This is a genomic window from Nostoc sp. (assembly GCF_036917315.1).
Classification (GTDB): domain Bacteria; phylum Cyanobacteriota; class Cyanobacteriia; order Cyanobacteriales; family Nostocaceae; genus Nostoc.
This window is the reverse complement of sequence record NZ_JBALDR010000034.1, coordinates 230686-333998: the sequence shown is the minus strand read 5'-3', so window position 1 is coordinate 333998 and position 103313 is coordinate 230686. Positions and strand designations below refer to the sequence as shown.

General features: G+C 41.5%; 89 protein-coding genes, 1 tRNA gene, 2 pseudogenes and 1 CRISPR repeat array (1 of these 93 running past the window's edge). Of the genes and pseudogenes, 52 read left to right on the top strand and 40 right to left on the bottom strand.

The genetic code is table 11. From position 1 onward, the window contains the following. Positions 1-22 precede the first annotated feature (22 nt). The 3 genes from V7K84_RS16870 to V7K84_RS16860 form a co-directional block, all read right to left on the bottom strand. Positions 23-1099, bottom strand: a complete 1077-nt coding sequence (locus V7K84_RS16870) for a hypothetical protein (protein ID WP_334839657.1) — start codon at positions 1097-1099, stop codon at positions 23-25. A 109-nt stretch (positions 1100-1208) separates the two neighbouring features. Continuing rightward, positions 1209-1892, bottom strand: a complete 684-nt coding sequence (locus tag V7K84_RS16865) for a Crp/Fnr family transcriptional regulator (RefSeq protein WP_334839655.1) — start codon at positions 1890-1892, stop codon at positions 1209-1211. A gap of 189 nt (positions 1893-2081) precedes the next feature. Next, positions 2082-3350, bottom strand: a complete 1269-nt coding sequence (locus V7K84_RS16860; protein WP_334839653.1) for a pilus assembly protein PilB — start codon at positions 3348-3350, stop codon at positions 2082-2084. A 201-nt stretch (positions 3351-3551) separates the two neighbouring features. Here V7K84_RS16860 and V7K84_RS16855 point away from each other — a divergent pair, with 201 nt between their 5' ends. Next, positions 3552-3686 carry a hypothetical protein gene (locus V7K84_RS16855; RefSeq protein WP_334839651.1) on the top strand — a complete coding sequence of 45 codons (135 nt, stop codon included), beginning with the start codon at positions 3552-3554 and terminating at the stop codon, positions 3684-3686. 52 nt (positions 3687-3738) lie between these two features. Here V7K84_RS16855 and V7K84_RS16850 read toward each other — a convergent pair whose 3' ends face one another. Beyond that, positions 3739-4920 (bottom strand): HetZ-related protein 2, encoded by a 1182-nt coding sequence (locus tag V7K84_RS16850; protein ID WP_334839649.1) that lies wholly within the window; start codon positions 4918-4920, stop codon positions 3739-3741. Positions 4921-5539: 619 nt separating this feature from the next. Here V7K84_RS16850 and V7K84_RS16845 point away from each other — a divergent pair. Then, positions 5540-5806: a hypothetical protein gene (locus V7K84_RS16845; RefSeq protein ID WP_334839647.1), complete on the top strand. Its 267-nt coding sequence runs from the start codon at positions 5540-5542 to the stop codon at positions 5804-5806. Between the two features lie 311 nt (positions 5807-6117). On the opposite strand, the gene V7K84_RS16840 is transcribed toward V7K84_RS16845, so the two are convergent. Together V7K84_RS16840 and V7K84_RS16835 are read right to left on the bottom strand one after the other, a co-directional pair. Further along, complete coding sequence (locus tag V7K84_RS16840) at positions 6118-6465, bottom strand: carbon dioxide-concentrating mechanism protein CcmK (protein WP_094352433.1); 348 nt, start codon at positions 6463-6465, stop codon at positions 6118-6120. Positions 6466-6546: 81 nt separating this feature from the next. Next, positions 6547-6858: a BMC domain-containing protein gene (locus V7K84_RS16835; RefSeq protein WP_334839645.1), complete on the bottom strand. Its 312-nt coding sequence runs from the start codon at positions 6856-6858 to the stop codon at positions 6547-6549. A 469-nt stretch (positions 6859-7327) separates the two neighbouring features. On the opposite strand from V7K84_RS16835, the gene V7K84_RS16830 reads away from it, so the two are divergent. Next, complete coding sequence (locus tag V7K84_RS16830) at positions 7328-8221, top strand: alpha/beta fold hydrolase (RefSeq protein WP_334839644.1); 894 nt, start codon at positions 7328-7330, stop codon at positions 8219-8221. Between the two features lie 238 nt (positions 8222-8459). Here V7K84_RS16830 and V7K84_RS16825 read toward each other — a convergent pair whose 3' ends face one another. The 4 genes from V7K84_RS16825 to V7K84_RS16810 are packed head-to-tail and all read right to left on the bottom strand — an operon-like array spanning position 8460 to position 10385. Then, a complete protein-coding gene (locus V7K84_RS16825) occupies positions 8460-8849 on the bottom strand; it encodes a tautomerase family protein (RefSeq protein ID WP_334839643.1) in 390 nt (129 codons plus the stop codon). Positions 8850-8865: 16 nt separating this feature from the next. Then, positions 8866-9504, bottom strand: coding sequence for a hypothetical protein (locus V7K84_RS16820; RefSeq protein WP_334839641.1), 639 nt, complete (start codon positions 9502-9504; stop codon positions 8866-8868). Positions 9505-9506: 2 nt separating this feature from the next. After that, positions 9507-10139 carry a ParA family protein gene (locus tag V7K84_RS16815; RefSeq protein ID WP_194044647.1) on the bottom strand — a complete coding sequence of 211 codons (633 nt, stop codon included), beginning with the start codon at positions 10137-10139 and terminating at the stop codon, positions 9507-9509. Between the two features lie 36 nt (positions 10140-10175). Beyond that, on the bottom strand, positions 10176-10385 hold the full coding sequence (locus V7K84_RS16810; RefSeq protein WP_334839638.1) for a hypothetical protein: 210 nt from the start codon (positions 10383-10385) through the stop codon (positions 10176-10178). 17 nt (positions 10386-10402) lie between these two features. On the opposite strand from V7K84_RS16810, the gene V7K84_RS16805 reads away from it, so the two are divergent. The 3 genes from V7K84_RS16805 to V7K84_RS16795 all read left to right on the top strand — a co-directional run bounded on the left by V7K84_RS16805 (position 10403) and on the right by V7K84_RS16795 (position 12617). Beyond that, a complete protein-coding gene (locus tag V7K84_RS16805; RefSeq protein ID WP_334839636.1) occupies positions 10403-11785 on the top strand; it encodes a cytochrome P450 in 1383 nt (460 codons plus the stop codon). 305 nt (positions 11786-12090) lie between these two features. Then, positions 12091-12216, top strand: coding sequence for a hypothetical protein (locus V7K84_RS16800; RefSeq protein WP_334839635.1), 126 nt, complete (start codon positions 12091-12093; stop codon positions 12214-12216). After that, entirely contained in the window at positions 12183-12617 is a 435-nt protein-coding gene (locus tag V7K84_RS16795) for a hypothetical protein (protein ID WP_334839678.1), read from the top strand. Before V7K84_RS16800 ends, V7K84_RS16795 begins: the two co-directional genes overlap by 34 nt. Before the next feature lie 140 nt (positions 12618-12757). Here V7K84_RS16795 and V7K84_RS16790 read toward each other — a convergent pair whose 3' ends face one another. From V7K84_RS16790 to V7K84_RS16780, 3 genes are read right to left on the bottom strand one after another with little or no spacing between them, the layout of a single operon-like run. Beyond that, positions 12758-13549: an AlbA family DNA-binding domain-containing protein gene (locus V7K84_RS16790; RefSeq protein ID WP_334839633.1), complete on the bottom strand. Its 792-nt coding sequence runs from the start codon at positions 13547-13549 to the stop codon at positions 12758-12760. Between the two features lie 59 nt (positions 13550-13608). Next, positions 13609-14037, bottom strand: coding sequence for a beta-carboxysome assembly chaperone CcmS (gene ccmS, locus V7K84_RS16785; protein ID WP_334839631.1), 429 nt, complete (start codon positions 14035-14037; stop codon positions 13609-13611). Between the two features lie 38 nt (positions 14038-14075). Next, positions 14076-15884: an ABC transporter ATP-binding protein gene (locus V7K84_RS16780; RefSeq protein ID WP_334839629.1), complete on the bottom strand. Its 1809-nt coding sequence runs from the start codon at positions 15882-15884 to the stop codon at positions 14076-14078. A gap of 232 nt (positions 15885-16116) precedes the next feature. Between V7K84_RS16780 and V7K84_RS16775 the strand changes: the two genes are divergently transcribed. The 9 genes from V7K84_RS16775 (at position 16117) to V7K84_RS16735 (ending at position 25930) form a co-directional block, all read left to right on the top strand. After that, positions 16117-16965: a prohibitin family protein gene (locus tag V7K84_RS16775; RefSeq protein WP_292811004.1), complete on the top strand. Its 849-nt coding sequence runs from the start codon at positions 16117-16119 to the stop codon at positions 16963-16965. Between the two features lie 178 nt (positions 16966-17143). Then, entirely contained in the window at positions 17144-17560 is a 417-nt protein-coding gene (locus V7K84_RS16770; protein ID WP_094352421.1) for a DUF1824 family protein, read from the top strand. Between the two features lie 72 nt (positions 17561-17632). Next, entirely contained in the window at positions 17633-19561 is a 1929-nt protein-coding gene (locus tag V7K84_RS16765; protein WP_334839628.1) for an ABC-F family ATP-binding cassette domain-containing protein, read from the top strand. Between the two features lie 1084 nt (positions 19562-20645). Next, positions 20646-20912, top strand: coding sequence for a DUF4383 domain-containing protein (locus tag V7K84_RS16760; protein ID WP_334839626.1), 267 nt, complete (start codon positions 20646-20648; stop codon positions 20910-20912). A 135-nt stretch (positions 20913-21047) separates the two neighbouring features. Then, on the top strand, positions 21048-21584 hold the full coding sequence (locus tag V7K84_RS16755; RefSeq protein ID WP_100897020.1) for a vitamin K epoxide reductase family protein: 537 nt from the start codon (positions 21048-21050) through the stop codon (positions 21582-21584). Positions 21585-21600: 16 nt separating this feature from the next. After that, positions 21601-22602 carry an SDR family oxidoreductase gene (locus V7K84_RS16750; RefSeq protein ID WP_334839621.1) on the top strand — a complete coding sequence of 334 codons (1002 nt, stop codon included), beginning with the start codon at positions 21601-21603 and terminating at the stop codon, positions 22600-22602. Positions 22603-22757: 155 nt separating this feature from the next. Then, a complete protein-coding gene (locus tag V7K84_RS16745; RefSeq protein ID WP_334839619.1) occupies positions 22758-23588 on the top strand; it encodes an alpha/beta hydrolase in 831 nt (276 codons plus the stop codon). A 26-nt stretch (positions 23589-23614) separates the two neighbouring features. Continuing rightward, positions 23615-25678: a hypothetical protein gene (locus V7K84_RS16740; RefSeq protein WP_334839617.1), complete on the top strand. Its 2064-nt coding sequence runs from the start codon at positions 23615-23617 to the stop codon at positions 25676-25678. Between the two features lie 12 nt (positions 25679-25690). Further along, positions 25691-25930, top strand: coding sequence for a hypothetical protein (locus V7K84_RS16735; protein ID WP_334839615.1), 240 nt, complete (start codon positions 25691-25693; stop codon positions 25928-25930). Positions 25931-25980: 50 nt separating this feature from the next. On the opposite strand, the gene V7K84_RS16730 is transcribed toward V7K84_RS16735, so the two are convergent. After that, positions 25981-26364, bottom strand: a complete 384-nt coding sequence (locus V7K84_RS16730; RefSeq protein ID WP_334839613.1) for a nuclear transport factor 2 family protein — start codon at positions 26362-26364, stop codon at positions 25981-25983. A 275-nt stretch (positions 26365-26639) separates the two neighbouring features. Here V7K84_RS16730 and V7K84_RS16720 point away from each other — a divergent pair, with 275 nt between their 5' ends. Further along, a complete protein-coding gene (locus tag V7K84_RS16720) occupies positions 26640-27458 on the top strand; it encodes an SDR family NAD(P)-dependent oxidoreductase (protein ID WP_334839609.1) in 819 nt (272 codons plus the stop codon). A 237-nt stretch (positions 27459-27695) separates the two neighbouring features. Further along, positions 27696-28082: pseudogene (locus V7K84_RS16715) on the top strand (Clp protease N-terminal domain-containing protein); the annotation flags it as partial. A 252-nt stretch (positions 28083-28334) separates the two neighbouring features. Here V7K84_RS16715 and vapC read toward each other — a convergent pair. Together vapC and V7K84_RS16705 are read right to left on the bottom strand one after the other, a co-directional pair. Then, positions 28335-28736: a type II toxin-antitoxin system tRNA(fMet)-specific endonuclease VapC gene (gene vapC / locus V7K84_RS16710; RefSeq protein WP_334839607.1), complete on the bottom strand. Its 402-nt coding sequence runs from the start codon at positions 28734-28736 to the stop codon at positions 28335-28337. Then, complete coding sequence (locus V7K84_RS16705; protein WP_334839605.1) at positions 28737-28964, bottom strand: antitoxin; 228 nt, start codon at positions 28962-28964, stop codon at positions 28737-28739. Positions 28965-29227: 263 nt separating this feature from the next. On the opposite strand from V7K84_RS16705, the gene V7K84_RS16700 reads away from it, so the two are divergent. The 11 genes from V7K84_RS16700 (at position 29228) to V7K84_RS16650 (ending at position 38262) form a co-directional block, all read left to right on the top strand. After that, positions 29228-29533, top strand: coding sequence for a hypothetical protein (locus tag V7K84_RS16700; protein WP_334839603.1), 306 nt, complete (start codon positions 29228-29230; stop codon positions 29531-29533). 85 nt (positions 29534-29618) lie between these two features. Continuing rightward, positions 29619-30014: a hypothetical protein gene (locus V7K84_RS16695; protein ID WP_334839601.1), complete on the top strand. Its 396-nt coding sequence runs from the start codon at positions 29619-29621 to the stop codon at positions 30012-30014. Positions 30015-30175: 161 nt separating this feature from the next. Continuing rightward, on the top strand, positions 30176-31231 hold the full coding sequence (locus V7K84_RS16690; protein WP_334839599.1) for a BMP family protein: 1056 nt from the start codon (positions 30176-30178) through the stop codon (positions 31229-31231). Positions 31232-31488: 257 nt separating this feature from the next. Further along, complete coding sequence (locus tag V7K84_RS16685) at positions 31489-32961, top strand: ABC transporter ATP-binding protein (protein ID WP_334839676.1); 1473 nt, start codon at positions 31489-31491, stop codon at positions 32959-32961. Position 32962: 1 nt separating this feature from the next. Beyond that, the gene (locus tag V7K84_RS16680) at positions 32963-33529 is read left to right on the top strand and encodes a zeta toxin family protein (RefSeq protein WP_334839597.1); all 567 of its coding nucleotides are present in this window, start codon (positions 32963-32965) and stop codon (positions 33527-33529) included. Position 33530: 1 nt separating this feature from the next. After that, positions 33531-33713: a hypothetical protein gene (locus tag V7K84_RS16675; protein ID WP_334839595.1), complete on the top strand. Its 183-nt coding sequence runs from the start codon at positions 33531-33533 to the stop codon at positions 33711-33713. 117 nt (positions 33714-33830) lie between these two features. Further along, positions 33831-34871 carry an ABC transporter permease gene (locus V7K84_RS16670; protein ID WP_334839593.1) on the top strand — a complete coding sequence of 347 codons (1041 nt, stop codon included), beginning with the start codon at positions 33831-33833 and terminating at the stop codon, positions 34869-34871. A gap of 75 nt (positions 34872-34946) precedes the next feature. Further along, a complete protein-coding gene (locus V7K84_RS16665; protein WP_334839591.1) occupies positions 34947-35885 on the top strand; it encodes an ABC transporter permease in 939 nt (312 codons plus the stop codon). A gap of 81 nt (positions 35886-35966) precedes the next feature. Beyond that, positions 35967-36725 (top strand): ATP-binding cassette domain-containing protein, encoded by a 759-nt coding sequence (locus V7K84_RS16660; RefSeq protein ID WP_334839675.1) that lies wholly within the window; start codon positions 35967-35969, stop codon positions 36723-36725. Beyond that, positions 36722-37354 carry an ABC transporter permease gene (locus tag V7K84_RS16655; protein ID WP_094352407.1) on the top strand — a complete coding sequence of 211 codons (633 nt, stop codon included), beginning with the start codon at positions 36722-36724 and terminating at the stop codon, positions 37352-37354. Before V7K84_RS16660 ends, V7K84_RS16655 begins: the two co-directional genes overlap by 4 nt. Continuing rightward, complete coding sequence (locus V7K84_RS16650) at positions 37354-38262, top strand: glycine betaine ABC transporter substrate-binding protein (RefSeq protein WP_334839589.1); 909 nt, start codon at positions 37354-37356, stop codon at positions 38260-38262. The genes V7K84_RS16655 and V7K84_RS16650 overlap by 1 nt, the downstream gene beginning before the upstream one ends. A 69-nt stretch (positions 38263-38331) precedes the next feature. On the opposite strand, the gene V7K84_RS16645 is transcribed toward V7K84_RS16650, so the two are convergent. Together V7K84_RS16645 and V7K84_RS16640 are read right to left on the bottom strand one after the other, a co-directional pair. Then, positions 38332-38949, bottom strand: a complete 618-nt coding sequence (locus tag V7K84_RS16645) for a Uma2 family endonuclease (protein ID WP_334839587.1) — start codon at positions 38947-38949, stop codon at positions 38332-38334. Positions 38950-39091: 142 nt separating this feature from the next. Next, positions 39092-42073 (bottom strand): annotated as a pseudogene (locus V7K84_RS16640) (beta strand repeat-containing protein); the annotation flags it as partial. A 596-nt stretch (positions 42074-42669) separates the two neighbouring features. Here V7K84_RS16640 and ggt point away from each other — a divergent pair. Further along, a complete protein-coding gene (ggt, locus tag V7K84_RS16635; RefSeq protein ID WP_334839583.1) occupies positions 42670-44433 on the top strand; it encodes a gamma-glutamyltransferase in 1764 nt (587 codons plus the stop codon). 61 nt (positions 44434-44494) lie between these two features. On the opposite strand, the gene V7K84_RS16630 is transcribed toward ggt, so the two are convergent. Together V7K84_RS16630 and V7K84_RS16625 are read right to left on the bottom strand one after the other, a co-directional pair. Then, the gene (locus V7K84_RS16630; RefSeq protein ID WP_334839581.1) at positions 44495-44758 is read right to left on the bottom strand and encodes a hypothetical protein; all 264 of its coding nucleotides are present in this window, start codon (positions 44756-44758) and stop codon (positions 44495-44497) included. A 438-nt stretch (positions 44759-45196) separates the two neighbouring features. Next, positions 45197-45796 carry a DUF1802 family protein gene (locus V7K84_RS16625; RefSeq protein ID WP_334839580.1) on the bottom strand — a complete coding sequence of 200 codons (600 nt, stop codon included), beginning with the start codon at positions 45794-45796 and terminating at the stop codon, positions 45197-45199. 79 nt (positions 45797-45875) lie between these two features. On the opposite strand from V7K84_RS16625, the gene V7K84_RS16620 reads away from it, so the two are divergent. Both V7K84_RS16620 and V7K84_RS16615 read left to right on the top strand, forming a co-directional pair. Next, positions 45876-46832, top strand: a complete 957-nt coding sequence (locus tag V7K84_RS16620; RefSeq protein ID WP_334839578.1) for an aldo/keto reductase — start codon at positions 45876-45878, stop codon at positions 46830-46832. 638 nt (positions 46833-47470) lie between these two features. Further along, positions 47471-48190, top strand: a complete 720-nt coding sequence (locus V7K84_RS16615) for a hypothetical protein (protein WP_334839576.1) — start codon at positions 47471-47473, stop codon at positions 48188-48190. Between the two features lie 60 nt (positions 48191-48250). Here V7K84_RS16615 and V7K84_RS16610 read toward each other — a convergent pair whose 3' ends face one another. Then, positions 48251-49183: an alpha/beta fold hydrolase gene (locus V7K84_RS16610; protein ID WP_334839575.1), complete on the bottom strand. Its 933-nt coding sequence runs from the start codon at positions 49181-49183 to the stop codon at positions 48251-48253. Between the two features lie 191 nt (positions 49184-49374). On the opposite strand from V7K84_RS16610, the gene V7K84_RS16605 reads away from it, so the two are divergent. Next, positions 49375-50298, top strand: coding sequence for a shikimate dehydrogenase (locus tag V7K84_RS16605; protein ID WP_334839574.1), 924 nt, complete (start codon positions 49375-49377; stop codon positions 50296-50298). A 111-nt stretch (positions 50299-50409) separates the two neighbouring features. On the opposite strand, the gene V7K84_RS16600 is transcribed toward V7K84_RS16605, so the two are convergent. After that, positions 50410-51792, bottom strand: coding sequence for an aminopeptidase P family protein (locus V7K84_RS16600; RefSeq protein WP_334839573.1), 1383 nt, complete (start codon positions 51790-51792; stop codon positions 50410-50412). A gap of 28 nt (positions 51793-51820) precedes the next feature. Beyond that, positions 51821-52075 (bottom strand): hypothetical protein, encoded by a 255-nt coding sequence (locus V7K84_RS16595; RefSeq protein WP_334839570.1) that lies wholly within the window; start codon positions 52073-52075, stop codon positions 51821-51823. 145 nt (positions 52076-52220) lie between these two features. Between V7K84_RS16595 and V7K84_RS16590 the strand changes: the two genes are divergently transcribed. Beyond that, positions 52221-53021, top strand: coding sequence for a PhzF family phenazine biosynthesis protein (locus V7K84_RS16590; protein WP_334839569.1), 801 nt, complete (start codon positions 52221-52223; stop codon positions 53019-53021). Positions 53022-53029: 8 nt separating this feature from the next. Here the strand turns inward: V7K84_RS16590 and V7K84_RS16585 are convergent, their stop codons facing one another. Then, positions 53030-53494: a DUF29 domain-containing protein gene (locus tag V7K84_RS16585; RefSeq protein WP_334839568.1), complete on the bottom strand. Its 465-nt coding sequence runs from the start codon at positions 53492-53494 to the stop codon at positions 53030-53032. A gap of 93 nt (positions 53495-53587) precedes the next feature. Here V7K84_RS16585 and V7K84_RS16580 point away from each other — a divergent pair, with 93 nt between their 5' ends. Continuing rightward, entirely contained in the window at positions 53588-54337 is a 750-nt protein-coding gene (locus V7K84_RS16580; RefSeq protein WP_334839567.1) for a class I SAM-dependent methyltransferase, read from the top strand. 683 nt (positions 54338-55020) lie between these two features. Beyond that, positions 55021-55461 carry a DUF4332 domain-containing protein gene (locus tag V7K84_RS16575; protein WP_334839673.1) on the top strand — a complete coding sequence of 147 codons (441 nt, stop codon included), beginning with the start codon at positions 55021-55023 and terminating at the stop codon, positions 55459-55461. A gap of 62 nt (positions 55462-55523) precedes the next feature. Here the strand turns inward: V7K84_RS16575 and V7K84_RS16570 are convergent, their stop codons facing one another. Next, positions 55524-56138: a TetR/AcrR family transcriptional regulator gene (locus V7K84_RS16570; protein WP_334720305.1), complete on the bottom strand. Its 615-nt coding sequence runs from the start codon at positions 56136-56138 to the stop codon at positions 55524-55526. A gap of 151 nt (positions 56139-56289) precedes the next feature. Between V7K84_RS16570 and V7K84_RS16565 the strand changes: the two genes are divergently transcribed. Further along, the gene (locus tag V7K84_RS16565) at positions 56290-57933 is read left to right on the top strand and encodes a M16 family metallopeptidase (RefSeq protein WP_334839566.1); all 1644 of its coding nucleotides are present in this window, start codon (positions 56290-56292) and stop codon (positions 57931-57933) included. A gap of 87 nt (positions 57934-58020) precedes the next feature. Beyond that, on the top strand, positions 58021-59538 hold the full coding sequence (locus tag V7K84_RS16560; RefSeq protein WP_334839565.1) for a M16 family metallopeptidase: 1518 nt from the start codon (positions 58021-58023) through the stop codon (positions 59536-59538). A gap of 266 nt (positions 59539-59804) precedes the next feature. Here V7K84_RS16560 and V7K84_RS16555 read toward each other — a convergent pair whose 3' ends face one another. Together V7K84_RS16555 and V7K84_RS16550 are read right to left on the bottom strand one after the other, a co-directional pair. Next, complete coding sequence (locus V7K84_RS16555; RefSeq protein WP_334839564.1) at positions 59805-59990, bottom strand: hypothetical protein; 186 nt, start codon at positions 59988-59990, stop codon at positions 59805-59807. A gap of 100 nt (positions 59991-60090) precedes the next feature. Then, on the bottom strand, positions 60091-60759 hold the full coding sequence (locus V7K84_RS16550) for a cadmium resistance transporter (RefSeq protein WP_334839562.1): 669 nt from the start codon (positions 60757-60759) through the stop codon (positions 60091-60093). A 222-nt stretch (positions 60760-60981) separates the two neighbouring features. Here V7K84_RS16550 and V7K84_RS16545 point away from each other — a divergent pair, with 222 nt between their 5' ends. Beyond that, entirely contained in the window at positions 60982-62238 is a 1257-nt protein-coding gene (locus V7K84_RS16545) for an aliphatic sulfonate ABC transporter substrate-binding protein (protein WP_334839561.1), read from the top strand. Positions 62239-62690: 452 nt separating this feature from the next. Here V7K84_RS16545 and V7K84_RS16540 read toward each other — a convergent pair whose 3' ends face one another. Continuing rightward, positions 62691-63401: a GDYXXLXY domain-containing protein gene (locus V7K84_RS16540; RefSeq protein ID WP_334839560.1), complete on the bottom strand. Its 711-nt coding sequence runs from the start codon at positions 63399-63401 to the stop codon at positions 62691-62693. Between the two features lie 87 nt (positions 63402-63488). Next, positions 63489-64907: a DUF2157 domain-containing protein gene (locus V7K84_RS16535; protein WP_334839558.1), complete on the bottom strand. Its 1419-nt coding sequence runs from the start codon at positions 64905-64907 to the stop codon at positions 63489-63491. Positions 64908-65092: 185 nt separating this feature from the next. Here V7K84_RS16535 and V7K84_RS16530 point away from each other — a divergent pair, with 185 nt between their 5' ends. Beyond that, positions 65093-66058 (top strand): RsmB/NOP family class I SAM-dependent RNA methyltransferase, encoded by a 966-nt coding sequence (locus V7K84_RS16530; protein WP_334839556.1) that lies wholly within the window; start codon positions 65093-65095, stop codon positions 66056-66058. 127 nt (positions 66059-66185) lie between these two features. Here the strand turns inward: V7K84_RS16530 and V7K84_RS16525 are convergent, their stop codons facing one another. The 6 genes from V7K84_RS16525 to V7K84_RS16500 form a co-directional block, all read right to left on the bottom strand. Next, on the bottom strand, positions 66186-67703 hold the full coding sequence (locus V7K84_RS16525; RefSeq protein WP_334839555.1) for a radical SAM/SPASM domain-containing protein: 1518 nt from the start codon (positions 67701-67703) through the stop codon (positions 66186-66188). Further along, positions 67696-70488, bottom strand: a complete 2793-nt coding sequence (locus tag V7K84_RS16520; protein ID WP_334839554.1) for a tetratricopeptide repeat protein — start codon at positions 70486-70488, stop codon at positions 67696-67698. Before V7K84_RS16520 ends, V7K84_RS16525 begins: the two co-directional genes overlap by 8 nt. A 20-nt stretch (positions 70489-70508) precedes the next feature. Beyond that, on the bottom strand, positions 70509-72167 hold the full coding sequence (locus tag V7K84_RS16515) for a hypothetical protein (RefSeq protein WP_334839553.1): 1659 nt from the start codon (positions 72165-72167) through the stop codon (positions 70509-70511). 17 nt (positions 72168-72184) lie between these two features. Next, entirely contained in the window at positions 72185-73078 is an 894-nt protein-coding gene (locus V7K84_RS16510; protein ID WP_334839552.1) for a trypsin-like peptidase domain-containing protein, read from the bottom strand. Between the two features lies 1 nt (position 73079). Continuing rightward, entirely contained in the window at positions 73080-73421 is a 342-nt protein-coding gene (locus tag V7K84_RS16505; protein ID WP_334839551.1) for a CU044_2847 family protein, read from the bottom strand. An 818-nt stretch (positions 73422-74239) separates the two neighbouring features. Continuing rightward, positions 74240-74485, bottom strand: coding sequence for a hypothetical protein (locus V7K84_RS16500; protein WP_334839549.1), 246 nt, complete (start codon positions 74483-74485; stop codon positions 74240-74242). Between the two features lie 228 nt (positions 74486-74713). Here V7K84_RS16500 and V7K84_RS16495 point away from each other — a divergent pair, with 228 nt between their 5' ends. Beyond that, positions 74714-76690 carry an AMP-dependent synthetase/ligase gene (locus V7K84_RS16495; protein WP_334839548.1) on the top strand — a complete coding sequence of 659 codons (1977 nt, stop codon included), beginning with the start codon at positions 74714-74716 and terminating at the stop codon, positions 76688-76690. A 42-nt stretch (positions 76691-76732) separates the two neighbouring features. Then, on the top strand, positions 76733-77182 hold the full coding sequence (locus V7K84_RS16490; protein WP_012412623.1) for a YlqD family protein: 450 nt from the start codon (positions 76733-76735) through the stop codon (positions 77180-77182). 91 nt (positions 77183-77273) lie between these two features. Here the strand turns inward: V7K84_RS16490 and V7K84_RS16485 are convergent, their stop codons facing one another. After that, positions 77274-77801: a hypothetical protein gene (locus V7K84_RS16485; protein ID WP_334839547.1), complete on the bottom strand. Its 528-nt coding sequence runs from the start codon at positions 77799-77801 to the stop codon at positions 77274-77276. A 504-nt stretch (positions 77802-78305) separates the two neighbouring features. On the opposite strand from V7K84_RS16485, the gene V7K84_RS16480 reads away from it, so the two are divergent. Together V7K84_RS16480 and V7K84_RS16475 are read left to right on the top strand one after the other, a co-directional pair. Then, the gene (locus tag V7K84_RS16480; protein WP_334839546.1) at positions 78306-79607 is read left to right on the top strand and encodes a dihydrolipoamide acetyltransferase family protein; all 1302 of its coding nucleotides are present in this window, start codon (positions 78306-78308) and stop codon (positions 79605-79607) included. A gap of 138 nt (positions 79608-79745) precedes the next feature. Continuing rightward, positions 79746-80636 (top strand): Rpn family recombination-promoting nuclease/putative transposase, encoded by an 891-nt coding sequence (locus V7K84_RS16475; RefSeq protein ID WP_334839544.1) that lies wholly within the window; start codon positions 79746-79748, stop codon positions 80634-80636. Positions 80637-80642: 6 nt separating this feature from the next. Here the strand turns inward: V7K84_RS16475 and V7K84_RS16470 are convergent, their stop codons facing one another. After that, on the bottom strand, positions 80643-80822 hold the full coding sequence (locus V7K84_RS16470) for a hypothetical protein (RefSeq protein ID WP_334839542.1): 180 nt from the start codon (positions 80820-80822) through the stop codon (positions 80643-80645). 87 nt (positions 80823-80909) lie between these two features. After that, the gene (locus tag V7K84_RS16465; RefSeq protein WP_334839540.1) at positions 80910-82091 is read right to left on the bottom strand and encodes an RtcB family protein; all 1182 of its coding nucleotides are present in this window, start codon (positions 82089-82091) and stop codon (positions 80910-80912) included. A gap of 318 nt (positions 82092-82409) precedes the next feature. On the opposite strand from V7K84_RS16465, the gene V7K84_RS16460 reads away from it, so the two are divergent. The 3 genes from V7K84_RS16460 (at position 82410) to V7K84_RS16450 (ending at position 84160) form a co-directional block, all read left to right on the top strand. Further along, a complete protein-coding gene (locus V7K84_RS16460) occupies positions 82410-83297 on the top strand; it encodes a class I SAM-dependent methyltransferase (protein ID WP_334839538.1) in 888 nt (295 codons plus the stop codon). Then, entirely contained in the window at positions 83294-84022 is a 729-nt protein-coding gene (locus V7K84_RS16455; protein WP_334839537.1) for an HAD family hydrolase, read from the top strand. The genes V7K84_RS16460 and V7K84_RS16455 overlap by 4 nt, the downstream gene beginning before the upstream one ends. A 65-nt stretch (positions 84023-84087) precedes the next feature. Beyond that, positions 84088-84160 (top strand) — tRNA-Ala (locus V7K84_RS16450). A 263-nt stretch (positions 84161-84423) separates the two neighbouring features. Next, positions 84424-84888: direct repeats of the CRISPR family, unit length 37 nt; unit sequence CTTTCAACCCACCCCTAGCCGGGATGGTTGTTGAAAC. 491 nt (positions 84889-85379) lie between these two features. On the opposite strand, the gene cas12k is transcribed toward V7K84_RS16450, so the two are convergent. Continuing rightward, the gene (gene cas12k / locus V7K84_RS16445; protein WP_334839536.1) at positions 85380-87281 is read right to left on the bottom strand and encodes a type V CRISPR-associated protein Cas12k; all 1902 of its coding nucleotides are present in this window, start codon (positions 87279-87281) and stop codon (positions 85380-85382) included. A gap of 162 nt (positions 87282-87443) precedes the next feature. On the opposite strand from cas12k, the gene V7K84_RS16440 reads away from it, so the two are divergent. The 6 genes from V7K84_RS16440 to V7K84_RS16415 all read left to right on the top strand — a co-directional run bounded on the left by V7K84_RS16440 (position 87444) and on the right by V7K84_RS16415 (position 102964). Beyond that, complete coding sequence (locus tag V7K84_RS16440; RefSeq protein WP_190894696.1) at positions 87444-87605, top strand: hypothetical protein; 162 nt, start codon at positions 87444-87446, stop codon at positions 87603-87605. Between the two features lie 455 nt (positions 87606-88060). Beyond that, a complete protein-coding gene (locus V7K84_RS16435) occupies positions 88061-90904 on the top strand; it encodes a helicase-related protein (protein ID WP_334839534.1) in 2844 nt (947 codons plus the stop codon). Between the two features lie 52 nt (positions 90905-90956). Continuing rightward, positions 90957-93053, top strand: a complete 2097-nt coding sequence (locus V7K84_RS16430; protein WP_334839532.1) for a DNA methyltransferase — start codon at positions 90957-90959, stop codon at positions 93051-93053. Between the two features lie 203 nt (positions 93054-93256). Further along, positions 93257-98131, top strand: coding sequence for a DEAD/DEAH box helicase (locus tag V7K84_RS16425; RefSeq protein ID WP_334839530.1), 4875 nt, complete (start codon positions 93257-93259; stop codon positions 98129-98131). 181 nt (positions 98132-98312) lie between these two features. After that, positions 98313-98435, top strand: a complete 123-nt coding sequence (locus tag V7K84_RS16420; RefSeq protein ID WP_334839528.1) for a hypothetical protein — start codon at positions 98313-98315, stop codon at positions 98433-98435. 182 nt (positions 98436-98617) lie between these two features. Beyond that, positions 98618-102964 (top strand): DNA-directed RNA polymerase subunit omega, encoded by a 4347-nt coding sequence (locus V7K84_RS16415; RefSeq protein ID WP_334839527.1) that lies wholly within the window; start codon positions 98618-98620, stop codon positions 102962-102964. 158 nt (positions 102965-103122) lie between these two features. Here V7K84_RS16415 and V7K84_RS16410 read toward each other — a convergent pair whose 3' ends face one another. Next, a protein-coding gene (locus V7K84_RS16410) for a helix-turn-helix domain-containing protein (RefSeq protein WP_334839526.1) crosses the window boundary here: on the bottom strand, positions 103123-103313 show its 3' portion. Its footprint extends 70 nt past the window's final position; 191 of the gene's 261 nt are visible here — the last part of the coding sequence; its start codon lies beyond the right edge, outside the window; its stop codon occupies positions 103123-103125.

The window sequence follows — 103313 nt, the reverse complement described above, 5'->3', positions numbered from 1 at the left end:
CGCAGCGCATAACGTCGAGTCATTATTTCTCTATTTGCTTAATCATCCCAAGCACCACTGACTCCAGTTTACCTAATTGATGACACGCCCTAGGATTCTTCCTAACCGCTTCAGCAGTATATTCCCCTTGTAGTTCTCCTATTACCTTAGTCGCAGCATTAGCAACGTGCATATCTGGATCGTTTGCTAGGTCTTTCACCACAGTTAGGGATGTATTGGGATGTTGAGCGACCCTAATACGAATTGTTTGGTTTTGATTTGTACTCAAACTCTCCAGAATATCAGCAGGTGTACTTAAATTAAGAGCAAGACTAAAGCAAGCTTGCTCTTCAGTGGCAAATTTTCGTAGAGTCTCTACGGGAGTATTGGGATTTTCGGCTACTTTACACTTTGTCCAATCATCAGTATGATTGGCTAGGTATTTGAGAACACTGGGAAACGTGGCAGGAGAATTAGCAAGCCTTCTACAGAAAAAGTCTTTGTAGCTTGAGTCCTGCACCCAATGTTCAACCATAAATTCTGGAATAGGGCAAATCTGAGCTAGAACTACAAGACTGCTAGTATCGGCTTTGTAAGCGTTAGGGATGATTCCTTGAACTACCTCTTTTATTCTTTCTTCGTATTTTTCTGTTAATTCTCCAGCCAGATTGATGTGCAGACGGGCAGATTCCACAACTTGAGGATGTCGGCTTTGAGTTAAACGATTTAACACACCTTTGGGAGTTTGGACATTTTTAACTAAGCCCAGTTGCACTTCCAAATCTGCCTGTTCTGCTACTTGCTCCAAAATATATACTGGAACATTTTCCTGCTTGAGAATGCTTCGCAAGGTAGGTAAAGGAATTTCTGCAACTAGATTGAGATTTTCCAAAAGTAGTAATGGAAACACAGGATTATCTAGCAATTGGGACGGAAATTCTGCTCCCAGTTTCAAAAGTACATCAGATGGGGTGTTGGGGTTGCCTGCAACGGACTGACGGGTTATTTTGTCGGTAGATAATGCCAGTTCCCGCAACAGTTCAGGGTCAGTACTAGGTTCTGCTGCTAATAATTGTGCCTGGGTGACGTTTTTTGTCAGGGGTGGAGTGGTGTCATCCATTGGTCTAAATTTGTGAACTACTTACACCTCTAATAAGCAAGTCAACCGAAGCATCTTGTCGGTTGACTTACTTAATATCAAAATTTGTATCGCTGAATAAATAAAACAATTACACTTTGCCAGCCAAGTTCATCAACTGTTTGAAGTTCACAAGATAAGTGATGTTATTGGCGCTATCAATTTTTATCCACCCTTTTTCATGCAGCTTTTCCATGATTTTGGTGGTTTCTTCAACACCGATTTCTGTCACTTCTGCTAAATCTTTAAAGGGAATGTTAAAAATTTCTCTTCCTAAGTCTGATTCTTGACCATAACTTTCGCCTAAACTCACTAGGGTATGGGCGAGTTTGACTGCTGGTGGTGAAGATCGCATTTGTAGGCGTAGGTTAATTTGTCGCAATCGCCGCACCATCAGTTGCAACATCCGGTGATGTAATTGTGGGTCTTTAAACAATATTTGAATAAACCGCTCTCTGGAGATACTAAGCAACTTCACGGGTGAAAGGGCAATGACATCAGTTGAGCGTGGAGATTCATCCAAAATTGCCATTTCTCCAAAAAAATCTCCACGCCCAAAAATTGCCAAAGCTACTGAATCTTCCCCGACGGTACGCCGGACTTTGACCCAACCAGAAACCACGAAGTAAACGGCGTTACCCCAAGCATCTTCCATCACAACGGCTCGCCCAGATGGGTATTCATGTTCAATTGCAACGTTGAGTAGCCATTCCAATGTCTGTGGATTGGCTGTACTCATTAAGGGGAAAAGTTCACTAAAAACCTCAGTTAACATGAAATATTTGCAACAATAGGATTTAAGAGGGGGAAACTAACTTTGCTACTATTAAGTTTGTTTAAACCGTAATCTTACTTAGAATACGATCGCAAAATTTGTATTTATTTGGAGATGAATCTCTAAGCTTTATCAGTCTAGGATTCCATTACAACATAACAATTATGTATGCTAACGAAATCAGCGTTTTCACTTACTGACCGATGATTTACTCTTTGTTGGTAAATTGCTATCTAGTGCCAGTATTTTGATCTGTTGATCTAAATTTTTCACTAATTGATTCAGGGTAACTAAAGCCTCTAATTGCTGAGAATCAAGGCTAGGATTCAGTAAAAGTCGTTCTTGTAGTTCATGTAACTTTATACTTAGTTGCTGAGAAATTCCTAAAGCATCGCCGCTTAGACGCGTTAATTGCTGTTGTTGATAGAATTTTAATGCTGCTCCCCGCAATACTTGGAGTGTTGCCTCTTCACCGTAGATTCCCGGCATGACTCGCAAGCGTAATAATAAGCGATTTTTTTGATATACGTATTCCTTTTCTACCTGTTTTGGTTCTGCAATCGTGGTTACAGGCAAGGAAGCAAACCGCTTTAATTCATTCAATACTCCTTGAAAAACTGAGAGCGGCAGTTTGTCTAATACAGACTGCAAAACTCCATTGTCACTCCACAATATTCTGCCTTCATAAGCTTGTCTTTCTAAGTACAGCCGACCAATTCCCCCAGCCAGGATTCGCCCTAGTAATTCTTCTAGTAATTTTTTTGGTGGTAGTGTTGTTAGCAACTCAATCGGACTCAGTAGTTCGGAAGCTTGTGTGGGAAAAATAGGTAAATTGTTTGATGATGTGGCTTCAGAATCCTCTCCCGGTTGAGTTGTGGAAATAGGGGTGAAGAATGTCGTAGTTTGAGATGATTGGTCTAGCTCTGGGATAGGAGGCAAGTCTACCCTTTGTCCAGAATTTTGACGCTTTTGTGTCTGAAACACCATCAATACTGGTTGTTGATTTGATTCCGAGTCGGCAGCTAAGGAAGGACTAGGTATGTCAGCAATCGTAGCTGGGCTATTTGTTGCGGGAAAGTCCACTGTTGGCTGATGCACTTGTTGGGCATCTAGCTGAGATGTATTCTTATGGTTGAGGTAGGCTGATAGTATTCTGCGGTGGGCATCGGCTGCGATCGCCTCAATCACCATTGTGCAATTGATAGAAGACAAAATGCGACCAACGTAATCTAGGGCTTCGCTCTCTTGTGGATAAACCATGCCTAACAAGAGGTTTTTGTCTTCTAATCCAAAGGGCAAAATTTGGTGGTAAAGGCAAGCTTCAAAGGACAAAAGATGATCGATTAGGTGGAACATTTGTTCGCGATCGCCTCCTTGCTCCCACCTAGTTTGAGCGGCAGTTAGCATTTGCTGTCCATTTGCTGCTGTATCATTTAGTTCGCCCTTTGAAGACAACATAGATTTGATTCGTTGGTGTTTACTTATATTTTGCCTCCAATTCAATAGGTAGTTAATAAAGATACTTTGTTATATTGTTAAAATTTCAATTATATATACTTAAGTAAATGTAAGTAGAAGATGAATTTTAGATTATAGACTGGAGATAATACTGAGGATTGGGCAAAAGAGTGCTGTTAGTGGATAGCTAAGGTTAAGCCAGTGCTGAGTTTTGTTTATTTCCTTGTCCCCTTCTTTGTCTTCCCTGCTTCTTGGTTACATAGCGTAGCCGTACCACTTGCCTACGGCACGCAAGCTACGCCCAGCGTCTGTCTGCGACACGCTCTGCGAACGTAGAGAAGTGCTGCTCCCCACTCCCCCATGTTTCATTTCCCACTAAAAGCTACTCCTAGGTTCTTAAAGCTTGGGCTGTCAGATAGACTTTTGTCCATTCGCCTAGCACTTGATGGGTTTTGAGTTTTAACTGTTCGGCTATTGCTTCTATTGAGTTACCCGCTTTGCGCAAAGCTAAAATCTGCCGCCCCAGAGGAGTCAATTTTTCATCAAGTTGCTCCCATTGGTTTTGGGTTAACCCCAAGTTATGTTCTTGCAAGGAAATTGAGAGCCAACTTTCCACGAGTTCTGGTTTACCTTTGAGGGCAAAAACACGCACAGCATGATAACTAATTTTTTCTCGTAGTCGATATACCTCTTTAGTCTGCTTATTCAGTTTCTGGGCGATATCTTCCTGAGACTTACCTTGCAGATAGAGTCGTAGCCATTCCACTGCATCTGTTCCCAGATTTTCTTGTAAATAATCTTCAAATTCTTTTTGTACTGACTGGCGCAGCCCTTGTTGTTCCTCTAGTTGTTGTGCTTCTTGATATTCTGCGATCGCCTGACTATCGACTAAGTTAACTCGATTGTCACTGTCGTCTGTGAGAACTTCTTCTGAGACTAGTCGAACCAAATCACGCCCTGGCACTTGGGTTAAACCACCGCGCTGAGTGCGACGCAAATAATTCACAAATCGGTAAGCTAATAGGGGTTGATTGCGTACCGGCCGCAAACAATATTCTTCTAAACTGGCAAATAACAGAGCATCTCCCAATCTTCTATCAGTTGTATATTTGCCAATATCAGCCATTTGCTGTTGCATCTGGCTGTCGTTTTGGAGTAATTCTTGGAGTACTTCTTGTAACACATCCATCACACTGCGCTGGCGATCGCGGCTGAGGGAAACCCAAGTCTGAATCTTATTCCGTAATGTTACTAAACTCCCCAATCGAGTTATCAAGTTGCGATAAGCACGTTCTCGCCCCAGCCCCAAGTAGCGTTGACGTAAAATCCTCCAGCGATATTCCATCGCTTGCTTGGCGATATCGAGTTCTTTAGGATTATACAGATCGAACCGTTTTGAGTCAGATCCCAACAGCCAGAGAATAACGCTTTGCCTTGCGGCTTCATTTTGGTCTGGACATTCGACAGCCAAGCGCTTTTGCCAATCTAGAGCCAGTTTTTCCACATCCGTTGTCATAGTGAGATTGCATTCCTCGAAACTCAATTTTGAAGTTTGCATTACAACCCCCATTCGTCCCACCTAATTGTTTAACTGGCAGCTGCCCCAGATTTCACGAATTTCATGTATTTCATGAAAATAGCTCAGTGATTCTACTTTTATTACGTCTGAATTCATTAGAATTATGCAGAAATTTCTATATTGATGTTTTGCTTTTATTTTAAAAAGTCCAAAACCAACATATATCAAGCATTTGGGGTATTCTGCCTATTTAAACTTTTTGTAAAGTTATGTGTTTTAGTTGAGAACAGAAATCTGCTTAAAGTGGGGAGGATACACCTTTCACAAAATGGATCGGGTAAATCTGACTTGTAACAGAGCCGAGGAACGAATCTAATTTAACTCAAAGTTGGACGTTATTCCACCAGTATAAGTTTCAATTCTGTACAAACCTTTACGTAGTAAGAATATTTAGTTGAGTCTCAATATCCTTAGTGTTAATGAGATTTTGCCCTGGAGATTCCGTAACCCCTTTGATAAATTGGCTTAATTTTTTGCTTTTCAAGGAGGATTGGGCTTTAACTGAATCGTGTTCAGTCAATTTTTGCGATCTTTTATGATTTTATTAAATATATATACGGTAATTAGAGTTTTAAAAGGTTGTTTGGTAAGTCGTTGTATAAAATCTTAGATGGCGTTGCATATTTGCGGGATGATTTTGCTAGTTTTGTGGGATGCACATCTTGCCCGTCCCTTGTATTTCAGGGCGCTCGTGTCGCCCACCCTACAAGAATCATCCCTTGATTCAGCAACGCCCTTAGATAAATACTATCGCCATAGCGTGGAATTAGTCTCAGTATCTTATGTGGCGATGTCTACGATGGTCGCGTCGCTTTGTGGAGGCAAGCTACGCACAGCGTCTCCAAGAGTTGTGCGGGCTACGCCTACGCTATTCTAAATAGTAGGAATTGATCGGCAAATTTCTCTTTTTTAAACTAGCTTCAGTCACAACTACACCTTTCATATTGGTTAAGTTATTCTGAAAAATTTTATATTCCTAAAAATGAACAGTCAACAGTCAATATTGGTTTTGACTATTGACTCTGACTGTTACTTTTCCTCTGCTTCAAAATTCAACTTATGCAAAATCTAAAAACAGGAGGAATGCATTTCTCTAAAGTTTTAATAGTCAGAAGCCTGACAATAAACTTCTCTTTAAATTCATCTATGGGAATTTTTTGTTTTGAATTCCCCCGCAGGAGGTTAAATCTATCGATTGTTCGCTCTAACAATGGGATTTTCTACAGACTCTCGATACCCTTGGACTTGTTCTGTGTAACCAATTGGCAGAACAGCTTCAACGTTTTCATGGGGACGAGCAATAATTACCCAGGATTCAAGTGTACCGCCATAAACATTTTCTGCGGCTTCAACACCGGCAGCCATAGCGGCTTTTACTTCAGAAACATCGCCACGAATATTAACTGTAAAGCGAGCGCTACCTACTCTGATATAACCAACGAGGGTAACTCGACCAGCTTTTACCATAGCATCTGCTGCTGCTAGCACCGCAGGAAAACCTTTAGTTTCAAGTGCTCCAACTGCCTGTAATGACATTATTAATCTCCTGTATGAATAAACTAGGGGCTACAAGTTAATTGTACGAAGCTTCGCTACAGATTTTGATAGCAAAATTGCTTAGAACATACGGAAAGGTTCTGATTCTTCAGTGAAATGGATTGGTAATATGGTTTCCACATTTTCCGGGGGATTAGGAACGATGTAATAGGTAATTACTGTACCAGCTTTTACTTCCTCACCCGCTACGATTCCGGCTTCAACAGCTCTATTTACTTCAGAAACGTGTCCCCGGACGGCGACTAACAAGCGGGCACTTTCCGCTTGACCATAATACACAATTGTGACTGCGGCAGCTTTGACCATTGCATCTGCTGCTGCTAAGACACTCGGAAAACCTAAAGTTTCAATTACGCCAACCGCCATTGGCATGGCATTAGCTCCTGGATTAAGGGATAAGCGATTTTAATTGTACGTGGCTTTAGTCCCCATTTTGACATTTTGGAAAACTTTCTTTGATGCCATATTTTTTTTGGAGATTAGAGAGGCGATTAATTGTGTCTGTCCTGTAAGCGATTAATCGTGTCTGTTGCGAGTTAGAATATTTTGATATTACTTGACTTATGTTTTATATATAAATTACAAATAAGACTTCAGCATCTTAGAGGATGTTTGAAAAGTCCTGTTGTTGGTAGCAAAAAGTTTTAGATCCCCCTAAATCCCCCTTAAAAAGGGGGACTTTAAGAAGTTTTCCCCCCTTTTTAAGGGGGGCTAGGGGGGATCAATAAGTGCCTAAAATCACACCTAACCACTTTTCAAACAACCTCTTAGGTTGTATAAGTATATTGTTTAAGAAAATCAGTTATGCGTGGAGACAGGCTAGTACGATAAACTGAAATTTATGTTTCCGAATTTTCTTCCGACGGCAGTTGAGCAACTCACAGAATCTACTTCGATCGCATTAGCTCGGAGTATTCAAACAACAGCGATCGCTACTCCTTTAACTAATCAAGCAGTTACCACAACATTTGTCAAGCAAGGGTGTGGTGGAACTCCGATTTTATTAATTCACGGCTTTGACAGTTCTGTATTAGAATTTCGGCGGCTTTTGCCACTACTGTCTGAAGATAATGAAACTTGGGCAGTGGATTTGTTAGGTTTTGGATTTACAGATAGACTTTCAGGAATTGCCTATAGCCCAACTGCGATTAAAACCCATCTTTATTATTTTTGGAAAAGCCTAATTAACCAACCTGTAATTTTAGTGGGCGCTTCGATGGGCGGTGCGACGGCGATTGATTTTACATTGGCTTATCCAGAAGTTGTAGAAAAGCTAGTGTTAATTGACAGCGCGGGGTTAGCAGGTGGTTCGCCATTGAGCAAATTCATGTTTCCCCCATTAGATTATTTAGCAACTCAGTTTTTGAGTAATCTGAAGGTGCGCGATCGCGTTTCTCGCATTGGATATAAAAATCAAACTCTTGCCTCTATCGATGCGTTATGTTGTGGAGCATTACACTTACAAATGCCGAGTTGGAATCAAGCTCTGATTTCTTTCACTAAAAGTGGTGGTTACAGTGCTTTTAGACTTGAAATGTTATCACAAATTGTGCAACAAACGCTAATTTTGTGGGGCGATTCCGATAAAATTTTGGGTACTGAGGATGCCACAAAGTTTCAAAAGGCAATTCCCCACACTACTCTCACCTGGATTCAAGATTGTGGTCATCTTCCACACTTGGAACAACCACAAATCACCGCGCAGCATATTTTAGACTTTCGAGTTGAAAGATAGCCTAACCTCAATAATTTTTCTGTAAGGCTACTCTGGAAAGCTTTTCATCTGTTGCTAATGGCTTTTGTCATCGCTACTATTTTTCTCTTTAATTGTGTTACTTTCACAGAATTTTAGGAAATGTAACTAGAGCGATACCTTCGGTGAGCTTCTCTACGAGACGCTTCGCGAACGCTAACGCAAACCTGTCTTGAATTAATGTGGGCATTATAATGCCCACCCTACAAACTCCAAAGATTTACACTTGCACTTGGTAATTTAGGTTTAATTCATCTCCTGTTGTTCCCCGAATACCCCAATTATGTTTTGGGGTTTCTGTAATCGTGATTTCTATATCTATAGGTGCAATTGCAACTTGTTCGGATAAGCTAGAAAACAACAACTTAATTAGTTTCTTTTTCGTTTCAATAGTCCGTCCCTCAAACATACTAATCTCAATGATGATGTATTTCTCTGAACGTCCTAAAGGGTAGATGAAATCATCGGGTTCGAGAGGAAAAAACCGATGGATACGCTTATCTTGAGGATATACTAAAGCTTCAACAACACAAGAATGAATTGTGTCAGAAATGGCACTGCGAGAGTGACGGATAAATGAAGCAGTGCCATAGATTTTGATTTGTACCATTAACCTTTAACTGACTCTAGTCAAGTAACCACATCTCATTAGAACTATCGGGATACTCATTTGGTTGATTTTGTGGTTGATTTTGAGCAAGTGTTTCCGATGAACGATGTGATTTTTTGTAGTTAAGCGGATTGTAGTGGTCTTTTACTGGTTTGATCGCGCTACTTTCTTTGACAACAAGTTTAGATTTCTCTTCTGCTTTTTGTACTGCTTTTTGTTCTGCTTCTTTTTTGAAAGAATTAATTTCTTCTATCAGCAGGGAATTGGCTTCTGCAAGTTGCAGCGCTGTTTTTTTGGTTTCATCAAGTTCTTTGGTTAGTTGTTCTAGTAATGATTTTTGTTCTGATACAAATGTTTTTTGTTTAGATAATTTTGATTGCAAATCAGTAATTTCTTGTCCAAGAGATGCTTCTTTTTTGTGGCTTGTTTCTAGATTACTTGTCAACTCTTTGACAGTTGCTTCTAAATCAGCCTTAGTAGGACTGCGTTTAGTAGAAGCTAGTTCAAGTGGTTGCCCTAACGATTCCTCATCAGCTGAAGCTTGTTCTTCGACAATTTTTTCTGCTGTAACTTCGATCGCAGATTCACCTTCTGGGGGTGTAAATTTTTGCGCCTCTTCTTGTAGTAAGTCAGAGAGACTTTGTTTCCTAGCCATTCTTATTTTCTCCAATCACGCTGTAATTCATCAGCTGCACGGCGGTAGTCTAATTCCGCCTCCCGTGCGTTTCCTCCTCGCCATTGAGTAATCGCTACACCTTCAAGTGCTGCTCGTTCATGAGCTTTATAAGCACGGATGAAGGTATTACAAGTAGGAATACCTAAGCGAGTCAGAGTGTTTTTTGCTTCTTGTGCTTCCCCCAGACTGCGCGTATCGACTTTGGTGAGCAATACCCGATGGGGAGTTCCCACAGGGATGACGGCTTCCTTGACTGTTTCCACGAGGATTGCTAAATCCATTGCAGATGGGGGTGTCGGCAAAACTAGATAATCTGCGATCGCAACTACCGCCACTAATGCTTCAGAGCGCAGGGCGGGAGGTGTATCCACCACTACTAAATCGTAACCTGTTATCTTTGCTAAATCACTTAAAAGTGCGGGATCGGTTTCTTGAGATAAATCAAATCCCATTCCCTGCTGACTGCGCCCAAACCACCAACTGGCAGAACCTTGAATATCTGCATCAATCAGCAGCACCTTTTTTTTCTTCGCAAAGTTTGCAGCCAGATTGACTGCGGTAGTCGTTTTACCGACTCCTCCTTTACCGTTGAGAATAGCGATGATTTTTGGCACTGCTTACTTCCGATGCTGCCTTTTGTTAGCGGATAGCTAAGGTTTAGCCCGTGCTGAGTTAGGAGTGCTGAGTGCTGAGTTAGGAGTAGAGAGGCGATTAATCGCGTCTGTACAAGAGTTATGATTATCCTCTTTGTCTTCTTTTTCAGTTCCCAGTTTCCAGTCCCTAGTCCCCAATGATGAATATACCGCTTTCTGTAACCCTAAGTAACATGAAAAGTCGTAACAATAAAATTCAGAAGCCATCAACTCCACAAAATTCTATGACAACTACTTACAATTTGCCCGATGGGCCTCAAATGCCGCGCTGGCTGCGTACGATCAAGTTTATTACTCAGCCAGTGAAATATATGGATGATTTTGCCAAAATCTACGGTGACACTTTCACCATCAGGAGTAGTAGCTCTGATAACCATCTTGTATATTTTAGTCAACCCCAAGCCCTTGAGCAGATTTTTACTGCTGATTCCAGGCATTTTGAGGTTGGCAGGGGGAACACAGGGCTAAAATTTTTACTTGGCGATCGCTCTTTTATGTTAGCGGATGGCGATCGCCACCAGCGCCAACGGCAACTATTAGCTCCTCCCTTTCATGGCGAAAGGATGCGGGCTTACGGCGAGGAAATTCGGGAAATCACCCGACAGGTGACTAATGAATGGCAAATTGGTAAGCCTTTTAAGATCCGTGAGTCGATGCAAGAAGTTACCTTGCGTGTTATTCTGCGGGTTGTATTTGGTTTGAATGATGGACAGCTGTTTGAGGAACTGAGGCGATCGCTAAGTGACTTACTAGACTTCATCACTTCGCCTCTAATGTCCAGCGCCTTCTTCTTCCAGTTCATGCAAAAAGATTTCGGTGCGTGGAGTCCGTGGGGTTGGGTTTTGCAACAACGGCAAAAAATCGATCGCCTGATTTATGCTTTGCTTCGAGAACGTCGGGCTGAACTCGATCGAAATCGCCAAGATATCCTAAGTTTGATGATGGCGGCTCGTTATGACGATGGTCAAGGGATGTCAGATGAAGAATTACACGACGAGTTAATGACACTGCTAGTTGCGGGACATGAAACTACCGCTTCAGCATTGACATGGGCTTTTTACTGGATCGATCGTTTACCAGAGGTGCGTGAGAAGTTGTTACAGGAACTCAACACCATTGGAGTTAACGCTGATTTGAATAGTGTAGCTAAATTGCCTTATTTGACAGCAGTTTACCAAGAGACATTGCGACTTTACCCAATTGTCATGACTGCTTTCCCGCGGATTGTGAAAACCCCAATTACGATTATGGGCTACGAACTGCGAGAGGGAACAGCAATAGCCCCTAGCATTTATTTAGCCCATCATCGGGAAGAAGTTTACCCACAATCCAAGCAGTTTAAACCAGAACGCTTTTTAGGAAGACGATATTCACCTTATGAATATTTACCCTTTGGTGGCGGTAATCGTCGCTGTATTGGGATGGCATTTGCCCAGTATGAAATGAAAATTGTCTTGGCAACTGTTTTGTCAGAATTTCAAGTTTCGCTAGTGAATAAACGTCCCGTGCGTCCTGTGCGCCGTGGGTTAACTTTAGCTGCACCAGCCGGAATGCGGATGGTTGCTACACCTCAAGTTAAGCGTGCAAATACACCAGCGCTAGTTTAGGTAAGTAGGGTGGATATTAAAATACCCACCCTACTATTAAGTAATAATTACGAATTACGTTAACGTAGCGGGACATAGCCCATTACGAATTAAATTTGACTAGTATATCAGTAGTAAATTAAATGGAAGCTTGACCCAATAATTGGGAAGATATTCAACCTAATACTGTATATTTTTCAACCAGTGGTCTACTAGTTTCATTTGCAAGTGAACAAATAAAGTTTGCATTAAAATACGATCAGAATGGCAAACATTTAAAAGCCATTGAGAAAGGGCAAGTACCTCCTCGCGGTAATGTAGGGCTAGTGACTTCCCAAGAATCGGACTACGATCTGAAATCTAAAGTATTAGGTAAAGGTGGCGAGCGCCAATATCATGGAAAATTTATTGATGGGATATTACACTTTTCCGGTTTGGTAACAGAACATTAAACGCGCATAACTATGACAAACTCGAATTACAAAATCATCAAGTTTGGCGAGATTTAACTGAAATATTAGAAACTTTAGATGCTAATGATCTTGTTAAAAAATATTTAGAACTATCTGATTATAAAATATGCGGCTACTGGGATGAACAAGATAAATATTATGAGACAATTACTTTGCCTCGTATCCTAGAAGCTGAATTAGTTAGTAGCTCTATTGGCGTTACCTACAAAGAACATTTTCTACAACTAAAGTTTTTCCTCATAGCTTCTGCCGTTGATGGCACTCAAAAGCTAGGTGAGTTGGTTCTTATTTACAATGAAAATTTAGAGTTTATTGATGAAAATTGGCTTTTGGATATCGATTCTTCAATGCTTGAGATACAACTTCTAAAGTTTAGTTGAGAGTTAACCATATCCCTCACCTCGGTGACTTTTTTGTCATTTTGCCTGATGTTTTTTTGAGTCATAAGAGGGAAAACTTTACAGTTACTCATTGCGTCCAGACTTGAAAGTATTAACCGTACTTTATTTAAAACTCTGCTTTATAAAGGTTCTTTTCTTTGGATTATAGCTTCTATTACTTCCTTCTTTACAGAAATCATTCTACTAATAAAAGCATCATATTCTTCTTTTGGATAATATGGATTTTCCTGTCTAAAAGATGGATTTATACCTATCAAAAAGTCCAAAGCCAAACCAGGTTTATTCTTTTGTATCATTGAATATAGTTCTTTCAATTGAGCAAGGTGTTCAGCTAGAGACATTTCTGTTGTAGAGGAATATGTTGTTTCTACTCTACGATTTAAAATATCTTGCAAATGTTCATATTCAGCAGTGATAGTACTAGTATGGTGTCTTATAAATATGTGATAACGCTTAATTTTATCACTATCTTTCTTAGGTAAAAAGGGAATATATCGTGGATTATATTCTATAATCACAACCCGAAATAGTTTACCTTTTAGTTTTGGATATTCTGATTCTTCATATGAAAAATCTATAACCTCAAAATCTAGCTGAGACGGAAGATATTTTTCAACTTTATTTTTAAAATTAGTTTTATCATTTAAATCGGATAATCCCTTAGAGTTAAAGCTGTTATCTTCTTTTTTTTCCTCAACACCAAAAATAATTGCACCACCGGATTTATTAGCCATAGCAAGAATATTCTTGGCTATTTCATCATCTGAAACCAGTTCACTTTTAAAGTCTAGATCATCATATTCTCCTGTATGGTTGCGGAGTAATTCACGCAAAGTTTCTCGACTTGGAGATTCAAAAAATTGAGCAAAATCTTCTTTCCAGCTTTTAGTTTGCTTCATGTTTGAAGACATATAAAAATCGACCTTTATGGTATCAAAGTTTAATTACATAAATAATACTTATCAAGCTTTTAACTGGGAAAATGCTCCCTCATCCTCTCTTCCAACACATCCAACAACCCATCCACATCCTTCCCAACTTGCTCAAAACAAATCGGTGGTGCTGGTTCCGGTGCAAACTGAATTAACTTAATTTCCCCCTTCCCAATCCCAATCATCACAACTTCCACATCCGGTTTGTGATTCTCCAAAATTCCCAAAATTTCCTGAAGCCGATTATCAACCTTAATATTTAAATTCTCAATCTGCTCTTTCGGACAATAAACAAAATGCGGCGTTGGTTGCAAATCAATACCAACAGTACCTTGACTGTCACCATTTGCTAACCACAATCCCCAAAACAGCGCCGCCAATTCCTGCTGATTTGCTTTGACAAACTTATCCAACTGGCGACGCCACTTAGTATCACCTGATTCTGGTTGACTATTACCAAAAAACATAAATAATTCGTAATGAAGACACAGACAATAGGCGAAACTTATCTCAAACCTGACTGTACACGCCAGAGGCCGGAATAAATCCCGTCTTTCTCCAGCAATTGCTCATGGGTTCCCGACTCTACTAATTTCCCATGTTCCATGACATAAATGCAATCGGCATTGCGGATAGTGGAAAGACGATGAGCGATCGCAATTGTAGTTCTATCTACTGTAATCCGTTCTAGCGATCGCTGGATTGCCGCTTCTGTTTCATTATCCACCGCCGAGGTAGCTTCATCTAAAATCAGAATGGGGGGATTCTTTAAGACTGCACGGGCGATCGCAATCCGTTGTCTTTGTCCACCAGATAACTTTTGTCCTCTTTCCCCCACAATTGTCTCATAACCTTCGGGCAATTCAACAATAAATTCGTGTGCCTCGGCTATCTTCGCCGCCGTGATGATTTCTTGCTCTGTAGTCTCAAAGCTGCCGTAAGCAATATTCTCCGCTACAGTGCCATGAAATAGAAACACATCTTGACTTACCAAACCGATGCAGCGCCGTAAATCTTGCAAATTCAAAGTTTGCAAGTCAATGCCATCCACAGTAATGCTTCCAGCTTGCACCTCATACAACCGCAACAAGAGTTTGACTAAAGTGCTTTTACCAGAACCGGTAGAACCGACAATTGCAATGGTTTTCCCCGCCGGAATATCCAAAGACAGATTTTTAATCACTGGAAATCTATCTTTATAGGCAAAATAAACATTGTTAAATTGTACTTCACCGCGCACTTCATCCACGGGTAAAGCTACATCACCTGTATGAATGGCGATAGGAGTATCTAACAAATTCATGACTCGATTAGTAGAAGCCATTGCCCTTTGATATTGGTCAAAAGTTTCGCCTAATCTAGTTAAAGGCCACAGCAATCGCTGAATTAAAAATACTAATACGCTGTAAGTCCCTACAGACATGGCTCCAGAAACCGCTGCCATCCCGCCATATAAAAGTAATGCTGTGAAACCCACCAAAATCAGCATCCGAATTAACGGCACAAATGCAGCAGAAAGAGTAATTGCCTTAGAATTACTGTGACGATAAGCGTCACTATCTAATTCCAAACGATAGGCTTCATAAGCTTCAGATGTGAAGCTTTTAATAGTAGTAATTCCGCTGATATTGTTTGACAACCGCGAATTGAGAAAACCTACCTTTTCGCGGACATCAGCGTAGCGAGGCGCAAGCAGTCGTTGATAGGCAAAAGAACCCCAGAGAATGAATGGCATCGGTGACAAAGCCATCCACGCTACACTAGGAGCCAGAATAAAGAAAGCAGCGCCAATAATTAGAACAGTTGCAGAAACTTGGATAATATCATTTGCGCCCCCATCCAAAAACCGCTCTAACTGGTTAATATCATCACTGAGGATAGACATTAAACCGCCAGTGCTGCGTTCTTCAAAATAAGCCAATTCCAACTCTTGCAAATGTTTGTATGCATCCAAACGCAAGTCATGCTGAATATTCTGAGCCAAATTCCGCCAAAGTCGAGCGTAGGCGTATTCAAAAACCGATTCTAGTATCCAAATGACCACAGTCAGGAAGGAAATAATCAAAAATTGTTGAAAGACATCCCGCACCCCTAACTGTGCAATTATGGAATCCTGTTGCTTAACTACCACATCCACCGCCACACCAATTAAGCCGGGTGGTGCTAAGTCGAAAAATTTATTGAGGGTAGAATAAGTAGTCGCCAGCCAAATTTGTTTACGATACTGGTGTCCATACTCCAGCAAACGCTGGAGAGGATGCGCTGAATGTTTACGCCTTCTTGATGCCCGATGAGATTTTAATGCAGTAGCCACGGCTTTTTGCGATTTCGTGTCACTGATATTACCACGGAACAAAGTCTTGAGTCCTAAGTCCTGAGTCTGAAGATTGATTCAGACAGACTAGTGAGAAACTAGTAACTGAGTTTATTCAAGGAGTGGGGAGCAGGGGGGCAGGGGAGCAGGGGAGCAGAGGAGCAGGGGGAGAATAAGAAATGACAAATGACAAATGACAAATGACAAATAACTAAATATTGGAGAGAGGAATTTGAAAAATCAGCAATTTGGTAATTGGCAAACCACAGTTTTGGGAATTGTGTTAGCAATACTAGCGATTATTGGGCTAAATTCCTTTATCATTATTAACCCAGGACAAGCAGGAGTAATCAGCATCTTGGGTAAAGCCAGAGATGGCGCTTTATTGGAAGGTATTCACGTGAAACCGCCTTTTATCACCGTGATAGATGTGTATGATTTGACGGTGCAAAAATTTGAAGTGCCAGCAGAGAGTTCCACTAAAGATTTGCAAAATTTATCTGCGAGATTTGCAATTAACTTTCGCCTCGATCCGATAAAGGTGGTTGAAGTTAGAAGAAAACAAGGAACCTTAGAGAATATTGTATCAAAAATCATTGCTCCTCAGACACAAGAAGCATTTAAAATTGCCGCAGCCAGAAGAACAGTAGAAGAAGCGATTACCAAACGAAGTGAATTGAAAGAAGACTTCGATCAGGCGTTAGGCGATCGCTTAGATAAATATGGGATAATTGTATTAGATACTAGCGTAGTAGATTTAGCATTCTCGCCAGAATTTGCCAGAGCAGTTGAAGAAAAACAAATTGCTGAACAACGGGCGCAAAGAGCCGTTTACGTAGCACGTGAAGCTGAACAAGAAGCACAAGCAGACATTAATCGTGCCAAAGGTAGGGCAGAAGCTCAAAGACTTTTAGCAGAGACACTCAAAGCCCAAGGAGGACAATTAGTTCTGCAAAAAGAAGCCATTGAAGCTTGGAAGACTGGCGGCGCTCAGATGCCCAAAGTCCTGGTTATGGGTAATGACTCCAAAAATGGCGTACCCTTTATATTCAACCTTGGGAATGTCCAAAATCAACCGTAAAAGGGAAGTGGGCATGAGATAACAAGGTCTAAGATTATGGAATTTGCTCTGACCTCAGACAAATTCTACAATATATTGGACTATTCCCAATTCCAAATCTAAAATTCAAAATGGTATCAGTTGGGCTAGTCCCAACTCAAACACCCCAGAAAAACCAACCAGATAATAGTCGAAGTTTATGTCAACTCCCAATCCTCAGAATCTCACTGCCGAAGAAGCAAAAAAATTACTGAACAAATTCAACTGTCTAGACATTGCCCCTATCCTCAACTCATCAGAAAAAGTAGTAATTCGTAATGCCTTAATTTTGCTCGCCAAGCTTACTGATTACCAAATTTTAGGAATTTGTGCTGATACAGCAGAAGAGGGAATATTGGCAATGAAAACCTATTCTCTGGCTTTGGGTTATGAACCACCAAATAATTTACTGACACCGGAAGGCCCAGTTTATATCAAATTAAATGGTAAAAATGGCTTGTGTTATCTTGATTCCTATGATGGACATCATCGTGGTGTATTAGTATCTTGCCAGTCTTATGACGAAGATGGAATCAACGAAATGTATGGACACCTTCCCTTGGACTTATTTGTATAGAATTTTGCGAATGTAGGTAAGGTATTTGTCTTACCTACTCACTAATGAAAAATAATTAATGACTTCAATCTTATGAGTATTATTACACTACAATCAGTAAAAAAAGACTTTGGTATCAAGGAAATTTTAAAAGATGCGAGCTTTAGCCTTGATGTTACCGATAAAGTTGGATTAATTGGTACTAATGGTTCTGGGAAATCAACCTTATTAAAAATGATCGCCGGGTTAGAATCGATAGATAGCGGTCAAATTTTAATTAACTCCGGTTCTAAAATTATCTACTTACCGCAGCTGCCAGATTTAGATGAAAATCATACAGTTTTAGAGCAAGTTTTCGCCGACAGTGGCGAACATACGACTTTAGTACGCGAGTATGAAGAACTTTCTGATAAATTGGTTCACTATCCAGATGATAGTCAACTGATGTCTCGCCTTTCTGTGGTGATGCAACGGATGGATACGAGTGGTGCTTGGGAATTAGAAACTAATGCCAAAATCATTCTCACAAAATTAGGAATTTCTGACTTTGATGCCAAGATAAGTACTTTATCTGGAGGCTATCGCAAGCGGATTGCTTTAGCATCAGCTTTGCTATCAGAACCAGATGCTTTGCTCATGGATGAACCGACAAACCATCTTGATGCTCTTTCTGTAGAGTGGTTACAAAGTTATTTAAATCGCTATCGCGGCGCATTGTTTTTGATTACTCACGATCGCTATTTTCTAGATCGCGTTACCAACCGGATCGTGGAAATTGACCGAGGCGACATTTACACTTATACAGGTAACTACTCATATTACCTCGAAAAGAAAGCCTTAGCTGAAGAATCTGCGGTAAGTAGTCAACGCAAACACCAAGGCTTGTTGCGCCGCGAGTTGGAATGGCTCAAAAAAGGGCCGAAAGCCAGAAGTACCAAGCAAAAAGCGAGAATTGACCGCGCTCACGCTCTGCGGGATACTGAGTTTAAACAAGTTCAGGGTAAAGTTGATATTTCGACAGTTGGTCGTCGCATTGGGAAAAAAGTTATTGAATTAGATAACGTTTCTAAGGCATACAATGGACGCACTCTGATTAATAATTTCACCTACGAATTTAGTCCAGAAGACCGCATCGGCATTATTGGCGCTAACGGTGCTGGTAAATCGACTTTAATGGATATTATTACTGGTCAGATTCAGCCAGATTCAGGTGTTGCAGAAATTGGGACAACAATTCACATCGGTTATTTTGACCAGCATTCGGAAGAATTGCTCACAGCATTGAACGAAAATCAGCGCGTGATTGACTACATCAAAGAAGAAGGTGAATTTATCAAAATTACCGATGGGACTCAAATTAGTGCTTCGCAAATGTTGGAGCGGTTTTTGTTTCCTGGTAATCAACAATATGCGCCAATTAGTAAACTTTCTGGTGGGGAAAAACGCCGTTTATTTCTGTTGCGGGTTTTGATGGGTGCGCCCAATGTCTTGATTTTAGATGAACCGACAAACGATTTAGATGTGCAGACATTGGCAGTACTAGAGGATTATTTAGAGGATTTTGTTGGGTGTGTAATTGTAGTTTCTCACGATCGCTACTTTCTCGATCGCACCATCGACACAGTATTTTCCTTTGAGGAAGGCGGTAATCTGCGGCAATATCCAGGTAATTACTCGATTTATCTGGACTATAAGAAGGCTGAAGAAGCACAGCTACAGGCTGCGAACGCTAAGGAGAAGCCTAAAAATGTCGAAGTCCAAAATGGTGCGTCTGCGCCCAAGGATGTAGAGAATACCAAGCGGCGGAGATTATCCAATTGGGAGAAAAAAGAATTTGAGCAGTTGGAAGGTAAAATTGCCGAGTTAGAGGCTGAGAAGGCAGAAACCGAGAAAACACTAGCGAATGTCTCACCGGGTAATTATAGCGAAGTGCAGAAATTGTACGATCGTGTGGAAAAGCTCAAGCACGCGATCGATGTGGCGACTGAACGCTGGTTAGAATTAGCAGAGATAGAGTCTTAATGTTTTAACATGACGTGAATTCAACGAACCTCTCCCTGCCTTGAACTAAAGTTCAAGTCTGTCCCTCTCCGAGTCGGAGAGGGACGGTTTTGCGTAGTAAAACCAGGGAGAGGTCTTTTTATTCAGCTAATTTAGACAAACACTATATGATATCATGTCCGTTAGATTACTTATTAAACCCCAAGAACCCCACCCCGCCAAAGCTACGCTTCGTCTCCCCTCCCCGCGGGCGGGGAGGGGCTGGGGGTGGGGTGCAATGACTGTGGAAATCATAACTAATTATACGGACATAATATGAGCCGTCGAACTCACGTTAATATTAATTTTTGCGATCTAATTGCTCAATCTGCCAACTAAAATGTGAGCTAATTCAGTTAATTATTCACGAACCCAATATAATTTGAAGTCTTCCATTGCTTTGGAAAATCGAATTATGAGAAAGCCTCTAATATAGAGTGTAGTTAGAGGCGAGTAACTTTTTTATCTGCTTTTATCAAAACTAATTCTATCAATAAGTCTTTGCCTCTACCTATGGAGTATTTGAGGGCATATATAAATAACGTCCAAGTTAAGTTTATATGTGATTAATGATACAAATGAAAAACACTACTATCATTTAGTAATTATTCAAGCAAATAACCAAGTTCAAAATCGATAGTTGTGCCTGTGTCCAGTATTTAACCTAAACCTGTATGCAAGTCCCTTGATGCTTACACCAAAGGCTGTATGTAGGCAGAGTAATGATTTAATTTGCCAAAACTCAGCGGGGCTAATATCTTAATTTATTACTCTAGGTGTACAAAGCTTAATTTAACGCTGAAACTTCTGATAGATTATAAAAAGTTTTTTTTGGGTTAAAACCTTAAGTATCTCAGTATTAACTAATAGAATTACAATGATTGACAGTAATCGAAAATATCAACGCTGCAAAGATGACAGAGCGTTACATTGCTTTGGTTATCGAATTTGCTTATTTATAGGTTGATTTGGCTTTATACCAGCTTTAGTTTGATTACCAGTAACGAGCAAATCTCTTATTCCAATTGATGAATCTACTGGCGCTTATTCTGCGGGTTTTGGTTATATGTTTGGTGCAATTACCACCAACTTTTTGTATAACCTTGTACGCTGCGCCGTAGGATTTTTTGGAATTACTTGTTACAGCAGTGCTAATTTCTTTTGCCTTGTGGCTGTCATAGGATTGTTGCCCTCGGGTAAGACATTTCTCGGCTTAATGCCATTGTTTGGTTACAATGTCTTGCTCAATACATTAGCAGCGATCGCAGCTGCTTATTACAGCCTTGTTATACCAGCTAAAGTCAAGGGCGTTAATGTAGCGGAAAATATTTAACTCTTCTTATTTCCAATAAGATTTGGTGGCAGAAAAATAATTTTTGCTGTCAATCTTCTCCCAACCCGCTAAAACCTCCCGTGCATGGCTGATGTATCTATTCAATAGAGATTAATTAAGCAAAAATTGAAGTTTATGGATGCAAAACAACTGAGTCAAGAACTGCGTCAAGGAAAAGACCCTCACATGAGCCGGAGACGAGCGATTATTGGCTTGTCTATGCTTGGGGGTTCAATGGGACAACTTGTGACGCTCTACCAAACAGGGATTGTTAACCACCTCCCCGATCCGCCAATCCCCATATTTGATGCAGATCGAGTTGATGCATCTAACTACGCTTACAGCCGATTTAACTCACCCGATGGGCCAATCATGGTAGTTACTTATGCGCTCACTGCCTGGCTGGCTGCCGCCGGAGGGCTGGATCGCGCCCGGCGTAATCCTTTTATACCAATTGCAATGGGCGTTAAGCTCGTGTTAGACACTGCGGTTTCTGCCAAGTTAGCTCAGGAAGAATGGAGCGAGAACAAAGCTTTTTGTGAGTACTGCCAAGTTGCAACAGTCTGTTCTATCGCGTCGTTAGTGCTTGCAGTCCCCGAAATTCTTGCTGCTATTCGCACCCTTCGGGGAAAACCTGACAAAAACATCGCAGCAAGCAACAGTACGCAGTAATCAAAGGAGTAAAGCAATGCAACTCAAACCAATAAATCAGCAGGTTGTTGCAGTTGTAGGAGCTTCCAGTGGCATTGGTAGGAAAACGGCTTTAGAGTTTGCTAAACGGGGTGCATCGTTAGTTGTATCTGCTCGCAGTCAACCAGGACTAGAGTCCTTAGTCGATGAAATCTCCCAGATGGGCGGTAAAGCTGTTGCCGTAGCTGCCGATGTATCCGAGTTTGAGCAAGTCAAGGCGATCGCAGATCGGGCAATTCAAATTTACGGAAGGCTGGATACCTGGGTACACTGCGCTGCTGTCAATCTCTATGCAACTTTTGAGCAAACAACGCCAGAAGAATTTAAACGCATTATCGATGTCAATTTGATCGGACAGGTACACGGGGCAATGGCGGCATTACCTCATCTTAAACGCGAAGGCCGAGGATCGCTAATTCATGTTTCTTCAGTGGAAGCCAAGCGTTCATTGCCATTTCATAGTGCTTACGCTGCATCCAAACATGGAATAGATGGCTTTCTAGAAGCTTTGCGGATTGAATTGATCCACGAAAAAGTGCCTATCAACGTCACTAATGTGATGCCAGCCTCGATTAATACTCCGTTGTTTAACAAATCCCGCACTAAGCTTGGCGTTAAACCACAAGGTTTGCCACCAATATATGAACCGCAGGCTGTTGCGGACAGTATTGTTTATGTTGCTGAACATCCAACCCGTGACATTATCGTTGGCGATGCTGGGCAAGTGATGGATTTCACCCAACGGTTATCACCGCGCTTGATGGATACTTTGCTACTACAAGCTGGTTTTAAGTTACAGAAGACAACAGAATCAAAGCCAGAAGATGCTCCAGACAATCTATTTGAGCCTATCTCAGACTTTGATCGCGTTGAGGGGGATTTTAGCAAAAAGACACAGCCGAGCATCTCTACCTGGTTAGAAACTCATCCAAAAATAAAGTGGGGTATAGTCTTCACCTTGGGAGTAGCAGTATTAGCTAGCTATGCCGGCAATACTTAAGGGGAGCAGGGGAAGAAAAGAGCTTGATTTTCTTAGCATAAACCCAGCAAAGTTTTAGAATCTTTCTCTCTTTCTCTCTGTGTTCTCTGTGCCTCTGCGGTTCGTTTTAAATCCTCCGGTGTAGTGTCAGTTAATTGCTGATTGAGGCGATCGCAATGACACAAAACAATCCTCCTGACTGGACACGACGACAACTACTCCAGTTCGGGCTAGCAGAGATGATTTTACCGCTCGCTGCCTCTCAACTATCCAATTGCCAAAAGCGGAACTTATTAGTTATGGAAAGCTCAAAGCAAGTTGATTCTAGAGCTACTGAAGGACAGTTATTGTCCCGCCCAACTCGCCCCACAACAACCGCTTTGACCGGGTTACACCCACTAGGGCTGGATGGGCAGCGAGATGGTTTTGTCTATGTACCTGAAACCTATCGAGCAGATCGGCCCGCTCCACTGGTATTAATATTGCATGGAGCCGGAGGCGATGCAGAGGGTGCGCTAAAAATCCTCCATCATCTGGCAAATGGCTTTGGGACAATTCTGTTGGCAGTAGACTCACGCCAACAAACTTGGGATATTATTCGGGGTGGCTATGGCCCTGATATTGCCTTTATCGATCGCGCATTAGCACAAACTTTCAGTCATTATGCGATCGCTCCGAACCAAGTAGCGATCGCTGGTTTCTCTGATGGTGCTTCCTACGCCCTTTCGGTTGGCATTACCAATGGCGACCTATTTAACCACATTATTGCTTTTTCACCCGGATTCATGGCTCCTGCTAGCCAATCCGGGAAACCGCGTATATTCATCTCTCATGGAAAGTCGGATAAAGTTTTGCCCATTGAACGGTGCAGCCGCCGAATTGTGCCGCAGTTAAAACAAGCAGGCTATGACCTAGAGTACCGCGAATTCAACGGGTTACATACAGTTCCTACTGCGATCGCCCAAAAAGCTATGGAGTGGTTTACTCAACCAGCACCGGATAAATAAAGTGTTTCATCTGTAACATCAAAATTATGAAAACTGAGCCGCGTATCGCTAGAGATTCCAATCCTCCTAAAGTTGAACCTCAAAAAAATAGATGGGGAACTATTGGCATACTGTTATTTTTAGTTGTTTTTATTAGCTTCTTCGGCTACAGACTAGAATTTGTTTTAGGTAAAACTCCTAGTTTAGATAAAACTTTTACACCTGTTACCCAAGCTGCACCTCAAGAAGTTGGTTCTTATGATGTTTTGGGATACGCGATTAATAATGAAGTTGCAACACGTTTACTAAATACAGAAGATGGGCGCAAACAACTATCCCCTGAAAATGGGGCATTTGCTGTTACTGAAGAAACCTTAAAACTGGGGCGGGATGCTTTTTACTCGGAAACTTTTGGTAATGAAATTTTCCAAACTGATGTAGTTGGGGCGCTGAACGGGCCGATTAATATGATAACCGTCGGTCAGGCGATCGCTAAACTTGGCGGGAAGCACACAACGAATCTCCGAATTCCTATAAATGAAGATGTAACAATCGGTGGACGCACTTTTAAAGCTGGCACACTGTTAAATACAGGGTTAGACGTACCTGCAAATTCCCTTGTACCACTGGGTATGCGTGCCAGTCTCACTAAAGGTAAGTTGAGATTTGGTATTACCTGTGCTTTATGTCACGCCACACTTGACAATAAGACTGGACGCATCTTGGAAGGCGCACCAAACAATGACGTTAATACAGGTTTGGTTCTAGCATTCGCCACTAATTCCGCAGCTATGTTTCGCCAAACAGATGTTAATCCTACTCAAATTCCGGCGGGAGAGCATACTTACATTAACGCTGACGGTAAAGAATCCCGCTTACCAGATGCTAAAACTTTAGAAGATGCAGTCGATGCAAAACTCCTAACTTGGCCGCCCGGAAGCTTTGATTCCACTGGCACTCTAGTAAACAATCCCTCACAAATTCCTTCATCTTATACTTTTGATGCCTGGCCTTATGGTTGGAGTGGTCATTCAGCAATTGGTTGGTTTCACGGTTTGACTACTTTAAATAGCAACGTCCACGCCACTAATTCAGACGCGACAAATGGCGCTGATGGGAGTCAAGCTTTATTAGGAATTGATCAAGAAACTTATTTAGGCGTGATTCTACAAAATGCTGCAAATCCAGCTTTTAGATTCCCTGAAGGTGCAAAACCATCAGAATTTTTCGACAAAATCGATCCCACTCCTGGGGAACCTGCAATTAATGAAGTGATTCGGATGCCTGGATATCCCAAAGGTTCGCCGTTTATGTTAGATGGTTTAATGGCATCTTCCCCTGGCTTCCCCGTTGGCGAACAGCTGAATGCGATGTCTGCTTGGCAAAATACTCTAGCACCACCACCTATTCAAGTTAGTGATGTTGCTTCTCTAGAAAAGGGAGCAGCTGTATTTACTCGTGCTGGCTGCATAGACTGTCATAGTGGACGCTACTTTACCAATCATGATGTCATTGCTCAAAACGAGATTGGAACTCAACCATCACGCGCCCCGACATTAGCACCATTTGCTAAGAACTTCACCACACCCCTAACCTACCCCAACAGTGTCTCTGTTCCCTTGCCGTCTAATCCCCCGGTATTAGAAGTTCCTACAAATATTACGCCACAAAAAGCACAACAGTTAGCTTTTGGGATGAACAACCCAGTTGGTGGTTATAAAGTACCAAGCTTGATTGGGTTGTATCTAACTGCGCCTTATTTACATGATGGTGGTGTGGCTGCTAGTGCCTCAGCATTAAAGCAAGATGAACAGGACGGACAATTTGTAGTGGCAAATCCTGAGCAACTTGGTATAGCTGGCACATTAATGCAAAATATTTTACCCGATCCACAAGCAAGCTTACGGGTGTTAGTTGATCGCGATCTTCGTGAGACAATGGTTGCAGCTAACCAAGCTAATCCAGATTTGCAAAAATCGAATGTAGACGGCAGAGGACATGCTTATTGGGTAGATGCAGAAGCTGGTTTTACCACTCAAGAGCAGACAGATTTAATTCAATTCCTCCTCAGTTTGGATGATCAACCAGAAATTTTACCCAGTTCACGTTAACTAAAAACAGGCATGGAAAGAGAAATTCAAGATTCAGATGGAATTACATGGACTTGTATTCAAGCATTTTCAGGTCTTTCTGATATCTCAAAAGCTGAAGATGCAGCTGAAGTCGAAGGAGAACCAAATACTTACTGGGTTGTCTGTACTCCTAGTGGCGGCGCACAGTCTGTACGGCTGAAGCTACAGGGTAAATGGGAAGAAGAATATTCTGATGAGGCGTTACTCAAGGAAATTAGAACGCAGCAATAATTGGCGTTGTTGATTAATCGGCTCAATGCCCTGTCGCTCTTTGCGCGTGGTTAGGCCTTTGGGGTGGACGATGGAAGTGGACAGACTTCCATAGCTTGAATCAAGCCGTGTTGCAGGGTGAATCGATGGCCCACATGTTCATCGGCAAGAACTGCTCCAACTAAGTCACGCACGACCTGATGCACATCGACCAAAATGTGTCCGGCCTCCTCCGAGTAAAAGGAAACCGGCTCCACCTGCGGATTGATCTCGCTCCATTGCTCCGTCCAGTAAGCGCGAACTTCTTCAGGCCCACGGACAAAACCGCCTTTGAACGCTTTCGGCCAAACCACGTCTGGAGTCATGAGGGCAAGAGCAGCGTCGATGTCTCGCGCGTTGAAGGCCGCATAAGCCGCACGGAGCAGTTCGATTTCTGGTGCAGGTTGATCTGACATAAAAGCTATGGTGAAGGAGATGCAGCAGGGCCTAACAATTTATTATACCGTTAAAGCTAAGTATTGTTATCTTTGCGGGACACAACTACGCGCTAATTGCGATCGCTGTGGCGAGTTAGTAGTGTCCGCCAGGCATAAATTTTATTCGCATCTCGGCTCAATACCAATATAAGCTTCTCAAAATCCTCCTGAAAAAGGAGGATTTAAAGTATTGGATACCTTATGTACCATTTTTAAAACAACCTCTAAGACGCAGAAGAAAAAGCAACTGAGTTATGAGAAATACAGTAATTATTACAGGCGCATCGCAAGGAATTGGCAAAGCTACAGCATTATTATTTGCCCGTCACAATTATGATGTTGTGTTGGCAGCTCGTCAACTTGACCGTTTAGAAGCTACTGCTGCACAGATACGGGAACTTGGACGAGAAGCGATCGCTATTTCTTGCGATGTCAAAGATCCTTTACAAGTAAACAACTTGATCCAGAAGGCGATTGCTCATTTTGGTCACATAGACGTATTAATTAATAATGCAGGTATCTTTTGCTTAGGGCCCGTCGAGGATTTTAGCTTAGATGATTGGCATCAGATAATTGATACCAATTTGTGGGGCTACATCCATACTATTAATGCCATCCTGCCCCATTTCTTAGAGCGTCGCAAAGGAACCATTGTTAACGTCAGTTCTATTGGTGGTATAGAACCGATTCCTTACCAAATTCCTTACACAACTGCTAAATATGCCATCACTGGGTTGACAAAATCGCTACACGCAGAGTTATCACCTAAAGGGATTCACGTTAGCGGGATTTATCCCAGTTTTATCACTACTCAACTGATGGAACGGGCAATTTTTCGCGGTAAGAACGAGGAAACTGCCGAAGCGCGTTCTGAGTTGGTAGATAAAGCAATTCAAACTCCTGTACTAGAAAAGCCTGAAGATGTAGCAAAATCAATTTGGGAAGCAGTAAAGGATCGGCGTTCTGATGTCATGGTAGGCACAACAAACCTTTGGAAAGCAGTTTATCACTTGTCTCCTAGTTTGATGCAGTCAGTTTTTCGGCGTATCTTTGGCATGGAAGAACGAACTTAGTTCTTCTCTTTTAGAGATGAGGATATTGATCTGATTGAAGTGCCGATAGGCATAGGGAAAGACACAATCAAACAATCTGAATCTCCACACCGAAAATCTGCTGAGACTTTAATACAGAAAGAAGCAAAAAATCAATTAGTAGATATTAAATCTACAGAAATAAAACTAGCTGAACAGACAGAGTACAAAGACGAAGGTTTATTTGAACGTTTTACAGAGAAAGCGATTAAGTCGATAATGTTAGCGCAGGAAGAAACGCGCCGTCTTGGTCATCATTTTGTTGGTACAGAACAAATACTTTTAGGACTGATTGGAGAAGGAACTGGTGTTGCTGCTCAAGTGCTGAAATTGAAGGGTATTAAGCTGGCAGATACCCGTACAGAAGTAGAAAAAATTATTGGACGTGGCAGTGGTTTTACACCAGTAGAAATTCCCTTTACACCACGTGCAAAAAGAGTCTTAGAGTTATCTTTAAAAGAAGCTAGGGCACTTAATCACGTTTATATTAGTACTGGCCACCTGCTTTTAGGTTCTATTAGATTAGAAGAAGGCGTAGCAGTAAGGGTTTTGGAGAACTTGGGTATTAATTTACAGAACTTAAGAGAACAAGTTTTGCATACGATTCACTTATCTGAAAGCGAAAATATACAATCTACATAAACCAAATACAGCAATCCCAACACCTTTACGATCGCTTCGCTTCGCTTCTTTACAGGCTTTGCCAGCGAAACGCTGCGCGAACGCTTTACTTGCAATAACAGTGTTTCACCGACGATTCTATCACTGTTGATTAAAGTGCGATTGCTCTGTCTCTTCTAAACTGCATAGTTTACCGTCGTAGGCATCGCCTACAATGATTTCTCGGAAGACATTAAGCTACTCAATCCAGTTCTCTAATAACAGTGTAGGAATGCGAGAGAATTCTCGGACATTATTGGTGACGAGGGTAACTCGTAAACTTAGAGCATGAGCGGCGATGAGCATATCCATTGCACCAATGATGAGTCCTCTAATTTCCAGATCGCTTCTAATCCTGCCGTAAATCGTTGCAGATGCTTGATTGAATTCAACAATTTCTAGAGGTAGCAAAAATTGTAGCAACGCGGTGCGGTTTTTCTCTTGCTGTTGGCTTTTGGCTACTCCATATTCAAGTTCGGCGACTGTGATGGAGGAGATAGCCACATCAGAAATGCTAAGGGTTTGAAATTTATCCAGCACTTTTTGGGGTTTTTGCTTGATGAGATAAATGCAGATATTGGTATCAAGCAGGTATTGCATTTACAAACTCTCTCTGGTGTCGATGAGTGGCTGATCTCTAGTAATCATAAAATCATCGGAAAAATTGTCTAAACTCTCGATGAGAGATTGCCAGGGGTTATCTTTGGCAATAAGAACAATAGCGTTACCAATTTTTTTAATATAAACTTCTGTGCCAGTGAGTTTAAAATCTTCGGGCAAAATAACAACTTGGTGAGTCCCATCAGTGCTAAGTTTAGCGGTGTTCATGATATTGCGTTTATTCTGTTGCCGTTGCTTATCGTTAAACTATAACTTGTAATCACATCTACACCACGATTTTGCAGAGCCAGAACTAGAGAATGTGTGGTAAAATCCTCATCCATATACAGGCGATAAACTTTAGCCTTATGGGGTACAACACAACAATTGGATTTGCCTAACCTGCGATCGCATCAGTCTTTTCTACAAAATACTAAGCGATCGCTTACAAAAGTTTTGCCTACGCACGAATATTCATTAACAAGCCAGCTTTGCGTTTATGCACTCCCCAACTTACGGGAGCAGCTACAGAACTTATGGGAGCAGCTACAGAACTTATGGGAGCAGCTACAGAACTTATGGGAGCAGCTACAGAACTTATGGGAGCAGCTACAGAACTTACGGGAGCAGCTACAGAACTTACGGGAGCAGCTACAGAACTTACGGGAGCAGCTACAGAACTTATGGGAGTAGCTACAGAACTTATAAGAGTAGCTACAGAACTTATGGGAGCTTATAAATACCAATATCTAGTAATTAACTTCCGAAAAATTACTGTTATCAATCAAAAAATTTAGTAAAAAAAATTGCGAGTTTTACTGAACCGGAATGTAGTTTAACTGAGGCAAGCTAGCTTTAGCAGCATCTTAAAGGAGTAATTTTATGTCTCGTAAAAAACGCACATCCCGTACTTTAGAAAAAGCTCAGTTAAGATCGGCTGGGCTAAAATCGATTGTTCCAAGCATCAAATTTGATGAAGATTATAGTCTAGAAAAATTAGTTGAGTCAATCGACCTGTTACGCAACAAAATTGATGTTTATAATACTGCTCTGTCTGTAGTTGACTCTTCTAAAACTGAAATTGAAGAGATGGAAAAAAAGTTGAGTCAGCTTTCTGAAAAAATGCTGATGGTGGTTGCAATCAAGTACGGCAAAGACAGCCGCGAATATGAAATGGCGGGTGGTGTTCGCTATAGCGATCGCATCCGCAAAATCAGGTCGAGTCGCTTGAAAAATGTTGCAGAACAAGTATCTGATGAAAATGCTAAAACTGCATAAAATGCAATAGACGCGATGAATCGCCGTCTCTACAAAAGACTGATTCTTGTAGAGACGGCGATTTATCGCGTCTTTAATAAATCCGGGAAAAATTGTTTCCAAAATACCACCTCCGACTTTAGAGTGTTGAAATAACTCAAATAGCTATCTGAAGGCGAGATATGACAACAAACTTTAGTCGGCGTGAATTTATCTTGCTCGGTTCAGCAGGGTTTGGTACCACCTTACTGTTGCAAGCTTGCAGTAATCAGACGAGACCAACAGCGACAACAACGGGTGGTACTGAAGGGTTTAAAATAGCGATCGCTCTCCCTGGCACGATTACCGATAAAGGCTGGAATCAATCTGGTTATGAAGGAATCAATTTAGCAAAACAAAAGCTAGGTGCAGAAACCGCCTATGTCGAAAAAGTAGCACAAGCAGATCAAACAGAAGTATTAACAGATTTTGCTCGTAAAGGCTACAATCTCATCTTCGCGCATGGCGGACAATTTGATGCCGCAATTGAACAAGTGGCTTCACAATTTCCCAACACGTTTTTTGTCGGAGTCAATGGTAATCTCAAGGGTGAGAATATTGCTTCTTTACGAATAGATCACCTACAAGCTAGTTATTTGTGTGGCATTATCGGTGCTTCTGTGACTAAATCTAATAAATTAGCTTATATTGCTGGAGAGAAGTTTCCCGCTACCGAGGGAGAAGTGCGGGGATTTGAATTAGGGGCAAAGTCTGTTAAACCAAATATCCAAATTACTTCTACTTTTACAGGTGATTGGAATGATGTTTCAAAAGCGAAGGAAGCAACTCTGGCATTAATTTCTTCTGGTGCTGATGTCATCTATCAATGGTTAGATAATGCTTCAGCCGCAGTTTTACAAACAGCAGGTGAAAAGGGAGTATATGCTTTTGGTAACACTAAGGATCAATTAGACGTTGCACCAAAAGCTGTTTTAACCAGTGCTGTCAAACGCTTAGATTTAGCCATAGGTTATATAGCAGAATTAGCTAAACAAAAAAAAATCAAAGGACAAATATATACAATTGGGTTAGAAAGAACAGATATCTTATTTTTAGGTAAATTTGGAGCAATCATACCGGAAGTAGTAAAGCAAAAGGTATTGAATACAAAGCAAGAGATTGTTAATAAAAAAATCGTTTTTGAAGACTGTAAAGAGGCTGGGAAGGATACGCGCTGCGTGAAGAAAGCAATCACGTAGGTTTAGCAGACTAGATTAGAAAACAGGAATAATTGTCTTTGTAGAGACGGCGATTTATCGCGTCTGTCTAATGCGCCAGTATTTTAGACGCGATTCATCGCGTCTCTACAATGGGGGCTTTTTGGCTTATCCCCGGCGTATTGGGGTAAAACTGGATCTGACTTGTGTGTACACCTTAGCTTTACCAAGGGGTGGGGTGTTAGAGACTTTTGCAAGAAGTATACTACAGTCCTCAACAAGCTATCAGCTTTGTGAACATGAACTATTTACGCTTAAACAATATTACCAAATGCTTTGGGTCTTTTACCGCTAACGACAATATCAATCTCTCTGTTGCATCTGGAACCATTCATGCAATACTAGGCGAAAATGGCGCGGGTAAGAGTACTTTAATGAATATTATTAGTGGACTCTATCAACCTGATGCTGGCGAGATTTATCTCCAAGAACAACCAATCAAAATCACTTCACCAAATGAGGCAATTAAATTAGGGATTGGCATGATTTACCAACACTTCATGCTTGTACCGAAATTGACTGTCACAGAAAATATCATCTTAGGAATGGATAAAACCTGGCGGCTGAATCTACAAGATAAACAGCAAGAAATCGCCGCTTTATCCCAAACTTATGGATTAGAAATTGACCCCACTGCCAAAGTTGAAAATTTATCTGTTGGGGCACAACAACGGGTAGAAATTCTCAAAGTTCTCTACCGTCGAGCAAAGTTGTTGATTCTTGATGAACCTACAGCAGTTTTGACACCGCCAGAAGTAGAATCATTAATTGCCATCTTGCGCCAATTGGCAGCCGCAGGTAACACAATCATTTTTATCAGTCATAAATTAGAAGAGGTAATGAATCTCTGTGATTCAGTCACAGTTTTGCGCCAGGGGAAGGTAGTAGCAACAACATCAACTAAAGCAGCAACACCTCAGCAGTTAGCAACATTAATGGTAGGACGGGAAGTAGCTTTACAGTTAAATAAAAGTCCTACATTACCAGGAGAAATCATCCTATCGGTGCAAAATTTACAAGTTGCTGATGAAAGAAATATTCTTGCTGTAAATAATGTCTCTTTTGAACTGCGGGCGGGAGAAATTTTAGGAATTGCTGGTGTCGATGGCAATGGACAGCGAGAATTAGCTGATGCCATTGCTTTTGTGCGGACTATTAAGCAGGGTAAAATTGAGTTTACGCCCAAGGATTCCTCAGTGGGCTACATCCCAGAAGATAGGCAGACAATGGGATTGGTGTTGCAATTTAGCATCGCTCAAAATTTGATTTTAAAAGCCTTTAAATATCTACCATTTTGTCGCCGTTTTTTGTTACAACAAGAAGCGATCGCTAATCGTGCCCAAGCTGCAATGCAAGAGTTTGACATTCGGGCGAATGGGATTGATATCAAGGTAAGTCAGCTTTCGGGAGGAAATCAACAAAAAGTGGTGTTAGCGCGAGAACTGGCGCAAACACCAGCTTTAATTATCGCCATGCAACCCACAAGGGGGTTAGATGTCGGGGCGACAATAGCCGTCCAGTCTCGAATCTTAACAGAACGCGATCGCGGTGCGGCAATTTTGTATATTTCTACTGAGTTAGAAGAAGTGATGGCAATGAGCGATCGCATTGCTGTAATCTACAGAGGTGAGTTTGTGGCTATTTTGGATGCAGCCACGGCGAAGGTGGAAGAAGTTGGTTTGTTGATGGCTGGGGGAACACCCAGAGAGTAAAATGCCGAGTCTTTATATCATTGGTGGTGCAAATGGTTCAGGAAAAACTACTGTTTCAATGAGTTTATTACCAAATTTTCTAGACTGCTTTGAGTACGTAAATGCAGATGCTATTGCTGCTGGACTATCTCCATTAAATCCCGATTCAATGGCTATAGAAGCAGGAAGATTAATGATTACGCGACTGCGGACGTTATCTAATTCAGGTAGTGATTTTGCTTTTGAAACTACGCTAGCAGCTAGAAGTTTTGCACCTTTTATTATTGATTGTAGAGCAAAAGGCTACACAATTAACTTAATATACTTTTGGTTACAAAGCGTTGACTTGGCAGTAGAACGAGTAGCAGTAAGGGTTGCTAGTGGTGGACACTCGATTCCAGAAGATGTTATTCGTAGACGCTATCAACGAGGGCGAAAGAACTTGATTTCTTTATACTTACCTATGTGCGATGGTTGGATGATCTATGATAACTCTAGATCGTTTCCCCTTTTCGTTGCTGAACGCATTATTCATCAACAGCCTATTATTTATATAAATGAGATTTGGAACCAAATTATAGAGGTATGAAATGACTGAAGAAGAAATGAAAAAGTTACATTGCAAAATTGATGTTGGAGTCAAAGCAGCAATTGCAGCAGCAATAGAACGACATCGTAAGCTTGGTCAATCGATTAGTATTATGCGGGAAGGAAAGGTTGTAACTTTAACGCCTGATGAAATTACAGCGATTCAAAATCAGCAGAACAGTTAGAACAAAACTTAAAACTAAAAATTATGTTTATAAATTGTTCAATTTGATTCAGCTTTGAGGAGTTAATGAGCTGCATAGGAAATCATATCTCCAAACCTAACGATCGCAACTAATCGCATGAAATTTCTGTTACCAATCCTATCACCGCTCATTGCGATTACCTCTGCCCTCATTGTCGGTGCTATCCTCATGCTAATTGCTGGGGCAAATCCCATCACCGCATACAGCATCCTATTTCAAGAATCTCTCTCTACCTACTTTGGATTTGGTAACACCCTCACCAAAATGACACCGCTATTATTCGCTAGTTTAGGCGTGTTAGTAGCATTGCGGGCTGGGCAATTTAATATCGGTGGAGAAGGACAAATTTATCTGGGTGCGTTGGGAAGTACTTTAATTGGGTTATATGTGCAAGGATTACCTGCGGTGATTCATATCCCCTTAGCGCTTTTGGCAGGATTTGTTTTTGGTGCAGTTTGGGGTGGGATTCCTGGTTATCTCAAAGCCATGCGCGGAGTGAATGAGGTAATTACTACATTATTGCTCAACTATATCGCCGTGAATTTAGTTAGCTACCTCGTACAAAATCCATTAATGGCAACAGGTGCGCCTAGTCCTTATTCGCCATTAATTGCTAAAACATCGCGTTTGCCAATTATTTTACCGCAAAGCCTCGCCCATGCTGGGATTTTATTCGGTTTAATTGCCGCAGGTATTTTATGGGTATTGTTAGTGCGATCGCCTCTAGGTTATCAAATTACGGCAGTGGGATTTAACCCGATTGCCGCCCGTTATGCCCACATATCTGTTGAACGTACCATTATGCTAGTGATGGCTGCTGCGGGTGGTTTAGCTGGGTTGGCTGGGAGTTGTGAAGTGATGGGGTTGAAATATCGGCTATTTGAACAAGTTTCGCCAGGCTATGGATTTGATGCCATTGCGATCGCTTTTTTAAGTCGTGGTAGTGTTATCGGTGTAGTCTTGACTTCTTTGTTTTTTGCAGCCCTTCGCAGTGGTGCAAATGTGATGCAGCGTAGTGCAGGTGTGTCAGTAACTGTAGTTTACGCAATTCAGGGGTTTATGGTGTTATTTATTGCTATCAGTTTCGCAATTGAAAGAGAAATAAGAGTAAAAACGCAAAGGGACGCAAAGGTTTAACGCAAAGGAACACAAAGAAAACTCTGCGATACTTTGCGCTTCCCTCCGCGAACCTCTGCGTTTAAAAATAACTCCATGAATAATCTCAACTTCTTCTCTGATTACTTAATAGCTACCTTGCGTCTAGCCGTCCCCTTAGCATTTGCAGCCCTTGGAGGATTGTACTCGGAACGATCGGGGGTGTTAAATATCGCCTTAGAAGGAATGTTGCTGACAGGCGCTTTCACTAGTGCTGCGGCTACTTTCTACACTGGCAATCCCTGGCTTGGTATCCTTGCATCCTTGATTGCTGGAGGATTAGTCGGACTACTCCATGCTTTTTTGTGTGTAACTTTGCGTGTCGATCAATTAGTCTCTGGGCTAGCAATTAATCTTGTCGCAGCTGGATTAACATCGTTTTTAGCCCGGTTAGTGTTTAGTGGCAGTAGTACGCAGCAGTTACCTGGAATTGGGAGAATTATGATTCCTGGTTTAGCCAATATTCCCCTAATCGGGCCGCTACTGTTTCAGCAAGATTTTTTGGTATATCTATTATTTATCTTAGTTATTTTCACTACATACCTTTTATTTAAAACTAGCTTTGGGCTGACATTGCGGGCAGTGGGTGAATCTCCAAAAGCTGCTGACACGGCGGGAATTTCCGTACCATTTGTCCGTTATATCGCAGTGGTAATTAGTGGCTGTCTTGCGAGTTTAGGAGGTGCTTATTTAACTCTGGTACAGGTAAGATTTTTTGCCGAGGGGATGAGTGCTGGTAAAGGATTTATTGCGATCGCAGCATTAATTTTTGGCAGATGGCATCCTGTAGGTAGTGCTTTGGCTTGTTTGCTGTTTGGGGCTACAGAAGCTTTACAACTGCGAATTCAGGCATTAGGGGCAAATATTCCTTACCAATTTTTAGTAATGCTACCTTATGCGATCGCTTTATTGGCATTAGTGGGTAAGTTGGGGAAATCTACACCCCCGAAAGCTTTAGGTACTCCCTACTTTGGAGAAAATCGCCATTCGGACTAATTTTAGGAAAAGCAAATGGGCGTTAGCACGCTAGCAAAATCAGCACATAATACAATAGCTAGCGTCCCTCAAAAGCCACTCATGCCGCAAAATAACCAAACCGCCATCGAATTCCGCGATGTCACTTTTAGCCGCAATCATCGCCCATTGGTGTCAAATCTCAATTTCACCATCCGTCAAGGAGAAGCACTGGTATTACTTGGGCGCAGTGGTAGCGGCAAAACCACCACAATGAAGTTAATTAATCGCCTATTTACACCTACACAAGGCGAAGTTTTATTTGATGGCGTTCCCACAACTGAATGGGATGAAATTAAACTGCGGCGAAAAATTGGTTATGTCATTCAAGAAATTGGTTTATTTCCCCATTTCACTGTCGAACGCAATGTGGGTTTAGTCCCGTCTTTAGAAGGTTGGCAACCGAAACAAATTAAAATCCGGGTTTATGAATTGTTGCAATTGGTAGGCTTAGAACCAGCACAATTTGCCACACGTTATCCGCACGAACTTTCAGGAGGACAAAGGCAAAGAGTCGGTGTAGCCAGGGCTTTAGCAGCAGATCCGCCAGTATTGTTGATGGATGAACCCTTTGGCGCACTCGATCCAATTACGCGCCTCGAACTGCAACAAGAGTTTCGGCATTTGCAGCAAGAGTTAGGTAAAACAGTTGTTTTCGTCACCCACGATATTCAAGAAGCCTTAGTTTTGGCATCAAGAATTGGTTTAATGTATGGCGGAGAATTGGTAGTATTGGGGACGAAAGATGAATTTATGCGATCGCAACACCCAGAAAGCCTCGCCTTTCTGCAATGTCTGCGTTCCCTGCAAGATACTTTATGAAAAATTTCTTCTTGGTTAAGTATGCCCCAGAAATTCTTCAGCATACACTCGAACATCTATTTTTAGTAGGTATCGCGATCGGAATTGCCATACTTGTAGGCATTCCTTTAGGTATTTTAATTACACGTAAAACCTATCTCCGTCAACCAATTCTCGGTATAGCAAATATTCTCCAAACTATACCCAGCTTGGCACTTTTTGGTTTACTCATTCCTGTTCCGATAATTGGCGGAATTGGTGCAGTACCAGCAATTGTTGCCCTGACTGTATATTCCTTGCTGCCGATAATTCGTAACACTTACACAGGTATTACTAGCGTCGATCCAGCAATTCGAGAAGCTGGGAGAGGCATGGGTATGACAGATAGACAATTGTTATTACAAGTTGAGATTCCCTTAGCAATGGGAGTAATTTTGGCAGGTGTGCGAGTCGCAACAGTAATCGCCATAGGTATTGCAACTATTGCCGCTGCAATTGGGGCTGGTGGTTTGGGAGTATTTATTTTTCGCGGTATATCAGTAGTAAACGATCAGTTAATTTTAGCTGGTGCAGTTCCGGCGGCGGTAATTGCATTATTAGCTGACTTTGCAATTGGCTGGATGGAGAATAAATTAAAAATTAAAAGTTAATGAAAAGATTTTTCACGCTTTGCTTTTTAAGTTTTGCCTTATTATTGATAATTGTTGGCTGTACGCCGAATTTAAATAGTAATAACGGTGGTAATATTATTGTTGCCTCCAAAGATTTTACCGAACAAGATATTTTAGGTGAACTGTTAGCACAGCAAATTGAGGCGACAACTAATTTAAAAGTAGCTCGTCGTCCCCGTTTGGGTGGTTCTTTTGTTTGTCATAGTGCGATCGCTGCTGGCAAAATTGATGCTTATATTGAGTACACAGGCACAGCTTTTACTGCAATTTTGAAGCAAAAAGCAGTTAACGATCCGAAAGAAGTTTATGAAAAGTTAAGACAAGCATACTCCCAGCAGTTCAATTTGGAAGTGATGCCCAGCTTGGGTTTTGAAAACACTTTTGCGATGATTGTCCGGGGTGAAGATGCCAGACGCTACAATATTCAAACTCTCTCCCAAGCTACTCAATATACACCGCAGTGGCGTGGCGGTTTCGGTTACGAATTTTTAGAAAGAGAAGATGGTTTTCCCGGATTAGCGAAAACTTACGATTTACGTTTTGTTAAATCTCCGCAAATCATGGACTTGGGTTTAATATATCGTGCTTTGATTCAAAAACAAGTGGATATGGTGGCGGGTAATTCCACTGACGGGCAAATTTCTCGCTTGGGTTTAGTTGTACTCAAGGATGATAAAAAGTATTTTCCACCTTACGAAACTGTGCCAATTGTCCGACAAGAAATATTAAAAAAATATCCCGAATTAAGAACTGCGATCGCTTCCCTCGCTGGAAAGATTTCGGCAGATGAAATGCGACAGTTAAACTATTTAGTTGAAGGGGAATTACGTGATGTTAAAGATGTTGTCCAGGAGTTTCGCAAATCGAAGGGATTAAATAATTCGTAATTCGTAATTAAGGATAGGCTTTACCCCACCCTAACCCTCCCCTTATAAAGGGGAGGGAACTAGATTTCCTCATAAATAGTTCCTTAACCACCTAATGACTTCACTTGTTGTTTGCTCATTGGCCATTTGAAGACATTGCTGCACAATTTCTCTGACGTTACCAAAGTAGCTGCTTTCTGTAAGCACATAACTTTCTCCGTGCAATCGATAAATTAATAACCGATTACTCTTTAATATCCAAACTTCTGGCACTCGATAAGGCAAAAAATCATTAATATCGGTGTAGCTTGTCACATCTATTTCAATTGCTAAATCTGGTGGTGGATCTGACTCCCAATCAATTCTTTTTTTGCCTACTACTGCTCTGCAATTTTCAATGTAAAAACAAAAGTCTGGTTCAATACCGCTAATCTCTGGCAAGCTCATGGTAATGGGCGTAAATGACTCGTATGCGCGGTTTAAATGGTCAAGTATAGCTATTACTATCAATGCCAACAAACTCGCATCTCTTCCATGCTCTGGTAGCGGTGCCATTAGCAAAATCTCTCCAGGACGATATTTAATGCGAGGCGAGGAGCGATCGCCTAGTTGCTGACTCAAAACTTGATAATCTTTCCAATCTCCCAAAAGCTTCAACACCGCGCCAGGTGGTAACTCGATTCTTTCTGGTGTAATTACGGTATCCATAATTAGCTCACATTTTAGATATTGGCGTAGACGCGTTGGCGTAGCCTCTGTCTGCGACACGCTGCGCGTTCGCGTAAGCGTCCCGCAGGGAACGTAGAGAAGCGGCTTGTCGCCAGACATCGCATTACATTGAGGATAACGATTAAACAACCACAAAATTGTTGTTTGTTAGTGACAACCCAGCAGATAATGTTGTAAATTGCACCTGAGCAAATTGTACTTGAGTAAATTCGCCTGCACTACCATCTTGGTCAAAGAACAATGCACCTGTAGTGGAGTTATAAATAAATCGCTGGGTGCTAGTGGTTGCAGATTCTCCAAGTGTAAACTGACTTGCCTTAAGTACACCTGCTGATAAACCGCCACCAAAACCAGCAGCCGACACCTGAATTAGTTCATTAGGTTCATTAACGGCACCGAAATCACGTATCAGATCGAGACCTTCATCGAAACTACTAAAAACAAAGGTATCAGTACCACCTTCCCCAAAGAGCCTATCATTACCCTTGCCACCGATGATGATAGCATCGCCAAAGCCACCTCTGAGGATATCATCACCATTGCCACCTTGGAGGGTATCATCACCATAAGAGGCTATCAAGGAATCATTACCATCACCCCCATCTAATAGACTATTGCCTGTTGAGGAGCCAACATCCAATGTATAGTTATCAACATTCAATGTATCGTTACCAACACCACCGTTGAGGGTGTTTTCACCAGAGGCGTCAAAAATGACAGAGAGAAAATCATTACCATCGCCCCCATCTAAGAGGTTATCGCCCAATGAACCGGAAACATACAATATATCGTTACCAACACCACCGTTGAGGGTGTTATTGCCAGATACGCTACCCTTAACGTAATTTCCGAATTCGTCCTCAAGGGAACTCAAGGCCTGTAAAGAATCATTGCCACTGCCTCCATTGAGGAGGTGATTCCCTGTTGAAAGACTAATATCCAAGAAATCTTCACCAGCGCCGCCATCTATTGTGTCGTTACCATTGCCTGAGCGGAGCGTATCATTACCATTGCTTCCCACAAGATAATCATCGTAGTCTGTACCTGTGATATTTAATTGTTCGATATTCTTGTAGTTAAACACTGTTGTGTCTGCCGTCGAAGAAATTACTCCAATGTTAGTAGTCGCATCAAAAGTTGAAGTAATTCCTGTGGTAGCACTGCCATAACTGAAAGACAAAGTGTCGTTACCTGTTCCCCCGTCTACTGTTTGAGTTACTAACGTAGATAGGGAGTAGAAATTTAAAGAATCATCGCCATTTCCGCCATTGAGGGTGTTATTGTCGATGCCACCATTGAGAGTATCATTGCCTTCGCCACCGTTGAGAGTATTATTGCCATTGCCACCTCTCAAAATATCATTGCCACTTAAGCCTTCAATAATGTCATCACCCCCTTGACCATTGATGACATCATTTGAATTGTCAAATCCACTAACATTGTTGGATAGGTCGTTTAGGAAAGTGACTGTATTTTTTTTAAAGACAGTGCTTTGGGTGAAGTTGGGATCGAAGACATCAAAGCTGTCGGCGATCGTAGTTTGCCCATAAAACAGAATATTGCCCAAATCTACACTGGCTCCAGTAGATTTGGTGAGGTTATCAAGGTTGGACAGGGCAAAGTTTTCCAAGATGAATCTGGTATCACCATATCCTTGAAAGCTGATTTCTAAACTAGTGCCATTCTGGATGAGAAGCAAATTGTCGGCAGTGAAACCAATATTGTCCTGGAATATCAGAGTATCCAGTTCGGCAATGACTGCTGCTGTGGGGTTTATTCCTTTACCTACTCCACCGAAATCGGCGATCGTATGAGTGCCACTATTAATCGGGTATGTGCTTATTTCGCCAATCGTGTTTCTGACTAAGCCGTTGTAAACAAATTTATCCTTACCACCACCGCCTGTGAGACTATCATCGCCATTACCGCCTGTAAGACTATCATCGCCATTACCACCGTTGAGGGTGTTATTACCAGTGCCACCAGAGGCTGTTAGAGTATCATTGCCATCGCCCCCAGAGAGGAGGTTCTTGCCAGATGAGCGAGAGTCGTCGCCGGAGTCGTAATAAACTTCAAAAAAGCCAGAGATGTCTAGAAAATCATTGCCATCGCCTCCAAAAAGCAGGTTATCGCCTGATGATCCACTAGCATTTAAAGTATCATCACCAGTACTACCGTTGAGGGTGTTATCGCCTAAAGAGCGATCGTTGGTTCGTCCGTACTCCTGACCCGTTCCATTCCCAGAGATGGAGAGAGAATCATTGCCATCGCCCCCATCTAAGAGGTTATCGCCAAATGAACCGCTAGCATTTAAAGTATCATCACCAGCACCACCGTTGAGGGTATTATTGCCTAAAGAGCGATCGTCGACTTCTCCGTACTCGGAGGAATACTCGTACCTTCCAGAGGCTGTCAGAGAATCATTGCCATCGCCACCATTAAGTAGATTATTACCTGAGGGGAAGTCAGCATCCAAAAAGTCGTCACCAACACCACCATTGAGGGTATTATTGCCCGCACCACCTCTCAAAAGGTCATTGCCACTTAAGCCTTCAATAATGTCATTACCCCCTTGACCATTGATGACATCATTTGAATTGTCAAATCCACTAACATTGTTAGATAGGTCGTTTAGGAAGGTGACTGTGTTTTTTCTAAAGACAGTGCTTTGGGTAGAGTTAGCATTGAAGACATCAAAGCTGTCGGTGATGGTAGTTTGCCCATAAAACAGAATATTGCCTAAATTTACAGTGGCTCCAGTGGATTTTGTGAGGTTATCCAGGTTTTCTAGGGCAAAGTTTTCCAAAATAATTTTGCGAAAACTTTGCCCTAGAAAGCTGATTTCCAGATTGTTGCCATTCTGCGTGAAGATCAAGTTTTGGGCAGTAAAGTCACTATCACTATAGAAACTTAGGGTATCCACTTCGGCTATGACTGCTGCTGTGGGGTTTGTTCCTTTACCTACTCCACCGAAATCGGCGATCGTATGAATATAAGCGTAGGCTGAGTTCTCGTCGTAAATAAATATATCGTTGCCACCGCCACCAGTTAGGGTGTCGTAGTAATAAGCCCCCCGTAGGGTATCGTTACCGTTGGTTCCAATGCTAATTGCCATAAGTTTTTTCTACCTGAATCGATTTTTGGAGTAACTTTAGTTGTCAATAATCGAGTTAGTGCTGTTTGATGGCACAAATAATCTGCCAAAAGTTGTAGCTTTCGGCATACTTATTCAGTCTTTAGATAGAGTTGCAAATCGTTCATTAAAGATTTCCCTTTTAAGTCGCTGGCAAACATTACTATCCCAGTATTCAAAACTATCTAAGTCTTAAGCACTGTACAAAATTTAGTTGGTTTGTCAACGCATAAGTCTTACTAGTTTCAAAATAGGTAGGGAACACTTGAGACAGCACAAAATAGGAAATCTTTATGCATTCGTTGTCACCGTAGCTTGCCACCGTAGGCATCGCTCTTGAATTTCTATCTGGAAAATAGGAAATATCAAAATAACTTGACAATAATTAAATATCGAATATTTACTTAGATGTCTATCTTTTCAAAAAATCTTTGCATACTCTTCATATTTATAATCGTTCAAGCGGGGGTAGAAGAACGATGTCTACGGCGGCAAGCTACGCAAACAATGGCGATCAAAATCTGATAAATTAAGTACACCAAGATGCTAAATATATATAATCTTCTATGAGTAATGGTATAAAAAGGCTTGCTGTTGCTAAACCCAAGCGAGTTGCAATCGCAATCTTTTCTTTCACCGTCTTACTTTACAGTCAAGTTGCATCAGCAGCCTTAACTTTACCCCTACGCAGCAAGAAGGGAATGGTGGTTTCAGCCCATCCCCTAGCAAGTGAAGCGGGAATTTTGATGTTACGCAAAGGGGGTAATGCAGTGGATGCAGCTGTAGCCACAACCTTTGCACTTTCTGTAGTTGAGCCTTTTTCGGCGGGAATCGGTGGCGGTGGATTTTTGCTGATGCACTCTGAGAAAACTGGCGAGATGAAAGCGTTAGATTTCCGCGAACGCGCACCCCTGAAAGCTACAAGAAATATGTATTTGGATGCAGCAGGAAAGGTGCGTCCGAATGCAAGTATTAATGGTTATTTGGCAGTAGCGACACCAGGAACGGTAGCGGGACTTTATGAAGTGCATCGTCGCTATGGTAAGCTTTCTTGGCAAGAGGTAATGAAACCTGCGATCGCACTCGCTAAAGATGGCTTTATTCTTGGCAATGTGCTAACCCAGAGGCTCAACCAGCGCCAGGAAGCAATTCTCAAGAATCCCGCAGCGCGAGAAATTTTTACTCGCAATGGTGAATTTTATCAACCAAGGGAAAAACTGGTGCAGCGCGATTTGGCACGCACTTTAACAGCAATTACCGAAAATCCCCAAAGTTTTTACACCGGAAGTATTGCTCGTGCGATCGCTTCTGATATGGTAAAAAATGGTGGTTTAATTTCTCTCGAAGACCTGAAAGCCTACAAACCAATCTGGCGCACTCCTGTTTGTGGCAACTTCCGCAAAGCTAAAATCTGCTCAATGCCACCACCATCATCAGGAGGCGTTCACCTATTGCAGATTTTAAATATTATCGGTGACACCGATCTAAAATCTTTGGGATGGCATCATCCAGACGCGATACATTTAATGGTAGAAGCAATGAAGATTGCTTATAGCGATCGCTCAAAATATTTAGGCGATCCTGATTTTGTCAAAGTCCCCGTACAAGAACTGCTCAGTCCAGCTTACGCCAAAAAACGCCGTCAAGAAATTAATATGCAAATGGCTCGACCCTCCACCGAAGTCAAGCCAGGAGATTTAAATTCAAAATGTCTGCGTCTTCCTTCATCCTCTTGTCTTCCGCATGAATCTCTCCAAACCACTCATCTGAATGTTGTGGATGAAGAACATAACGCCGTCAGTCTGACTTTCACCATTAATCTCAGTTTTGGTGCTGGTGTGGTGACACCGGGAACTGGAATTATTCTCAATAATGAGATGGATGATTTTGCCGCTGCACCAGGAGTGCCTAATGCTTTTGGTTTGGTTGGTAATGATGCCAACAGCATTGCACCCCGCAAAACTCCCCTATCCAGCATGACTCCCACAATTGTCACAGAAAATGGTCATTTTCGGATGGCAGCGGGTGCGCCTGGTGGTAGCACCATCATCACCCAGGTTTTGCAAGTAATCCTGAATGTGCTGGAATACAACATGGATGTTGGTGCGGCTATTTCTGTTCCACGCATACATCATCAATGGCTGCCAGATGAGTTGCGCGTTGAATCCTGGGGCTTGGATGCTTTGACTTTGCAAGACTTACGCCGTCGGGGGCACAAAATTAAGGAAACTACTCCTTGGGGTAATGGTAACGCGATCGCTGTTACATCTGATGGAATTTTAGAAGGAGCCGCCGATCCTCGCGGCGAAGGTTCCCCCAGAGGTTTATGAGGAAGACGCGGGGACGGAAAAAATAACTAATGACAAATGACAAATGACAAATGATAAATGACTATTGATTTTGGATTGTTGACTCTGCGTAGCTGCTGCTGCCAAACTCGTTTGCCCGTGCGCTAGGTACTAGTGTCCAACCTGCTTTCAAAAGTTTTTGATAAGTTGCCCAACCTTTAGAGCCACCTGGTATTTGATAATCTGGGACTGTAAAATGTCCAAGAGCTGTGTAAGGACGCCAAGGTTGATTGGGTTCTGTCTGCAAATACAAAATTTTCTCTCCATCGCCACCAGACTTAGATAACCAGCACATTTGTCGATGCATTGCAAACTCCTTTGCTTCTAGCTAATAATGCATAATAGCTGATCTTTGTCAAGCTAATTATCACCCTTGGGGATAATTTTTGTCTAATACTTTGGACAAAATGTAATTAAGTTCTATCCACTGCGAGATAATTGCTTAATAACTCATAGCCTGGAAGACAGCTGCTAACGGGACATAAAGATAAACAGCCTTGGCTCACCTTGTTTATTAGGTGAGATTTTTCCCATGTTATCCGCGTTTTTTGCGATCGTGTGTAACAATCACTACTATTTTGGCTGGGGTTCGCAATCAGACTATTTGTTTTTCTGCTGAGATATATAAGCGCAGATTCTAGAAGTTAGTTATAAAGTTCCGTTGATTAAACACTCTTATCTATAAGCTAAATTTAAATCCCCGACTTTTTAAAAAAGTCGGGGATTTGGGCAACAAGTAGGGTTATTAGAAGGATGGAGCATACAACTTATCGCCGACAATCTCGCGAATTGTCTCTACTAGTTGGCTGTATGCAAAGTTAGATAAAACTGGTTGTGCTGTTTGCAACTGAATTTCTCGATCTAAATCAATCCATGACTTGCAGCCAGCGTATTTGGCGTAATAGGGAATTTCTTGCTCTTGCGGTAGTTTATATGTCCGTAGGAGGAGAATATAAAGGGGCTGACGTGCTCTCCATTTGAGGCGATCGCTAATAAAATGCTCGTTCCAAATATGGAAGGGAAGTAAGTTGTTGACAATAGATTCGTCACTACAGGGCAAAATATCTGTAATTTCAGCCCAACTACCAATGCGAACTGTTTCAGGATGCCAGCCTGATGTTACTGGATAGACATTATTCGCATATTCAGCTTTCAGCATGAAAGCTTGTTGATGTTCATAAGTAGGATAAAGCAGAATTTGCTTGTGGGCAACTTGGAAATGTCCATTTCGTTCGTGGATACCGCCTTTACGGAGCAACATAATTGTATTGCCACTTTCCAAGGCATTTATGGCAACTGCCCATTCTTTGAGAGCATGAAAAGTTGTAGTCAATTCCATCGGCATCTACAGTAACTCTGATTTAATTTAAAGCTAAGACTGATAAAGTATGAACCTGTCCAAGGAAATGAATTAGGAAGCAGTTATGGAAAAGCGAACCCTAGGTACAAGTGAAGTCAAAATCACACCCATTCTGATGGGAACTTGGCAAGCTGGTAAAAGAATGTGGGTGGGAATTGAGGATGCTGACTCGATTAAAACTATTCGAGCCGCTTATGAAGCTGGGATCACGACAATTGATACTGCTGAAGCTTATGGTGAAGGACACTCTGAGCGAATTGTTGCTGAAGCTTTATCTGATGTGCGAACTCATGTGGAGTATGCCACGAAAGTTTTTGCTAACCATCTAAAGTATGAACAAGTCATTGAAGCTTGCGATCGCTCCTTAACTAACCTGAAAACTGATTACATCGATCTTTACCAAATACATTGGCCCTCCGGCGCTTTCAATAGTGAAATAGTACCTATCGAAGAAACTATGAAAGCTCTTAACCTGCTCAAAGAGCAAGGTAAAATTCGAGCGATCGGTGTTTCCAACTTTTCTCACGCCCAGTTAGCAGAAGCAGCAAGTTATGGACGTATTGATAGTTTACAACCACCCTATTCTTTATTCTGGAGACAGGTAGAACAAGATGCATTGCCCTATTGTATCGAAAACAATATTTCTATCCTTGCTTATTCGCCTTTAGCACAGGGGTTGTTAACGGGAAGATTTGCTCTCGGTCATAAATTTGACCCAACAGATAACCGTGCTAAAAATAAACTGTTTCAAGGCGAAAACTTTGAACGTGCCCAACAAGCGCTAGAAAAACTGCGTCCTATAGCCCTTCATCATAATTGTACCCTTGCTCAGTTAGCTTTAGCCTGGTTAATTGCTCAACCTCAAACAAATGCGATCGCCGGAGGGCGTTATCCCGAACAAGCACGAGACAACGCATTAGCCGCCCAAATCAAGCTTTCTACCGCCGAATTGGCAGAAATTGATGCCATTGGCCGTATTGTCACCGACCATCTGGATGACAATCAGATTATGTGGGATTGATGACAATGCAGTTTGGTTGCTATGCTTAATCTATCCAAGATCCCTATAACTTTCTTCAAAATAGGGCTGGGGATCAAATTTATGGCTCTACATTGCAAAATCTAACAAAAGGTCAACTTTCGTAAACCAAGGGTTGCAACTCACAAATGTAAGTGATAATTTAGATAGTAGGACACCAAACAAAATAAAACCAAACCAAAGGGTCAATGACTTAGTGTCCCCTTGTCATCAGCCCAAGCAAGTTTCAGCATATCAAATGTGATAAAAGTGGCAAAAAGCCTAATGTAAAAGGCAAAGCCAAATCCTAAAGCGGAAAAACGCAAGAATGCTGAGTTTGTTAGTTTTTTAGTCCACCCTAGTTATTAACGTTCAGTTAGTTAATTAGTTTAAAATTTGAAACCTGTAAACTCGATAAAACCTGGTCAACCTCGACCAGGTTTTTGGCATTTTATTGTAATATGATTTTCTCAGTACGGCAGGGATTATCGGTGGGGCTTTGTTGGGTTGAGAAACGAAATCCAACATACATCAGTATAATTTTTGGTCTTAGCTGAACTCTATTGAAGCGTATTGGACTCTAGCTAATTTTCCAGCAGCGAATAAAATAAGACAGCAACATATCCTGCAAGGAAAATTTGATGAAAAATTATCGCTTTTTAAATAAGATTACTACAGCTATGATTGTAGCTGCTCTTTCTTTTTCCTGTAAATCTTCTGTTAGTAAAAATGCAGAACAGGCAAAAGCAACTGAGAAACCGAAGCCACAACAAAATCTTATCTATGGCGATTTAATTATTAAGGAACAATCAGATTATCTGATGATTCCTGTTAGCCTTGCAGAGCAGAATGAAGATAAAGGAGTTGATTTAAACCTTTCACGTTCTTATGAAAATGGAAGAAATAATCAATTGTATAATATCATCTTTTATCAAAAGCAAGGTGGTGAAGCTCATCTTTTATTAAATAAAAAAGCCATTATCGCTTCCTTCGATTTATTGGAGGTAAAAGCGGCAAATAAACCAACTACAAGAGTTTGGTTATATAAAATCATTGACCAAGATACAAATACAGATAAAAAACTTAATGGCGAAGATGCTACTATTGGCTATCTTTCTGATTTATCAGGTAAGAATCTCCAGCAAATTACCCCAAATAATACTCGAATCATCAGTTGGGTTGTTGTTCCAGGTCAAAATGCAATTTTTCTAAAAATTCTTAAAGACTCGGATAATGATAAAAAGTTTACAAAAGAAGACAAAACAAATTTTGTGAGGGTTAACCTCGATAAAATCGGTATGGGAACTGAGATTATTAGTGACCAAATAGAGCAAGAAATTAAATCTTACGTTTTTAAATAAGTTTATTCGTAGTAAGCTGCTTCAGCTGCTTACTACAAACCTTTAATTATTCATGCTTACTTACTTAGACAAAACCCAATCGCGTAAAAGTTGATTTACTCTATCGGGTATTTCATCGTGAGGACAATGACCTGCTGTTAAGAAATGCTCTGTCAATCCAGGACAATATTGACGAAACTTTGGAGAACGTTCTCTAGTATTCATCCAAGGATCGGCTTCTCCCCACAACATCAATAAAGGACAAGTTAATTGCTTTAGTAGCACATCAACTTTTTCCCCTTGAGGACTGCTAAAAACTGAAACAAACACATCCAACGCACCCGGATCAGAAGCAGGACGAGAAATTTCTTCTACTAATTGGTCTGTAATTGCACTTTTATCAAGATATACCTTTTCTAAAGTTTGGCGAATTACCCAACGTTGTCGCACGTATTGAAATAACAGAAACTGAGCTAAAGGTTGTTGAAACATCCATTTAACTGAGTCACCCAGAAGTTTCTCTAAAGAAGAGGGTTTTTTGGGTGGCTGGATTTCGCTTTGCAAAGCTTCAGGTTCAGATGTCGGCTGGCTTTCGCTAAAAGGCCCGGCACTATTGAGCAACACTAATCCAGCCGCACTGTCAGGACGTTGGGCTGCAACACATAAGCAAGCATAACCACCAAGAGAATTACCGGCTAATACTGCTTTTTGACCAATCACTTCGCTGATAAAATCATGGAGTTGGTCGCGCCACAAGTCGCCACTATACTGCAATTTTGGTTTTGCCGATCGCCCAAATCCCAAAAGGTCGATCGCAAATACTTCAAAATCTTGACACAATCCTGTGATATTCTTGCGCCAGTGGTCTGTAGAAGCACCAAATCCATGTACCAAAAGCAAAGGCGGACGTTGGGTTTGTTTCTCTCCCGCACGCACATAGTAAACGTTGTGCCCGCGCCACTGCCAATATTTGCCAGGAATTGGAGTTGTAGAGGAGGCTGTAGTTACCTGCATGATTTAAAGAAATGTTAAGTAGCTTTTAATAATTGTAAACTAGGCGAGGGGATTGGGGCAGGGGAGCAGGGGAGCAGGGGAGCAAGGGAGCAGGGGAGCAAGGGAGCAGGGGAGCAAGGGAGCAGGGGAGCAGGGGGGATAAATGACTAATGACAAATGACAAATGACAAATGACAAATGACTAATGACTAATGACAAAAAAAATTACAGGCAAAACTAAACTACTAGGAGTCATTGGACATCCGGTGGAACATTCGCTGTCGCCAGTGATGCATAATGCTGCGTTAGCGCAGCTCGTCGTTGGCGAAGCCTCTCGTAGAGAAGACATCGCACAATTAGGATTAGATTACATTTATCTACCTTTTCCGATTGAACCACAAAATTTAGAGGTGGCGATCGCAGGTTTTGCTGCTGTTGGGGTTGTCGGCTTTAGTGTGACAATACCTCACAAACAGGCAATCATCCCTTTACTCTCAGAAATTACACCCCTGGCTCAAACTATTGGAGCCGTGAATACTGTTAGCCGCCAAAATCACAAATGGGTAGGCACAAATACAGATATAGAAGGATTTATCGCCCCTTTGAAGACAACATATAAACAAGATTGGAGTCAGAAAGTAGCGGTAATTTTAGGCAATGGTGGTGCAGCCAGAGCAGTTGTAGCAGGTTGTATTCAGCTAGGTTTTGCCCAAATTCATGTTGTTGGGCGCAATATGCAGAGATTAGAAGAATTCCGCAATAGTTGGAGCAATTCATCTCTAGCTGATAAATTCCAGGTTCATCAATGGGAAGAATTACCAAAGCTCATTCCCCAGGCAAATCTGCTGGTAAATACAACTCCGATTGGGATGTATCCCAAAGTCGATGAATCGCCTTTGAGTGTAGAAGAAATCGCAAATTTACCAACGGGTGCGATCGCTTACGATTTAATATATATTCCTAAACCAACGCAATTTCTCCAGCAGGCTGAAAAACAAGGTGCAATTGCGATCGATGGATTAGAAATGCTAGTCCAACAAGGGGTAGCAGCATTAAAAATCTGGTTGCATCTGGAAACTTTGCCTGTAGAAGTGATGCGCCAAGCGTTACAAAATCACCTGGGTTTGGTGGAGTGATGAAACTTAATTACCCCCCTTAATCCCCCCTTGCAAAGGCAGAAAATAGGATCTCCGGTTCCCTCCCCTTTGCAAGGGGAGGGTTAGGGTGGGGTAAAATTCAGCGTAAACTCAACCATTAACTAGATTCTCTACAGTATCGGCATCGTTCGGCAATGCGGCGGTTAAGACTTCGCTACCTTCTGTAGTAACTAAAACATCATCTTCAATGCGAATTCCGCGGACATCGGCAAATTCAGATAAACGCTGCCAATTCACCACATTCTGATATTTGGAACGAACATTAACATCATTTAAAATTGCTGGTACTTGATAAAAACCAGGCTCAATTGTGACTAACATTCCTGGACGCAGGGGACGATTTAAACGGAGATAGCTTAAGCCAAAGCGATCGCTCCTTGAACGTCCCTCTTCATACCCGGCTAAATCGCCCAAATCTTCCATATCATGGACATCTAAACCCAGTAGATGACCGATACCATGAGGGAAAAACAGCGCATGAGCATCGATTTCTACTAAATCTTGGGGATTTCCTTGTAAAATACCTAACTCTACTAAACCTTCAGCGATCGCTGTAGCCGCTAGCAGATGAATATCCCCATACTCTACACCAGGCTGGATTTTGGCAATGCAAGCATCATGGGCTGCCAAAACGACATTATAAATATCTCTTTGGGTAGATGAAAACTTCCCTGAAACTGGCCACGTGCGAGTTACATCACCTGCCCAACCAGTCTCAGTTTCAGCGCCAACATCGGCAAGCAGTAAATCACCTGGTTGCAAACTATGGTGATAATGCTCGTTATGCAAAACTTCACCGCGAACGGTGACAATACTGTTGTAAGAGGTAGTCATATTGTGGGCAATAATCACCCCTTCCATCGCTGCCCGAACTTCTGCTTCTAGTTTGGCTTGGGGTGTTGCTGCCATCCCCGCTTTGTGAGCTTTGACAGTGAGTGCCGCAGCTTTTCGCAACTCGGTTAATGCCGCATCATCGTGGGTGAGGCGGAGTGAAACGATCGCCTTTGCTAACTCCAAGTCAATTCCTTGGGGAGGACTTTGTGGTAAAACCCATCTATTTAATAGCTGTGATTGCTGCGTCCAAGTAGCTGCATCTTGAACGGCAAGTGTCGCGGCATTTTCTAGCCAAGACTCTAATTCTGCCATTGGCCCTGCCACATCCGCCCCAATCTTCTCGGCTATTTCTTCGCGCGTTGGCATTTCTCCATGCCAAAGGGCGCTACTGGGTGACGGCTCGTCGATGAATAGTTCTAGTTTTCCCGCTTCTAGACGAATTGCCGCCTTTGGTAATGGCAGTCCAGCGAAATAAAGGAAATGACTGTTAGCACGAAATGGAAAGGAATTTGCCGGAAAGTTGCGCGGATTATTGCTACCTGACCACAGAATTGCCGGAAAATCAATCAGCTTGGCTAGTTGTTGCCGTCGGTGGCGTAAAGTATCGCCGAGGGAAGTAGAAGTTTGTTGGATAAGCATAAATGTAAGGTGATAATTTTACCTTTATTTAGTCGTTATCGTCTTTATCGTCATCTTTTTTATCATTTTTGCGATCGCCATCTTTGCGATCGTCATCTTTGTGGTCGTCATCTTTGTTGTTCTGGTTAGGTTGTAACTCTGGTTTTTGTTGCTCAATTGGTGCAAGTGGCTGCGGGGCTTCAACAACACAACTAACTAATCCTCCAGAAATTAGCGCTAAGTTGATAGCAGCAAAGATGCTTCTGAAGATTTTTATCCTCACGTTTTCGGTTTGCTTTAACATTGACTCTAGTTTTTGGAGATTGTATTCCTAATTTCTAAGGTACTGTATATAGTGGTTCTCATTAAACAAGTAGGGGCACGCCGCGCTCTTACACCTTGCTACTGATAAATATATTGCTGTCTAACTTTCAAGGTGAGTCTATCTAATGGGACAAATCATTACTCAGGTTGATGCTTTTACCAATACACCTTTCGCAGGTAATCCTGCTGCTGTCTGTGTTTTGCCTACTCCTCAAAACGAGCGCTGGATGCAAAACTTGGCGCAGGAGATGAATTTATCTGAGACGGCTTTTCTAGTCAGACAAGATGATGGCTTTAATCTGCGTTGGTTTACGCCCACGGTGGAAGTGCCGCTTTGCGGTCACGCAACTTTAGCTAGTGCCCATGTACTTTGGTCAGAGGGACATTTGTCACCCGATGAAGTTGCACGTTTTTATACCAAAAGTGGAGTGCTGATTGCGAAGTTGCAAGGTGAGTGGATTGAGTTAGATTTCCCAGTAAATTACTCACAAGCAACAGTCGCTCCTCCAGAACTCAAGCAAGCTTTGGGTGTACCCTACAAATCTGTCTTGCAGAATTCACTAGGTTATCTAGTGGAATTGGAATCTGAAGAATTGGTGCGGCAAATACAGCCTAATTTTCAACTACTCAAAACCTTACCGATTTCTGATGTCATTGTCACCAGCCTCACTGACTCTGATTCTGAATATGATTTCGTCTCTCGCTTCTTTGCACCGGGATTAGGTATTAATGAAGACCCAGTTACAGGAGCAGCTCATTGCTGTCTCGCTTGGTTCTGGCGCGATCGCTTGCACAAAAATGAGTTTTTGGCTTATCAAGCATCTAGTCGCGGTGGCGTGGTGAAGGTGTATTATGACGGTGGCGATCGCGTCTTACTCGCCGGACAAGCGGTAACTGTGCTGCGAGGCGAGTTAATTACTGCATAAACCTCATATTACAAATCAATAACATCCGGCAAAAACTCACCATCAAGAATTTGGGCAATGGAATAAGGACATTCCACTGGAAACGTATTTATTGGTAGTTCGGTTTCATTATTAGCAGCTTTCAATCCCCGATGATAGCACTGGGCTAAAACTTCTTCTGGATAAGACTTGAGGCTGGGACTCTCTTGCAGTAAATCTGCAATTTTGTGGCGCTGCTCATCAATAGTATTCCGCCAAGAGCCACTCCGCAAACTAGATTGATATTGCCACTTGAGCAAATGCTGTAATAATACTTCCAAGCGGCTTTTCAACTCTCGTCGTTCTGACCGTCCCAAGCTTTCAATCTCCTCAATCACAGCATCCCAGTCTACTTGTCCAAATTGTCCAGCACGAATGAGTTGTACAGTTTTTTCTGTCCATGCTGCAAAGTCTGTTTCATACAACTGGGCTGCGCTTTTTGGAATCTGGGTCATGAGCTTGCTGGAATTCTACCGTATACTACCTAAATTGGAGATACTTTACGCCCATTTTAACGTCAAGGAAGCTTTTGCAAGTGAGGTGAAAAAATGGCAGCCGAGTACGATCGCATCGCTCTCCAGTTTCAAAAACTTAACAAATTGCCTTATCGCTTGTATGGCGAGGCATATACATACTTAAATTTAATCGGAGATGTTGCCGGGAAATCAATCCTCGATCTAGCTTGTGGAGAAGGATTTTTCACGCGATTGCTCAAAATGAATGGCGCTGCACGTTTGGTTGGTGTGGATATTTCCTCAGAAATGATAAAGTTGGCAAGACTTGAAGAAGCCTCTGTGCCACTTGAAATTGAATATATCATTGGTGATGTCATGGAAATTGGTTCTATTGGCAGCTTCGATCTTGTGGTAGCCTCCTACTTGCTCAATTACGCTTCAACTAAAGAGCAACTACTCAAAATGTGTCAGGCCATAGCAATTCATCTTAAACTTGGTGGTCGATTCGTCAGTTTGAATAATAATTTAGAACTGCTTCCAGAGTTTTATGATAAACATCAGAAATATGGCATTGTTAGGAGATGTGCCCAGTCGCTCAAGGAAGGTACGCCCATAACCTTAACCTTAACATTGAGCATTCCTGATGACGGTGAGTCTATCAATATTGATAACTACTACCTCAGCAAAGCGACTTATGAATGGGCTTTGATGAGTGCTGGTTTTAAAGAGATCCACTGGCATCATCCAATAGTCTCTCCCAAAGGCATACAGAAATTTGGCTCCGAGTTTTGGCAGGATTACATTGACTATCCCGATACGATCGGCATTACCTGCCTAAAATAGCTGTCAATGCGGTTGGTTATATCATGTCTGCCAAATTACCCATAACCCATAATAAAAGAACCCCACCCCCAACCCCTCCCCGCAAGCGGCTATCCATTACCCGGATCTTTCTTAACATTTGCGAGAGTATTGACTCAGGTTTTTATAACCCTGATTCGTTCGTTGTTCATTCTCAATAAAAACGCAGTTTTAGCGAGAAGATTAAAAGCGAATTTGTCAAGTATACCTAAATTCTCAATGTCTAAGAAGGTTATAGAACATGGGTTTCAAGATTGTAAAGAAAGATGTGGGTAAAGCATAGCCGCAAGCGGGGAGGGGAGCTAAAGCAGAGCTTTTGCGGGGTGGGGTTCCGGTTATTATGGTCAATTACCCGGACATCATATTAGGGGCTGTTAGGGGTTTTGCAAGATATCTAATGTTTGTCAGTCGATGCAATGGCATTGTCAGTCGATGCAATCGCATTGTTAGGCGATGCAATTGCATTGTCAGTCGAAACAATCGCATTGTTAGGCGATGCAATCGCATTGTTAGTCGATGCAATGGCATTGTCAGTCGATGCAATCGCATTGCAGAAGGTTGGCTTAAAATTGCAGATCAATACAAACACTAAACCGCAAGAGCGTACTTTTAAAGGAGAAGCAACTGTCACAATATTTAAACAAGCCTATATTTTAATTTCAACAATGTCTGCTAAACACAAAGATAGTAGAACTACTATCCAATCTCGTGATTGGCCAATTGAGGAATTACCTGGATTGAGCCATGAGGAACAATCTCAACTCCAAAATTGTGGGATTACTAGCACAGTAACCTTAGTCAAACAAGGGAAAACTCTAGAGTCAAGACTAGCGTTAGCAAATAAACTACAGATTCATCTTCAGTATGTAAATAAATGGATGGCTTTAGCTGACTTGGCACGTATTCCCAGTGTGGGGACACAATATTGTGGTTTATTGCTTCATGCAGGTATTGGTTCTGTAGTGCAGTTAGCTCAAACTCCCACTCACAGATTGCACCAACAAATTATGCGCTTGCAAGTAGCAACAATGCAACGCCGAGATTTGTGTCCAGCAATTGAGCTAGTACAACAGTGGAGTCAGCAAGCTAAAGCAATCATCAGTTAGGAGTTGGGAGTTAGGAGTTAGGAGTTAAAACTCATAATCCATAACTCCTAACTCATAACTCCTCACTCTTTAACCAAGACACCATTAAGAAAGATATCAGCGAGTCCTTCGGCCATTTCCTGCATTTGTTGGGGAGAAGCGTCAGGTTCGATGATGGTGTTGTTAGAGAAACCTGCGATCGCAAACATTCCTAAGAAAACTTTTGCAACTAGCTTCGCATCTCCTTGACGATAAATACCTTTATCCATCGCTGTTTGAAAGAATGCTTCGCCGACATCAGTCATTTTGGTAATCACTTCTAATTGAATGCGATCGCGCAAATCGGGGTGAAATTGTACCTCCATAAAACAAACACGCATCAAATCGGCATTTTTTTGGAAATTCCACATCCGACGGCGCATCACCTGAGCGACGGCTTTATAGCTGCCCATTTCACTTAGTTCTGTGAGCAAATCTGTAAGAATCTCTACCCAGCCACTCGTGGCTACTTCGACCAAAATTGCTTTTTTATTCGGAAAATGACGAAATAGAGTGCCTTCAGCTACACTTGCCGCTTGTGCTAAGTCACGGGTGGTAGTACCGTCAAATCCCTTAGAAGCAAACAACCGTTGTGCTGCCTCTAAAATCCGGGTGCGCGTCTGAGCCTCTGAAGGTGGGGAAGAATTAAAAACTCGCATAAAAGTTATGGTTAGATATCCGTAACAAGACTTGTAGCATTATTGTCTAACGTCAAGTGCAAAGAGCCACTGAAAACTTAATACAAGATTAACGCTCTTTTGCTAAGTATCCTGTTATTTAGGTAATGTAACTTTATCTTACTTCTCGCTTATGAACCAGAGCACTCGGTCAATTTTGGATTTTAGATTGGGGATTTTGAATTGCTCAGATCGCGTATCTGTCATATTACGGCGGTTATTTGTCACTTTCTTGACTTTAATTATCTTCTCGTGGGGATTGCTGCCAGAAGTCGCTCTAGCTCAAACTCAGACAGCACCTCCTCCTCAAGAAACCAAAACTCAAACCCCGCCAGTTCAAAGTTCCATCCAACCTTATCTAGATCGAGTTATTAAGCAATTAACGGAGTTTCGCCTCGACAATGGTTTGAAATTCATTGTCTTGGAACGACATCAAGCGCCCGTGGTTTCTTTTCTTACTTATGCGAATGTGGGTGGTGTGGATGAGCCAGATGGCAAAACTGGTGTAGCTCACTTTCTCGAACATTTGGCGTTCAAAGGCACAAGGCGCATTGGTACACAAGACTACAAAAAAGAAAAACCGCTACTAGATACCTTAGAGCAGTTGAATGCTCAAATTAAAACCGCGAAAGCCGATGGCAGAAAAGCTGAGGTTCTTCGGTTACAAACTGAGTTTGAGCAAGTGGAATCGCAAGCAGCCAAGCTTGTCAAGCAAAACGAATTGGGGCAAATTGTCGAACAAGCGGGAGGTGTGGGTTTAAATGCCAATACTTCAACCGAAGCTACCCGTTATTTGTACAGCTTTCCTGCCAATAAGCTAGAACTTTGGATGTCGTTGGAGTCGGAGCGATTTCTCGATCCGGTAATTCGTCGTGAGTTTTATAAAGAGAAAGATGTAATTTTAGAAGAACGACGGATGCGGGTAGAGAATTCACCCATTGGACAGATGGTGGAAAAGTTTATCGATACTGCTTACAAAGCCCATCCCTACAGGCGTCCGGTAATTGGTTATGACCAAGATATCCGCAATCTGACACCAGAAGATGTCCAAAAGTTTTTTGATACTCACTACGTACCAAGTAATTTAGCGATCGCTATTGTCGGAGATGTCAATCCTACTCAGGTGAAAAAACTGGCGCAAACTTATTTTGGCCGCTTTCAAGCCAAAACCAAAGCTGTTGAACAAATCCCAGTAGAACCGCCACAACAACAAACACGGGAAGTTACTTTACAGCTACCTTCTCAACCCTGGTATTTAGAAGGTTATCATCGTCCGGCAATTACTCATCCAGATAATGCCGTCTATGAAATCATTGGCAGTTTATTAAGTGATGGACGCACGTCGCGGCTATATAAGTCTTTGGTAGAAAAGCAGCGGTTGGCGCTAAATGCTCAAGGTTACAGTGGATTTCCTGGAGATAAGTATCCAAACCTGATCTTTTTCTATGCTCTCACATCTCCTGGTCATACAGTTGATGAGTTGGCGGTGGCTTTGCGTCAAGAAATTGACAAATTAAAAACTGAGCCTGTAGCGGCAGCTGATTTACAACGAGTGAAAACTCAAGCACGGGCAGGTTTGTTACGTACTCTCGATTCCAATATGGGCATGGCTCAACAATTGTTGGAATATGAGGTGAAAACTGGCTCTTGGCGCAATTTGTTTAAGCAGTTGGATGATATTTCGGCGGTGACGACGGCTGATATTCAACGGGTGGCAAAGGAGACTTTTACGCCGAAAAATCGCACGATTGGGAAGCTGTTGTCGAAAGAAGCTTAAGAGAAACGAACCGCATACCCCTTCGGGGAAGCAAGCTACGCGTAGCGTCTCGCAGAGAAGGCGCAAAGGGCACAAAGGAAGAGAGATATGCAGAGGTTTAAGGTGAAGAGTAAAAGGCAGATAGCGTTGAAAATTCAAAATAGGAAGGGGCTGATTTATGCTTTGGTTGCTGTTTTTGCGTGCTTACTTTTAACTTGTAATTTTTCTCTGGCGGCGACGGCTGAGGCGAAGCATTACACAGAATTGCAGCTACCACCGCTACCTGAGATTAAGTTACCCAAGTATGAGCGGTTTGTGCTTCAAAACGGCTTGGTTGTCTATTTGATGGAAGATCGCGAGTTACCGTTGGTGAATGGTACAGCGTTTGTACGGACAGGGAATCGCTTGGAACCAATGGAGAAAGTTGGGTTGGCTGGTTTTACAGGCGGGGTAATGCGAACTGGAGGAACTAAAAACCATTCAGCAGATGAACTCAACGAAATATTGGAACAACGGGCAGCATCTGTAGAAGTTGGTATTAGTGAAGCTTCTGGTAGTGCTAGCTTTGACGCCCTCAGTGAAGATTTAGAAACAGTGTTTGGGCTGTTTGCTGAGGTGCTGCGATCGCCTGTATTTGCTCAAGAAAAGCTAGACTTGGCGAAAACTCAAGCCAAGGGTGGCATTGCCCGTCGTAATGACAATCCAGACGGGATTGCTAGTCGAGAATTTAAGAAATTGATCTATGGCAAAGATAGCCCTTATGCTCGCACAATCGAGTATGCAACGGTGGATAAGGTTGAGCGTGAGGATTTGCTCAAGTTTTATCAGCAATATTTCCACCCCAATAATATGATTTTGGGGATTGTGGGCGATTTTGATAGTAAGAAAATGCGATCGCTCATTCAAGCTAAGTTTGGCGATTGGCAGCGTAACCCAGGTATTGCTAAACCCACATTACCAAAGGTTTTGCCAGCTAATACAGGTGGAGTATTTTTTGTCAATCAGCCCCAACTAACGCAAAGTAGTGTGCTTATCGGGCATTTAGGCGGACGTTTCGACAGTCCCGATTATGCCGCGCTGGATGTATTAAATGGAGTGTTAAATGGATTTGGTGGACGCTTATTTAATGAATTGCGATCGCGTCAAGGTTTAGCTTACTCTGTATACGGCCAGTGGAGTCCCCGCTACGATTATCCTGGCATATTTATCGCTGGTGGACAAACGCGATCGGATGCTACCGTCCAGTTTGTCAAAGCCTTACAAGCTGAAATCAAGCGCGCCCAAACCCAAAGAGTGACTGCAAAAGAACTGGCTTATGCCAAAGAGTCTACACTCAATTCCTTTGTATTCAACTTTGAAGATCCCAGCCAAACCTTATCACGGTTGATGCGATACGAATATTTCGGCTATCCTGCTGATTTTCTCTTTCGCTATCAAAAAGCCGTCGCCGCCACCACAGCAGCCGATGTCCAACGGGTAGCACGAGAATACCTCAAACCAGAAAAGATTGTGACTCTAGTAGTGGGGAATCAAACTGCTATTCAACCGCCATTGACACAGTTAGCTAAACAGGTGACACCAATAGATGTAACGATTCCTGGTTCGCAGCCACAGGCGAAGAATTAATAGCGTAGATGGGTAGATATTAAGTATCCAAATAAAATCGCAAGGTTCAGATCCCCGACTGTCTAAGAAATCGGGGATCTTGTTGTTCAAATAATTTTCTCCATTATCGGGAAATGACTAAGGACAAATTGGAGTAACAAGTAGAAACTAAATCAGGAACCAAAACCTCTGGGAACTCCAGAGGTTTTTCTCTACTCTATTCATTTTTATAGAAGCGATCGCTCCCAGAACCAGCACAAAATTCAACGGCAATGGTTGAAATCCCACTAGGGTTGTGCGCCTTTAGCGATCGTCAGATGCGTACTCTCTTGCTTGAACAAGATGCTTAGACGTTTGCGGTTAAAGTCATAAGGCACTTCATCTAGCTTTTGATAGCCAGAAATATCGAAGGTTTTGTATTCACAAATCGCTGCATCGATGGTTAACGCTAACGATCGCAGGTAGTAGTTCACATCAGATTTAAAGAGTTTCTACTTCCTGCCTCCTGCCTCAAAACCCGTCACTTTGTACCTCATGCAAAAGAAAACTACTGTAACTGATAACGTTTATCTGTCAAGTGTTCGGGAGAAAAATACGATAAGATTCGCTGTCTACCAGAATTCTGAAACCCAGCCACATCAGAACGAAGGGAAAAATCTTGCTAGCATAACGGCTCAGTATCAAAGCGATACCAGGTAGACGAGTCAGATTATAGGACATAAACAGCCAGCAAAAAACAATGAAATAGCAAACTGGTACGATTACAGTGAGATTTGGGATTGAGCTAGTGGCAAATAGGGGAATATAGATGCCAAGATTGTTGCCGCCGTTGGCAATTGTCACCGAGGAAACGCGATAGGTCTGAGGATCGCGGATTACGTCCCAGAGCGATCGCTTTCTGGAATCAAATCCATGAAATTTAGAGTTTCTTTTCAGATTGGCTGATTTATCTTCAACTGAATCATCCTTATTCAGGTTGAGCAAATTATTCAAGCCAATGAGTATTGGCAGAATCCCCAGTAGACCAGTCCAAGTTGACGGAATTGCTAGACCCAGTAAGAACCCAAGTAAACTTACTATCATTAATACTGTGAACCCTAGAATCTCACCAACTACAACATGTTGAGGACGAAAAGTCCGATTAACCTCGCTGAAAAAGGCAGTCAGATAAATATTGTCATCAAATGTTGTTGCCACAGCCGCAGCTAGCCCAATCTTAATTGTTGCAATTAACCAATCCATCACCATTCCTCACTCAACACCTATCTGATGACCAAAACTAGCGATCGCTCAACGTTTGTAGAAAATCCGCATAATATCGATATGATAATGTGAGTATCGCATATTGGGTGTAACGAGGGAGCAAGTTTGGTAGTTTATATATATCAAGTGGTGCTTTGAATTTATCCCCCATCTCCAATTCATCCGGCAATTTCCATCACCTAATTTATCAAAGGAGTTATTATGATTAGCCGTTTGATTGACCTTATGCCTAGATGCACAGGTCAAAATATCTTACGGTCACTCAGATCGGCCACTCGTAGATCGCCTACCTACAGGTTTGCAGTTCGATTTTCCATCGGACTTGTCTTAATTTTGGTCTTACCTCTAGTTTTTGACGGTCATGCTGTTGCTGCTGCTGAATCTGGTAATCAGTTCCAACTATCCAAAAGCTCCATAATCCAGTTACTGGAAACTGTGGGACTGTTTATGGGGGGGATAATTTTCTGTGTAATTTTGGATCGCTGGTTTTCTCAGCGTTCTGCTCAATCTAGCAACACGCCCTTAGCAGAGCAAGCGCGGCGGCTCAAGCAACTCAAAATTGGATATCCAGAGGGGATGACAAATCTGGAAGTTCTCCAGACTCAAGGCTTGCTAGAAACGCGTTTGCGACCTTATGGGCTGATTGTCACCTGGACAAGCTTTTTATCAGCCTCTTCTCTGATAGAAGCACTTAGCAACGGGACGATTGACTTCTGCGGCGGTGGGGGTACGGCAAGCATCTTCTCTCAAGCAGCGGATCATGTATTTGTGCGAGTGGCTAAAGAAAAATATACCGCTCCCAAAGGTCAAGCGATTCTGGTACCGGAAGATTCGCCGATTCAGACACTAGCAGACCTGAAGGGCAAAAAGATCGCTTTTGACAAAGGCTCAAGCGCACATTATATACTTGTGCGATCGCTGGCAAAAGTCGGTCTAGATTTTAGCGACATCGAGCCGGTTTATCTGACACAACCGGAGGCGCTGCCCCAATTTTGCCGGGGTGAAATCGATGCTTGGGTGATTTGGGTTCCGTACACAGCTACTCTTGCCCGAAGCGCTTACCCAGGGCGATCGATTGCAGACTTAGAGAGCATATTTGGTGACAAAGCCTCTGTGGAAGTTCCCACTTATTACTACGCGATTCCAGAACTGGTACGCGACTATCCCGACTTGCTTAAGGTGATTTTAGAAGAGGTAAACGAAGCTGGAACTTGGGCTAAGAAACAGGAATTAGAAGCTGTTCAACGATTGACAAAACACCATGAAATCGATCCATCTATTCTAGAAATTTTACAGAAACATAGTGGCGAACGCGCCATCATTCCGATTGACGACCAATCGCTCGATGCTCTACAGCATCAAGCAAATATATTTAGAGATTTAAATCTGATTCCTGAGCGGGTGAATGTCAAAGATGGAACTTATAGTTTGCAGACCAAGCAAAACTGGACTTATTAAACCAATTTGCAATTAGCAATTTGCAATGGGCTACGCCCCGCTATTGGGAAAAAATACTTTTTGATGTTCGATCGGTCTGCCGATAGATTGCATCATCGATTGTGGCTCGGAAAAGCAATGAACACTAGTAGTAAAAATATCGTAAATAGTAGCCTTGCTTTTCGACTTAATCCCCGAAAAATCATATTATTATCAGCAAATAAAACTTGCTGATAATCTATAAATACACTGTTTTGAGTCTCTGCTGTAATCCAGGGCTATTTAATTCTGATATATAAGACAATACTTTACCTAGAACCTTGGTAGAGACGTAATAATGCTACGTCTCTATATTCTTTTTCACGCAATGTCTAATGAAAAACAGAAAATTCTGAGCGTCGGAAGTCGGCGCTCAGAATTTCAAAGACAAAACTGGCGTGGTGTAAACATGCACTGTTTATTTGCCTAACAGTTTAAAAACGATAGTTGCGATCGCGCACCCACATACTCAGTGGCACTGCCTTTCCTTGTGGATCTACTTTCGCCTTGACCACAATGGGTGGTACTTGCCCTCTGCGGGCGCGTTGGGCTTGTAAATCGTTCCGAATCTGCTGCCGTTGGTTTTCTGGGATGTAATATGTTTCCAAACCGTAGTTAACGGAACCATCCTGATAAACACCTTTTAAGGCTACTTGGTTAGCTCTTAGAGTTGTGGGGCGATCGCTACTTACTCGTAACGGTCTCCAAGCTCTCGGAACACCGCGACCAGTAGAGAATTGCTCTTGCAAAGTCACGTAAATATTGGTTCCTTCAGGCAATCTTCTGCCACTTCCACGACCTTTGCTGACTAATGTTTGCCAGCCAGGTAGTCTGCTCAAATTTGAGGTACGAGAGATGTTGTAATCTAACGCTAAGGTGTTACCTTCGATCGCATTGTTAGGGTCTACAGGTACGGTTTGCAAAATCACCGTCTTACCTGTTACGTCTGTATAAACTGCTTGGGCTGGTACTGCCATAATTAGCCCTGTTTGCAGTGCCAGGGGAGCTAGTAACCGCCAAAAAGGCAAGGGTTTATTCGATTTTTGTTCAGTAGCAATCAAGTAATCCCGAAAAGTCACCTTATTGGAAAATTCAGCTTCAGGAGACAAGGGTTTATTCTTAGATTCAGAAGAAGTATTAGTCATGAGCGTAGTCCTACAAAGCAGAGGTCTTGAGGAGGTTAAAAGTAACGAGATTAGGACTGACGCAGAGAAACTTTAAAAATTTTTGCCCTACTTTTTACTTGTAGAGCTACCACCGGGTAGGCGGCGTTCAAACCAGAGTCCAGCGCTAATTAAAGCAGAACCGCACAGGACATAGACTAGCGACTTAAAAAGTAAGTCGGTGTCGTACTCTTGCACGCGACTGATAATTTGCAGTGTTACTAACAGCATACCGCCCCAAAAGGAACTTCTGTTGCTTAATTTCAATCCTTCTTGAATTAGTCCCCAGGCTAATGTTGCAAGAAGTACATTGAAAATAAAAATGCCAAGTTCATCAATCCGGCTAATAGTTTGATGCCAAAAAGGTACTATTGCAATAAAGACAAGAAATGTACTAATGACAGCAGTTGTGAAAATCACTTCGCGACGCGGAGGGTTATTTCTTTGGCGCAGTAGAAACAACCATTGTAAAACCGCCAAGCCGCTGAGAATCCCCAAATCGATAATCGGCAGAGACTCGAATAAGTTTGTCAAATTCGTTGGCTGATTATAACTATAATCAGGAGATTCCCAGACCCAACGAAAAGACAAAACGTAAAAGACGATGCCGAAGCTTACCAGCGCTAAATTACGGGCTAGAGATTGAAACAATCTGTAATTTATGGTTGGAAAGAGTAAATCATCATAACTCCAGAATAATGCAGGTGGCAGTGCAAAAGCAAAAGATGCCACCCAAGGGGCTATATCAGCATAATTTAGCAGTGGCAGTGGATTAAGGTTAGCTTGTAAGGAACTAGCAAAAACAAAGGCTGCTAGACCAAAAATCCAACGGGATCGACAGAAGTAGGCTAAGGGTACAAATACCAGCCATGCCAACAAAGGCAGATGTTGTACTACTAGCCGCGACCAAGTTAACTCACCTGAAGCGTACCATAAGTCTTCTAGTCCAGTCCAGTAGCCGATTTCCACAAGGACGATTGATAGAATTCCTAAAGAATTTAAGGACAAACTGAAGGCCATGACCACAACACCGAATCCCCAAGCGAGAAACAGTTGAGAAGCTGAACCGATGATATTGAACATCTGGGCCATCAGCAGTAAATTTGCACCGAAGATGAAGGCGCTTAAAATTAGCAACCCTTCTCCTAGTAGGCGTTTGCTTCGTTCTGGCTTCTTTCCTTCAGGTGGCCTCCAGCTGTAAAATCCAGTGATGGCGATCGCAAAAAACAAACTCATCATCAGAATAAATTTGATTTCTCGCGATCCTCCCTGCCAGTTTCCTGATACAAAGGTAATTATGCCTAAGCATAAAAGTATGCTACCAATAGCGATCGCGATCGCTTTATTGCGATCGCGTGCAGCAGCTTCCAGGTTTTTAAATTGATAACGTTCTGCTATCTGCTCATACTGCGAAGAACTAATTAATCCTTCATCCCTCCATAATTGTGCTTGTTTGCGTAATTTGTCCTGAAAACTATCTAAAAACATGACCTTCTCCGGTGCAGTGGGGTAGCTTGGCCATTGCGTTCCCAATGGCGGTCATTATATTTTGAGTATGAAGCCAAAAGCCTTAATTACATTGTTCTTGTGTAACAGTTTGATTTTGATTTAGATACAACGTACTAATTCGTAATTCGTAATTCGTAATTCGTAATTGATAACTCATCCTCTACATGGAAAAACCTTCTAATTTATTACTTAAAGTCTCGCGGCGTTTGTTCGCTAATCCAGATGAGCAAGAAAAATTTATTGAGGCTTTAATGAATCCTCAGCCTTTTTCGCCTAGTATTCTTTGGTGTCAAGAAAAGCCAGATATTTCACCTTTGACAGTGGAAACACCAACCTCTTGGCAGCCACAATTTATAGATCGCTTATCTCTAGGAGAAAAACCTGGTAAGCATCCCTTGCATGAAAAAGGATATTTTTATTGTTTAGATTTTTCTTCGGTGTTTGCAGCTACTACTTTGTTAGCTATTCCTGAGTCAGTGCGTTTAGTTTTTGATATGTGTGCCGCACCGGGAGGTAAAAGTATCTTCGCTTGGAGAGCTTTAAAACCTGAATTGCTCATCAGCAATGAAGTAATTGGCAAACGTCTGGGAATGCTAATTTCCAATTTGAAGCGTTGCCAGGTTAGCCCTAGCGCAGTGGTTAATCGAGATTCGAGTATATTTGCCGAAATGTTTACCGACTCTAGCAATCTAGTCATAGTAGATGCTCCGTGTACTGGACAATCTTTGCTTGCCAAAGGTGAAAAAGCACCCGGATGTTTTCACCCAACTGCTATTAATAAGAGCGCAAATCGGCAAAAGCGTATTATAGCTAACTCAGCTAAAATTGTTTCACCACAAGGCTATCTTGCTTATATGACTTGCACATATTCGCCCGAAGAAAATGAGCAAGTTTGTGAATGGTTTCTGGAACGCTTTCCCCAGTTTAAAGCGATAGAAATTAGTAGTTTAGCCAAATATCAATCGCATTTAACGACGATGCCTTGTTATCGGATATTTCCTCAAGATAGGTTAGGTGCTGGTGCATTTACAGTCTTGTTTAAAAATACTAATGCGAATGAAGATGAGCCTAAACAAGTGGATTTAAATACAATATCTTCGCTGTATATCTATCAAAATTTAAAAAATTAAAATTATATGAGTGCGTATAATTAGTTATGACTGATACCAATTTAATGTGAAGCTGCACTAAATGAGTAACTCTCAATTCTTGGCGCTCTTGGCGTACTTGGCGGTTCGTTTAATATTCTGTGCATCTTCATATAGAATTGGTATTAGTTGGGGAACTATATTTGATTAATCGTAACCCTTCTAGTCTGAGAGCTTCAGGATAGAGAGCTTTGTAAATATTGCAATTTGGAGATTGAATATCGTAACGACCTGTAGCTTTAAAGGTTGCAAGAGAACAACCGCCCGTACACCAATATTTCCACTCACATGTACGACAGCCTTCTTTTTCTTCAACTGACAAATTCTGAATACCTGCTTTATCTTGTCGCACAAGAGTTAAAGGATCTTGAGTTTTAGAGGCAGATATAGTTTTATGTAGCTGCATCTGGCATTTAGCAATTTGCCCTTTGTAATCAAATACGAGATAGCTTTGTCCAACTCCACAAGTTCGTTTATGAGGAGATGCTAAATTAGCACGATCGATCAATGAACCTAGTAAACTCCGATTAGGTAATTTCAATTCGATAACTTTGAATGCTGCCAACATTCCCTCAATTAACCGAGATTCTTCTAGTTGCAAGTCTTCATAAGAAGCTGACAGTTCGTTTTCTCGATAAAAATTTAAACTAAAGGGCAGATTATATTCCAATATCCATTCCAGAAGATCGGGCAATCCTTCTGCATTTCGCCCACTAACTGTAATAGAAATATCTGGAATAATACCATTTTTCAAGGCAATCTTAATACCTCGTTCCACATCTTGAAACGATCCCTTTCCGCTTGCATAAGAACGTTGGATATTGTGGAAATTTGATAATCCATCTAGTGAAATCATGAGACGCAGATTCAATATTTGTAGCATCTCAATAATTTCAGGCGTAATCAATGTTCCATTACTGAGAACGACTCCATCTAATATAATATCTGTTTCTTTGCTAAGGGATTGAGCGTACAAATGGAGATCCTTAATTAAAGGAGAGCAGAGTAATGCCTCTCCTCCTGCATATTTCAGTTTGACGCGGCGGTAATTATTTAAGGTTGCAGAGCGAAATGTAGATTCAATAGCCGCTTTACCTATATCGATTGACATATCTTTTGGTTCGTGCGGAAGATAGCAATAGTCACATCTTAAATTACAGCGATCGGTGATATGCAACCATGCTGTTAAAGTTTCTGGTATTTCATTTAAGTTAAATGATGAATAATTATTGGGTGCAATTAAACGTGCTTGATATAATTCCTGAATAGCTGCCTGTAAGTCTATTGGGTCAATGTTAGGATGTTCTATTGCAATATCATCTAATTTATGAGGATTTGTAAATTGTTCGAGTAAATATATCGCTGATTGATTCAAAACTGCTACTGGATGATAAGTACCAAAACAGATAGAATAAGTATCATCTAAATTCATCATCTGCGAGTTAGGAACTCTCACAAACTCTGTCTCTGACATTCCCAGAGATAATCGAAAATCTGAGGTTAATTCTGTTAAAGGGGATAAGTCACAGGCACAATCCCCTCCATCACAGTCGCATTGCCCAGTTGGTATGTAGGTAGAATTAAGAGAAACTAAAATTTGAGGTCGATCAATTTTTTTACTACGCATGAGAAGATGGCTGTTTTGTGGCACGTATTCTAGTCAAAAACATTTGTTGATCGCACCATTCCTTGAGAGCTTTATGATCTTTCCACTGAGATTTTAGTTGTTGAATCAGAGTTTTAGAAAGTTCTATAGGCAACAGTTCAATTTTCTTTTGGAGCAGATTTAGCTCATGTTTGATCGAATACGGCCCGAAACCTCCATGTTGAAAGATTTGGGGTATTCCTTGAGCATATTTACTAAAAGCAAAATTGTAGTTAGCTTGTTGAAATGCAACATCACCTTCTATGCGTAACATGCGGCCAAAGTATAGTGTATGGATATTTTGATATGATTGGAAGCGATCGCTAAGTTCTTGTGCATAATCGGAAATATGCTCGTAGGCTTTTGCATAATAATCAAACTCTGCTTTACCTACCAGGCTATCGATGGCATACCGCATGTCATTGTACTCTAAACTAGTCTGATAAGAGCGATCGTTGAGTTTTAAAGCTTGGCTTTGTAGGGTGCGATCGCCTGTTTGAAACCCAAGATGCCAATAGACACTAGCAATTTGGTGCAAAATTCCAGGTAATTCCTCTTCAAGTCCATATTTTTCTGCGAGTTTCAGGCTTTTTTCTAAAGCATTTTGAGCAAGACTTAGCACATTGAGATCCCACTGCACCTGTGTCACATCCCAAACAGCTTCATTTACTACCTCAGCACTAAACCACTGATTTAAGCCTAACTGAAAATATGCCCTACACAATATTTGATTATCGTTTTCTTCATTATGACAACGAGTTAAAGCTCGTTCAAGTAGTTGTTTAGCTTTAACATAATTACCATTATCTACCAAAATAGTAGCAGAGGCAATTTCGGCGTTGGCTATTTCGCGTTCACTCTCAACACTCGACCACATATCAATAGCGGCCTTAAAACATTGTTCAGCTTTTACATAATCTTTTTGTTGTCCGTACAAAAATCCCAAGTTATTCTGAATGCTAGCCATAACTTGAGTTAAGCCTTTGTCAGGAGTATCAATTTCCATAGCAGCCTCCCAACCTAGTTTGTAATATTTCTCAGCTTCCTGAAAGTTGTTGAGTTGTCGATGCAGATAACCAACTAGGTTAGCTACAGCAGGAATAGCGTATGATAGCTTTTTGCCTTGAACTAACGATAAACACTCTTGCTGATATTTTAAAGCTTCTTCATAAAGGTGTAACTTGGTATTTAGCATTCCCAAGACATTGTAAATATCCGCTTGATGAGAAGAATTAGAAGATTGAGCGGATAGCATTCCCTCCAGCTTTACTAGTTCATTTTCTTTTGTACTCTTATCTTTAAGAGCGTGAACAATCTTTGATTCAAAAATAATTAGTTTGAATTTTTGATCGGAATTTATTTCTGTTTCAAACTGTTTGGCAATTGCCAACAACTGATTTACAAAGCCAAATTTTTTCGATTGGCGGCGTATCCTATCAGTAACTTCGTGCCAAGTTTCAAAGCCGATTATCGGATCGGCATATAAAGCATTCCAGAGCCATCGCGTAGTATTGAATTCTCGCAGTTGCTTAACTTCTTCAATCATAAACTCAATATTAGCAACTTTATGAGAATCATCAGAGTAACGTTGAACTTCCAATATCCTTTTTTGTGGACCTAAATCGTAATCTTTTTGCTCGAAATATTTGGCAGCAATCCGACTATCTCGTTTTCTCCATTCCAAATCGGGGTCAATATCTGCCCATACATATTTCTCAACCAAGTCTCGCACAATATCATGTAATGATATTTGAGAACCACCGATTACTGGTTTGATAAAAAAGTAGCTTTGTGCATCAATAAATAATCTTTGAGCATCTTCTGTAGATAGTTCTAATAAATTAGCAATATCAAAGCTATCTAATGGGTAAATACGTGAAAGCAACAGAGTTAACCGATCCATTGATGTCCGAAGCTGCGTAATATGTCGAACCATCTCAGCTTCAAATCCACCAGTTTTTTTTAATCGGCTGGGAATAGTTTCTATATCTTCACTCTCTAACCAATCTGGTATGACTTCCCGATAAGCATACTCTACTCCAAATTCAATCATGATCGGGCTACCACCAGAAAGAACTATGATCTTTCTAACCAATTCTTGTCCGAGAGTAAAGTGAAGCTGCTCCTCCTTGCAACGAATGTATGTTTGTACATCTTCATGGGTAAATTCATTTAATTCCAAATAAGTTAATTCTTCTTCTTTGAATGATTTTTCTAGAGTTTGATGAGCAATACTAGGACGACCGGCTAAAATAAATACGGCATTCTCTAGTTGATGGCATAAATCGCCAATACACTCCCAAACTTGCTCTCTGACATCTGCTTGTCCTAACTTCTCAACCGTATCAATTAGAAATACTAATCTTTGTTGGCTGGATTTTCGATTAATTTCATCGACCAAGAACTTTTCAAGTTGTCTGCGTTCTTGTTCGTATGCAATTTGACTGAGGCGGTTTTCATCTTCTCGCAGTTTTCGTAATCGCAGCAACCATTCTTTATATGTATAGTAGTATAATTGTTTGGCGATTTGAGTGTATAAATCTTCTGCATCATTAAAAACAGGGATATCGCAATCAATAATTTCACTTGTGCCAATTTGAACTTGGTTTAGACCGGATTTTAATGCATGAAGTAACCAAGTTTTGCCAATTCCACCTCTACCCTCTACTAAAACTACACGCAGTTTATTAGAATCATGAACAAGGGAAATAATTCGATTTAGATGTTCTGCACGACCAACAAACTCTAACTTATTTAGTTCAGACATAATAGACTCCTATTTAATTGTTAGTTATTTTGAATGGCTTCATCAAGCTTCTGAATTAAATATCTATAAGGTGTGTCATTATATTCATCATTATGTAAATAGTAATTGACAAGAAACTGAAATTCCCAGTCATTTTCTACTTCAGATTTAAGCGTATAAATAAATTCATGGAATTGCTCTCGATCTGTATTGCGAAATATTCCCAAAGTTTCCTCAACAGTTTTATCAAAGAAATCATTACGGAGTTCTTGTCGATAAGCCAGACTATTTGGGCCAAAATTGATAAATCCAGCGTGTTTCTGAAGACTTTGAAAAAAATATTGCATAGACCAAGTACCCGCAACAGCAGAATTATTCTTTGATTTTAGTTCGTGAATATATTCCCAGCAGATTTGAGCCGCTTCGCTACAAAGTTCTTGAAAGTTATCAGGCGAGGTTTCTCGGAGCAGACCAATAACTAACAGCCGCCGTGTCATCCCATCTTTAATAATCGTTTTATCACGAGTAAAAATAGATGTCTTTGTCAGTTCAGCATTTAATTTAAAACTATCGTCACTGAAAGGTAACTTAAATCTCCGAACAGCTTCCTTTAATATCCAAGTTCCATTGAGTATAGGAAATATACTCAGTTTTTCAATAGATTCGTATAGATGATTATTTTCTTTTGTCAAGCTTTCTTTAATCTGATCTCTACACTTTTTGAGGTTTTTTTCCCATAATTGGTTGCCATAACTGTTTAAGAGCCAACTAACTGTGTAACAGCCATCTCGATAAACTTTCAGTGCTTCAGCAATTCCCCCTGGATGTCCACCAGTTAAATACAGTAAGTGTCCTGCGAGTAAAGCAAGACTTTCAGAAGTCATCTCTATAGGCTTGAGATATTTTGTTGCTGTATCCTGAATTACTTCCCAGTTAAAAGGAGAGAGTATTAGTTTAGGGAAAGTCCGATCTAATGGAAGATCGATCAAACAACGAGCTGCAATCACAACTCGAAGTCTCCGCGAATTATCTTTAAAGAACTGTAATTCTTTCAAACATTTTTCAATTCTCCAGGCAAATTCCTTAAAGTCATTAAAAAGTTCATTTAAACGTTGCTTTTGTGGGGCACAGCCATCCAGATCGATTAGCAGCACAATACCTTTTTTGCCCTGTGATTGCCATTTAGCCCAATTTCTATGCAATAGTGAACCTAAACGTTCTCCCCAATTTAAATCATGTCCTTCAGGGAGTGTAAGTTGCAGAGAATTTGCTAACCGTTTTTCTAAGTTTTCAATAGTTTCATAACCAGAGATGGGAGCGTAAGCACAACACCATTGCAATTCTTGAAACCGTCCCTGGATTTGTTTGAGAAATTCTGTTTTTCCATAACCTTCAGGTGCTGTCACCAGACGATAAGGAGGAGAATTAATTGCTGTAATTTCATTAATTGCAGCATCGCGATTAGTGAATGGGATATTATCAGATTCAACTTGCACTAAAGATTGTTGATTTAGCTGGTTTAACTCTGATTCGATTTTATACATTTCATCGAATTTATCATCAACTTGTCTTTGTAATTTATTTTTATCTACATCATTACTCGTCCGAGCCATTTGCTTGCTGAGGCTTTCAACCTCACTTTTTAAATTGGCTATTAACTGTTCTAGATAGTTCTTTCGTAAATCTACAGAGCTTGTCATTTTATTTAGGTATGAAATTAATGATTTATGGTATTAAGTTCGCTTTCTACTCGCTCTAGCTCTTGTAAGATGCTATCAATTTGGCGTTGGATGATATTGCGATCGCTCGCACTAAGTGTATAGTTGAGTTGATTGTAAGCCACCTCATAATCACTACTAAGAACGTCAAAGCGTTGTTGCAAAGTTTTGATTTTGAGTTGTTGAACTCTACTAGGAATATTCTGGATATGTGCATGGGATGAAATAGGCAAACCGATTTCATCCCATGCTTCAATCAATACATCCGCAGGAATCATGAAAGCAGTTTTGATATCTTCTCGCCGCTTCTCTGCCGCTACTGCCATCCCAACCACTCCTATAAGAGTTTCATCCCATATCGGCGCACCACTAAAACCCGGTTCTATTCTGTAGCCAGTTACCTTACTATCTTCCAGTTGCACCCATCCCTTTCCTTGTCCATCTCGCAACACGCCTGTGGCCCAAACGCCATCATTATGTCCGTTAGGAAAACCGAATATGCGGAAAGGATGCTGCCAAATATTGTTAGCTCTTATTAGTTGGATAGCTTGGGTTTCTTTAGGCAACTGCCCTTCGATTTGCAACCCGGCAATATCTTCAGGCTCAGAAGTTGATGCATTACTGACAACGGGTTGCCAAAAAACAACTTTAGCTTTTAGTTGTTGTCCTGATGCAATTAGGGGGAAATCTAAATAAATATCATTATTAGGAGCTTCAACTATATCTTCTGCTAAAGATAGGGCTGAAGTAACAACGTGAGCGCACGTCAGGATGTAATTTCGAGTTCGCCCAGAGACTAAAAAACCTACACCAACTACCGCACCATTGGCATGAAAAATCCGAGCGATCGCTGACCTAAAAGTTTGAATATAATTATCTGTATTCGCTACCATACTATGCCTTGTCTTGCTTCCATTTCAAGGTAATTTCGTAGTTAGCTTCACCACTTACAGAGGTAAAAATTGCACCCGCCGCCGCATTTAACTTAATACCAAACTTAACCTCTACTTCATTCGCAGGTGTATTAAGCTGACTCAGTTTGGTGATAATTGCCGAAGCGACAGGTTGTATTTGATCTAATACATCTTCAAATTTCTTTTTAGCTTCAACTACCATTTGCCCTGTATCTGGTCTAGCAACACGTACAAGAGCATTGCTATTTTCTGGTTCATCAACTTCAGCTAAAAACTTCGTGCCATCTTTGAGAGAAAACTCTACGATCTGCTTCTGATTCATAGTGAAACCTGTGATTTGGAACTAATAGTTTAATGTGTTGACCATCAAAAGAGTTTGCCGAAAATTTTGTAATTGTATTTTCATTTAATGGTTAACTCGTTAAATACTTCTCTAGCAATTATTTACTTTTTTCTCCCATTTTATTAAGCTTCTGGCAAGACTTTTCCCACCCCTGCTACGTAGTAAACACTTAAGTGATTAACACAGGACTAAGGTCTTGATTACAAACTGATTTACCCAGCATCATTGACTTGATAGCCTACTAGAAATTTGTGAGGTTTCTAAATAAACTGACCAACTTCATGCTGCTTGGGCATTACAGGCTGCTTGACTGTCATGTAATAGATTTAATAATTGTTATATTAGTTATATATGTAGCTTTAGTTCAATTAGTAATTATACTGACTAAGCTGGAAAATTGCTTGAATCTAACTAAGTAGGCAAGAATAATACAAACTATATTACACAATGTAAATTTAATTAAACTTTCTCGTAGTAACGCTATGTAAACCCTGAAAATCCTAATACCTGCGATCGATGCGCGCCTTATAGTTATCGACTCATGCCATGTCCGGCTAGTATTTGATGCTGAAGCAGATTGCTGCGAGTTTCCTAAAGAGCATATTACAGAGATAAGTTTAACTATGAATCTGGACGAAGTTTAGGAATCCTTGCAGGAGTTACGAACAAAAATATCCCCAACTTTTTCAATAAGTCGGGGATTTCAAGGTGTCGAAATGAGAATGAATATGTGTTGAAGAATTAATTGAATTGCTGGTTTTCGGAAGTACCGAGGAATTTTTCTGACAAACAGTCCATCAATTCGGAGAACAGTTGGCACAAAAATCAGGACTGAATTTACAGTATTGGCTACCTGTCAATTGGTAAGCTGTACAATAAGGAAAACTTGTAAGTTCAATTTTGGCTGCTTGTAATTTGGAACCATTCGCCAATGTTTCAGTAAGTTTGGTTTTATCAGCCAAAAGAATAGCTAAAATCTTCGGTAACGCTATGCAAGCAGCAATATTGAGCAACGTTAGCATTATGCCGTCGATAAAAGTCATAGGTAATCATCTCCTGTGAAACATAGGCGATCCTGTTTTTAGATGCAAACACAATCATTGCTTGCACTCTATGTAAACTAACTTTAACATAAATTTTTGTAAATATAAACGTGGAATTCCTGGAATTATCGTACACAGAAGGGTATGTGGATAATAAGGATGGTTATTGTAGCGGAATAACAAAATAAGCTGGAAAATAATCAGTTTAAAATCTTTAAGTAAGGTGTTATGTCAACAACCCAAACCGCGTCTTCTTTTTTATCTAACATCAGCGAGCGAGAACGGCAAGCATTAAAGCGGTTGGTAGATTACACAAATGTGGAATCGCTACCAGAAATTTGGCCTTTGGCAGCTCAACGATTTGGTGATATTGTTGCTCTCCGCAATCCTCACGCTAAACCAGAGGTAGCGATTACTTATACCCAGTTGGCAGAGCAAATGCAACTATTTGCTGCCGGCTTACAGGCGTTAAGAGTAAAGGTAGGCGATCGCATTTCCCTAATTGCTGACAATAGTCCTCGGTGGTTTATTGCCGATCAAGGCATAATGACTGCTGGAGGTGTTGATGCGGTACGTAGCTCCCAAGCCGAAAAAGAAGAACTGTTGTTTATTATCGCGAATAGCGGCAGTACAGCGATCGTCGTTGAAGATTTAAAAACACTTAAAAAACTCCAAGATCGCCTCAAAGATTTACCAATTCAAGTAGTCATCTTACTTTCCGATGAAGCACCACCAACAGACGAAACCCTAAAGGTACTCAACTTTTCACAGTTGCTCGAAATCGGTAAAAATCATAATTTTGTGCCAGTCAAGCAAAATCGTGACGCTTTGGCAACCCTAATTTATACCTCTGGTACTACGGGTAAACCTAAAGGTGTAATGCTGTCTTATAGTAACTTGATGCACCAAGTGATCAGTTTTGGGACAGTATTGCAACCAAACGCGGGTGATATCGTTCTCAGTATCCTACCTTCGTGGCACAGCTACGAACGAACTGTTGAATATTACCTACTATCTCAAGGTTGTACGCAAGTTTATACCAACTTGCGCTCTGTAAAAGGGGATTTGAGACAATTTAAACCCAATTACATGGTCGGTGTACCCCGCCTGTGGGAATCGATTTATGAAGGAGTGCAAAAGCAGTTCCGCGAACAACCAGCCAACAAGCAACGCCTAATTAAATTTTTATTGGGCATTAGCGACAAATATATCAAAGCGCAGCGAACTGCTCAGGGATTGGATTTAAATAATCTTCATGCTTCAGCCGCCGAACGATTAGCAGCTAAGATCCAAGCATCAGCTCTATTACCCCTCCATGCCTTGGGAGAACGACTGGTTTACGCCAAAGTTCGGGAAGCCACAGGGGGACAAGTTAAGCAGATGATTAGCGGCGGCGGTGCGCTTCCCAGACACATAGATAATTTCTTTGAAATTATTGGCGTGCAGATTTTACAAGGCTACGGCTTGACAGAAACTTCTCCTGTCACCCATGTACGGCGTCCTTGGCGGAATTTGATTGGCGCATCAGGGCTACCACTCCCGGCTACAGAAGCTAAAATCGTCGATCCTGAGACAAAAGCGCCTTTACCAATAGAGAAGCGAGGCTTAGTATTGTTGAGAGGCCCGCAGATTATGCAAGGCTATTACCAAAATCCTGAAGCGACAGCGAAAGCAATTGATGCGGAAGGTTGGTTTGATAGCGGCGATTTGGGTTGGCTGACACCACAAGATGACTTAGTGCTGACTGGCAGGGCTAAAGATACGATTGTATTGACTAACGGGGAAAACATCGAGCCACAGCCGATCGAAGATGCGTGTTTGCGATCGCCATACATCGATCAAATTATGCTCATCGGCCAAGATCGGCGCAGCCTGGGAGCCTTAATTGTCCCCAATGTCGAAGCCTTAGAAAAATGGGCAGCAAGTCAGAATCTAACGGTGGATACGCCCAATAATCAGGTGACTTCCTCAGATAGTCAAAAAATTGACTTGGAGAGTAAAATGATCCAGGATTTATTTCGCCAAGAATTGAATCGGGAAGTCCAAAATCGTCCAGGCTATCGACCGGATGACCGCATCGGAACGTTTAAACTCATTCTGGAACCGTTTTCCATCGAAAATGGCTTGATGACACAAACACTAAAAGTTCGCCGACATGTCGTCACGGAACGCTATCGCGATATTATTGACGGCATGTTTGCCTGATCATTCCACCTGCTAACTGTAAAGAGTGAACGTGAAATATTTATGGATGTCTCCAAATCTAATTTGCTTCTGAAACGCGTCGTTAACGTCAAAGTTATTGTGACTCCCCTCTGGAAAGAGGAAGTACAACAGCAGCTGCAAACCCAAATCAATCAACTCGATCAGCAACTGCAACAGCTAGACGTTGAAGGACAAAGAGCGATCGCGGCAATTCAAAAGCAGAGTCTGCAACCACCTGGCCCCCAGACTCTCCAACAAATTGACAATATCCAACTCCAAGTCAATCAAAAGAAAAGTGAATTTTTGGAGCAAAAAAATCAGTTGCTGCAAAACCTCCAGCAAGTGCAGTTTCTCCAGCAAGATCAGGAAGTCAACCAATTCCAAATGGAAGGCTTTTTCCGGGTAGAAATCGGTGATAACCTGATTAGCAAAATGCAAGTCGAAATCGTTCTGCGCGATGGCGTTGTAGAAGAAATTCGCGGCGACATTTAAATTTGTCATTTGTCATTTGTCATTTGTCCGTTGTCATTTGTTTTGTGACTAATACAATACTTCGACTACGCTCAGTACAAGTGACCAATGACTAATGACAGATGTGATTTAACTTAGTGTTACTGTGAGAGCGGCTCCCAGCCCAACATTCCACCTGGGAGCCAGCCCAAACAATTTGCCACACTGGAGGTGAGCTAATAAAAAGCGATCGCCCAAAGGTTGTCATCTCCGCTCGATATTTAACCGTCCCAACGGAATTATTACCCCGCTTGATTTGCGTAATCGTCACTAACGCCTGATTTGGTTGGGGATAAACTACATCTATCTTTTGCGATCCTCCCACTGCTATCTCCTCAAAGGCATTCAGGGCAAGGGTAGTAGGATTACTGCCTTGGAGAGATGAGTTAAGTTTTTCTAAAGGTATAGTTTGATAATCGGAACGCTCTGAGAATGCTGCAACTTCCTGAGACTGATGTATTGCTCCCATCTGCTGGGTTTGCTCATCACTAGTCTCAACAATCGGTGCAGATTGCTGGTGCTGGATAATATAAACTCCAGCACCAGCCGTAGCAGAGATACTTAATATCACAATCAAAAAGAATTTCAGCTTTGCCGACATAAAAGTAAACAGGAATTTCAAATAGGTTATTACCAGTTTTGAATTCTAGATTGAACTACATCCTATATCCTCTATCCGTGAGAAGCTCTTGTATCTTAAGTAGTGGTTATGAGGAATATTAAATAGCAATCCCATTTAATCTGTGAGAAACTCGTGGTGGTTTTTGCAAGTCAATGACTAAAACGAGAGCGAGCAAGATATTGGCTAACCATTGAGGATAGTTCTGTATTATAGACCTCTAAACCATATTTAGGTTCCTAGAGTCATTAGTGAATAGGCAATGCCCTTCAGGAGTACTGAGTACTGAGTGCTAAGTAGGGAATCTTACTTCTTTACTCAGCACGGGCTAAACCTTAGCTATCCGCTAACGGAACTCGGAACTTGGAACTAGTATGCCCAATGCCCAACCTAAAATATAAACAGTCTAAAACTCTCCCATCAAGATACAATTCGATCTGACAAAAACTGTTAAAGTCCATAAACCATTGATTTCCAAACCACCCTATGAGCATTCACGAAGTATTTATGCCGGCGCTGAGTTCCACCATGACGGAAGGCAAAATCGTCTCCTGGGTGAAATCGCCAGGGGACAAAGTGGAAAAAGGCGAAACAGTGGTGGTTGTAGAGTCAGATAAGGCAGATATGGATGTAGAAACCTTTTATGAGGGATTTCTTGCCCATATCATAGTTGAAGCTGGTGAAACTGCCCCGGTAGGATCTGCGATCGCCTTTATCGCCGAAACGGAAGCTGAAATTGAACAGGCGAAATCTCTTGCCAATTCTGGCGGCGCGGCTGCTACTCCTACCTCTTCCCCGGAACCAGTTGCTGCCACAGCCTCAGCCGCAACACCTGCCTTAGCGTCTCAAAACGGGTCTAACCATAAAGAAGGAAGGCTTGTAGCTTCACCCCGTGCCCGCAAGTTAGCCAAAGAACTCAAAGTTGATTTAACTACACTCCAAGGCAGTGGCCCCCACGGACGCATTGTCGCCGAAGATGTAGAAGCATTGTCTAACAAGGGTAAACAACCCGCAGCTGCCCCAGTTGCTCCACCAGCACCCGTACCAATCAGCGCCCCAGTTGCACCCCCAGCACCTCGGACACCAGCACCCGCACCCGTGGCAGCCGCTGTTCCTGGTCAAACCGTACCTTTAACTACCTTCCAAAATGCCGTAGTGCGGAACATGGTAGCTACCATATCCGTGCCCGTCTTCCGTGTTGGTTATACAATTACCACCGATGGATTAGACAAACTTTATAAACAAATTAAATCCAAAGGCGTGACAATGACAGCGCTACTGGCGAAAGCTGTAGCAGTGACATTGCAAAAACACCCATTGTTAAATGCTAGCTACTCAGACCAGGGTATTGTTTATCATTCTGATATCAACATTTCCGTAGCAGTAGCGATGGATGATGGCGGATTAATTACACCTGTGCTGCAAAATGCAGACGCAGTGGATATATATTCTCTGTCGCGTACTTGGAAGTCTTTGGTAGAACGTGCGAGAGCAAAACAATTACAGCCCCAAGAATACAACAGTGGTACTTTTACCCTGTCCAATTTGGGGATGTTTGGCGTAGATAAATTTGATGCGATTTTACCGCCTGGACAAGGTTCAATTTTAGCGATCGGAGCATCTCGTCCGCAAGTAGTAGCAACACCCGACGGTTTATTTGGCGTGCGCCAACAAATGGAGGTGAATATTACTTCTGACCACCGGATTATTTATGGTGCCCATGCTGCGGCGTTCTTGCAAGATTTAGCTAAATTGATTGAGACAAATCCTCAATCTTTGACAATGTAATTTTGAAAAGACACCAAATTTAAATGTTAGCGCTATCAGCGAACAGCAGTTTTTCGTAGAGTAGCGCTAACAACAAATAATGCTTACACTTCAATACTACAAATATTTAATTGATTTACGCCTAGCTATTTATCACGAGTGACATACGACAACACCCTAAAATATCTAGTTGAGCAATATCCAGAAGATTTTATCCGCTACTTACTTGCATCTGAGGCAACGGATATCCAGATTCTCAAAACAGAATTAAATCAAGAGCCAATTCGTGCCGATTCAGTAACCTTTTTGCAAACTGCCAATCAAATACTGCATTTAGAGTTTCAAACCTTACCAGCATCGACTCCACCTTTGCCACTGCGGATGTTGGATTATTGGGTGCGGCTATATCGACAATACAATTGCGATATCGAGCAGGTAGTGATTTTTCTTAAACCGACAACTTCAGAAGCTGTCTTTGTAGATCAATTTACTGCCCGCAATACTACCCACCGTTACCGCATCATCCGAATTTGGGAACAAGATCCAGAGTCTTTATTGTTATCTCCTGGTTTATTACCTCTGGCAACTTTGGCGCGAACAGATTCTCCTCAAAGCTTACTTCAACAGGTAGCAGTTCAGGTGAGTATGATTGAAGAAGAAGCCACCAAGCAAAGTATCTCGGTATGTACCCAACTTCTCGCAGGGTTGGTATTCGAGCCAGAACTAATTCGTCAGTTTTTGAGGAGAGAAGATATGAGAGAATCTAGCATTTATCAAGAAATTCTTGAAGAAGGACTCCAAGAAGGTAGACAACGAGGCATTGAACAAGGAATTGAACAAGGTATTGAACAAGGTATTGAACAAGGAAGACAATCAGAACTAAGGCTAGTGATACGTCTATTAGCTCGTCGGCTTGGTTCAATTAATTCTCAGTTACAATCTCGGTTGCAAAAGTTGTCCTTGGCTCAGTTAGAGGAATTGGGTGAAGTATTACTAGATTTTGTCAGTGAAGCTGATTTGATGAATTGGCTAAATACAATAGAAAATTAGAGTTTGCTATATTACCATAAACACTAACACTAGTAATTTATCATCTACTTGTACTTTGAAATACAAGCAATACCTCCCAATAATCTCTACATCAAGTAATAATTGGGCAGCCTCAGTCATTAATTTATTTTCGCCAGCCCTAGCAGATGGCTCCATTTGTTCAGTCGATTCACTTAAAACAATCATTTCTTCCTCTGCGTACCTCTGCGCTTACCTCAGCGTCCCTTTGCGTTTAAAAAAATAAAAAAGGTGGGCATTACCCACCAGACAAACTTATCCCTTAACACAAAGAACTTGCTTGAGAGTCGCTACAACCTCAACCAAATCCGCTTGATTTGCCATAACTTGTTCTATCGGCTTATAAGCACCAGGAATTTCATCTAACACACCCTCATCTTTGCGGCACTCTACACCATTTGTTTGCTCGATCAAATCATCAAGTGTATAGACATTTTTTGCCTTATTTCTAGACATCAAACGCCCTGCACCGTGGGAACAAGAACAAAAACTATGGGCGTTACCTTTACCCTTAACGATAAAAGACTTTGCCCCCATCGAACCAGGAATAATCCCATAATCTTCACTCTGTGCCCGAACTGCACCCTTACGAGTAACGTAAACATCCTCGTCAAAATGCACTTCTTTTTCGGCGTAATTGTGATGACAATTAACCTGCAATAAAGGTTTAGTTGCCTTTCCACCGACTAAATGTTTCTCAACTATGTGCTTAAAACGCGCCATCATCACATCGCGGTTGACACGTGCATAGTTTTGTGACCATTGTAAATCATGCCAATATGCCTGGAATTCTGGCGTACCAGCGACAAAGTGAGCCAAATCTGGGTCAGGTAATTTATTACCTGCCATTTTTGCTAATTCTCTGGCTGTGTGAATATGACACTGGGCGAGTTTATTGCCAATGTTACGCGAACCAGAATGCAGCATCAACCAAACTTGATTTTCTGTATCGAGGCACACTTCAATAAAGTGATTTCCTCCACCCAGAGAACCCATCTGTTTCATTGCTTTACCTTGTAGGTCTTGCACGCCGCGATGTAAGTCTTTAAAATCATCCCAGTGCTGCCAGTTGCTGACAGATTTTTCAACGTCTTTATTTTCGTTGAATCCAGTCGGAATCGCTGCTTCAATATCCAAGCGGATTTTCTTGAGTTTACCTTCTAGTTGTTCTGCGGTAAATACTGTTTTGATTGCGCTCATACCGCAACCAATATCCACACCGACAGCAGCTGGGATAATTGCCTCTTTGGTTGCAATTACAGAACCCACTAAAGCACCTTTTCCTAAGTGAACATCTGGCATTAATGCCACGTGCTTAAATACAAATGGTAATGATGCCACATTCTTGGCCATCTTGGTTTCTTCTGGCCCCAAAGAGTGATTTGCCCAAGATAAGACGGGTGCTGGTGTGGTAATTTCTAATTTTTCGTAGGGCATAATTTTTTCTATTTTGGATTTTAAATTTTAGATTTTGGATTTGGTACAGGGCAGTGAGACTTATCGGTATGACATATAACCCATTACCTAGTTAGTTGTAGCAATTTATATGTTGTATTGTCTTTCATTTGGCTCCCTGAATTTTCGTGAAGCTGAAGAACTACTTTTAGGAGTTACATCTTTGTATTACAAATGTAACAATATTGATTACAATCGTCAATCTATCACCACAGGGAGAAAGCAAATGTTTTCCCAATGTATTAAAATTTGTAAAGAAAATCACTGTATTTAAATAACTCCTTAAAGTTCTGACACAATATGGCAGTGCGTCAAGATACAATCTGGGAACGTTTTTTATCCCCTGTAGTGCGTCTTTTGATTGATGAAGATGGGTTACGGCGTTACGCTGATAGTATTAATTGGGAAAAAGAGAGCGATCGCTATCGACGAGATGATGTCATAATTCCGTCATACTACAGTAATCAAAACTTTCACGGGATTGCTGGCGGATATCTCAATTCCGATGCAGCAGTTACTTACGATCCGGTTACTCAATACGTTCTACCGCCTAATGAAGGTATTGTCCGTCAAGCTTTAGTTGATGCCGTTCAGGTGAAACCACGACGCATACTCGATTTAGGCTGCGGTACAGGCTCCACTACTTTAATGTTAAAGCAGGCTTTCCCCGAAGCGGAAGTTATTGGTTTGGATTTATCACCTTATATGCTGGTAAGGGCGGAAGATAAAGCTAGAAATGCTGGCTTGGAGATAGTCTGGCGACACGGAAATGCTGAAAAAACTGGTTTAAGGGATGCAACATTTGACTTAGTAACAGCTTCTTTGCTATTCCACGAAACTCCTAATGAGGTGTCCCTAGCAATTCTACGAGAATGCTTCCGGTTGCTGGTAACTGGGGGACAAGTATTAATTCTTGATGGGAATCAGAAGACTCTGCGTCAGTTAGAATGGCTCAATGACGTTTTTGAGGAGCCATATATTCGTGAGTATGCTGCTAGTAGTACAGAAGCGAATATGGGTGCAGCCGGATTTGAAGCAGTGCGATCGCAGGATGTATGGTGGATAAATCAGGTAACTAGCGGCATTAAACCAATAGCAACCGAAAATGTCCGTCATTATACTCCCACATCAGTAGATAATAATGATTTGGAGGGACTTGGTTCTCCAGCGTTTGGCATAATGGCATGAGTTTAAAGGCAGTTCTCTTTGATTTTAATGGTGTCATCATTAACGATGAGCCAATCCACCTGCAACTGATCGATGAGATTCTCGTTGAAGAAAATCTCCAACCCCAAAAGGTTAGCGAGCGTCAAGCTTCTTTAGGACGCAGCGATCGCGCTTGTTTTCAGCAACTACTCGCTAATCGTGGTAGAGTAGCCAATGAAAACTATTTAACTCAGTTGCTGTACCGCAAAGCCGAAGCTTATACGGTGGAACTAGAGAAAATAAAGAAACTGCCTTTATATCCAGGTGTAGAAGACTTAATATTTCAGGTGCGATCGCGCAATCTGAAACTAGGATTAGTTAGTGGCGCGATTCGCACAGAAATAGAACTAGTACTCAATCGTGCGAAACTAGCCGAACATTTTAAAATTATCGTCGCGGGTGATGACATCACCACCAGTAAACCAGAACCCGATGGTTATCTACTGGCAGTAAAACGCCTGAATAAAGAATATCCCGAATTGAATCTCCAACCATACGAGTGTCTGGCAATTGAAGATACTCCAGCAGGTATTGAAGCAGCGAAGCGATCGCAAATGCAAGTTGTTGGTGTAGCGAACACTTACCCATTCCACATGCTTCAGCGCTGCTGTAACTGGACTGTTGATTATCTCAGTGATTTGGAACTCGAACGGGTGCAAAAAGTTTATTCCCAAAAACAGCCTCAACCATCGGTAACTGAATGTTAGAATAATCTATGGTGGTAATGTTTTGAGTTAATGAGTAATATTACTCTTGACTTAGCAACCATTAAGGGGAATTAGCTCAGTTGGTAGAGTGCTGCGATCGCACCGCAGAGGCCATCGGTTCGAATCCGTTATTCTCCATTGTACATTCGCAAATTATATGTCGCGATTCGCAAATTAATGTCGATTTCGTAAGTTTGTGTCATTAATTTTAGTATATTAGGTTTTCGCAAATTAACGTCGTCTTCTTTCGGCATTAACTGTCAAATTTACCACAAGCAAATTATTTTTCCTTAACATTTGTTCGATCGCAGCACTCCTTTCAACCCTCCTAATAACTTAGTTGTACTTTTTAACCATTTTCAAATCTGGTTAGTACGAGTACATATTTTCTATTGCTTATTTTTTCGATCTACCCCTAGCCGGGGTGGTTGTTGAAACCATTATTGAGTTTTTTGCTAGCGGAGAAGAAGATTACTTTCAACCCACCCCTAGCCGGGATGGTTGTTGAAACAAAAAAGTCAATAATATGGCAGAAAAACCTAGTTCTTTCAACCCACCCCTAGCCGGGATGGTTGTTGAAACTTGACAACATTTAACTTGTAAACTTAGATAGGCGACTTTCAACCCACCCCTAGCCGGGATGGTTGTTGAAACTTTGATGAACGACAATCTTTGTTCTATGCTGACTTTCAACCCACCCCTAGCCGGGATGGTTGTTGAAACAAGCGATCGCAGTATCCTGAGTTTCTAGTACATAGCTTTCAACCCACCCCTAGCCGGGATGGTTGTTGAAACCTAATTTCTGCGGATATTTCGCGCAGTGTTCTTGCTTTCAACCCACCCCTAGCCGGGATGGTTGTTGAAACTCTACCCGTCTAGAACCCTTGCTATAAAAGCTTTCCATACACATAATTTGGCAGGTCGGCTTAAAAAGTCTCGAATTGCAAATTAAAAAACTAAATGCATTGACATACTAGTTTCTTAAATCAAGACTGGATAAGGGTTTTAAAGTTTTGGCGGGACTCCAGGGATTTTGCCCCCGCTTTGACACGCCAAAAAAATATTTGGAGGATTCCCCCGACGAAGGGGGTGATTCAGTAGCCACCACTGTGGTAATCCACACCGTTATGAATAACGACTATGGCTAAAAGCCTTACCCCTTATTGCTGGGAGCGCACCTATCCTGTCTTGCGACAGCAGCATCAGAAGCGGGCAGCTACCAGGGTCAGAAAGCATGACGATCTTCCAACCGCCAAACTAACCCAGATTTTTCACAGTACATTGGCTCAAAAGAGCATGAACTGCGGCGCTGTTATAAAAATATTATATTTTCTAGGTTCGGATTAGTGAATTAAATTTAAGCAGCTTGACGTTCTTGGTAAGCAAAGACGGCTAAATTTCCCGCCTTTTCTTGTGGACTACCTTTAATTGGCTGTGTACCAATTTCAGTAGAAATTCCGACTTTTGCAGCTTGGGATTTAATACTCTCAATTAATCGACCGTAACTCCAGCGATGAATGTTTATACGATATTCTTTGGCATATTTTTGTTGAGCTTCCTTGTAACCAGGACATTTCTTCTCTGCTCTGGATTGGATTTCGCTACTGATTTGCTCACGCATATCGCGGAGTTTTGGGATAACTATGCTGTCTGCTTGATAGGTTTTGGCGATCGCCACAATCGCATCAGCCAATAATCTATCTACATATTGCCCTAACTCTGATTCACCAAAGGAGTTTGGCGCATTCTGTCTCTGAGCTTTGTGCCGTTCGTGAGATAAGCGTTGCTGTTGTTGTCGCTGACGATTGAGAAGATTGTAGTTTTCACCAAGTAGTTGTTTTACACTGCGATAAGCCAGGATTTCATTTTTAACAACATCTACCACTGCTACTGTGACTGGCTTTTCTAGACCAAAACTAACACCAACTAAGATTGAGGGTTGACCTTGATAATTAGGCTTGCTGGGACGAGGGAAAGGGTTATTAATTCGATCTAGCGTTGATTGCTGACGAGTGATAAAAGCTTGCTGTTTATCTTTGAGGTCATCTTTCTGTTTTACCTTCGTTAAAATTTTGGTAATTGTGGTGGCTTTCTCTTCAACTACGTGTTGAGTTCCTTCAGTAGTCCACATCCGAGTATCTAAAGAGCAGTAGAGATTTAGCTGATTTACTTTCCAGACTTCACCTTTTTCCTCACCTGGGAACCAAGCAAGCCTCCCTGAACGCAGAGTGAACAAACTGCTTGAATGTTGGTTTTTACTATTGCGTTTAATTTCTTGATCCTCTAAAAAGCGTTGAAAGTAATGCAAATGACGCTTATCACAGTAAATCTCAAAGGTCAGTTTTCCCAAGCCATTGAACCGAACAAAGAGACGACCTTTGTCATTTTTTAACCATGTCATATCTTCGTTAGATTCGTAAGCCACGGGAAAGGGGACATCAGCAGTTTTTCTTAAAAGTGCTGCTTGCCAAGCTTTTGCCTCTTTTTCATTTTGAGCTACATTAGCTGTAGCAATTTCTAAAGTTTCTAACCACTCTTCTCCTGTCAAATCTCTACCTTTCGGTATGCGGCTTTGAAGTTGGTCTTTTAATCGCTCAATTTCTATTTCCTTTCTGCGTCTATTTCTAGTAAATTCTTCTAAGTCTTCGTCGAGTTCACTGATTTTACACTTATTTTTGAGCAGATATGCGAAAGCGCAACGAGTAAGAGGGTCTTCTGTTTCTCTGTAAGTGTTTAAGAGAATTTGGAAAAGTGAAGATTTTTTGGACTTTGTAGATTTTTTAGTCTTTTTGCCCTTTTTCTGGTTGCTATTCTGCTCGGACTGGGGGGTAAATTTGGTAAGAATTTCGGTGGCTTTAGTACGAATTACGTTTAAGCTACATTGACTTTCTTGTTCGAGTTCTAGATCGCTTTTGAGCATTTTCAGCCAACGCTCTTTTCCTTCTATTTGGTACTTTCTGCGTTTTTGTAACGCAAACCAGGATTTATATACATAATCCACTAAAGCGATCGCTGAGGTGTAAAAGCGTCCAGGTTGACCAATAAAACGCTCTTGAGTTTTGAGTGAGTTAACAAGCTTTTTGAGTAATTGAGTAGGTATTTTGCCTTCTTCTAGCCAGGTTTCAAATCCTGGGTGCTTTCCTACCTGTAGCAACAATTCATTGATAAGTGGTGTATTTTTTTCAGCCATAAGTTCCCAAAGTTGACGGAGAGTGTCTTCTTCCGCAACCAAGCGACATTGAATTGTAATAACGCTCATGGTGCCCTCAGCTTTGTGGATTCGGTAACACTGACAGGATTGTTAATTGTTTTTTTACTTCCAATATTATAGCGCAATGCCGTAATAGCGCAATGACGCAAATGTTTTTTTACTGAGAGGCTGTGCAAAAATGAAAGCCGCAAGCTTTGGCTTCAAATTAGGATGGCAGAAGAAACTAGAGAAGTTCGGGGTAGACTCCCTAAAGACTTAAAAATCGCCTTTGAAATTGCCTGTGCGCGTCTGGAATTGACCCAGACTGCGGCTTTGGAGGAGGCGATTAGAGATTGGTTAAAAAAGAAAGAGTCCGCTACTGATGAAAAGTAGCAGGATTGTGGAAAGCGATCGCCTTTTACTTGTGTAAACTCTACCTAAGAACTGGGTTGTAATTGTTGAGCAGCGGAGGCGATGTCTACTGACTAACTACGCCTACGCATTCTTTTTTCTTAGAGCGATCGCTTTTTAAAATGCTGTGTGTTGCTTCAGCACAAGCGTAAATTGAATTTACTCACAATAAACCCAGCAATTAAAATTTAGTTTTTGGAAAACTACCTTGGATACGACACATCTTGCTTTCCCGTAATGTCGCTGAGGTAGTTTGTCTTAAATTGCATTATCAAAGATATGTACTGAACTTTATATATTAATCGTAATTTTACGAGGTAACTTAGTTGCCGATTAAACATTACAAATAATATCTATTGGCACTTTAGAGAGGGCAGGTAGTAAGAAATCAATCCTTACTGCCTATTCTCTGCTGCCTACTTTTATACAGAGAAACGATGACGGAAACGTTAAACCCCATACCAGGCTCTATAGTCAGTTGTCGCAATCGGCAGTGGGTTGTATTACCTGCCGAAAATGAAGATGTTATTCGCTTGCGTCCTCTCTCAGGGAACGAAGAGGAAATCGCGGGAATTTATCAGAAGCTTCAGGAGTTGGGGATAGAAACTCTGCAACCAGCAACCTTTCCCTTACCAAACGCTATCAGTATCAAAGACCATACAGCAGCAATGCTACTGATGGATGCAGCACGTCACTTGCTACGAAGTGGAGCGGGGCCATTTCGATGTTTGGGACGTTTATCATTGCGTCCTCGTCCTTATCAGTTAGTGCCTTTATTGATGGCGTTGCGATTAGAGACAGTGCGACTGCTAATTGCGGACGACGTGGGAATTGGGAAAACCATTGAAGGTGGATTAATTGCTCGTGAACTTTTAGATCGAGGTGAAGTAAAGCGGATAGCTGTCCTTTGCCCTCCTCATTTATGCGACCAGTGGCAGCAAGAATTACGCGAAAAGTTTCATATTGATGCTGTGGTAGTCCGTTCTGGAACAGCTTCTAAATTGGAGAGAGCAATCCCGAATGGTTCTCATATATTTAGTTACTATCGACACCTGATTGTTAGCTTAGACTATGCCAAGGCAGAACGCCGTCGTGCAAGTTTTATTACACACTGCCCTGATTTTGTAATTGTGGATGAGGCGCATACTTGTACCCGTCCCAGCAGCAAGAGTACATTTCAGCAGCAACGCCACCAATTAATTCAGCAGATTGCCGAGAAAAGCGATCGCCATTTATTATTACTTTCGGCTACTCCTCACAGTGGCATTGAAGAGTCTTTTTTATCACTACTAGGATTACTCCAACCAGAGTTTGAGCAATTAACCCTAGACCGCCTAACAGACAAACAGCGAGATAAACTGGCGAGTCATTTTATTCAGCGTCGGCGGGCAGATGTTAAACAGTGGTTGGGGAATGAAACGCCTTTTCCTGAAAGAGATTCAGAAGAAAAGCCTTACAAGTTATCAAAGGAATATAAGCAATTATTTGATGATGTCTACAACTTTGCTCGTGGGCTAGTAAAAACTACAACGCAAGACATGAGCTATGCCCAGCGTCGGGGACGTTATTGGTCAGCGTTAGCGTTGATTCGTTGTGTGATGTCTTCTCCCGCCGCCGCAGTAGCAACGTTAAACCGTCAGGTGAGTAAATCCGGTGACGATAGTTTACTGGCTGATTTAGACGAAGACTTAATGAGTTCTTACGTTTACGACTCCACAGACCAGGAACAAGCTGTTGATGCAACTCCGACTGTGGTCGTAGAACAGGGACAGCAAAGCTATGGCGATACAGACAAGCGCAAACTCAAAGCTTTTGTGCAAGCAGCCCAAAAGTTACAGGGTGAGAAAGACCAAAAATTACAATCATGTATCGCTTCCATACAAACCCTGCTTTCAGAAGGTTTTAACCCGATTATCTGGTGTCGCTATATTGCTACAGCAAATTATGTTGCTGATACTCTCAAGCAAAAACTAGAAAAAAAGGGGAGTCAAATTCGAGTCATTGCCATTACTGGGGAACTTTCAGAAGACGAACGAGAAATCCGCCTGCAAGAGTTAAAGTCATATCCTCAAAGAGTTTTGGTAGCTACCGATTGTTTAAGTGAAGGGGTAAACCTGCAATCTCACTTCAGTGCGGTAATTCACTACGATTTACCCTGGAATCCGAATCGTTTGGAACAACGAGAAGGACGTATTGACCGCTATGGTCAAATTGCAAATCAAGTTAAAACCTTGTTGCTTTACGGTTCAGATAATCCGGTAGATGGCGCAGTTTTGGATGTGCTAATTCGTAAAGCTGTACAAATTCACAAGACCTTGGGAATTACTGTCCCCGTACCAATGGACAGCACAACAGTGTCGGAAGCTGTTTTTAAATCTTTATTTGACCGCGCTCAAGATGCAGTGCAATTGTCTCTGCTGGATTTATTGGATGAACAGGAATCTGCTGTTGAGCAAGTCCATAAAAATTGGGACAAAGCTGTAGAGCGAGAAAAAACTAGCCGTACCCGCTTTGCTCAACGGTCAATCAAACCTGTGGAGGTAGAGCAAGAACTGATTGAATCTGAGCAAATTCTGGGTAGTGAAAAGGATGTGGAACGGTTCGTGTTGTCAGCAGCAAATCGCCTATCTTGTTCGTTAAGCAAGAAAAAACAGGGTTGGTTACTATCCACAATTCCTAATTTTCTCCAGCCTGCACTAGGAGATAAGCCGCGCTTGCTCACCTTTACAACCCCTGCACCAGAAGGGGTGGAATATGTAGGACGGAATCACCCCTTGGTAGAAGGTTTAGCGCGTCACATTATTGAAGATGCACTCTCAAATAATCAAGACCCCATAGCAGCACGGTGTGGTTTTACTACGACAGATACTGTCACCAAGCGCACGACTTTGCTGTTATTGCGGCTGCGGCATTTGTTAAACAGTCCAAAACACCAAAGTTTGCTGGCGGAAGAGTGTGCAGTAGTTGGATTTACTGGGCCTCCATCTAATCCCATCTGGCTGACACCAGAGGAAGCAAAATCTTTGCTGGAACAAGCTAACCCTGTGGGTGATGCGCCTCTAGGCATCAAACAAGCGGAAATTGAAGAGTTACTCAGCAAAATTACAGAGATTGAGTCTGATTTAGAACTATTTGCCAGAGAGCGATCGCATTCTCTTTCCCAATCCCATCGGCGAGTCAGATCCATCACCCAAGAAGGACAGATTCAGGTTAAACCCCAGCTACCGATGGACATCCTGGGCGTTTATATTCTTCAGCCAGGGAAACGAAAGCAGAGTTAGGCTGCTTGATTTTAATTTGTATTTTTTATTTTTAATTGCAAGGGTGTAAGAGATGAGTGTAGCAGGGATTACATTAACAGGCGTTCAGATTGAAGGGAATTTGTTAGCAGCAGATATGACTGCTGAATTGTTGGCAGGTAATCTTAAAGGGCAAGCACCAGAAGATTTTGGTTTTACCAAAACTGACAAGCTAGCAGATGAAATTGCGATCGCATGGGGTGATGCTAAAGCTTATTGGGCTGCATTTCAACGGCAAATAGACAGGTTAGATGCAGATGATACCGCTACCAGTGTCACCCGCGAACTGTGGGTAGTTCCCTTACTACGAAGTCTCGGATATAACCCTGTTTACACTGCTAAAGCCGAAGTCGTGGAGGGACAAACCTATGCGATTTCTCATCGTGCGGAATTAGGCGAAAACAAACCACCTATCCACATTATTGGTTGTCGAATCAAGGTAGATCATCGTCCTCCCAGTGGCACACCCAGGTTATCAGCACACGCACTGGTGCAGGAGTATCTTAACAAGACGGAACATTTGTGGGCGATCGCAACTAACGGTTTTCGCTGGCGGTTACTGCGCGACTCTTCCTTGATGACTCGTCTTACCTACGTTGAATTTGACTTAGAACAAATTCTCAACGGTGAGAACTTTGCCGAATTTGGGCTATTTTATCGGTTGTTTCACCGTTCCCGCTTGCCTGAAGGTATGGATGATGCCGATAAGTGCTTGCTGGAATATTACCACCAAGAGGCACTGCAACAGGGCGGACGGGTACGCGACAGACTCCGAGATGGGGTAGAAAAAGCACTAATACAGTTAGGCACTGGTTTTCTACAACATCCCAGTAATGAAAACTTGCGGCAGAAGCTTGCTGCTGGTACAGAATTAACAGATATCGGATATTATCGCCAACTGTTGCGGCTGATTTATCGTCTGCTGTTTTTAATGGTGGCAGAGTCCCGCAATTTATTAATTGGTGAAGATGTAGAGAAAGCACGAATCTACCGAGAATATTACAGCATTGAGCGACTGCGAGAGTTAGCCGAGCGTCCCCATTGGCGGCGGGAAGGCTTTCAAGATTTATGGCAGGGTTTGCGGGTTACATTTTTGCTGTTTGATGAAAATTGGCGGGGAAAATATTTAGGATTATCACCATTAAATGGCGATTTATTTGGTTCGTATACTCTACCAGCTTTAGATGATTGTGCTATTGATAATCATGACTTGCTAGTAGCGATTCGGGAGTTATCTTTATATCAAGATAAGGGGCAATTACGACGGGTAAATTATGCTGCCTTGGATGTGGAAGAATTGGGTAGTGTATATGAAAGTCTCCTTGATTTTCACCCAGAAATTTCTCCTAAAAATTACGAATTCAAATTAGTATTTGGTAGTGAAAGGAAAACTACTGGTTCTTACTATACGCCACCGCAGTTAGTAGGACAACTGATAAAAACAGCTTTAGAACCTGTAATCGAAGAAAAACTTCGCAGTACGAAAGAAAAGCTTCGGAATGCAGAAAGCAATACTTCGACTACGCTCAGTAACCATCAAGAATTAGAAAAAGCACTTCTCGACCTCAAAATTGTAGACCCCGCCTGTGGTTCGGGCCATTTTCTCTTAGCCGCAGCACGTCGGGTAGGAAAGGAATTAGCTAAAATTCGCACTGGGGAAGCTGAACCAGGTAGTGAACCTTTAAAGTTAGCGATTCGAGATGTTATTCAAAATTGCATTTATGGGGTGGATATTAACCCTTTAGCTGTTGATTTGTGCAAAGTAGCATTATGGATTGAAGGTTTTTATAGCGGCTTCCCTCTTAACTTTTTAGACCATAGGATTAAGTGTGGTAATTCCCTTGTAGGAGTGATGGATTTGAGTTGTTTGAATGAAGGGATTCCTGATGAAGCGTTTAAGGCAGTAATAGGTGATGATAAGGCTTTAGCCAATCGCTGTAAGAAGGAGAATAAAAAGCAACGTGAGACAGATTTACAAGGGCAATTATCAATATTCAATAATTTAGAACAGCAACGTACAAAATATGTTGCGAGTTTTCGAGAATTAGGAGCATTGAAGAAATCTTCAACTTCTCTACTATTACTCAAACTTTTAACTACCAACTTCGAGAATGGATTGACCAACGCTTAGGTCGAATAAATCCTCAAGTACCAGTAAAGAGTAATTCATCCTCTCTCACCAATTCTCAATTCCTTGATATATTTAATTTCCGCAACGAAGTAATTGGCGACTACCGCCGCTATATTGAAAGCTTCCTCAAAATCCGCGACGAAAAAGTAAAAGCATTTGTCGATAACGAGTTAGAAAAAGGTCAACTCTGGACTGACCCTTTAGTGCAACTTAACCCTAAATATCGTCCAGGCGCATCTGTCACTACATTAGTACAGCAACGTGTTCTCCATCCAGACTGTACACGCTACTTCTCACAAGATGGTGAAGCTTTTACCTTCCACTACCACCAAAAAGAAGCCTTTGAAACAGCACAACGTCAAGAACCCTACGTTGTCACCACAGGAACCGGTTCCGGTAAAAGCCTAACTTATGTTGTACCCATCATTGATGATTTGCTACACCATCCTGAAATCAAAGGAGTTAGGGCTATTTTGGTTTATCCCATGAATGCCCTAATTAATTCTCAGGAAGAAGAATTAAGAAAATTTCTCAAACAAGTACCTAATACCCATATTCGCGTTGAAAAGTATACTGGGCAAGAAAAACCTGAGAAGAAGAACGAAATTCAAAACAATCCACCCCAAATTTTGCTCACAAACTATGTGATGCTAGAGTTAATGCTCTCTCGCACTCACGAAGATAAGTTAGTAGAATCCCCTGAATTAAAATTCCTCGTACTAGATGAACTGCATACTTACAGAGGACGGCAAGGTGCAGATGTCGCCATCTTAATTCGCAAACTTCGGCAACGCTGCGGCCAGAAACTTCTGTGTATTGGCACTAGCGCCACCATGTCTTCCGAAGGTTCCCGCCAGCAACGCCGTCAGGTAGTCGCAGATGTTGCTAGTAAATTATTCGGCGTAGAAATTCAACCCAGCAACGTCATTGATGAAACTTTAGAACGTTCTATCAAAAGTGCTGCACCCACCACCGAAAAATTGCGTGAAAGCATTATCCAAGGTTTACCCCCAAAGTCCGAACAAACCTTAGACGCTTTTAAACAGCATTCCCTTAGCCACTGGGTAGAGATGAACTTTGGTTTAGAAGACAAACAAGGACATCTCGTCCGCCGCACACCCATCACCCTAGAAACAGGTGCAAATCAACTCGCAAATGAAACCCAACTCAACGAGGAAACTTGCTTAAATATCCTCAAACATATATTTCTTTGGGGAAGCAAAACAAAGGGGTTGGCATTCCGCCTGCATCAGTTTATTTCCCAAGGCGGTAGCGTTTACGCCACGATTGAAAATCGAGACAAACGACTTCTCACCCTAGAAGGCCAGTACACAACCACCGAAAACCGCCTGCTTTATCCCCTCGTCTTTTGTCGAGAATGCGGACAGGACTATTATGTGGTGCGCTACGATTCTGAAAAAGATATTGTACTGCCCCAATTACCCACAGCCTTAGATAGTCTTGATAATGAAGATATCAAGGAAGGCTATCTAACCCTTGATGAACCCGGACTTTGGGACAAAGAAGACGAAGAGAGACTTCCTGACTCATGGTTTAAAGAAACTAAAAAGCAAGGGCGTATTCCCGAAAAAAAATATGCACCTTTTATTCCCCAGAAACTGCAAGTTCTACCCAACGGTAAAGTCATAAACTCTGTATTACAGGGAACTACCTGTTGGTTTATTCCTAAACCCTTTCTTACTTGTCTGCACTGCGGTGTATTGTACGATCAAAAGAAAAACGAATTTACCAAACTCTCTCGTCTAAGTAGTGAAGGACGTAGTACCGCAACAACTCTACTTTGTCTTTCTACCGTCAGTCGCCTCAAGCAAGTTTTCACTGGCGAGAAAGCCAAAGCCGCAAAAATCCTCAGCTTTACTGATAACCGTCAGGATGCTTCATTACAGGCAGGACATTTCAATGATTTTGTCCAAACCAGTTTCTTACGGGCAGCTTTGAATAGTGCTATTCAAGAAAATGAAAAGTTAACTCACAAAGCACTAGCGGCGGAAGTTGTCAAACAGATGGGTTTATCTCAAGCAGATTATGCAATCGAAGCCGCAGAATTTGGCTTTGGTAAACGCAAAAATGAAGAAGCTTTTAGCAATTTAATTGAATATCGGCTATACGAAGATTTGCGTCGCGGTTGGCGAATTGTCCAACCGAATCTAGAACAATGCGGTCTATTAACCATAGAATACGCCGAACTTTTAGCAACTTGTGAAAATACTCAACTCTGGCAAAAATACCGCCATCCAATTTTACTGCAAGCCTCACCGTCACAAAGATATTTTGTTGTTAAAACCTTCCTCGACCACCTCAGAAAAAAATTGGTAATTGATGCGAAAATTTTACAACGAGAGGGAACAGAACAACTGAAAAAGGAAGTATCCCAAGCCCTAAAAGACCCTTGGACAATTGATAATTTTGAATATTTACACGAAGCTAGTTGGGCAAGCCTCAGTCCCACAGAGAAAAAAGGGAAATCACGGCGGAATACAATTAGACTGACATTTCGTGGTGAAATCGGACGTTTTCTGCGTTCTAATCGGGCATGGAATTGGTTGCAAAAACCTTTACCAGAGTCAGATTATAACCAATTAATTAATGCTCTAGTAAATGCTTTAGCAGATGCAGGTTACTTATACAAAAAGGAAGAAGAAGTCCAACTAAAAATTAATTCAATGGTCTGGGTTGCCTCAGAATTAAGTGAAATTCCCCCCGACCCTTTAACCTCGCGTCGCTTGCAGGGTAGCGACAGAAATACTTCTGTCAACCAATTTTTTCAAGACTTCTACAAAACTAACGCTCATCAAATTAAAGCATTAGAAGGGCGAGAACATACCGGACAGGTAAAAAACGAAAACCGCCAGAAACGAGAAGACGCATTCCGTCATGGCAAACTAGCAACTTTATTCTGCTCTCCGACAATGGAATTGGGGATAGACATTTCCGACCTCAGCGTTGTCCATCTGCGGAATGTTCCCCCCAGCCCAGCCAACTACGCCCAACGCAGTGGTCGCGCCGGCAGAAGTGGACAGGAAGCTTTAGTAATTACTTATGCCTCCATTGGTAGCGGTCACGACCAATATTTCTTTAAACGTCAAAGTCAAATGGTTGCTGGTGTCGTCGCCCCGCCCAAATTAGAACTAGCTAACCAGGATTTAATTAAATCTCATGTGTATTCAATTTGGCTAGCACACACTGGCTTATACCTGGAAAATTCCATGAACCAAATTCTGGAGTTAGATTCGCCGGACTGTTCGCTAAAAGAAGATGTAAGTCAGCGAATCACTATGAGTCAGGAAAAATTAGCCAAATGTCTGGCAGCTACAAAACTGATTTTATCTGATACCTTCTGTCAAAACGATCTGAACAAAACCTCTTGGTATTCTGAAAATTGGTTACATTTTACCCTAGAAAATGCACATAATGCCTTTGATCAAGCTTGCGATCGCTGGCGTAGACTATACAAAGATGCAGTTGAACAATTAGAAAAAGCCCGCGAAAGCACAAGTCGTTACACCAGAGGCTATGCAACCCAAGAAGAACGGGATATCGCTAAAGCCCAAGAAAAAGAAGCACTGCGACAAATTGACCTGCTAGTGGGACAAGTCCAAGGCAAAAGCAATAATCAATTTGAATTTTACCCCTATCGTTACTTTGCTGCCGAGGGATTTTTACCTGGGTTTAACTTCCCCCGCTTACCAGTCCGGGCATTTATTCCCACAGAAGAAAGTGGCGAATTTATTTCCCGCCTCCGCAGCGTGGCTTTGAGAGAATTTGCCCCTGGTAACGTTATTTACTACGAGGGTAGTAAATTTATGGTAGCTAAAACCAAAATCCCTGTTGGTGGTGCTGACTATCAACGCGTAAATGTCTGCTTTAAATGCGGTTATTTCCATGAAGGGGCAACCAGTAACCGCGATACTTGTGAGAACTGCGGGGCAAAACTTGCCGATAGTAACAATAATAAGGCTTTACTTACACGCTTATTATCAATGGAAACTGCGATCGCTTGGAGAAGAGAACGCATTACCTGCGATGAAGAAGAACGCCTTAAATACGGTTACAACATCACCACTCACTTCCGTTACGACCAGCAAAAACGCCAATCAGCAACAGTACAGACTGCCGATGGTACAGAATTATTACGTTTAACCTACGGCGCTACGGCAGACATCTGGCATATTAATCGCGGACTGAACAAGAAAAAAAGTGAGGAACGAGGATTTAAACTCGATATCAAAACTGGTATTTGGGGCGATGCCAAAAACGACTCAGCAAAAGATACCATTCACGCCGACGTTAACTTAATGGTGAAAAACACTTGCAATATTCTGGTTGTTGAACCATTAAGTGTACCCACAGACGAAAGAGAAGCTTTTATTGCCACCCTGCAATATGTCTTGGAAACTGCCATCCAAGCAGTGTATAAATTAGAAGCAGATGAACTCGACTCCGAACGCCTGGGAGACGGTAAATATTTGCTGTTCTGGGAGGCTACAGAAGGTGGTGCAGGTGTCCTTTCGCAACTATTAGAAAAACCTGATTCTTTTCAAAGAATAGCCGATGCAGCTTTAGATATTTGTCATTTCAAAGAAATGAAAGATAGCTGTGTCCAAGCTTGCTATGAATGCTTGCTTTCTTACCGCAACCAGTTCGACCATGCTTTGATAAATCGCCATCTCATCAAACCCTTACTTGACGAACTGCAAAAAAGTACAGTGCAGATAGAAGGAGTATGTCGTGATGAACAGTATCAACAACTGCTGCAACAAACAGACCCCAATTCCGAATTTGAACGCGTAGTTTTACATGAAATTTATCACGGGGGATATAAATTACCCGATACTGCACAGGAATTGATTCCAGAGTCAAACTGTAAGCCAGATTTTCTTTATAAAGAAAATTGCATTGCTGTTTTCTGCGACGGTTCAGTTCATGACAGCCCTGAGAAACGCAAGCAAGACCAAATAGAACGGGATAATCTGAAGCACAATACTAGTTACCATATCCTTACTCTACGGCACGATGAAGATTGGCGAAGAGAGTTGACAAAACTGGCAAGTTTGTGAATGACTTTAGAGTGCTATCTTACTTCCAAAACTAGAACTTAAGCATCAATCAGTAACTAAATTTTTTGCTGATTATGCATAAGTTCTTTTTCATTATAATCACTCGTTTAAACATTACTTACCATTGTTATTACAACCTCGCAAAGGGGAATACTGAGAGTAGTGTATAAATGATAATCTTATGTTTAATAAATCAAAGGAATCTTTACCGTTAGCAAAAGCCAAGCGGCATTTAGCAGACAATTGCGAACAGCAGAGACTCATAGCTTTAGAAGAAGCACTAATTTGGGTCAACAAGGTTTAGATTTGTTCACACAGCAAGCCTTACAGGATAATTCAGAAAAAATCCGACAATCTGCTTACTGGATACTCCATCAACACAACCCTTATCTCTGCAAAAATTCTGGAGAAATAAGCTTTAATAAACCGATATTCCCTACAGATACAATTGCCTGTGTTGCCATCAGTCCTGATAATCAAATTTTAGTGGGAGGAAGCTGGCAAAAAATTTGGGTTTGGAACTTACAAACAGGAGAATTGCTTCGCACCATCGATGCACATTCTCATTGGGTTTTATCTGTCGCTATTAATCGAGGTAGCAATACCCTTGTAAGTAGTAGCGCAGATACAACAATTAAAGTATGGGATCTAAGCAAAGGCTCATTAATTTGGGAGATCAATGCTCATTCCAACTGGGTTAATGCCGTAGAAATTACACCTGATGGCAAAACTATAGTTAGCGCAAGTGCAGACAAAACAATTAAAATCTGGGATTTAAATACAGGTAAATTGCAACATAGCCTTAAAAACCATTCGGGTTCAGTTTTGAGTCTAGCAATTAGCCCAGATGGAAAAGCTATTGCCAGTGGTAGTACAGATAAAACGGTTAAATTATGGAATTTACAATCAGGAAGATTATATTGTAGCTTAGAAACACATTCCGACTGGGTACAAGCAGTTAAGATTAGTCAAAATAGTAAATTATTGATTAGTGGTAGCCGTGATGGAGATATTAAAGTTTGGCAGGCAGATTTTAAGATTAAAAATGAATTAAAATCTTTTGATTCAAATAATACAGGCTTAATCACTAAAATTATAGGTTTTATATTTTTAATAGTAATTTCCAAGTTCACGGCAGAAGCAGTGTTTTGGATTGGTGCGCTATTCCTTGCTATAGGCGAGCTAATTAGCAAAAAAAATAAGCATACACATACATTCAATGTATCTAAATTAAAATATAGCTACTCTATTCATCAAGAGTTAACTGATACAGCCAATAACCTTATTATTAGCCCTGATGGCAAAAATCTTATTAGCGCCAGTAATGATAACGCGAAGCAGTGGTGTATTGAAACAAAACAATTAGTCCGTACTTTGACTGGTCACTCTGGTTTTGTTTCTTCTGCTGCTATCAGCCCTGATGGTAAAATTCTTGCCACCGCCAGTAATGACTGGATTAAACTTTGGAATTTCCATACAGGTCAATTACTGCATCCGCTAAAAGGTTGTGCTGAATCAAGATTAAGCCACATATCAATTTTTCCCCTTCAAGTACAGCTTGAGTGTGGCCAGTGCCAAACCTTTAGTATCAAAGGAATCGACCAAAATGGTTTAGACATTAGTGTTCAAGAATTATCATGGCAGGCAGAGGGAGGCAATATTGATAACAGTGGCTTATTTATAGCCGGTGAAAAAGAGGGACAATTTATAGTTACAACTACAGCAGGAAGCTTCCAAACCTCTGCATCAGTTACTATTATCGAACCTTCCAAATTGACACAATTAATTATTACACCTCAAGAAATAAAGCTGGAGTGTGGTCAAGTTCAAGCTTTTAATATCAGAGGGTTAGATCAACGAGGTTCAGAAATTAATGTAGAAAAATTATTGTGGCAAGCTACGGGTGGCACTATTGATAATCATGGAACTTTCCATGCTGGACAAAATCCTGGGGAATTTGCAATTACAGCAAATTTAGAAGCAGTCAAAACCTCTGTTTCAGTCACACTAATTGAACCAGCCAAACTCAAAACATTAATTATTTTTCCCTTAAAACCCACATTGACGTTCGGTGAGAGTTTGCACTTTACTATCAAAGGTGTGGATCAGTATGGTAGTGATATCAAGCTTGAAGAAGTAACTTGGAGTGCAACAGGCAGCACAATTTTTCCTGACGGTAGATTACAAGCAAGTTATCAAGAGCAAGAAATTACTGTCGCTGCCAGTGTTGGAGAGATTAGCACCTCTACAATAATTAATGTCATTGAACCTGCGAGATTAACTACACTCGTCATTTCTCCCCAAAAAGTTGAAATGAAGCCTGGGGAACACCAACACTTTAGCATTCAAGGTTTAGATCAACGGGGTAATGCGATCGCAACTGAGAAAATAGCTTGGAACGGCACAGGTGGAAAAATTGACCAAGATGGGAATTTTATAGTTAATCAAAATGCCAAAGGTGAGTTTAGTATATCAGCTTGTGCAATTGAACAAAATGTAAGTGCTTCTGCCAGAGTTGTTGTACCTGTAGTTTTACAACGGCTAGAAATTTTTCCTAAGGACATACAAATTGAACCTAATGAAATCCAAACCTTTACTGCCAAAGGATTTAACCAGGAAGGAGATGAAATTGGCATAGGAAGAGTTGATTGGCAATCTACAACTGGAGGATTGATTGATGATGATGGTATGTTCGTTGGTAGTTACGACATAGATACAGTTGACATCATTGCTACTGTTGGAGATGTCCGCGATGTAGCTTGTGTAGGCTTGCTTCCAGTTCTAAGAAGTTTAGAAATTGAGCCACAAGGAACGCAACTTAAACCGAATGAACAGCTTAATTTAAGGGTTAGGGGATTTGACCAATTTAGAAATGAAGTAAAAATTAAAAACATCCACTGGCAAACAACAGACGGCAAGATTTACCCAGATGGAACTTTTGTAGCAGTTGACAGAGATGCAAATATTACAGTAAGTGCAACGGTAGGAAATATTAAAGGTACAGCCCATTTTAAAGTCATTGAACCTTCAAGGCTAACCAAAGTGGTCATTTCTCCGCAGCAAGTTGTGATGAATCCTAGAGAATGGCAGCATTTTGAGGTAATGGGTTTGGATCAGCGTGGGGATGCGATCGCTATCAGTGGAATAAATTGGGAAGCAACAGGCGGCACGATTGATCACGATGCTTATTACTTTACTGACAGTAACCAAAAAGGTCAATTTACCATTACTGCCACTATCGGAAGATTCAGTGTCTCTGCTCATGTCAGTGTTCCTCCAGTATTAAGGCGATTAGAAATCTTTCCTCCTCAAATACAGCTAGAACCTGAAGAAAATAAAACTTTTACCGTCATTGGATTTGACCAACAAGATAGCCAGATGGCACTTGAAAAAGTAAATTGGAAATCAACCAAAGGAGGTTCAATTAGCCGTCATGGATTCTTCCAAGGCGGTTATAGCCAAAGAGAGGTTACTGTTACTGCCTCAGTTGGCAATATTCGGAAATTAGCTTATGTTACTTTACTACCAATCTTAAGAAGATTACATATTTATCCACCTGCTGTACACCTCAAACCTAATGAAAGCCAAACTTTCACCGTCATTGGTTTTGATCAGTTTGGTGATGAGATTGACCCCGGAGCAATTCTTTGGGAAGCATCTGGGGGAGATATTGACCAAAATGGTAATTTTATTGTTGATTTTAATGCTAAAGGCCAGTTTTTAGTAACTGCAACTTCTCGTTTAACTACTAAGTTAACCAAAAAGTCAAGAACGTTGCTCTTTAACGTTGGAATTTCGAGTAAGATTTTATCTTATTTTCTTCGTTTTTTAGCACAGGTTCAAGATGAATTTATTACTGAGTCAAATACCGAAGAGACATCTGAAGGTAGCAGCAGTATTACAGAAATAGAAATAGACAATTTCGAGCTAGAGTTACAAACTTGGATAACCAAGACTATTATAAAACTAGCTTCTCGTCTTCTTGGGTTTTTTAGTAGTTTGTGTTTAAACCAAGCAACAGCTAATCTAAGCGCTTCAGCAGAAATTACAGTTGTACCTGTTTTAAGACGATTAGAAATTTATCCTGATAAAGCACATCTAAGACCCTATGAAAGTATTACTTTTTCAGTTAAAGGCTTAGACCAACACTGCTATGATATAGACATTAATAATGTAAATTGGAAAACAACAAACGGTAATATTAACTCGCATGGTACTTTGTCTATAGATGATAAATGTAGCAACGTTACTATTACTGCCACCGTTGGAACAATTAATAGCTTTGCTCATGTGATTATAGTTAATTCACCACAGGTTATATCACCAGTATTTCCTTTTTCTCAATATGAAAATGACGAAAATAATGTACAGATAGAGAGGAACCTTGGGCATACCAAGACTAAAAATAAAGACATTAATAAAGAGAATGCTCATGAAGACAAAGTAACAAATACCAGTGGGGACGGTAACTCAGTTTCCTTCACATCCCCTTCAAAATTATCTAATATTCCGAATAGAAGTAGAAGTGATAGAGATAATAAAGGGATTGATAGTGAACATGAAGTAATAGATACTAGTGGTAACAGTAAATCAGTTTTCTTTAGTACCTCAAAATCCGTAAAAATTTCTGATCTCTACGATGATAAGCAGATTCTGAAAATCACTGAAGCACTCCTCCAAGCTTCACCTAATCGCTACCGTCTTGTCATCTTAGTAGCTCGCCGTGCTAGACAAATATTCAAAAATTACGTAGAGGAAGATATGACTTTAAAAGAAGCAGTCATACAAGCGATTCAAGAAATGTGCCTAGAATTATCACAACCATATAAGTAACCTGGCACAACATTCAACAAGATTTCTGACGCTTCGCCATCTTCGTAAAAGGCGAAGAACAATATGGGCATTCTCCTATCTCCCAATTAGTGGAAATTGAGAAAGGTGTCTCACGGTTAGTAGATTTGGTTAGCAGACCTAACTGGTGGCGATCGCACTCACGCCACATCAATAATAGAAACAACCTTATCATCACCACCATCCGGGGCATATTCCAAAAGCTCACCAGGCTGGCAATTCAACGCCTTGCAAATCCCGTTTAAGCGCTCTGGTGTTAATCGCGGCATCTCGTCAACCTTGCGAAGTCTATAAACCGAATTTTCTGTTATCCCTAGCACCTCTGCCAAGT

Excerpts from the sequence above, each read along its gene's own strand:
- V7K84_RS16870 (WP_334839657.1), bottom strand. The coding sequence starts at position 1,099 with ATGGATGACACCACTCCACCCCTGACAAAAAACGTCACCCAGGCACAA.
- V7K84_RS16865 (WP_334839655.1), bottom strand. The coding sequence starts at position 1,892 with ATGTTAACTGAGGTTTTTAGTGAACTTTTCCCCTTAATGAGTACAGCC.
- V7K84_RS16860 (WP_334839653.1), bottom strand. The coding sequence starts at position 3,350 with ATGTTGTCTTCAAAGGGCGAACTAAATGATACAGCAGCAAATGGACAG.
- V7K84_RS16850 (WP_334839649.1), bottom strand. The coding sequence starts at position 4,920 with ATGGGGGTTGTAATGCAAACTTCAAAATTGAGTTTCGAGGAATGCAAT.
- V7K84_RS16845 (WP_334839647.1), top strand. The coding sequence starts at position 5,540 with ATGGCGTTGCATATTTGCGGGATGATTTTGCTAGTTTTGTGGGATGCA.
- V7K84_RS16840 (WP_094352433.1), bottom strand. The coding sequence starts at position 6,465 with ATGTCATTACAGGCAGTTGGAGCACTTGAAACTAAAGGTTTTCCTGCG.
- V7K84_RS16835 (WP_334839645.1), bottom strand. The coding sequence starts at position 6,858 with ATGCCAATGGCGGTTGGCGTAATTGAAACTTTAGGTTTTCCGAGTGTC.
- V7K84_RS16830 (WP_334839644.1), top strand. The coding sequence starts at position 7,328 with ATGTTTCCGAATTTTCTTCCGACGGCAGTTGAGCAACTCACAGAATCT.
- V7K84_RS16825 (WP_334839643.1), bottom strand. The coding sequence starts at position 8,849 with ATGGTACAAATCAAAATCTATGGCACTGCTTCATTTATCCGTCACTCT.
- V7K84_RS16820 (WP_334839641.1), bottom strand. The coding sequence starts at position 9,504 with ATGGCTAGGAAACAAAGTCTCTCTGACTTACTACAAGAAGAGGCGCAA.
- V7K84_RS16810 (WP_334839638.1), bottom strand. The coding sequence starts at position 10,385 with ATGGCTTCTGAATTTTATTGTTACGACTTTTCATGTTACTTAGGGTTA.
- V7K84_RS16805 (WP_334839636.1), top strand. The coding sequence starts at position 10,403 with ATGACAACTACTTACAATTTGCCCGATGGGCCTCAAATGCCGCGCTGG.
- V7K84_RS16790 (WP_334839633.1), bottom strand. The coding sequence starts at position 13,549 with ATGTCTTCAAACATGAAGCAAACTAAAAGCTGGAAAGAAGATTTTGCT.
- ccmS (WP_334839631.1), bottom strand. The coding sequence starts at position 14,037 with ATGTTTTTTGGTAATAGTCAACCAGAATCAGGTGATACTAAGTGGCGT.
- V7K84_RS16770 (WP_094352421.1), top strand. The coding sequence starts at position 17,144 with ATGTCAACTCCCAATCCTCAGAATCTCACTGCCGAAGAAGCAAAAAAA.
- V7K84_RS16765 (WP_334839628.1), top strand. The coding sequence starts at position 17,633 with ATGAGTATTATTACACTACAATCAGTAAAAAAAGACTTTGGTATCAAG.
- V7K84_RS16760 (WP_334839626.1), top strand. The coding sequence starts at position 20,646 with ATGTTTGGTGCAATTACCACCAACTTTTTGTATAACCTTGTACGCTGC.
- V7K84_RS16755 (WP_100897020.1), top strand. The coding sequence starts at position 21,048 with ATGGATGCAAAACAACTGAGTCAAGAACTGCGTCAAGGAAAAGACCCT.
- V7K84_RS16750 (WP_334839621.1), top strand. The coding sequence starts at position 21,601 with ATGCAACTCAAACCAATAAATCAGCAGGTTGTTGCAGTTGTAGGAGCT.
- V7K84_RS16745 (WP_334839619.1), top strand. The coding sequence starts at position 22,758 with ATGACACAAAACAATCCTCCTGACTGGACACGACGACAACTACTCCAG.
- V7K84_RS16740 (WP_334839617.1), top strand. The coding sequence starts at position 23,615 with ATGAAAACTGAGCCGCGTATCGCTAGAGATTCCAATCCTCCTAAAGTT.
- V7K84_RS16735 (WP_334839615.1), top strand. The coding sequence starts at position 25,691 with ATGGAAAGAGAAATTCAAGATTCAGATGGAATTACATGGACTTGTATT.
- V7K84_RS16730 (WP_334839613.1), bottom strand. The coding sequence starts at position 26,364 with ATGTCAGATCAACCTGCACCAGAAATCGAACTGCTCCGTGCGGCTTAT.
- V7K84_RS16720 (WP_334839609.1), top strand. The coding sequence starts at position 26,640 with ATGAGAAATACAGTAATTATTACAGGCGCATCGCAAGGAATTGGCAAA.
- vapC (WP_334839607.1), bottom strand. The coding sequence starts at position 28,736 with ATGCAATACCTGCTTGATACCAATATCTGCATTTATCTCATCAAGCAA.
- V7K84_RS16705 (WP_334839605.1), bottom strand. The coding sequence starts at position 28,964 with ATGAACACCGCTAAACTTAGCACTGATGGGACTCACCAAGTTGTTATT.
- V7K84_RS16695 (WP_334839601.1), top strand. The coding sequence starts at position 29,619 with ATGTCTCGTAAAAAACGCACATCCCGTACTTTAGAAAAAGCTCAGTTA.
- V7K84_RS16690 (WP_334839599.1), top strand. The coding sequence starts at position 30,176 with ATGACAACAAACTTTAGTCGGCGTGAATTTATCTTGCTCGGTTCAGCA.
- V7K84_RS16685 (WP_334839676.1), top strand. The coding sequence starts at position 31,489 with ATGAACTATTTACGCTTAAACAATATTACCAAATGCTTTGGGTCTTTT.
- V7K84_RS16680 (WP_334839597.1), top strand. The coding sequence starts at position 32,963 with ATGCCGAGTCTTTATATCATTGGTGGTGCAAATGGTTCAGGAAAAACT.
- V7K84_RS16675 (WP_334839595.1), top strand. The coding sequence starts at position 33,531 with ATGACTGAAGAAGAAATGAAAAAGTTACATTGCAAAATTGATGTTGGA.
- V7K84_RS16670 (WP_334839593.1), top strand. The coding sequence starts at position 33,831 with ATGAAATTTCTGTTACCAATCCTATCACCGCTCATTGCGATTACCTCT.
- V7K84_RS16665 (WP_334839591.1), top strand. The coding sequence starts at position 34,947 with ATGAATAATCTCAACTTCTTCTCTGATTACTTAATAGCTACCTTGCGT.
- V7K84_RS16660 (WP_334839675.1), top strand. The coding sequence starts at position 35,967 with ATGCCGCAAAATAACCAAACCGCCATCGAATTCCGCGATGTCACTTTT.
- V7K84_RS16655 (WP_094352407.1), top strand. The coding sequence starts at position 36,722 with ATGAAAAATTTCTTCTTGGTTAAGTATGCCCCAGAAATTCTTCAGCAT.
- V7K84_RS16650 (WP_334839589.1), top strand. The coding sequence starts at position 37,354 with ATGAAAAGATTTTTCACGCTTTGCTTTTTAAGTTTTGCCTTATTATTG.
- V7K84_RS16645 (WP_334839587.1), bottom strand. The coding sequence starts at position 38,949 with ATGGATACCGTAATTACACCAGAAAGAATCGAGTTACCACCTGGCGCG.
- ggt (WP_334839583.1), top strand. The coding sequence starts at position 42,670 with ATGAGTAATGGTATAAAAAGGCTTGCTGTTGCTAAACCCAAGCGAGTT.
- V7K84_RS16630 (WP_334839581.1), bottom strand. The coding sequence starts at position 44,758 with ATGCATCGACAAATGTGCTGGTTATCTAAGTCTGGTGGCGATGGAGAG.
- V7K84_RS16625 (WP_334839580.1), bottom strand. The coding sequence starts at position 45,796 with ATGCCGATGGAATTGACTACAACTTTTCATGCTCTCAAAGAATGGGCA.
- V7K84_RS16620 (WP_334839578.1), top strand. The coding sequence starts at position 45,876 with ATGGAAAAGCGAACCCTAGGTACAAGTGAAGTCAAAATCACACCCATT.
- V7K84_RS16615 (WP_334839576.1), top strand. The coding sequence starts at position 47,471 with ATGAAAAATTATCGCTTTTTAAATAAGATTACTACAGCTATGATTGTA.
- V7K84_RS16610 (WP_334839575.1), bottom strand. The coding sequence starts at position 49,183 with ATGCAGGTAACTACAGCCTCCTCTACAACTCCAATTCCTGGCAAATAT.
- V7K84_RS16605 (WP_334839574.1), top strand. The coding sequence starts at position 49,375 with ATGACAAAAAAAATTACAGGCAAAACTAAACTACTAGGAGTCATTGGA.
- V7K84_RS16600 (WP_334839573.1), bottom strand. The coding sequence starts at position 51,792 with ATGCTTATCCAACAAACTTCTACTTCCCTCGGCGATACTTTACGCCAC.
- V7K84_RS16595 (WP_334839570.1), bottom strand. The coding sequence starts at position 52,075 with ATGTTAAAGCAAACCGAAAACGTGAGGATAAAAATCTTCAGAAGCATC.
- V7K84_RS16590 (WP_334839569.1), top strand. The coding sequence starts at position 52,221 with ATGGGACAAATCATTACTCAGGTTGATGCTTTTACCAATACACCTTTC.
- V7K84_RS16585 (WP_334839568.1), bottom strand. The coding sequence starts at position 53,494 with ATGACCCAGATTCCAAAAAGCGCAGCCCAGTTGTATGAAACAGACTTT.
- V7K84_RS16580 (WP_334839567.1), top strand. The coding sequence starts at position 53,588 with ATGGCAGCCGAGTACGATCGCATCGCTCTCCAGTTTCAAAAACTTAAC.
- V7K84_RS16575 (WP_334839673.1), top strand. The coding sequence starts at position 55,021 with ATGTCTGCTAAACACAAAGATAGTAGAACTACTATCCAATCTCGTGAT.
- V7K84_RS16570 (WP_334720305.1), bottom strand. The coding sequence starts at position 56,138 with ATGCGAGTTTTTAATTCTTCCCCACCTTCAGAGGCTCAGACGCGCACC.
- V7K84_RS16565 (WP_334839566.1), top strand. The coding sequence starts at position 56,290 with ATGAACCAGAGCACTCGGTCAATTTTGGATTTTAGATTGGGGATTTTG.
- V7K84_RS16560 (WP_334839565.1), top strand. The coding sequence starts at position 58,021 with ATGCAGAGGTTTAAGGTGAAGAGTAAAAGGCAGATAGCGTTGAAAATT.
- V7K84_RS16550 (WP_334839562.1), bottom strand. The coding sequence starts at position 60,759 with ATGGATTGGTTAATTGCAACAATTAAGATTGGGCTAGCTGCGGCTGTG.
- V7K84_RS16545 (WP_334839561.1), top strand. The coding sequence starts at position 60,982 with ATGATTAGCCGTTTGATTGACCTTATGCCTAGATGCACAGGTCAAAAT.
- V7K84_RS16540 (WP_334839560.1), bottom strand. The coding sequence starts at position 63,401 with ATGACTAATACTTCTTCTGAATCTAAGAATAAACCCTTGTCTCCTGAA.
- V7K84_RS16535 (WP_334839558.1), bottom strand. The coding sequence starts at position 64,907 with ATGTTTTTAGATAGTTTTCAGGACAAATTACGCAAACAAGCACAATTA.
- V7K84_RS16530 (WP_334839556.1), top strand. The coding sequence starts at position 65,093 with ATGGAAAAACCTTCTAATTTATTACTTAAAGTCTCGCGGCGTTTGTTC.
- V7K84_RS16525 (WP_334839555.1), bottom strand. The coding sequence starts at position 67,703 with ATGCGTAGTAAAAAAATTGATCGACCTCAAATTTTAGTTTCTCTTAAT.
- V7K84_RS16520 (WP_334839554.1), bottom strand. The coding sequence starts at position 70,488 with ATGTCTGAACTAAATAAGTTAGAGTTTGTTGGTCGTGCAGAACATCTA.
- V7K84_RS16515 (WP_334839553.1), bottom strand. The coding sequence starts at position 72,167 with ATGACAAGCTCTGTAGATTTACGAAAGAACTATCTAGAACAGTTAATA.
- V7K84_RS16510 (WP_334839552.1), bottom strand. The coding sequence starts at position 73,078 with ATGGTAGCGAATACAGATAATTATATTCAAACTTTTAGGTCAGCGATC.
- V7K84_RS16505 (WP_334839551.1), bottom strand. The coding sequence starts at position 73,421 with ATGAATCAGAAGCAGATCGTAGAGTTTTCTCTCAAAGATGGCACGAAG.
- V7K84_RS16500 (WP_334839549.1), bottom strand. The coding sequence starts at position 74,485 with ATGACTTTTATCGACGGCATAATGCTAACGTTGCTCAATATTGCTGCT.
- V7K84_RS16495 (WP_334839548.1), top strand. The coding sequence starts at position 74,714 with ATGTCAACAACCCAAACCGCGTCTTCTTTTTTATCTAACATCAGCGAG.
- V7K84_RS16490 (WP_012412623.1), top strand. The coding sequence starts at position 76,733 with ATGGATGTCTCCAAATCTAATTTGCTTCTGAAACGCGTCGTTAACGTC.
- V7K84_RS16485 (WP_334839547.1), bottom strand. The coding sequence starts at position 77,801 with ATGTCGGCAAAGCTGAAATTCTTTTTGATTGTGATATTAAGTATCTCT.
- V7K84_RS16480 (WP_334839546.1), top strand. The coding sequence starts at position 78,306 with ATGAGCATTCACGAAGTATTTATGCCGGCGCTGAGTTCCACCATGACG.
- V7K84_RS16470 (WP_334839542.1), bottom strand. The coding sequence starts at position 80,822 with ATGATTGTTTTAAGTGAATCGACTGAACAAATGGAGCCATCTGCTAGG.
- V7K84_RS16465 (WP_334839540.1), bottom strand. The coding sequence starts at position 82,091 with ATGCCCTACGAAAAATTAGAAATTACCACACCAGCACCCGTCTTATCT.
- V7K84_RS16460 (WP_334839538.1), top strand. The coding sequence starts at position 82,410 with ATGGCAGTGCGTCAAGATACAATCTGGGAACGTTTTTTATCCCCTGTA.
- V7K84_RS16455 (WP_334839537.1), top strand. The coding sequence starts at position 83,294 with ATGAGTTTAAAGGCAGTTCTCTTTGATTTTAATGGTGTCATCATTAAC.
- cas12k (WP_334839536.1), bottom strand. The coding sequence starts at position 87,281 with ATGAGCGTTATTACAATTCAATGTCGCTTGGTTGCGGAAGAAGACACT.
- V7K84_RS16440 (WP_190894696.1), top strand. The coding sequence starts at position 87,444 with ATGGCAGAAGAAACTAGAGAAGTTCGGGGTAGACTCCCTAAAGACTTA.
- V7K84_RS16435 (WP_334839534.1), top strand. The coding sequence starts at position 88,061 with ATGACGGAAACGTTAAACCCCATACCAGGCTCTATAGTCAGTTGTCGC.
- V7K84_RS16430 (WP_334839532.1), top strand. The coding sequence starts at position 90,957 with ATGAGTGTAGCAGGGATTACATTAACAGGCGTTCAGATTGAAGGGAAT.
- V7K84_RS16420 (WP_334839528.1), top strand. The coding sequence starts at position 98,313 with ATGTTTAATAAATCAAAGGAATCTTTACCGTTAGCAAAAGCCAAGCGG.